Genomic DNA, 115343 nt, shown 5'->3' with positions numbered 1-115343 from the left:
GAATTGTATTTGCATGGATGGATATGTGGGAGTCAAAAATGCCAAGTAAACACGATAAATGGATGGGGGCATTTACTTTACCACGTGAATTAATCCTCGATCGCCAAAACAAAGTTCGTAACCGACCAGTGAAAGAACTTGAAGCGTTGCGAGAAAAACCGCAATCATTAACCAATATCACATTAAATAATGAATTAAAAAATACCAATATAGAGTCAATTAGTTGTGAACTTAATGTTGAAATTGATTTAGCCAATAGTAATGCCGAACGTTTTGGCTTACAACTCGCTGCTACCCCAGATGGTAAACAAGCTACATTATTGTATATTGACTTGCAATCTAATCGACTGGTTCTTGATCGAAGCCTTTCTGGACTCGATTTAAAAGGTTATCGCAGCGTGCCATTACCAAGAAACAAAAAAGTAACATTGCATATTTTTGTGGATGCATCATCAGTCGAGGTTTTCGTCAACAAAGATTTATATAGTCTTTCAAGTCGTATTTATCCAAAATTACCTGCTACACGCTTAATTAATTTATTTGCTGAAAATGGACAAGCAAGAATTAGCAAATTAGAAAGCTGGCAACTAAAATCTATTTATCAGTAATCGCTAATAAAAACCACCATAATATGGTGGTTTTTTTTCTCTAGACAGATTCTCGTGCTAAATAAGGCGATGGGATATGCGTGACATTTTTTTCGCTTAGGCCATTAATGATATGTAAGGCAGCAGCTTGTCCTATTTCGTAATGAGGTAATTGCACGGTAGTTAGTGCAGGATAAAAAAGCTCACCAGTACCAACCATATTATCATAGCCAAGAACGGCGATATCCTTCGGTATATGAAACCCTTTGCTAAGTAAAAATTGATATGCAACAAAAGCGATGCGGTCATTACCGCAGATCAATACGTCAAAATCAGGTTTTTTAATACAATGTTTTGCTAAGATCTCTACCGTCATCATATACTCTAACGCAAGATTATCTGGGGATATAGACGTATGATAGCTTTTGATATCCGCTAAATCATTACCTGCATCTAGCCATGCTTGTTCAACCGCTTTACGTCTAATTTTACCGGCTAAGGTATTTTCTGATAAATAGATGCAGAGTGGTTTTTTATAGCCTTTGTTGATCACGTTTTGCATAGCTTGATACTGACCAGAATAATCATCAGGAATGTAACAAGCAAGTTGTTCTGAATCACTAATACAATTGGCTAAAACTAGATTCTTACCTAATAGTTTTTCAGGTAGTTGAACTTTTCTTAATCCCATTGTGGTATAAATAATACCATTAGGTCGATAAGATAAAAGCGTATTAATCGCATGATCAGCATCTTTATCATCAAATAAATTGACGATAAATGTATTCCAACCATGTTGCTGTGCCGTTTTTTCTATTGCCTGAAGTAATTCAACTGAAAATGGTGTCGTTGCCGTTTCTAAGGCCAACACGCCAATAGCATGTGGCCCTGAATTATCACCTCGAATTTTACGTGCTGATAAGTCAGGCACATAATTTAATTCTTCAATAGCTTTCTTCACTTTTTTATAAGTTTGTTTATTTAATTTTTCAGGATTATTGATCGCTCGAGACACTGTCATTAATGAAACAGATGCCAGTTTAGCCACATCCTTTAGTGAAGCCATAGTTGGATCCTTTTACTCAGCATAAAAACAATTAATATTTAGTTAGTGTGATGATACCACAAATAAAAATGATAAAAAGTGTGAGGAAAGTAACATTTATGAAATCTGATTCTATCTATTTTATTTCAATTATGGCCATAATGTTAACATTAACATGTTAACGTTAAACTAACCAATAGAAGAGAATGAAAAATGAATATAGATATGATAAAAAATAAAAATTATTGGTTCTCATCAGGCTATCTTATTACCTTTTATGCTGCATGGTCGCTTTGGTGGTCTTTTTATGCGATTTGGCTTAAAAGCAAAATTGGATTATCTGGAGAACAACTAGGGGTTGTGTATGCAGCTAATTCGGCTGCAGCCATGTTTTTTATGATCTTTTACGGTATCATTCAAGATAAATTACAGATAGGAAAAGCGGTTGTTACTTTTCAAAGTATCATGATGATACTGATTGGCCCTTTTTTGATTTATGTTTATGAACCACTATTAAGGCAGGATTTTATATTAGGTGTTTGTATCGGCGCACCGGTATTAAGTGCGGGCTTTATATCGGGCAGTGCTTTAATTGACTCGTTTATCGAGCGGATAAGTCGTTTATGTGACTTTGAATTTGGCCCAGCAAGATTTTGGGGCTCATTTGGCTATGCTGCTGCCACTTTTGTTGCCGGTATTTCATTTGGCATTGATCCACATATTAACTTTTGGCTCGCTTCTGGCGTCGCAGCTATCTATTTCATCATCAATTTATTTTTTAAACCTACACAAAAATTATCGGTAAGCAACAACACACCGCAAATAATAGTGCCGAAGCCAAATATTCCAACAATCAGTGAAATATTATCACTTTTTGCTCTTCGTAAATTTTGGCTATTTGTTGTGTTTATTATTGGTACTTTCAGTTTTTATACCATTTATGATCAGCAGCTATTCCCGAATTTTTACACCAGCTTTTTCGAAAAAGAGGAAACCGGTTATAAAATTTATGGTTATTTAAATTCATTCCAAGTTTTTCTTGAAGCAAGTTGTATGATTATTGCACCTTATTTTATTAATAAATTGGGAGCTAAAAAATCACTATTAGTGGCGGCATTAGTGATGATTTGTCGAATTGGTTTATCAGCAAGCTTAGATAATGTCTACTTAGTCTCTTTGGTCAAACTATTTCATGCAATTGAAATTCCACTGTTTATTTTAGCTATGTTCAAATATATTGTAGCTAATTTTGATGCCAGACTTTCAGCAACACTTTATTTGGTTGGTTTTAATATTTCGTCAAATTTAGGGGTTATTGTGTTGTCAAAACCTGTGGGTAAATTATTTGATAATCATGGCTATTCATCCACTTTTTATATACTTGCTAGTATCGTGCTAATCATTTCATGCATCGCGATATTTACTTTAAGTGATAATAAACAAGCAAATAATCAATAACAATTCAATAATCGAATAAAAAAATGGGAACAATCGGTTCCCATTTCACAAATTATCAGCGGTTTGTCTATTAAAGCTTGCGTCTATCCATTGTTTGCGAAACAATACCAAATATCATAACTAATGTTTAAATCTATATAGGTATTTGGCGTGAATACAAGCAAAAAAATTGTTAAACCAGCTATGTTGTGGCAAACAATTCGACAAGAAGCATCGAAACTGGTTGAAAGTGAACCAATGTTAGCGAGTTATTTCCATGCAACATTACTTAATCATGAAAATCTAGGTAGTGCCTTAAGTTACATTTTAGCCAATAAACTTGCCACCCAAGTTGTACCTGCAATTGAAATCCGCGAGATAGCCAGACAAGCTTATCAGGCTGATGATAATATTATCCATGCCGCCATTACCGATATTCTAGCTGTGTACGTTCGTGACCCCGCCACGAATTACTATTCAACGCCATTGCTCTATTATAAAGGTTTCCTCTCATTACAAGCTTATCGAATTGCACACTGGCTTTGGAAACAAGATCGTAAATCATTAGCAACCTTCTTACAAAGCCAAATTGCCATTGTTTTTGGTGTTGATATTCATCCGGCAGCCCAAATAGGTTGTGGTGTTATGTTTGACCATGCAACAGGTATTGTCATTGGTGAAACGGTAGTGATTGAAAATGATGTCTCTATCCTACAATCAGTTACTTTAGGAGGCACCGGTAAAGAAAATGGCGATCGTCATCCGAAAATTCGTGAAGGCGTCATGATTGGTGCCCATTCGACAATATTAGGGAATATTGAAATTGGCAAAGGCGCTAAAATTGGTGCCGGTTCAGTCGTTCTAGAGCCTGTACCGAAACATACTACGGTGGCAGGTGTGCCAGCTAAAATCGTTGGTTGTCCTGACTGTGATAAACCAGCATTAAATATGGATCAAGATATCTAACTGCAAAAAGAAGTGTTGTATTCCGTTGCTAACCAACAACGGAATACCATAGTTGAAAATTATGATTGAGAGTTTACATTTACATCCATCGTTGGATATGGAATGTTGATACCATTTTCAGTTAAGCCATTTTTAATATTTTCAAGCAGTTCAGCCTTTACTGACCCATAATTGGCATTGAGAGTCCAAACTAAAACATTAAAATTCATCGATGAAGCATCCAATAAATCCAAACGGATAATTGAATCTTTACTTGTTAAGATATTATTCGTTTTATTCACTGCTTGATTTAAAACTTGATAAACCTTTTGAATATCTGAATCATAACCAACATTAACGACTAAATCTAAACGTCTTTCTGGCAAACGGGTATAGTTAATAATATTAGCACTAACCACTTGCCCATTTGGAATCACAACAACTTCATTAGTTGGTGTAACAATAGTCGTTGAAAAAATTTGAATAGAATCAATCACCCCTCTTTGGTTATTAATAACCACGGTCTCACCGACTTTGAAAGGACGAAAAATAATTAAAATCACGCCAGCAGCAAAATTTGATAAAGATCCTTGTAAAGCTAAACCGACAGCTAATCCGGCAGCACCTATCACGGCAACAATTGATGCTGTTTGGACACCTAATTGTCCCAGTACAGCAACTAAAGTCATTACAATAATGGCGTAATAGGATAAAGAACTGACAAATTTAACTACAGTTGGATCAACGTGACGATTAGTTAATATTCTTCTTAGCTGACGAGCAACAAATTTAGCAATTGTTCGGCCAATAATAAAAATAAGAATGGCAAAACAAAAATGCGCTACATAACTTAATACTACCCCATCATATTTTTCTATAAAGAATAGAATCTGATTGGTTATATTTTCAAAATTCATGAAATTATCCTCTGTAATAATAACAGAAATAGTTAGAACAATAATTGTTAGTAAGTCGAGTTAAACTAACTGTTTTGCTAATAAAGCCCAACGGGTTTCAAAGTTTGTTGTAGGTAGATACTTAAAACCTGAACGAGAATAACGTGCCATCATTCCTTCGCAAAATGCAAGCAATTGACTAGCTAAAATACGTTCATCAGTATTAAAAGCAATACCTTCGCGAATTTTTCTTTCTCGTATGACTTGCTTTATCTGAGTTTCGATTCGTTCAAATAATTGACTAATTCGATCTTGTAACTGTTCTTGTTCAAACATTAAGGCATGCCCAGTCATGATACGAGTCAGGCCAGGATTTTTTTCAGAAAAACCAAGTATTAAGGCTAAAATAAGTTGCAGTCGAGCAAAGGTATTTGGTTCATCTTGCATAATCACATTAATACGAGAAAGCAAAATATCTTCAATATAAACAATTAAGCTCTCAAACATTTTCGTCTTACTAGGAAAATGTCGATACAATGCTGCTTCAGAAACACCAACCGTTGCGGCTAACTTAGCTGTTGTTATTCGTTGCGTACCTTCATTAGATTCAAGCATAGCTGCCAATGCTTGCAGAATATCTTCTTTACGATTTTTATTTTTGCTACTCACGATTATTTCTTACCTGAATGCCCAAATCCACCTTCACCGCGTGTTGATTCAACAAATTCATCAACAATATTAAATTCTGCTTGTACCACAGGCACAATAATTAATTGCGCAATACGATCACCAGCTTCAATAACAAATGGAGTTTGGCTACGGTTCCAAACGGGTACAAATAGTTGGCCTTGATAATCAGAATCAATTAAACCAACTAAATTACCAAGAACAATACCATTTTTTGAACCAAGTCCTGAACGAGGTAACACTAATGCAGCTAAGCTAGGATCAGCAATATGCATAGATAAACCAGTTGGAGTTAAAATCGTTTCGCCTGGTTTGATTTCGGTAGTTTTATCAAACATTGCTCTTAAATCGATACCTGCTGAACCTTCGGTTGCATAAGTTGGCAGTGGAAACTCATTACCTAAACGTCTATCTAATACTTTAATATCAATTTTTCTTTTCATCATGACTCGCTTTATATCGTGTTATAACTGCTTGAAGTAACTGTTTTGCTAATTGTTGTTTACTGCTTAATGGTAACGTTTGTTCGCCATTTTGCCAATAAAGTGTTAATGCATTTTGATCAGAGTTAAAACCTATATTATGGTCCGATACATCATTAGCACAAATCAGATCTAAATTTTTTGTAGTTAATTTTTTAAGGGCATAGGTCTTTACATCATTCGTTTCAGCGGCAAAACCAACGACAAATGGACGGTGTTCTTTTAATCCAGCTATACTGGCAACAATATCCGGATTTTTAACTAATTTAATCACAAGTTCATTGCTATCATCAGTTTTTTTAATTTTATTTTTAGCAATAGTCTCTGCTCGATAATCGGCAACAGCCGCACAAGAGATAAAAATTGCAGATTTTTCTGCCAAAACCAATGCTTCATCATACATCTGTTTAGCACTTTTTACATTAATGCGATTAACATTGTTAGGTGTTGTTAAATTAACTGGACCACTAATTAAGTTTACTGTTGCCCCCATTTCGGCTGCCGCTTTTGCAATGGCAAAACCCATTTTACCAGAACTATAATTACTGATATAACGGACTGGATCAAGCTCTTCAATGGTAGGACCAGCTGTGACGGTAATGGTGGTTCCCGCGAGTTCAGAATTAGCTAAAAAATAGTTATTAATACTTTCAACAATAGTTGTCGGTTCAACCATGCGACCAGGACCAATGTCACCACACGCTTGAAAACCCTCATCTGGACCTAAAACTAATGTATTGCGTGATTCTAATGTCGCTAAATTTTGCTGCGTTGCGGCAGCTTTATACATCTGTTGATTCATCGCTGGTGCGATGACAATTTTGGCTGGCGTTGCAAGGCACATCGTCGATAACAGGTCATCGGCAATACCATTTGCCATCTTAGCAATAATATTTGCTGTAGCCGGAGCAATTAATACTAAATCAGCCCATTTAGCTAATTCAATATGGCTCATTGAGAGTTCAGCTGTAGGATCGAATAACTCTTTTGAAACTGCATTACCAGACACCGCTTGTAAAGTCATTGGCGCGACAAAATGGCTAGCGGACTCTGTCAACACAACTCGTACTTGTGCACCGGCCTTTTTTAAATGGCGGACAAGATCTGGACATTTATAAGCAGCAATGCCACCCGTTATGCCTAATAAAATATTTTTACCAGATAAGCTCATGATTCTAGCTATCCTCAGTCCAAAATTAAAGTCGTTATTTTACCATAATTAAATTAGATAATAAGTAACTCTTTCGCATTGGCTAATGTTGCATCTGTGATTTTATCGCCGCCCAATAACCTAGCTAGTTCATTTAAACGACCATTTTTATCTAATCTTTGCATATCAGTAACGGTCTGTTTGCCATTGGTTTGTTTACTTACAAAATAGTGTTGATTAGCTTGACCAGCAACTTGTGGCAAATGTGTCACAGTAATAACTTGAGTTGATTCACCAAGTTGTCTTAATAACTGTCCCACCTTAGCGGCAGTAGGCCCGCTAATACCAACATCAATTTCATCAAAAATCAGTGCCGGTGTGTCCATTTTTTGTGCAGTTAAAACTTGTATAGCTAACGCTATACGAGATAATTCACCACCAGATGCGACTTTAGCTAAAGGTTGTGCAATTTGCCCAGCATTGGTACTAACTAAAAAAGATACCTGATCTGCACCATCTTCACTCAAGCGGTTTTCATCGAATGTTATATCAATACTGAAATCACCATTTGGCATAGATAATTCATGCATAGTAGCCGATACTTTTTTAGCTAATGTTTTGCTAGCTGCTAAGCGTTTTTGGTGTAATTTAGTTGCTAATTCTACAGCAATTTGTTGATATTTTTTGATCTGCTCTTTTAACTGTTCACTCTGTTCATCTTGCTGATTAATCTGTTTAAATTCATTAAGTAAACTCTGATGTAATTCAGGTAACGATTCCGGTGACACATGGTGCTTACGTGCCAAAGCAATCTGTTTTGATAAGCGTTGTTCAAGTTGCATAACTCTTGCCGGATCCAACTCTAAACTTTCACTATAATGACGTAATTCATAGCAAGCTTCTTTAATTTGAATAGTAGCTTCTTCTAGCATTGCTGAAACATTATTTAAAGATGGATCTAGTGCAGCTAAATCATTAATAATATGTTTAACACTATTAAGCATATTACTCACATTGTACTCATCAGCTTCGTCGAGTAACATCATCGATTGTTGACTAAGACTAATTAGCTGTTCACTATTGGCTAACTTTTTATATTCTTCATCAATTTGTTGATATTCCCCTTCAATCGGCGAAAATTCATTTAATTCTTTTAACTGATATTGCAATAATTGAACATGTGCATCACGCTCTTGTTTTGAGGATTGATATTGTTGATAAGCTTGGCTAGCTGTTTTCCATTGCTTATAGGCCTGTTGCATTTGCGATAATAAATTTGGTTCATGCATATAGTGATTAAGTAATATTTGTTGATAATCACTTTTTAACAAACGTTGATGTTCATGTTGGCCATGAATTTGAATTAGCATTTGTCCTAAATCTTTTAATTGTGAAATAGGTACAGCTCGCCCATTAATAAATGCTTTAGAACGCCCATCTTGATTGATGACTCGTCGTAAAATACAGTCATTACCTTCATCAAGTTGATTTTCAGTTAACCATGCATATGCCGCTGGTGTGTCATCAAGGATAAAACTAGCTGAAATATCTACTCGTTCTGCACCATTACGAATGGCAGAGGCATCTGAACGATTACCTAAACATAGTCCTAAAGCATCAATCGCAATCGATTTACCGGCCCCAGTTTCACCTGTAATTGCGGTCATCCCTGTTGTAAAATCAACTAACAACTGATCGACAATAGCAAAATTATTAATAGTAAGTTGAGTTATCATAATAATTAAATAAACACATGCAGCTGATTAAAATTAGTACGAGTATATCAACAAAAACACTGTAAATAAATACAGCTTTTTAAATAAAATTACGATTTAATTTTATTATTTTAACTAGAATTACGTTGCTATCTAGATTTTACCTAGCTTTTAAAACGGATCCTTTTGCTTAATAACTGAGCAAATCAATAAAGGTGTGTCATCAATTGATAAGAAAAAATATAAACCATTGATAACAACTGAATCAATGGTTTTGAGCAATCATTAGTTGATATATAATTAGTTAATATAATGAACTAATCACTTCATAAATTAGTTGTAAATTTAATATCACTAACGAAATAGTTGCTATCCAGCCTAAAATAGTAGTTAACTTACGGTTAACAAACTCCTGCATAATTTTTTTATTTGAAGTGACCCAAATTAAAGGCACCATGGATATCGGTAAAGCGATGCTCAAAAATACTTGAGTATAAATTAATAAATTTTCGACAATATTTTCTCTATCTCCCCAAATATAAATACATAAAATAACCGGAGTCACCGCCAATCCACGACTAATTATTCGTCTTGCCCAAAGAGGAATCGATAAATTGATAAATCCCTCCATAACGATTTGCCCTGTCAATGTACCCGTAATTGTTGCATTTTGACCGGATGCCAGTAATGCCACAGCAAATAAAGTAGCCATAACTGAACTCGCTACTGGCCCCACCATATGTGGGTCTTTCAAAGCATCATATAGCTGTGTAAATCGACCAAGATCATCGGGATTATTGCCATAAAAAAGGGCAGCACCAAGAATCAATAATAGACAATTGATGATGAACGAAAAGGATAACTGTATATTGGAATCAATGGTGGCATATTTAATTGCATCTTTTAGACTAGTTCGATTCTTTCTGTCATATTTTCTGGTTTGAACGATAGAAGAGTGTAGATATAAATTATGTGGCATAACAGTTGCACCAACAATGCCCAGCGCAATAACCAATGCTGAATCATGGCCTTTGATTGAGGCAGTAAAAATATCTGTTCGAGGAATAAAACCATTTATAATGTCACTGAATTCTGGAGATGCCCTTAACACTTCATAAGTGAAGATAATAAATATTGTCGCAATTAAACAAAAAACGATAGCTTCTATTTTTCTAAAACCAAACCGCATTAGAATTAACAAAATAACCACATCAAATACCGTTAATAAAACCCCAATTAATAATGGAATATCAAATAATAGGTTTAAGGCAACAGCACTACCAATTACTTCGGCAATTTCTGTGGCAATAATAGCTAATTCAGTGGATATCCATAAACAAAAAGCCACTTTTCTACCAACCATCGATTTAGTTGCTTGAGCAAGATCCATGCCTGTAACGATGCCTATTTTTACACACATCGCTTGTAACAACATGGCTATCAGGCTAGAAATTAATATTACTGATAATAGTAAATAACTATAAAGAGCCCCACCTTGAATTGAGGTTATCCAATTCCCTGGATCCATATAACCAACAGCAACTAAAGCCCCTGGTCCAGAAAAAGCCCACAGTTTGCGAAAAAAACCAGCATTAGGGTTGGGAATATGAACCGTATTATTAATCTCTTCAAGACTTACTGTAGATATTTTTAACATAATTAAAACCTCTAAATGGATATATCGGCATTATACATGATAATGAGAATCATTATCAATTAATAACAACTCATTTATGGTTATTTTTAAAAATTATGATGATAATATGTATTATTTATATTTAAGCGTGTATATTATTTATTCAAGATTAGTTTATATAGGTATAGCTATGCCTATTATGACTGATTAAAGATACAGAAGTCCATCCCAAATCGTTATCAAAAAACTAAACAATATCGTTTTAGGTAACCGATTATTTTATAAAACAATCAGCAGTGTTAAGTGGCAGTAAATTGATCTAAATTATTGTGTATTCTCGTTTGAAAATCTATTAAACATAAGGAATAAGTCACATGTTTGGAAATAAAACAAATCGTCAAATTATCATCTGGACAACAATTATTGGTGGTTTTATAAGTTCATTAGTAAAGTGGGGATCTGAAGTTAATATGCCTCCTCGAGTTCCTGGTGAAATTTCGCCACCAGCGGCACATATTGATGCTTGGCTTGGTTGGTTAGGCATCAATTCTCACTCGCTTGATTATATTTATCAAGGAACCAATGTTTTGGGTGCAGTCACTCTTTATCACTGGTTATTCAGTTTCGCTTTTGCTTTTGTTTATGTATTTATTGCTTATTTTTGGAATAAAATCCGACTTTGGTATGGGGCGTTTTATGGTCTAATTATTACCGTTGTCATGCACGGATTTTTAATTCCTTTATTAGGTTTCCGCCATCCTGCTTACGCACCAGAAGGAACAATTGGTTGGTTGTGGAATTTAAATGGCTATGAATTATGGAGTGAAATTCTAGGCCATATTTATTGGGGTGTTTCTATCGAGATCTGTATGATTGCAGTTCTAGCGCACTTTTCCAGACCAATCCGAGGCGAATGGCAAAAATAAATATTGTTTGCTCCCCTTCTATCCCAATCAAGATAGGAGGTTTTTGAATCTTAACTATATAAATTAATTATTAATCATATTTGTAAAATATTTAGATTAATCTTCTCTACTCTTTCCGCCTTTATATCACTAAGTTGTCGCTCAAGCCAGTGTGATTGACGAGCTTCCTTTGTCTTTTCCACCATGAAATTGTTTACCGGAATAAAAATAATAACCGCATACAATAAGCCAACCGCAAGATAATCAAACCAATGTTTACGTGACTTAAATAGGCAATACAGAATATTGACATTACAGTTAAAAAAGAAAAAAACGATAATAAAAAAGTTCAAAATCGACTGAGCAGTCACAACACCAAGATGGTCATTACCTAATGATAGACAGATCAATGTAAGTTCAAGAAAGTAAATTAAATAAATATATCTAATTTTAATTTAGATAAAAAAGCTAGATTATTTTGTTATAGTTAAAAACTATATCAATCCATAAAAAACTATAATTATTCAATAACAATTTTTTTTGTTATCTTTTTATCTACTAAAGAACTGCGATGAAATGAAAGGAAAATAAAATGAATACTGCTGTTATTGGATATCCACGTGTTGGTAAGCTTCGTGAATTAAAATTTGCTACCGAAGCTTATTTTAAAGGAAACAAAACTCAAGCTGAACTATTAAGTGAAGCAAAAGCGCTACGTGCAGAACATTTAAATCAACAAGCTGCTCAAAAAATAGCATTTATATCATCAAATGACTTCTCATTTTATGATGCAGTTCTCGACACAGCATGTTTACTAAATGTTGTACCAAAACGTTATCAAGATTTAGGTTTACCTGAACTCGATCGTTATTTTGCTATGGCTCGTGGTTATCAAGGCGATAAAGGTGATGTTCGCGCATTAGCTATGAAAAAATGGTTCAATACCAATTATCACTATCTTGTTCCTGAAATCGAAGATTCACTAGAAATAAAAATTGCCAGTAGCAAACCATTTGATGAGTACCAAGAAGCAAAAGAACTCGGCATTCAAACTAAACCTGTTGTCATTGGTGCTTTAACCTTTTTCAAATTAGCTCAATACTTAGGTAGTAAGCAATTAGTTGATTTTAAAGCTGATATTATTAAAGCTTATCAAGAAATCATTCAAAAATTCACTGATCTTGGCGCTGATTGGATTCAAATTGACGAACCAATTTTAGTGACTGATCTTACTCAACAAGATATCGAGTTATTTAACGAAATTTATCAAGCTATTTTATCTGTTAAAGGTAAAACTAAAGTCGTATTACAAACTTATTTTGGTGATGTACGTGACTGTTATAAAGAACTTGTTGCATTACCTTTTGATGGTGTTGGTCTTGATTTTGTTGAAGGTAAACAAACTTTAGCCTTACTTGAAAATAATGGCTTCCCTGCTGAAAAAGTATTATTTGCAGGTGTTGTTAATGGTAAAAATATTTGGAAAAATGATTACAAAAAAACCTTAACTTTATTAGCTAAAATTAAACAAAAAGCTGCAAACGTTGTGGTGAATACTTCATGTTCATTATTGCATGTACCTTATACGTTACAAAATGAGACTAAATTAACTATTCAACAACGTGCTTATTTTGCTTTCGCTCAAGAAAAACTACAAGAACTTGCTGAATTAGGCCAATTACTTAATGAAGCAAATCCAGATAATAATGCCGCTTATAAAGCAAATCAAACACTATTTACCCGTGAGCGTGAAGGAGCTAACCAAGTAGTTCGTCAAAAAGTAGCAGCATTAAAAGAGTCTGATTTTACTCGTTTACCTGAGTTTTCAGTGCGTGAAGCTGAGCAGAAAAAAGCCTTTAATCTGCCATTATTACCTACTACAACTATTGGTTCATTTCCACAAACCCCAGATGTTCGTTTAAATCGGGCTAAATTTAAAAAGGGTGAAATTTGTTTAAATGAATATACCGAATTTAATAAACAAAAAATTGCTGAATGTATCAAACTGCAAGAAGAGATCGGTATTGATGTATTAGTTCACGGTGAATTTGAACGTAATGACATGGTGGAATACTTCGGTGAAAGCTTAAACGGATTCGTATTTACTGAAAAAGCGTGGGTACAATCTTATGGTACACGTTGCGTTAAGCCACCAATTGTTTGGGGTGATATTTCACGTTCAAAACCAATTACTGTTGAATATTCAAAATATGCACAAAGTTTAACTGATAAACCAGTTAAAGGCATGTTAACCGGCCCTGTGACTATCTTAAACTGGTCATTCCCTCGTGAAGATATCTCACAAAAAGAATCGGTATTCCAAATTGGTTTAGCGATCAGTGATGAAGTATTAGATCTTGAAGCGGCTGGTATCAAAGTCATTCAAATTGATGAAGCAGCATTAAAAGAAAAATTACCATTACGTAAAGCTGATTGGAATAGTGAATATCTAGATTGGGCAATTCCAGCATTTAGATTGGTTCACAGCAAAGTACAAGCTGATACACAAATTCATACTCATATGTGTTATAGCGAATTTGCTGACATCATCAAAGATATCGATGCGATGGATGCTGATGTTATTTCATTTGAAGCATCACGCTCAAATCTTCAATTAATTGATGTACTTAAAGCTAATAACTTCAAAACAGAAGTTGGACCTGGTGTGTATGACATCCACTCACCACGCGTACCACCAGTTGCTGAAATCAAAGCAACTATTGAAAAATTATTAGCTAAAATTGATAACCAAAAATTGTGGATTAATCCAGACTGTGGTTTAAAAACTCGCGGTGAAAAAGAAGTAGTTGAAAGCTTAGAACACCTAGTTCAAGCAACCTTAGAAGTGAGAAAGACACTTAATTAACACTGTTTTTTATAAAGTTAATTAGCTTTGTCTGTCTTAATTACCGCCGCCTTTATAGGCGGCGGTAATGTCAGTAGAGTAAAAAAAGATAGCAAGAATGGATGGTACCAATGAAAACAAATTTATTATTTAACCAAAAAACAGTATTTTCCTTTGAGGTTTTTCCACCTAAAAAAACGTCATCATTAGAGACAATTTATAGCACATTACGCGAATTAGGTTATTTTAAACCTGACTTTATTAGTGTCACTTATGGTGCTGGTGGTAGCTTAAATGGCCAAACTACAATTGATATTGCACATTCGGTTAAACATACTTATGGTATTGAAAGTGTCGCCCATTTACCAGGGATCAACTTCGACAAAACCGAAATGCTAAAAATTCTTCACGACCTCAAATGTGCCGGAATTGATAATGTATTAGCATTACGTGGTGATATCAGTCCCAATGTACCACCAAAAGATGATTTTCGTTTTGCTAGCGAATTAGTCACCTTTATTAAAGAAAATGGTGATTTTAATGTTATTGGCGCATGCTATCCAGAAGGGCATCTTGAAGCAGCAACGCTTAAACAAGATTTAATCCATTTAAAAGAAAAAGTAAATGCCGGTACCGATCAGCTAATTTCGCAACTATTTTTTGATAATGATTATTTTTATGCTTTTTTAGATAAAGCACATGATATGGATATTAATGTACCAATTGAAGCAGGCATTATGCCAGTTACCAATAAAAATCAGATTGAACGAATGGTTTCAATGTGTGGTGTAAATTTACCTAAAAAGTTCAAACAGATGATGGAAAAATATGAACATCACCCTGATGCATTTCGTGATGCTGGTATTGCTTATGCTATCGATCAGATTGTTGATTTAGTCTCACAAAATGTTGATGGTATCCATTTATACACAATGAACAATAGTTACATTGCTAGACGTATTAGCGAAGCGGTATCAACATTACTTGCTGTGCCAAAATCTGCATAATGGTTAGTAATAAATAAAAGTAGGAAAAGGTTTGCTAGAATTGGTTGCGGGGGCTGGATTTGAACCAACGACCTTCGGGTTATGAGCCCGACGAGCTACCAAGCTGCTCCACCCCGCGTCAAAGAGGTGGCTATATTATATCAATAAAATAATAAAGCAATACCTTACTAGTCTAACTGTCCTTTTTTTACACATTCCTTAACAAATAAAGACAATTTATATACTAGACGGTATACACTCCTCAATATTTTTTACAACCAAACTTATTCTAGTTGATTATTCATTATGCTAATATTTAACCAATTAGCAAAATCATTAATTGGAAAAAGGAAAAAATATGTCTACTCAATATCATGGATCTTGTTTATGTGGAAAAGTAAAATTAGCGGTTCCGTTTGCTAATACACATTTAAGTGCATGTCATTGCCAAACTTGCCGTAAATGGAGTGCTGGGCCATTAATGACATTAGCACATAGTGGCGATATAACGATAGAAGGGCAAGAGAACATTAGTCATTTTAATTCATCACAATGGGCAGAAAGAACATTTTGCAAAGAGTGTGGTTCACATCTTTATTATCGTTTAAAAGATACACAAAATTACTATTTTGCTGCTTGGATCTTTGATGATATTAAAGATTTAGAATTTACTGCAGAAGTGTTTATCGATAAGAAACCAATTTGTTATGCTTTCGCTAATCCTACTCACAAACTAACCGAAGCGGATATCTTAGCGATGGTTGAAGCCAAGAGTTAAAAAATAAATTATGATCAATCAAAAAAGACGAGCTATAGCTCGTCTTTTTGCTTATTGATAAAGTGCCTGTAACGGTATCACACCATCAGCAGGATCGTAATCCAAAGCTGCTGTCGTAGCATAAGCTGCATTCATTGTCGTATCGTAATGAACCTTATATTGGATAGCACTACGGCGTAGGATTTTAGATGCTTCAATAGCTGCACGACCTGAGGTTGTGTTAAGAATATAACTGTACTCGCCATTTTTAATATGATCATGGATATTTGGCCGACCTTCATTCTCTTTTTTAACGATTTGACAGCTGATACCTGCTTGTTGTAACAGTTTGGCCGTACCCAAGGTTGCATCAATCGTAAAACCATGCGCAATTAAACGTTTAGCTACTTCTAATAGTCTTGATTTATCTTGTTCACGAACTGAAAGTAATGCTTTACCCGATTTTTTCATGTTAGATAAACTACCAAGTTGTGCTTTAGCAAAAGCTTCGGCAAACGTTTTACCAATTCCCATGACTTCACCGGTTGAGCGCATTTCTGGACCTAAAATAGGATCGACACCGCTAAACTTATTAAATGGTAATACCACTTCTTTAACTGAGTAATAAGGAGGCAGCACTTCTTTAGTCACATTCTGTTGTGCCAGCGATTTTCCTGTCATCACCCGAGCTGCAATTTTGGCCAATGGTAACCCTGTGGCTTTCGAGACAAAAGGTACCGTTCGTGCAGCCCGAGGATTAATTTCAATCAGATAGACTTGATTATCTTTTACGGCAAACTGTCCATTCATTAAACCTTTTACGTTTAACTCGAATGCTAACTGTTTAGCTTGTTTACGCAGTTCAGCTAGAATTTCAGGACTTAATGTATACGTTGGTAGCGAACAAGCAGAATCACCAGAGTGAATACCCGCTTGTTCAATATGTTCCATAATGCCACCAATAATAATTTGTTCACCATCAGCAATGACATCAATATCCACCTCGATTGCATCATCTAAAAAGTGATCAAGTAGTACAGGCGCATTATTTGACTCACTCACCGCTGTTTTAAAATAACGGCGTAAATCTTGTTCATTGTAAACAATTTCCATTGCTCGTCCGCCTAATACGTAAGAAGGACGAACCACTAATGGATAACCAATTTGCTCAGCTTTAATCACTGCTTCATCGAGATCAGTGACAGTAGCATTTACGGGTTGTTTTAACTGCAACTTATCAACGATAGCTTGGAAACGTTTGCGATCTTCTGCTTTATCAATGGCATCAGGCGAAGTACCAATAATCGGTACGCCTGCTTGTTCAAGTGCTCGGGCAAGTTTAAGCGGCGTTTGACCTCCATACTGCACAATTACCCCATCAGGTTTTTCAACATGAGCAATTTCAAGTACATCCTCAAGAGTGACTGGCTCAAAATACAGACGATCCGAAGTATCGTAATCGGTTGAGACAGTTTCTGGATTACAATTTACCATAATGGTTTCAAAACCATCTTCACGTAAAGCCAATGCAGCATGCACACAGCAATAATCAAATTCAATGCCTTGACCAATTCGATTAGGCCCACCTCCCAAAATCATAATCTTTTTACGATTAAATTGTGGTTGTGCTTCACACTCTTGCTCATATGTTGAGTAAAGATAGGCTGTATCGGTTGAAAATTCAGCAGCACAAGTATCCACTCGTTTATAAACTGAGTGAATATCATATTGCCAACGTAGATCTCGCACTATTTGTTCGTGGCAACCTAGGAGTTTGGCGATACGAAGATCGGAAAATCCTTTACGCTTAAGCTGCCATAATGCCTCTTGATCAAGATCTTCAATCGTTTGCTGTTTTAAGCGATTTTCTATTTGGACTAACTCTTCAATTTGCACTAAGAACCAACGATCAATATGGGTTAATAAAAAGATTTCATCCAGCGTGAAACCAGCACGAAACGCATCAGCTAGATACCAAATACGCTCACTACCAGCTTCCTGTAATTCATAACGAATTTTAGTTAGATTCTTTTCATCACTATAATCATCGATTTTTTCGTCCAACCCACTGGCACCAACTTCTAGACCTCGAAGTGCTTTTTGCATGGATTCTTGGAATGTTCGGCCAATGGCCATCACTTCACCAACTGATTTCATTTGAGTAGTTAAGCGATCATTACAGCCAGCAAATTTTTCAAAATTAAACCGTGGGATCTTAGTAACGACATAATCAATAGTAGGTTCGAAAGAAGCAGGTGTTTTTCCACCAGTAATATCATTGCAGAGTTCATCAAGTGTATAACCAACCGCTAATTTAGCCGCGATCTTAGCAATAGGAAAACCCGTTGCTTTAGATGCTAATGCTGAAGAACGCGATACCCGAGGATTCATTTCTATCACAATTAATCGACCTGTTTTTGGGTCAACCGAAAATTGAACATTTGAACCACCAGTTTCAACGCCTATCTCACGTAATACCGCAATTGAGGCATTACGCATAATTTGATACTCTTTATCTGTTAAGGTTTGTGCCGGTGCAACCGTGATTGAGTCGCCAGTGTGGATCCCCATAGGATCGAAATTTTCAATCGAACAAACAATAATACAATTATCGTTTTTATCCCGCACGACCTCCATTTCATACTCTTTCCATCCAATCAATGATTCATCAATAAGTAATTCATTAGTCGGTGATAAATCAAGTCCTCGATTACATATTTCCTCAAATTCTTCTTGATTGTAAGCTATACCTCCACCGGTTCCCCCCATTGTAAAAGAAGGACGAATAATACAAGGAAAGCCGACTTGTTCTAATACCGCATAAGCTTCTGTTAATGAGTGAGCAATACCAGAACGAGCTGTATCAAGACCAATTTTTTTCATCGCCTGATCAAAGCGTTTGCGATCTTCCGCTTTATCAATCGCATCGGCAGTAGCACCGATCATTTCAACATTAAACTCTTTTAATACTCCCTGTTTTTCAAGCTCTAATGCACAATTTAATGCCGTTTGCCCCCCCATTGTCGGTAAAATGGCATCAGGTCGCTCTTTCTCGATAATTTTGCGCACACATGTCCAGTGGATAGGCTCAATATAGGTAGCATCAGCCATTTCTGAATCGGTCATAATGGTTGCGGGATTTGAGTTAACTAAAATGACTCGATAGCCCTCTTCACGTAATGCTTTACATGCCTGAGCACCGGAATAATCAAATTCACAAGCTTGACCGATAACGATTGGCCCTGCGCCAATAATTAGAATACTTTTAATATCTGTTCGCTTAGCCATGTTATTGCTCCTGCTTATAAATTTTAATTAATTCAATAAAGTGATCAAAAAGTGGCGCAGCATCATGAGGCCCCGGACTTGCCTCTGGATGGCCCTGAAAACTAAATGCTGGTTTTTGATTGTGATGAATACCTTGTAATGAACCATCGAATAACGATTTATGTGTAGCTCGTAAATGATTAGGTAAGGAATTTTCATCGACAGCAAAGCCATGATTTTGCGCAGTAATCATTACCCTATTATTTTCCAGATCTTTAACTGGATGGTTACCACCATGGTGACCAAATTTCATTTTGATAGTTTTAGCACCACAGGCTAGCGCTAACAATTGGTGTCCCAAACAGATACCAAAAACAGGAATATCGGTAGTCAGAAACTGCTTAATCGCGTCAATAGCATAAGTACAAGGCGCCGGATCTCCTGGGCCATTTGATAAAAAGATACCATCCGGATTTAAGGCCAGTACTTCATCTGCTGGCGTTTTAGCGGGAACAACAGTTAACTTACATCCACGCGCAACTAACATCCGTAAAATATTTTGTTTAACACCAAAGTCATAAGCAACAACATGGTAAGGTAGTTCACTTTCTGCTTTTGGGATTGGATACTCTTGTTGAATTGTCCATATACTGCTGGTCCATGTATAACTTTTACTGCACGTCACATCTTGAGCCAGATCTAAACCACTTAACCCCTTATAATCTACTGCCTGCTGTTTGGCATTTTCTGCTTTATCAAGTAAGGTCTGTTTATCATTTGCGGTAATAATCACGCCATGTTGTGCCCCTTTTTCACGTAAAATACGTGTTAAACGACGTGTATCAATATCAGCAATCGCAATCACATTATGTTTTTTTAAATAACTTGAAAGATCCATTTCGCTACGATAATTACTTGCGATTAATGGTAAATCTCGAATAATCAATCCTTTTGCATAAACTCGTGTTGATTCGGCATCAGCACTATTGGTACCAACATTACCAATATGCGGATACGTTAATGTCACTATTTGTTCACAATATGAAGGATCAGTAAGAATTTCTTGATACCCTGTCATAGAAGTATTAAATACAACTTCACCAACAGTTTGGCCATCAGCACCAATTGATTTACCAATAAATTGTGAACCATCTTGTAAAATAAGGAGGGCATAAGTTTGCATGATTAAACGACCTTTTGATTAAATAATCAATAATTATGAATAAAAATTCAATTAATTGTTTTCTAAAGAGACAATATTTGGCCATTTTATTACAATTTTTTAAACAAAAAAAGCGATATTATAAAAAATAATTAAACAATAAAGTCTAATTTTTTAGACTATTCCATAATTTAACACCAATATCACATAAATATGAAATGTTTAACTTGAAATTGCATAATTATTCAAATAAAATCTTAATAATTTTTTACGGCTATTAGGAGCTCTGTATGCACGGTTTTTATCAACGTCATTTTTTACGTTTACTTGACTTTACTCCAGCAGAAATTAATCAATTGATTAATCTAGCTATTGAATTAAAAAAGGCCAAAAAACAAGGTACCGAAAAACAACATTTAGTCGGTAAAAATATTGCGCTTATTTTTGAAAAAGACTCAACTCGCACTCGCTGTGCATTTGAAGTTGGTGCATTTGATCAAGGTGCACAAGTTACCTATTTAGGGCCAAGTGGCAGCCAAATTGGACACAAAGAATCAATTGCGGACACAGCTCGAGTATTAGGCAGAATGTATGATGGCATTGAATACCGTGGCTATGGACAAGAAATTGTTGAAACCTTAGCTAAATATTCTGGTGTTCCAGTTTGGAATGGTTTAACCACTGAAGCACATCCAACTCAAATTTTAGCTGATTTTATGACCATGCAAGAACATATTGGTGAGCGAGCATTAAGCAGTGTTAAATTTGCTTATTTAGGTGATGCCCGTAATAACATGGGTAACTCATTAATGGAAGGTGCTGCACTTATGGGGATGGAAATTCGTTTGGTGGCCCCTAAAGCTTGTCAGCCAGAAGCAGAATTGGTAAAAAAATGCCAAGAAATAGCTAAAACGACTGGCGCAAAAATCATTTTAACGCAAGACGTTGCTGATGGTGTTAAAGATGTGGATTTTCTATATACCGATGTTTGGGTATCGATGGGCGAACCAAAAGAAGTTTGGGACGAAAGAGTCAAATTATTAACGCCATATCAAGTAAATCAGGATGTCATCAATTTAACTGGTAATCCAGAAGTCAAATTTATGCACTGTTTACCAGCATTTCATGATATGAATACCACTGTTGGTAAACAAATGGCAGCTCAGTATGGTTTAAAAAATGGTTTAGAAGTCACAGATGAAGTCTTTGAATCTAAACATAGCATCGTTTTTGATGAAGCTGAAAACCGCTTGCATACGATTAAAGCAGTAATGGTTGCAACGTTAGCTAAAGACTAATAATATATTTGATTATCATCATTGCTTGCTTAACTTAGCTAAGCAACTTTTTGCCGACCTAATGTCGGCATAATTTTATCAAAAGATTTTTATCATAATGACTAAAAAACAGCGCAATAAAGATTTTAAAAAGTACCTTAAACTAACTAATCCCATTCATTTTTTAGCGGTTGGCTTAGGTAGTGGTTTATCGCCAATCATGCCGGGTACTATGGGATCATTAATGGCGGTCCCATTATGGCTGTTATTCTACGGTTTAACGCCAACGTTATATTGGGTGTTTATTTTAGTAACCTTTATTTTTGGTTGTTTTGTTTGCCAAAAAACTTCAGATGATACTCATACTCATGATTCAGGCCATATTGTCTGGGATGAATTTGTCGGTATGTGGATAACTTTATTTTTTATTCCACAGATTTCGATTTTATGGGTAACGATTGCGTTTGTCGCATTTAGAATCTTTGATATGGCCAAACCTTGGCCAATCCGTTGGTTTGATAAACGCGTACCAGGGGGATTTGGCATTATGGTTGATGATGTGATCGCGGCAATCTTTTCATCATTATCGGTTTATCTTTTAACCTTTATCATTTAAAGATAAATCTATCTTTAAATGATAATTTCAATATGAAAATAAGGGTAACTTAGCATAGCAACCCTTAAAACATTTTTTGTGACCATCCTAACTTACTCGATAAATTATTAAAATAATCATAGTCTTTAGTATGGATTAAATTAAATTCATAATTGGAGCGACGGATTATCACATCTTGGGTTGGCTTAACCGGTAAAATAATTTGGCTATCACAAGCTATATTAAGATCCAAAGCGGTAGTTGGAAATTTAAGATGAATCGGATCATCACTCTTAATCACTAAAGGTCTAACTGCCAAAGAGTGTGGAAACATTGGCGTAATAATTAACGCATCTAAATGTGGCGCCAGTATTGGCCCACCAGCCGATAGTGAATAAGCGGTCGAACCAGTCGGCGTGGCAATAATTAAACCATCAGCACGTTGTGAGAACGCATTACGCTCATTGATATACACATCATAATCAATCATATGCGCAACAGTATTGGGGGTAACCACAATTTCGTTTACCGCAAAACCAGAATTAATCAATTGACCATCACTATAGATAGATACTTCTAGTAAAAATCGTGAATCTTCGTCATATTCACCTTTAATAACCGGTGTTAATTGTTCAATGACATGGTCGTGAGAAATATCGGTTAAAAAACCTAAATTACCTCGATTCACCCCAATTACTTTGATTTTATAGTGTGATAAGTGACGAGCGGAACGTAACATATTACCGTCACCTCCCACCACAATGGCTAAATCTGCTTGTTCACCAATAGTATCGAGAGATGCATAGACATTGCTAGGTAATTTAATATATTGAGCTAATCGATCTTCTACTAAAACTGCAATACCTAAATTAACTAGCCAGTCATAAAGTACCTGATGAGTTTCTATCGCCTCTAACTTACGTGGAATCCCAACCAAACCAATACATTTAAATGGTCTACCCATAAAATATCCTTGTTCATTTTTGACTTAAGTATCATTATTTTTTAGTTATCAATTAAAAAACACGATATCATCTTATCGTTAAACTTGTAATAATAAAATTTGTCCCCATAATAACTGTTATTCACTAAGTTTTCGACTAAATTTGGAGTACCGTATGACAGAACAAGAGAACAATATGTCAGAAAATGAAACAAACATTGAAACCCCAGCTGAGCAAAGTACTGAAGAGCAAACCCCATCACAACCAAGTGTTGAAGATCAGTTAAAGGCCAAAGATGCTCGCATTAGCGAACTTGAACAAGCACTGCAACTTGCTAAGAAAAACGAGAGTGAAGCAATGATTCGTGCTCGTGCTGAAATCGATAATGTACGCAAACGTGTTGAACAAGATGTTGATAAAGCACGTAAATTTGCTCTTGAAAAATTCTCAAATGAACTTTTACCGGTGATTGATAATCTTGAACGGGCATTAGAATCTACCGATAAAAATAATCCTGAACATAAAGCAACGGTAGAAGGATTAGAGTTAACACTTAAATCATTTTTAGATACGGTCAAAAAATTTGGTATTGAAGTTATCAATACAGCTGATTCACAGCTAAATCCTGATCTGCATCAAGCAATTAGTATGGTTGAATCACCAGAACATCAATCAGGACAAATTGTTAATACTATTCAAAAAGGCTATACACTTAATGGCCGATTAATTCGACCAGCAATGGTAATTGTAGCTAAATAAAGTTAGGCGATATAGTAAAAAACCGCCAAAATAGCTGGCGGTTTTTTTTATCGATTTTTCTGCTCCTCACGAGTCAGTTTTTTCATCTTTTGTTCAATACGTTGCCGCTTTAATGGCGAGAGATAATCAACAAACAGTTTACCTTTCAAATGATCCATTTCATGCTGTATACAGATGGCTAACAATTCATCAGCATCGATTTCGTAAGGATTACCATTACGATCTAATGCTTTAATCTTGATTTTTTCCGATCTAGGCACAAATCCACGGCAGTCAGGTATCGATAAGCATCCTTCTTCAATGCCTGTTTCACCCTCTTGACTAATCACTTCTGGATTAATAATCACATAAAGTTGGCTTTTATCTTCTGACACGTCAATGACAATAATTTGCTCATGCACATCAACTTGCGTTGCGGCAAGCCCAATGCCATGTTCAGCGTACATGGTTTCAACCATATTATCGATAATTTCTTGTAGCTCAGGTGTAAAATTAGAGACAGGCTTAGCGACTGTGCGAAGTCGTTCGTCTGGGAAACGTAATACCGGTAAAATAGCCATAAATTCTTCGATCTACTCCTCAATTTGGTGTTTTCTCAATTTCGTATACATTGTAAACATTTATTATGCCCATGAATAGCCTTAGTTGGCTATTGGTAAAATATATCTAATCAATTCTAGATATGGTTCAAGCTAACGATGTATATAAAAGGACTGTAATGAGTAAATATGAATTTTTATTGCGAATTTCAATGCTTGGCCATAAAAGAATAAGATATTTTGAAAAAATAGGTCTATATTTTAGTGCTGGTCTACCTAATAAAATAAATAATGTACCACTATTATTGGAAAAGATAGGCGTTTGTAAAACTCTTCAAAGTCGTTTTTTTGCCATTTCCTATCTTCATTTTGAACCCATCCTTGATTGGTTAGCTACTGCTAACCCAGCTAAACATTTGATTGCTTATTGTGACTCTGATTATCCAACATTACTTAAACAAATCAGTTCACCACCGTTATTGCTATTTGTTATGGGTAATAAACAACTATTACACTCTCCACAAATTGCAATGGTGGGTAGTCGTGAATTTAGTGAATATGGCGCACAGTGGGGACGCTATTTTGCTAGCGAATTAGCCATTAATGGTTTAACTGTTACTAGTGGGCTCGCTCTCGGTTTAGATGCCATTTGTCATCGTGGTGCACTAGAAGTATCCGGCAATACCATTGCTGTATTAGGTAGCGGTTTAGCGGAAATTACACCACGCGCCAATCTAAGATTGGCAAATGATATTTTAGCTCAAAATGGAGCGCTCATTTCAGAATTCAGCCCATTTGAAAAAGCAAGAGCAGTATACTTTCCTCGTCGAAATCGAATTATTAGTGGATTGAGCTTAGGGACATTTGTGCTTCAAGCTTCTGAGCAAAGTGGTTCACTTATTACCGCACGTTATGCTCTTGAGCAGAATCGTGATGTTTTTGCTTTACCTGGTGATATTGATAATCCAAATAGCCATGGTAGCCATTATTTAATCCAACAAGGCGCTTATCTGGTTACTAAACCAACCGATATTTTAGAACATTATAGTGGCTTTTTATCATCACTTAATCGACAGAATAATCATGAAAACAAAGAGGGTAATACCGTTTTATATCCAGAAATTTTTGCTGTTATTCATCATCAGCCTATTGCTGTTGATACAATCGCTACGCTAGTTGATTTACCCATTCCTGAGTTAACCATTAAATTATTAGATATGGAAATAGCTGGCTTAATTATCACCGTCACTGGAGGCTATATTCGTAACCGCACGATATAAAGTTATCTAAAAAATTGAGGAACGGGTTTTTTCAACATAAAAAACCGCTGTAAAAATACTGCGGTTTATTTTAAAAATAATAACGAAGAAGAACCAAGTTATTTATCGTCTACTTCAAGTGCAATTTCAGATAAGATAATGCCAGTATTATCAGCATAAACAAAATCACCCGAGAAGAAAGTTACACCGCCAAAATTGACACGAATATCAACTTCGCCAACACCTTGATCTTCTGCACCAACAGGAATTGCAGCTAGTGCTTGAATACCAATTTCAGCATCAGCAAGATAATCTACTTGGCGCACTGCACCATAAACAATAATGCCTTCCCATTGGTTTTGTAGGGCAATATCAATCAATTCGGCATCTATCAATGCTCGACGCACCGAACCACCGCCATCAATAACCAATACTTTCCCTGCACCATTGGATTGTAACACTTCGTACAAAATGCCGTTATCTTCAAAACATTTCACGGTGACAACTTGGCCAGAAAATGAAGCCACACCACCAAAGTTACTAAATATCGGTTCGACAACGTTCACATCTTCTGGGTAGTAATCGCAAAGAATTGATGTATCAAATTCCATGGTCGAGTCTCCTTATACGGTAATATCTATTCGGTTCTAGTATAACGCTAACATGAAGTAAAACGATATAAATTTGGAATAAACGTGAGCTAGCTCAAAATAATACCTAAACAATAAAGTAAATTAGTCAATAAAGCAAGTTTGACCATTTGTACTAATAGTGGCACTGCGTCTTCATTTGTATTAAATTTAAACACCATGTACATATGTTTGAGATACAACGGTAGTGTTAATAAAAAGATACCACTGCAATAAGTGTGTAACTGTTGATAAGCAAATAAACCAAAAAAACATAATGATACAATTAACAAAACTAACTGATAACAACAACCATAAGTTTTACCAATCAGCACAATCAAAGTCCGTTTATGATGTTGTTTATCACTTTCATAATCACGCAAATTATTAATATTTAGCACTCCCACTGCCAACAAACCACTGGCTATTGCAGGAAAAACGATTGATGCCGATAAAGTTTTAGTCTGTAAATAATAACTGCCCATCACACCAACTAAGCCAAAGAAGATTAACACCGATAGATCACCTAAGCCAATATAGCCATAAGGTTTTTTACCAACGGTATAAGTAATTGCTGCGATGATTGAAGATAAACCTAATAAGATAAAAATTAATAATTGATAAGCGTTATTACAGGCTAACCAAAGTAGAGTCAATCCAGAGCAAACACACAATATAATGGTGATCCAGATAGCTATTTTTAACTGATTAAGAGTGATTAGACCTAGCTGTAAACCACGTTGATGGCCGATTAAATTGTGTTTATCGCCACCTTTAACCGCATCACCATAATCGTTGGCTAAATTTGATAAAATTTGTAACAACGCTGCAGTAATCATTGCTAACAACATAATAATTAGATCAAAAGAATGTTGCCAATAGGCAAGCGCATTGCCCAACAAAATAGCAGAAAACGATAAAGCTAATGTTTTCGGACGTAAACTAATAATCCATGGATAACATTTATTGGCCATATAACTGTTTTTTTTGCGAAAAAATCAATCATTCATCATATCAGTAATTGATAGTATATTCATCCATTAGTACTAACTCATTGATGGTTTATTATCAATTTTTTTATTATTGGAATGCATAAATTTCTTTATTTTTCTGATATATCCTCTGACTTTACCCTCTCGTAATGCAGCAATAAAAAAGCCTAATGAACCATAAATTGCACCAAGAAATAGAATCATAAAGATATTAAATAAATTATCTGACAAACCTAATCCCATCTGATTTACGCCAGCAATCATATTGGTTGCCCAAGTTGATGGTAACATCCGTGATACCGTTTGTACCCATAACGGCATGGCATCAAGTGGCCATATGGTACCGGATAGATAAAATACCGGTGTTGTCAAAAAAGCTAAAGTTAAGTAAATCATCTCGGTTCGATGTAAACATTCAGTCAGTAATTTACTTAAGCCTAATACGCCTAATAATAGCGGAAATGTCATCACCAAAATAGCTGGAATGCTAGCTAATTGCCGATAACCAAGCACCCATGGCCATAATCCAAATAGGACTAAAGACAAAAATAGCCATATCGGAATAAGACCACACAAGCTACCAAATATGACAATTTTTGGTGGTTTTCCTTGTGGCAGTGAATGCAAAGTTAGATTAGTTCGTGTTGTTGCTATTAAAAAGGTATGTTGCAATAACATGACTAACAAGCCAGGAAACGTTATCGCTGCAAAACTGATACCAGCATTATAAAGCGGCATAGTTTGCCCTTTAATTGGTGATAATATGATATTAATTTGTGGATCAGAAAAACCACTATTCCGCATCACACGGGTATTATATTCGGTCAATATTTGTTGATATATTCCTCTAATATCCACCTGTATCAGACCATTTGCTAAACGGCTGGAGGCATCACCATAAGCAGGGATTGTTACATCTTCACCATTCAATAGTCGCTTTTCAAAATCCCGCGGAATGGTGAACACCGCAAATAACTTACGGCTGTTAATATCATCATAGGCTTGCAATGAATTTTCATAAGTAAGCACATCAATTTTGGAACTGGTATTTAAAGAACGAATCAGACTTCGACTGGTGGTAGTATGATCTTGATCAACAATCGCAACCGGCAAATTGGTGATGGTACCATTCACATAGACTAAACTCATTAACGAGACAGATACTAATAGCAACAGCCACATTGGTCGCATTAGCATATAAAAAAACATTTTTACTGCTGAAGATAGAAATAGCTTAAGCATGCCAATATAGCCTCTTACTGTGAATGTAAACGTTTGACTAAACGTTTTCTTACTAATACTGTAATAATTATTGGATAGATCATTAAAATAGCGCAGGTTTTCAATACCGATATATAGCTAGAATGCCGTAAAAATAGATCGAATAATTTATTAAGCGCATAGGTTAAAGGTTCAAGGGACGAAATAAATCTCGCTATCCATGGCATTGACAATTCTGGCACAACTACCCCCGAATAAGTTAATGCCAATCCAACTAACACCCCAATATAGGTATAAGCATCTAATACATTTTTGGTAAACGAATAAAGTAAAATACCGATACTTTGTGCTGCAATTACATAAAAAAACACCACTAGCATCATGGCGAATGGAGAACCTGATACCCTAGCATCAGAAAATAACACTAACATTGCTATTTCAAACATTAACAACATAGTATACCAAATGGTATAAGGTGCTAATTTACCCAAAACAAACGGATAATTAGGCCGAGTTCGCTTAGGCAAGCGAGATAAAATATAAATAGTTGTTGTTACAACAAATAATTGTAATAAATGTACAACTGCAGAAAACTGCTGAAAGTACATTGAGTTACCACTGGCATTAAATAGCCCATCATAATTGAAATTAACTTGTGCAAGTTTCGGTACCGGCAAACCAATACTTGTTGCCATTGTGGTACGATATTGAGTGTTTAATGAGGCTATTAAACCTGAATAATCCATTATAGAATAGAGGCCAGCACTATAGTATAAAGCATTATAATAGAGCATCGGCGTTGGTTGACGACCCGCTAACACATCAGCTTCAAAATTAGGTGGAATATACAAAATAGCGTAGATTTTTGCTTTTTCTAAATCGCGTTCTGCGCTCTCAAGCTGATTATCATAATTGAATAAATTTGCATGCGCACCCGCATTAAGATCGCGAACAATTTCACGAGATAAAGTACTTTTATCTTGATCGACATAGCCTACTGGCAGATCAAATAACACACCTCGGTAAAAGATACTACTGATGATCACAAAGATAATCAGCGGTAAAATCCACATTAACCAGTGGAAAGTAAAGCGCTTAAATATATCTGGGATTTCATCGTTAAATGCGTCTTTAAAGCGATGCCAGAAGTCTAAAATTAGTCGTCGATTTTCCATAATGTACTCATACCTGCACGTAAGCCTTCTACAGGTTTAGTTGGATAAAGTCTAATTTCAAACGTTTTTAAATCAAAATCACCCGTCGCTCGCGTTGCCCGTTTAGTCGCATAATCTCCCATTGGTGCAATAAAACGAATTTCAGCTTCAATTTCTTTATTACCAAGCGCAGGAACTTCCAGCTTAACATGATCACCTTTGTGAATATTAGGCATAATATTTTCACGCAGATTAAACACAAAATAAGCTTGCGGTAAGCGAATAACCGTTAATAGTGGACTATTAGGATTAAATAGCTCGCCAACTTCAGCAGGAATTGAACCTACCTCCCCATCTACTGGCGCTTTAACTTGCAAATCATCATATTGGATCTGTAGTTGTTTAAGCTGCTCTTCAGCCTCTTTTAATTTAGCATTATAGATTTCACGTTGTTCAACCCGATCGCCATTTTTGGCTTGATCTAAATTAGCTTGAGCTGACAACACTTGTTGATAAGCCGCATCGCGAGTTTTTAGCGCACTATCTAATATTGATTGCGAGACAAAGCCTTTGGCCGAAATCGCTTTGTTACGATTGTATTCTTTAGAAGCATTATCGTAAGCAACTTTAGCTTGTTCAAGTAATGCTTCATAATAACGAATACTCTCTTCACGAGTACCATTTTGAGAAAGTTGCACTTGTGCTTGCGCTTGCTCTCTAGCTGCTTCAGCGGCTTTAACTTGCGCTAACAATTCAGGACTATCGAGTGTAATTAAGATGTCATTTTGCTTAACATCATCACCTCGATTGACATGAATAGTCTGCACTCGCCCCTTTGCTTTTGAGGAAATGCTAACATTAGGTGCATCCACTTCACCTTGCAAAATTAGCTGGCTACTATGAGCACGAATTAAAATCGTCATTGAAATTAAAATAACAATCAATGCAACTACAATAAAAATTTTTTTATTCATATATTTTTTAGATTAATAAGTATCAGATAAGACCTAAACAACTAGGATAATTGTATGTAATAAAGAATTAGCATACTTCAATTACAAATATTATATCATGGGATATCGTGCTGAATTTAAACAATCAAAGCTATATTTTATGCTCAAATAACAATTAGAAGGAATTATTTACAACTATATTACAGATTATTCTATTTTAGCCTTAGATAAATTTCAATAATTGTAAACCATCATTTTAATAGATTTTATTTATAAATGTTATCAGTCAAAAGAAATAGATAAAAACCTACTTATTTAGTATGATATTTTTTAATTGAAATAATAAGGCTTAAAATATGCAAAAAATAATTATTATTGGCGGTGGTGCTGGCGGTTTAGAGCTTGCTACCGACCTAGGCGATAAATTAGGCAAAACGGATAAAGCTCAAATTACCTTAATTGATAAAAACAGTTATCATCTATGGAAACCACTATTACATGAAGTAGCAACTGGTGTACTTGATGAGCAAGTTGATAATATTTATTATGCATCGCAAGGACAACAGCATAATTTCGAATTTACTCAAGGTACCTTCACCAACCTTGATCGCAACCAAAAGCAAATTAGCATCATCAATCATAACGATGAAACTGTTCTTGTTGATTATGATATTTTAGTTATTGCTATTGGTAGCACTTCTAATGACTTTGGTACCCCTGGTGTGAAAGAACATTGTATCTTCTTAGATGACCAAAATGCCGCTATTCGCCTACGTGAAACCTTAATTAATAAATTTACTGGTTTTTGTTCGATCATTGATGACGATCAAACCACAAAAGAAGATAAAATTCATATTGCTATCGTTGGCGGTGGGGCGACTGGAGTCGAATTAGCTTCTGAATTACCTCATATGGTGGAAACATTTGGTGCTTGCGGTCGTAATAAAATGTGTTCCGATCTATTAGATGTTTCAGTCATTGAAGCAACCGATCGTATTTTACCGGCTTTACCAGAAAAAACCGCAGCTAGTATTACTAAAACACTTAAAAAACAAGGGATTCATGTATTAACCAATACTATGATTACTAAAGCGGAAAGCGATGGATTTTATCCGAAAGAAGGTGAAACCATTAAAGCCGATATGATGATTTGGACTGCTGGCGTTAAAGCGCCTGATTATTTAAAAGAGATCGCAGGTCTAGAATCAAGCCGATCAAATCAATTAGTAGTAAAACCAACATTACAAACATCTCGTGATGACAGTATTTTTGTTATTGGTGATTGCGCATACGCAATGCAAGACAATGGTCATGCTTCACCACCTACCGCTCAAGCAGCTCATCAAATGGCAAAAGTTTGCTATGAAAATATCGTTAGATTATTAAACAACCAATCATTAAAAACATTTAAATATACTGATAAAGGTACTGTGATTTCATTACATGATACCGCTGAAGGTGTAGTCAAATTAATTGGTAATAGTGAAATGGGAGTGAGAGGATTTTTCGCTTTAATGATCCACAAACTACTCTATCGTATGCATCAAGCAAGCTTACTTGGTATTTTTAAAACTATTCGTTTTGCCAGTGCTAGCAAATTTATGTATAAAACCAAATCAACTTCGATTTTTAGTAATCGTGATTAATTGCTAAAAAATATTTAACAGCTACTGAAAAATTTTGTTAAGTAGCTGTTTTCGCTTATACTATTATCTTAATTACAACTATATAGATAATAGATGATGCGTTTTATTTTCATTTTTAGTTTACTTTTCGCTAGTTACACAGCTATAGCAAATTATCAGCCACACGATGGCGATATTATTTTCCAATCTTCTCAATCAAACCAAAGTAAAGCCATTGAGCAAGCAACAAATTCACCTTATAGTCATGTAGGAATAATTTTTATTAAAAATGGCAAACCTTATGTTTTTGAAGCCGCAAGTAAAGTTATTTATACCCCGTTAGATAAATGGATAAATCGTGGCAAAAATAAAACATATGTGATTAAACGATTAAAAAATCATCCATTATCTCAGCAAGAAATTACCAGTTTAAAACAAGTCGCCCATAAATTTGAAAATAAACCTTACGATATTTGGTTTGGTTGGGATGACAAATATATTTATTGTTCAGAATTAGTGTGGAAAATTTATAATCGAGCGCTTAAATTAAAAATTGGTCAATTACAAACAATTAAAGATTTTAATTTATCATCGCCGGCGGTTAAACAAAAACTAAAAGAACGTTATGGTAATAACATTCCATATCAAGAAACAGTGATATCACCAGTTGCGATATTTAATTCACCACTACTTAGCACAGTTGATAAGCGCGATTAAATTAGTAATAATCTTTTTATTGGTGCAAAGCTTTTACGATATAGATGATTCACGCCATGTTGTTCAATGGCGTTTAAATGATCTTTGGTTGGATAGCCTTTATGTTTGGCTAAACCATATTGAGGGTATAACTTATCAAGCTCAACCATTTCACGATCACGCGTCACTTTGGCTAAAATCGATGCAGCACTAATTTCAGCCACTAACAGATCGCCTTTAACCACTGCTTGGGTTCGAATACCAAAATTAGGGCAACGATTACCATCAACTAATACATAATTTGGTTTAATGTTTAAGCCTGACACCGCTCGTTGCATCGCCAGCATAGTAGCATGTAGGATATTGAGTTCATCAATCTCATCTACAGATGCCCTAGCCACACACCATGCTAATGCATTTTTTTTAATAACATCGAAGAGCGCTTCACGTTTTTTTTCTGACAATTTTTTCGAATCAGTTAATCCAACAATGGGGTTATTTGGATCTAAAATAACAGCAGCAGTAACAACATCACCACAAAGTGGACCACGACCGACTTCATCAACACCAGCAATTAACGTTGCATCTGGATAAGTAAATTTTAACAATTAGAGGGATCCTTTAATACATCTAACACCGCTTGCGCAGCTTGTTCATCAGCATTACAACGAATTTGTTTATGCAAAGCCAAAAATGTTGCTTTTAATTCGCTATTATCACTTTTTAACAAGGGAACAATATGGTTAGCAATATTTTCTGGCGTACAATCATGCTGTAGTAATTCCGGAACAATTTCCTTGCCAGCAAGAATATTCGGTAATGAAACATAAGGTGTTTTAATTAGTTTTTTCGCCAACCAAAAGGTGAAAGCCTTCATTTTATAGCCAACAACCATTGGGCATTTAGCCAGCATACACTCAAGTGCCACTGTTCCCGAAGCTAAAATTGCAGCATTACTGGCAATCATCGCTTCCCGAGCATGACCATCTAATAATTGCAGATTAAGTTTTGGTGCAATCTCTGCCTTTATTTGTTCAAATTCCGCTCTTCTTTTACCATTTACTAACGGAACTACAATATGCAGATCAGGAAATTTATCACGTAACAATTGCGCTGCTTTTAAAAAAGGTTCAGATAATAACGTTACTTCGGCATGACGACTACCGGGCAATAAGGCTAAGCATTGGCAATCAACAGGAATACCTAACTGTTGACGCATAGCTGTTTGATCGGGTTCGAGAGGAATATCATCGGCCATTTTATGACCAATAAATCGACAAGGTACATCAAATTTATCATAAAAGGCTTTTTCGAAAGGAAGAAAAGCTAAAATCAAATTAGTATTGCGTTTAATCTTAAATACCCGCTTTTGTTTCCACGCCCAAACAGAAGGACTGACATAATGAATCGTTTTAATACTAGCTTGTTTAAGCTTACCTTCTAAAGAGAGATTAAAATCCGGTGCATCAATACCAATAAAGACATCGGGTTTGAGATCAATCAAACGTTTAGTAATATCACGACGAATAGCTAAAATACGCCGTAGCCGACCTAATACCTCGACAATCCCCATCACTGATAGCTCTTCCATTTCATACCAAGCTTGGCAACCTTCAGCTTGCATTCGTGGACCAGCAATACCGACAAATTTAATATTAGGATGATGTTTTTTAAGAGTACGAATTAAACCAGCACCGAGAATATCGCCAGATGTTTCACCGGCGACCAGAGCAATTGTTAACTGCTTATCTGTCATTAACGGATAATGCCTCGGGTTGAACGATCAAAAAAGTCAATAAACAGCTGCACTTCTGGGTGCTGTTTAGCAAGCGTTGCAATTTCAACTTTAGCATCGTCAAGCGTTAACCCATTTCGATATAGAATTTTGTATGTGTTACGGATGGCTTGTAGTGCTTCTTTACTAAAGCCTCGACGTTTCAAGCCTTCATAATTGACGCCATGTGGTGTTGCGTGATTTCCTTGAGCAATAACATAAGGAGGTACATCTTGAGCAACGCCAGAACAACCGCCAACCATAACGTGAGAACCGATTACACAAAATTGGTGTACTGCTGTCATACCGCCAATAATCACATGATTATCTAACTGAACATGACCACCAAGTGTGGCATTATTAGCTAAAATACAACGATCACCAATAATACAGTCATGCGCAACATGGGCATTAATCATCAATAAATTATCACTTCCTATACGGGTTAATTCACCGCCTTGAACGGTACCACGATGAATCGTCACACTTTCACGAATCATATTGCGATCACCTATTTCGGTGCGAGTTGGTTCACCACGATATTTCAGATCTTGGTTAACTTCACCAATTGAAGCAAATTGATAGATTTGATTATTTTGACCAATTTTGGTGTGTCCGTTAACCACTACATGTGATTTTAAAAAGGTACCATCACCTATTTCAACATTTTCACCAATATAACAAAAAGGCCCGATTTTGACATTATCACCAATCTTTGCCCCCTTTTCTACTACTGAACTTGGGTGTATTTCCGTTGCCATAGCAATTCCTTAATACGTTTGGGATATTTCAAAATCAAAATTATTTACGAGCACACATCATCTCTGCTTCGCAAACTAATTTGCCATCGACGGTTGCAACACCATGGAACAATGCAATGCCTCGACGCTCTTTAATATATTCAACATCAAGCATAATTTGATCACCTGGTACCACCGGTCGTTTAAAGCGAGCTTTATCAATTGAAGCAAAATAATAAAGTTGACCTGGTGACAATTCTTCAATACTTTTAAACGCTAAAATTCCAGTTGCTTGCGCCATCGCTTCTAAAATCAATACGCCAGGAAAAATAGGTTTATTCGGGAAGTGACCTTGGAAGAATGGTTCATTTACAGTTACATTTTTAATGGCTTTTAATGTTTTACCTTTCTCATAACTAATTACGCGATCAACCATCAAAAACGGATAACGGTGTGGAAGTAAACTGATAATTTCTTCAATATCAAGGGTATTAAGTTCGGTAGTCAAAATAGCTATCCTTATACATTATTTTCTATAAATTTTTTCTATTATAACTGAGGATACCACTTTCACTCAAGGAGTGATTTAAACTGCAGATTTTAAAATTTGTGCTGACTAAAAAATCAAATAAATGCAATAAATTATCTAAATGATATGTAAATACTATTTTATACTATATTAGATCATATATAATAAGTTCAATATTTAGCTAAAAAGATGTTTAACCTGGAGAGTAGAATGAAATCATTTATAAAAATGACATTAGTAAGTAGTGCTATCGTATTAGCATTAGCTGGCTGTGATGACAAAAAGACCACCGAAGAAAACAAAGCACCAGCAACAACCACTGCAACGGCAAATAGTGCTGAAAATACCAATGCGACAGAAAGCAAAACTGAAGCAGCTACTGCACAAAACTCAGCAGATAAAGCGACAATTTCAACTGATGCGCAAAAAGAAGCCTATGCATTAGGTTCTTCATTTGCTAATTATATGAAATCAAATTTAGAACAAAATGAAGTAACTGCTGATCAAGAATACCTAATCAGTGGCTTTAATGAAACCATGCGTGGTGCCTCACAACTTAACCAAGATGAAGTTAAAAATGTATTAGATGCATTTGGTAAACGAATTCAAGAAGAAAGCCAAGCCCGTTTTGAAAAACAAAAAACCGAAAATACCGCTGCTGGTGAAAAATACCGTGAGGATTTTGCTAAGCAAGAAGGTGTAATTAAAACTAAATCTGGTTTAATGTATAAAGTTCTTAATGAAGGAACTGGTCGTCATCCAACAGCAGAAGATACTGTTATTGTCCATTATGTTGGTACATTAACAGATGGTCGTACATTTGACAGTTCTTATGATCATAATGAACCAGCAACTTTCCCACTTAATGGGGTAATTAAAGGTTGGACAGAAGGCATCCAATTAATCGGTGTCGGTGGTAAAATTAAACTAGTTGTGCCACCTGAATTAGCATATGGTGACCAAAGTTTCCCTGCTCAAGGTGATAAAGCGAGAATTACACCAGCATCAACTTTAGTTTTTGACGTTGAGCTACTTGGTATTGATAACGATAAGGAAGAAATTCCAGCATCAGCTCCTACTAAAGCAGATCAAGCTAAATAATAACTATCAGCAAACTAATTTGATGAAACCATTAGATTATACACTGGTTATTATGGGTCCCGCTTATGGGACCCAATCTGCTTATTGTGCCTATCAATTTGCTCAAACATTACTTTCAAATAGCAACCATTCGATTGCTAACATATTTTTCTATGCTGATGGCGTTTATAATGCTAACTGTTATAGTGATCCAGCCAATGATGAATTTGATTTAGTCAAAGCTTGGCAGAGCTTAGCAAAACAATATTCGTTAAAACTAACTGTTTGTGTCGCTGCCGCGCAAAGACGTGGTATCGGTGTAAATAATCTTGCCGAACATTTTGAATTAACCGGCCTTGGCGAGTTAAGTGAAGCTGTAGCAAGTTCAGATCGAGTTCTACAATTTTAAATAATAGGCAGATAACATGAAAAAAGTAGCAATCATTATTAGCTCAGCACCACATGGCAGCGCCAAAGGTCGAGAAGCGTTAGATACCGCTTTAGCCCTTTCAACATTCAATCATATATCTGTCTTTTTTATCGGCGATGGTGTATTTCATCTCTTAGCTAATCAACATCCAGAATTGATATTGATGCGTGATTACATTGCTACTTTTAATATGTTAGAACTTTATGACATTGAAGATATTTATGTCTGTAAAGCATCATTAGATGAACGAAACTTAAACCAAACTCCTCTCAATATTGCAAACCAACTAATTGATAATAAACAGTTAACTCAACTATTGGCCAATCAAGATGCAGTTTTACGCTTCTAAAACCTGCTAAAAACCCCTCTCCTCAAAATTTTTATATAATCTTATCGATAATTTAGTGACCAGAAAATAGATTAATCACTTTTAAAACGATATAAAAATCCCCATGACTTTTATCATTACTGATTAAGTCACGGGGATAATTTTACTAAAAATTGCTAGATAAAATTTCGATTAAACGAGTTTTTTCATTTGATCTGCAATCTTTTCAGCTTGTTGACCAACCACGATTTGCACGCCTGTTTTACCTAATTTTATGACAGCCATTGCACCTAGCGCTTTAGCTGCTTGTTCATCAATTAGATCGGTATCATGAACATTCAAACGTAAACGAGTAATACATGAATCAATATTAGTTAAGTTATCTTTACCACCAATAACTACTAAATATTGTTCAGCAAGTTTAGATAAATCACCACCAGCTGGTGCATTTTCTTGTGCTAATGTTTCTTCAGTAACTACAGTTGCATTAGCAATTTCATCTTCACGACCTGGTGTTTTAAGATTGAATTTCACAATTACAAAGCGGAATACTATATAGTAAACAAAGAAGAATACGATACCTTGTAGAATTAACATATACCAATGTACTGCTAATGGGTTACGAGATTGTAACAACATATCGATTAGACCTGCACTGAATGCAAATCCAGATATCCATTGCATTGTTGCAGCAATAAATAGTGAGATACCGGTTAAAACAGCATGGATTACATATAACACAGGCGCAACAAACATAAACGCAAACTCTAATGGTTCAGTAATACCAGTAAAGAAAGCCGCAAAAGACGCCGCTAACATGATTGAAGCTGTTTTATCTTTATTACCTTTTTTAGCAGTATGATAAATTGCCAATGCCGCACCAGGTAAACCAAACATCATAATAGGGAAGAAACCTGCTTGATAACGACCAGTTATACCTGCAATCGCTTTACCAGAATCAATAGAACCTTGTCCGCCTAAGAAGTTAGGAATATCATTAACACCAGCAACGTCAAACCAAAATACTGAGTTTAAAGCGTGGTGTAGACCAACAGGAATTAATAACCGGTTAAAGAAACCATAAATACCTGCACCTATTGAACCTAAATTTTTAATCCATTCACCAAAAGAAACTAATGCGCTAAATACCATAGGCCAAATAAAATATAGCACTACTGAAACAAGTAACATAACAATAGAAACAATGATAGGAACTAGACGTTTACCACTGAAAAAAGCTAAGGTTTTATGTAGTTCAACAGAACTAAAGCGGTTATATAGTTCAGCAGAAATAATTCCAACTAAAATACCGATAAATTGGTTATTTATCTTACTAAAAGCTGGTGATATTTGTGCATTCCAACCGTCCACACTGGTATCAACCCCTTCAAATAGAGCAATAGTATTTGGTGATAATAGTGTAGTAATGATTAAAAAGCCTACCAATCCAGATAATGCTGCTGCACCATCTTTATCTTTAGACATACCATACGCAACACCAATTGCGAAAAGGATTGGCATATTATCGATGATAGCACCGCCGGATTTAATCAAAAATGCCGCAGCAATATTGTTGGTTCCCCAACCATTTGGATCAATCCAATAACCAATACCTAAAAGTATTGCAGCAGCAGGTAATACTGCCACAGGCACCATTAGCGAGCGCCCAATTCGTTGTAAATAAGCTAAAATTCCCATAGTTTTGCCTCATATTATCATTCGGGAGTTACTTAAAAATAATAAAATCTCACATCGTTAAGTAAAAGAAGTAAGTCAAATACATTTGACATTATATTATTTTACTTCGCAAATTAAATGTTTGTCTTTTGTGATTTATATCACGCTTTTTTTTTGCTTAATTAGTTTAATATAGTAAAATAACTACAACATTTTTTACTTTAAAAAAAAAGATTTATTCAATTATATCAGAAGAGATTATATTTTATGAGACTTATTCCTTTAAAAAATGCGCAAGAAGTTGGCGCGTGGGTTGCTCAGCGCATCGTAAACAAAATTAATCAATTTAATCCAACTGCAGATCGTCCTTTTTTATTAGGTTTACCAACGGGAAGTTCACCATTAGTAATGTATCAACAACTAATTAAACAGTACCAAGCGGGTAAAGTAAGTTTTAAACATGTCGTAACATTTAATATGGACGAGTATGTCGGTATTCCAGAAGATCATCCACAAAGTTATCACACTTTTATGTATGAAAATTTCTTCAACCATATTGATATTGATAAAAACAACATCCATATATTAAATGGTAATGCAGCTGATATCGAAAAAGAATGCCAAGAATATGAAGAAAAAATCAAATCCTACGGCAAAATCAATATTTTCCTTGGTGGCGTAGGCCAAGATGGACATATTGCATTTAATGAGCCAGGTTCTTCACTTTGTTCACGAACTCGTATCAAAACCTTAACTGAAGATACCATTATTGCCAACTCACGCTTTTTTGATAATGATATCAAACAAGTGCCAAAACATGCATTAACCATTGGCGTTGCAACATTAATGGATGCCGAAGAGGTAATTTTATTAGTTTGTGGACACAACAAAAGTTTAGCATTACAAGCAGCGGTAGAAGGAAGTGTTAACCATTTATGGACTGTTTCCGCATTACAAATGCATCCAAAATCAATTATTGTTTGTGATGAGACAAGCACTGATGATCTAAAGGTAAAAACACTAAAATATTTTAAACAAATGGAAGCAGATAATCTTCAAGTAACCATTTTATAAAGGATAACTCAATGTACGCATTAACCAATTGTCGTATTTACACTGGTTATGAAATTCTTGATAATCACGCTGTTATTATTGACGGTGATAAAATTGCAAAAATTTGTAAACAAGAACAATTACCAGCTGATATCACCATTAAAGATTTACAAGGTGCAAATGTTGCACCAGGCTTGATTGATATTCAAGTCAATGGCTGTGGTGGTGTGCAATTTAATGAAACTCTTGATGCACTAAGTATTGAAACCTTAGAAGCTATGCAGGCAACTAACCTCGTGTATGGTTGTACTAGCTATTTACCAACCTTAATCACTTCAACTGATGAGTTTATGATCAAAGCAGTAAACGTGATGCGTGAATATTTAGCTAAGCACCCTAACCAAGCATTAGGTTTACATCTTGAAGGGCCTTATATTAATCCTGAGAAGAAAGGTATTCATAATATAAATTACATTCGTCAACCTTCACAGGAGATGATCGACTTTCTTTGTGCAAACGCCGATGTAATCAAAATCATTACCCTAGCTCCAGAAAAAGTTGATGCCAAACATATTAAACAACTATGTGATGCCGGAATTCATGTTTCAGTTGGACATTCTAACGGCCACTATGATGATTGCCGTCGTGGTTTCAATGCTGGTATCCGCCTAGGTACGCATCTATTTAATGCTATGCCTTATATTACTGGTCGCGAACCAGGTGTTGTTGGCGCAATTTATGATGAACCAGAAGTGTATGTGGGTATCATTGCTGATGGCCAGCATGTAAGTTGGGCGAACATTCGTAATAGCCACAAAATTAAACAAGATCATTTAATTTTGATTACTGATGCGATGTTATTAGCTGGCTCTAATTTAACTTCTGGTGTATTTGCTGATAAAACTATCTATTATAAAGATGGCCGTTGTGTTGATGAAAATGGCACATTAGGTGGATCAGCATTAACCATGATTGAAGCAGTAAAAAATGCAGTAGAGTATGTTGGTATTGCTTTAGATGAAGCATTAAGAATGGCAACACTTTACCCAGCCAAAGCGATTGGTGTTGATAAACAACTTGGTACAATTAGTGAAAGCAAAATTGCCAACTTAGTTATTTTTAATCGTGACTTTTCAAATGTGAAAACTATTGTTAATGGAGAGATGAGCCGTTAGAATGTCGGATAGTTAATGAAAATATTGAGATAAAATATGACCTTTAATTATCTACACCTAGTCGGCAATGCTGAACTAATCAAGCAATTAAATTATGCAATGATTTATCGTTTGATTGTTCAGCAAGCGCCCATTTCACGTATTCAACTCGCCGAAATTAGTCAATTAGCACCCGCTAGTATCACCAAAATAACTCGCCAACTCCTCAAAAAGAATATGATCAAAGAAGTTGATGCCCAACAATCAACGGGGGGACGACCTGCGGTTTCAATACAAGCAAAATTTGGTTACTATCAGACAATTGCCATACAATTGAGCCGTTCGCATGTCACGATTGAACTTTATGATTTAGGTGCCAATAGTCTAGCATTTGAAGTTTATCCACTTACTACTTTTACGGAACAGTTAGCACAAGAATATTTAATTGCACTCATTAAACAGTTCATCGAAAAAAATAATAAAAAAGTTAAACATCTTGTTGCGATCTCAGTGGTTTTACCCGGTTTAATTGATTCAGTGCGAGGGATCATTCGTTATACCCCACATATTCAAGTTAAGGCATGGCCTTTAGCGGATGTATTACGTGATCAATTTAATGTTTCGATTTTTATTGGTAATGATATTCAAAGTTTGGCATTAGCTGAGAGTTATTTCGGTTCAACTCAAGATGTCGATGATTCAATTTTAATTCGTGTACATCGTGGTGTTGGTTCAGGGGTTATCATTAATCAACAATTACTCACTAACCATAACCAAACCGCTTGTGAAGTTGGACACATCCAAATTGATGCATTAGGTGAACGTTGTCATTGTGGAAATTTTGGCTGTTTAGAAAATCGAGTAGTTCACAAGGCCATTGAAGCACGAGCAAAACAGATGATAGAACAAGGTTATCCAACTAAATTAAGTTTAGATAACATAAATATCAGCAATATTTGCAAATATGCCAATCAAGGAGATGAGTTAGCGCTTAAGTTAGTTAAAGATGCCGGTGAAAATCTGGGTAGAGCTGTCGCGATAATGGTGAATATTTTTAACCCACAACGGATTGTATTAGCTGGCGAATTAACAAAATCACCCGATGTATTATTAAATGCAGTAACTAGTGCGTTAAATGCTCAAAGTTTAGAAGAGTTAAGAAACAATCTAACTATCAATTGTTCAACACTTAATGACCGTTCAGCAATTGGTGCATTTGCCTTAGTACAACAAGCGTTATTTAACGGTTCACTGTTAATGACCTTGTTAGAAACAATCTAATAAATTGCTTTACAATAAAAATAAAAGCCCATAAACAGGGCTTTTTTTATTCATCATTAAGCTAAGATGCGTAGCATTCTTCGTAATGGTTCAGCAGCACCCCATAATAACTGATCGCCAACCGTAAAGGCTGATAGATACTCTTTACCCATATTCAATTTACGTAAACGTCCAACTGGTGTACTTAAGGTACCTGTAACCGCAGCTGGAGTAAGTTCTCGCATAGAAAGTTCACGATCATTTGGTACAACTTTAACCCAATCATTATGAGCAGCAAGTAGTTTTTCAATCTCAGGAATGCTGATATCTTTCTTCAATTTAATCGTGAATGATTGACTATGGCAACGTAATGCCCCAACTCGTACACAAAGTCCATCGACTGGAATAATCTGACTCGTTCCTAGAATTTTATTGGTTTCCGCTTGGCCTTTCCACTCTTCACGACTTTGGCCGTTATCAAGAGCTTTATCAATCCATGGGATTAAGCTACCCGCTAAAGGCACGCCAAAATTATCAGTCGGTAAACTACCATCACGCATTTTTTGCGTCACTTTGCGTTCAATATCTAAAATAGAAGAGTTAGGATCTTGTAGTTCTTTAGCAACTTCAGCGTTTAACATTCCCATTTGGGTCAGTAATTCACGCATATGACGTGCACCACCACCAGAAGCCGCTTGATAAGTTGAAACAGAAACCCAATCGATTAAGTTTTCAGCAAATAATCCACCAAGTGACATCAACATTAAACTTACTGTACAGTTACCACCAACAAAAGTTTTAATGCCTCTATCTAAGGCTGATTGAATGTTAGCTTTATTCACTGGATCAAGAACAATAATTGCATCATCTTCCATACGTAAAGTTGACGCAGCATCAATCCAGTAGCCTTGCCAACCGGTTGCACGCAATTTTGCATAAATTTCAGAGGTATAATCACCACCTTGGCAGGTGACAATAATATCTAATGCTTTTAAAGCATCAATATCATCGGCACTTTGTAATATTCCTGTTTTTCCGCCAAAAGAAGGAGCTGCTTGACCAGCTTGAGAAGTAGAAAAGAAAACAGGATTGATATAATCAAAATCATGCTCTTCAACCATACGTTGCATAAGAACAGAGCCCACCATTCCTCGCCAACCGACAAAACCAACATTTTTCATAGTTTATTTCCAAAAGTAGATGTTATATAAAGAAATATTCATTTACTATTAAAGCAAAAAATCACCATAAAACAAGTCAGATAAGAATTATTTTTCTAGTCAAGCAGATAATAACGTGGTGTTATATATAATTTTATAGGCAAAACTGAATATTATGCTAAAACTAGTACTTCATAAACTAGTCAGTCATATTCGTTTTCCACATAAAAAACACCACCATATTGACAAAATTATTAATAAAATGGCCATCTTCTTGGTTAGCTATAATAAAGACGTTTTCATTTTGAGAATGATTTATCTCACCGAGTCGAGCTGCAAATTTGGCACTCTGCCAAGGAGATACTCGCGAATCTTGTAATCCAACTGAAAGCATCACAGGTGGGTAGTTAATACCTTCACGTAGATTAAGATAAGCATCGATAGTTTGTAGATTTTTAAATTCCTGTTTATTGAAAGGCGAACCAAATTCCGCAAAATTGGCATTACCAATTGGAATTTGATCTAGGCGACTCATATTCAACATACCTGAAGTGATTGCAGCGGCGGCAAAAAGCTCTGGATGTCTTGCTAATGCTGAACCAATTACAATACCACCAGCACTTACACCACTAATAACTAACTTGGATGAATTGGTGTAACGATGATCGATAAGGTATTTTGCACATTTGATAAAATCATTGACGGAATTAATTTTATTTTTACCCTTTCCATCATAATGCCATTTAGGTCCTAACTCACCACCACCTCGAACATGAGCGATAGCAATGATACCTCCTTTTTCAAGCCAAATTAAACGAGTAGTATCATAATAGTAAGGATATTCACTTTGACCATAGGCTCCATAAGCAAATAGCCAAGTTGGATTACTTCCATCAAGTTTAACTCCTTTTCGATGGATAAGTGTAAGTGGAATAAGCTCACCATCATTGGATTTAACCCATTTTTGTTCTGATTCATAATCTGCAAATAGTGATGCATCAGTCTTTATTATTTTAGAATCTTCAATTAACTGACTATCAGGGTCATATTGCCATATTTTTGGTGGCATGTTCCAATTTTGTTGGGTAAATAAAATCTCTTTATTGTCTAAACTAGAAAAAATAGCCGTTACCTCATTCCCATCACTAATAGGAATCATTTTGATATTATGCAGATCGGAAAAAGGAATAGTAACAAATTTATACTTTCCAGAGTCATAATAAGCAAGGTAAATAGCATCTTTACTGACTGTAAACAGATCCAATTCGCCTTTTTTCCATTCAATTATTTTTTCTTCTGGAGAAGGGATATGATTAAGGTTTAGTCGAGAAATAGTATAACCTGAAAAGTTGTTATATTTAGCCAAATAAAGCCAATTATCTCGTACAAAAAAATCCTCTACATTTTGTTTTCTATCGATAATCTTTTTCCAATGTTTGTTTTCCAGATAAAGAGAGTTAGATTCGGTTAAATACAAATCTATGGCATCACCAGGTATTGAAGATTCCACTGAAGCAACTGCCCAATTAGCAGATAAAGATAAATTGATATTTTGGTCAGTATTAGCTTGATAATTCTCGATATTAGCTTTGCCAAAAATAGCCGAATCATTTTCAATATTGGAGCCTAAACGATAAAGATAGAGTTCTTCCGTTCCTAACCTTCGATTATTAGAATTAGCAAAATTATTACGATGATAGAAAAAAGATAAATTATCACTCGCCCATACTATATTTGAAGCAGTTATACCGGATAAGCTATCGGCTAGATGTGCTTTAGTTTTTACATTAATCACATTGATGGCTGAAATTTCAGAGCCATTTTCGGAAATAGCATAAGCAATATACTTACCATCATTTGATGGGTAGAAATTATATATATAACCAACTGATGGGTCGACTAATAACCTTTCTTTGCCGAATCGATCTTTAACAAACAAACGGTTATAAGGATGCTTATTTGTTCGTTTCAAGTAAAAAGTATTATCACCCTTTAGTCTAATATTATGAATTATTGGTTCAGTTCCATAATCTGTTAATTCACTGAATCGTTTTTCAATCGATGAGAACAAATCGAGTTTTTCAAGAATTTTCATTGAACGATTTGATTCAGATAATAACCAATTATTAGTTAGATCCTTTTCTGTTTCCATCCAACCATAACTGTCAACTGATGAATAAGAGTGGTTAGATACACAACTAATACAGTTCACTAATGATAAAAAGACGATCATGATAAAAAAAATTTTTTTTAACCAGAACATTATTGATCTCCTTTTATCATGCTCTATAAAAAATAAAACTAGAATAATTATCTAGTTCTATCATTTATATCTTAATGTATCAAACGATTATTATTCATTCGCTTTGGCTAACTCTTCGTCTAAAAGATAGATTATTATTGTAATTTAGATAATTGGTTTTTGATAAAACAAAGCCCGAATTATCGGGCTTATTGTAGTTTTGTGCGTTGTCAATTTTAGAAATCTTCATCACTTGGTTCATCTGCTGCCATTGCTGCAATATTATACCGCTCAATCCCTTGAGTTCCGGCTTGTATAATATCTGGTAACAATGTTACTAGATTTGCGTCAGAGCGTTGCATAAAGGTTTCTAACAACATAGGGACATTTACACCAGTGACTATTTCTATATTAGGAAAATCAGCCATCAATCTAACTAAAGTATTAAATGGTGTTCCACCTTTTAAATCAACAAAACATACAATTTCTGAGCCAAAATGCTGTAACTCTTCTAGCTTTTGTTGCAGTTGTTGTTGAAAATCATCTGTTGACTGCCCCATTGCAAACGAAACCGCTTCACACTGAGATTGTTTACCACAAATCATTTCAGTCGTTTCAATTAAGCTTTTCGCTGTTGAACCATGTGTACTGACTAATACAGAAATCATCGATTTAAGTTCCTATTTTAGTAATCTAAACAACGATAGTAACGACGGATTGACATTGGATGACGATTTAAATGTTCAACATAAGCATCGATACGATTATTAATAGCACGGAAAACAAATGGTGAAAGATTGCCACGATATTTTTCTGATATACCCGGTAATTCATAATCTTTGGTATCAATAATAGTATAATTACCACAAATTTGCGGTAAGAACTTAGCGACTCTTTCACTTAATGGGCGTTGAGTATCTTCACCAACATAAACGGTTACCGCAGTATCACGATCAATAACTTCTAATGTACCATGGAAAAATTCCGCTGACTCAATTGATTTTGAACGTAACCAATGTTGTTCTTCCCAATAACACATAGCATGAGAATAAGTTGCCCCCCATTGATTACCTGCGCCAACAAAATAGTGCATTGGATCATTATGATGTTTTTCAGCAACTTCTTGACCAAATTTATCGGCTTTTTTCGCAACGGCAACAATATTTTTAGCAAAATGTTGATCCATTTGTTGGTAGAACTCGTCATAATCAGGGAATTCTCCAGCTAAAAACATTAAACGATCAGCTGTCATAAAGAATTTTAATTGTTCATTCATTGGATAAACAACTACATGATCAGCCATATTTCCTAATGGAGTATCGGCTTTATCCATAAAAGCAAATACAGTTGAACCAACTTCTTTTTGAATTTTTTCAATAGCAGCAACCACTTCTTGTGTTGTGCCAGTTACAGATGAAATAATGATAAGCGTATCTTTAGTAATACGTTTGTTACCAGTTACTAAATATTCAGCAGCGTGTTGCACAAAAGTCTCAATCGCTGTTTTTTCTTTCATATGTACAACTGCTTGCATTGATGATGCATAAGTACCACCAATACCTAACCAACAAACGTTGCTATAACCACGCGCGTGGATTTTATCAATAAATTCATTAATTTGTGGTCTTAATGCTAATGCACCATTCATGCTATCTAATTCTTTCTTTTCGTCATATTTTCTCATTTTTAAATCCTCTTAATTTTTGAGCTAGTTATTTCATCAAATTCTGGATAGGTTGATTTTTCAAGGTTATGACCTTTTAATCGTGAAACTTGGTAACTTAATAGATGAATTGGTATTGTCATAAATAATGATGCGTACAGTTCATCTATATCAATATTAAGACACAAATCGTCTTGTTTAACGTTGCTACTGTTATTGGCGTAAATCGTAGAAATATTTTTAACATGTTTTGTTAAAAATACTTTTAACAATTCAGCACGGTTAGATAACACGCCATGCGGCTCAAGAAAAACGATATTATCATTCTCATGTAAACCTAAATATGGGCCATGCATATACTCCTCGAGTTCTTTACCGAAAGCATTATTACGTATAGTTTCGGTGAATTTTGTTTCGCCTTCTCGAGCAATACCATAGGTTGCACCGTAGCCAATAAATATGACTCGTTGAGAATGATAAAATTTGTGTTGATATTGATTTACCCAAGCTTGGGATTGTTCGATAACTTTAGGTAGCAAACCTGCAACTTTTCTAAGTTGATCGAAATAACTGGCAAATTGTTGATCATCCATGCTGCCATTTTTTTGTGCAATGACTAAAGCAATTAATATCAAATCAAGTATCGTAACGCTATAACCAGCACTGACATAAGGCATTTCCTCAATAGGAATGCCCATAGATAATACATTATTGCTAATTTTATATAATGGGCTATCAGGATTACTGGTAAGCGTATAGATAGTTTGATTATTCTTGATAAACTCTTCAACTAAATGAATCGTTGAATAGCTTTCCCCTCCTTGTGAAATAGCAAAATAGAGGGTATTAGGATCGCTGTAATGTAAATAATTAGCAGCGATTGAAGGATCTTCAATATAAACGGGAACTTTTAAGATTTTACTCATTAAAGGTCTCGCCCCATAAGCTGCGTTAGAACTTGAACCAGTAGCAAAGATAACAATTGAGTTAAATTGTTTAATTTTACTTGAATCAATAGTATCAACAAACAATGTTTGATAATTGTCTAAAATATTTTGATAGTATTCAGGTTCTAATGCTACATAATCAGCAATACTTTTCATTAAATCGTCCCTTTTATTGACCTAGTAATCCACTCCAAGCACCAAAGATACCAATACCAGCAATCAGTAATAAGATCCAATGTGCTTTTAGTCCTTTTCTGTCTAATAAAAAGATAAATAAAGTAAATAATAACGGCAATATTTGCGGAACAATGCCATCGAAAATATCCTGTAATGACGTTGCATCAGAGCCTGAGCCAATGGTTAGTGGCATATTTAATGTCACCATCGTCGCCACCATGGCCCCTACCACCGAGAGCCCCAAGATAGATGCTCCATAAGACAATTTATCCATCAAGCCAGTTTTTTGTACTTTTTCAATAAAAGATGCACCAATGTTATAACCAATAAATAGACCAAAATAACGAGCAATAATGGCTGGAATATTGAAAATTAATAAAAATAGTAGTGGCCCTAAGATATTACCTTGCATCGCCAGTGAAGTACCAATACCGGTTGCAATAACCCGTAATGTTCCCCAGAAGAATGAATCTCCCAAACCACTTAGTGGTCCCATTAATGCAATTTTGACGTCATTTATTGAACTTTCATCAAAATTTTCATTTACGGCATTTTGCTCTTCCATAGCAATAGAAATACCTAATGGGAAAGTAATTAACCATGGCGTAACATTATAAAACTCTAAATGTCGTTGATAAGCAGTAGTTAATTGTTCTGGTTTTTGGCTATAAATTTTTTCTAAAGCAGGACGAATCGCAAAAGAATAACCTAAATTCATTTGTCGTTCATAGTTCCATGACCACTCAGCAGTGAAAGAACGCCAAAATGTTCGCATTAAATCCTTTTTAGTAATTAAATTAGAATTCTTCATCTTCATAATTGATCTCCTGTCCTACTAAAGCATTGCCTGATTGATTATTAACTTCTTGATTGTCTGAGGTGGTAAGTTTTTTGCCGGTAAATGAAGAGTAACCGGTTAGAATTAACGCCATACAAGCGCCAAAAACGGCAACACCAGTGACAGGTACTTTCATATATACTGCTACAGCAAAACCAAGAATAAAGAATGTCGCATTGGTTTTTTTGATCATAATCTTCATTAACATAGCAAAACCAAATGCAGGTAATAAGCCTGTTGCAATTCCTAAACCGTTAATGACAAACTCAGGGATCACATCAAGTAAGCTTTTTATTGCTTCACTACCAAATAAGTAAGAAAAACCAACAACTAAACCAATTGGTAGGTTGATAGAAAAGAAACCGCCGAAAATATTCATGCGATCAACGCCTTTACCATTACCTTCACTAGCATACTTATCTGCTTTATGTACAAAGTAAGGTAAAATGAACAAGAAACATAAGTTTTTAACCACTAAAACCAAAGAAGCAATTGGAATCCCTAAAGTTAAGGCTACTGCCGTACTTTTACCGGCACCAATCGCAAACGCAGTTCCTAATACACTACCTGAAATAATTTCTGGAGGAATAGATGCACCAATAGAAAAAGAACCAACAAACGCCAACTCTAATGTCGCACCGATGATAATTCCTTGTGTAACATCCCCCATTACTAGCCCTGCTAAGGTACAAGTAACTAAAGGCCTTGATAACATAGATGAACCTAAAAAGTATTCACCATTGGCTAACATAGCAATCAAGGCCAAAATAATTGCTGTAATAACAATACTCATTTTGTATTCCTTTTTGTCTATTTTTCAAATTTTTGCTTAGATTCACTTGGGATCTGTTGTATATACACTTCAACACCATCTTGTTGTAATCCAGCTAATAAGTCCGCTTCTAACTCTGTCAAATTAATTGTTTTAGAATAATTTTTGGTTCCTTCACGAGGTTTAGTTCCTCCTAAATTAAGACTAGTTATTTGTCCTTGAGTTCCTCGGATGAGTTTTTCTGCATCCTCTACCGATTCCACCACAATTAACATCTGATATTTATCTGTTACACCAGAATTAATAGCGCCAATACTGTCATCAATTGACTTCATGACTAGTTTGGCATTTTCAGGTTTAGCTAATCGGATCGCTGATTTACGAAATTCATCATTAGCAACAGCATCGTTGGCAACTAAAATAGTATTAGCTCCAACATTATCGAACCATGAAACAACAACCTGACCATGCAATAAGCGGTGATCGACACGTAACAATTTAATCATTGGTTTTCTTCCTCCTAGGTGAAATCCACCACATATTTGGTATTACTAGCGAATTTGTATTCAATAGCAATCGGTTCGCTATTTATATCAAAATAGTGATTAGACACTTTAAATAATGGTTCATCAATTTGGCAGCGTAATTGCTTAGCCAATTCGGCATTGGCAACAATTAGCTGTAAATCTTGTTCTAATTTATCGACTTTTTTCTTACCCGAATTAGTAATTTCAAGTGCTGATAGCACTTTTATTATTGAAACTTGAAAATCAGGGAAATAGTGAAGGGGTAAAAGAAAAATCTCTTTTACTACACTAGTTTTAGCAACTTCTAAAAAACTAATATAATAAATTAGTGCTGACGGTTTTATCTTTAATAACTGGCTATAGTAAGGGCCAGCTTTTCTTAAATAATTCTCTTTAAGAATTTTTTTATGATGTTGATAAGTGCCAGGTTTAATAATACCAGTCATCTCAAGAATATTTTGGGTAGACAGCATTGGTGCAACAAATAAACCAATCCCTTTTTTTCGTACAACCAAATTTTTTTCTACTAATAGGTCAATAGCTTTACGAACAGTAGTACGACTGACATCAAAATCTTTTTGTAATTGAACTTCTGGGGGGAGCTCCGCACCCACACCATATTGACCCGAGTTGATCTGCCCCATTAAATGATCAGCAATTTTTTCAAACAATTTCATAATTGTTTTTCTCCATAATTGAAGATATTTTTCGCCGATAGATGATATTTAAATCGTTTTCCTGCTAGATATTGCTCGGTATGTTCAAATGGTTGAAAGTTAATATCAAAGCTATTACTCGATACTTTATAAATCGGTGTTCCTTCAATAACCCCTAAATATTTGGCTTTATCTTCGGTTGCTGACTCATAAGTAATTTCTTCACGACCGTGACTTGGCTTGAATGGATAATGCTCTTTCAAAAATTGATAAAGAGAAACATTATTCAAATCGACTTGTTCTAAACCTTTAAATCTATTAGATGGTAAATATGTTACTTCGTAGGAAAGCGGAGTTTTGTTTAATATCCTTTGCCGAACAATTCTAATCAATTTTTCATTCGAACCAAAAAAAGACCGCAATTCAGCTGGCATATTAATAATTTGATTGGTGAGAACTTTAATATTAAGGTCAATATCGTCTTCTTTTTTAACTTCTTCACTGAAAGAAGACATTTTTAACATATTAATCTCAAAAATTTTATGTGGTTCCACATCAGTATCATTTTGGAATACATAACCTTCCATAGCTAAATCATTTAAAGCGTTTCTTATTGTTGTACGACTTACACCAAAATGTTCTGCTAGTGCTCGTTCTGTCAATTTCTTACTGACAATAGTCGGATTAGCTTTAATCTGTTCTTCAACATAAGTTTTTGAAGCTATTTCACGATATTCCAAAAAACACACTCCATTGATGGACTTTTTTATAAAATAGATATACGTTAATATAACGTAAACATTGTTAAAAAATAAACAAAAAAATACATGTTGTCAATTTTAAGTACCAAATTTGTTGCATAGATCACAGTTTTTATAATTATTTATAATTAAATCAATATGATATATTTAAAAATGTATCTGTTTATTTGATTTACAATAAAGGAAGATTTGAAGAAAACTCAATGTAAAAACGCAATTTTATCAAGTCATAAGAAGGAACGAAGTATAAAGTGTTTGTAGAGTTAATTATAAAGAGCATGGTAAACATGCATAGTTACAGCTTAGATAATTTAGAAGGATAAAAATGTCTAGTCGTTGCTAAAGCAACGCTGTCTCGTGCTACTCGGCTCGAACCTCTTATCGGTTCGAATCAAATACATTGTTGTAGTAATAAAAAAGCCCACTCAAACGAGTAGGCTTTCTTATTAAATTGGTCGGCGAGAGAGGATTGACTCGCATTTCATGCTCGCCCTACGGGTCGTTGCTAAAGCAACGCTGTCTCGTGCTACTCGGCTCGAACCTCTTATCGGTTCGAATCAAATGCATTGTTGTAATAATAAAAAAGCCCACTCAAATGAGTAGGCTTTTTTATTAAATTGGTCGGCGAGAGAGGATTGACTCACATTTCATGCTCGCCCTACGGGTCGTTGCTAAAGCAACGCTGTCTCGTGCTACTCGGCTCGAACCTCTTATCGGTTCGAATCAAATGCATCGTTGTAATAATAAAAAAGCCCACTCAAATGAGTAGGCTTTCTTATTAAATTGGTCGGCGAGAGAGGATTCGAACCTCCGACCCACTGGTCCCAAACCAGTTGCGCTACCAAGCTGCGCTACTCGCCGTCAGAAATTGCTTCACATTCTAAATATAAAATGGGGTGGCTAATGGGACTCGAACCCACGACAACTGGAATCACAATCCAGGGCTCTACCAACTGAGCTATAGCCACCATAGAAGCAGGACGAAATATTACGCATAAAAAATAATATTGTCCAGCATATTTTTTAAAAATAATACCAATTGGTCATATTAAAAGCGTTAAAAGGTTATTCTTTTAGCATTTTTCAAAAAAATTAGGCTTTATGCGACATAATATCAATTATCTGAGTGTCAGTTGCTTTCATACTATTGCTAACAATCGCCCCTAAATTATTAATTGAAGTTTCAACACTATCACAAACAATACCTTCATTACCTGTAACACGAATTCGGTTTAGCGCCATTAATACAGCTTTAAACCCGGATGAAACCGAGGTTGAAACTTTCATTGCACAGCTATTTGACGCACCATCACAAATTATTCCAGACAAATCACCAATCATGTTACATATGGCCATATCAACTGCCTCATATTGGCCTTTACCCAGTAACCACGCCATACCGGCAGCCGATCCCATGGCCGCTGTTGAGGCTGCACAAAGAGCTGATAATGGCGGAAATTTACTATGAATATAAATGGCAATGGTATGCGATAAAATAAGCGCTCTCGCTAATTGTTCTGGCGTTGACTCTAAATAATCGGCAACAACAACGACTGGCATAGTTGCAGTAATACCTTGATTGCCTGAACCTGAATTACTCATAGCTGGTAACGTTGCACCACCCATGCGAGCATCTGATGCAGCAGTAGTACGAATAATCACTTTAGACAATAGATCATCAGCTAATAAGCCATTTTTAGTTTGTTCATGTAATGTCGCCGCAATACTTAAGCCATAATCTCGTCTTAAGCCTTCCTGAGATAAGGCATCATTTAATTCTGCTGAGTGTAAAATAAATTCGATATCAGCAAAATCAGCCTGCGAGGCAAATTCATATATCTGTTTTACCGACATCAATTTGATGATAGCCGCGTCTTTCGAATCATCTTGCTTTTGGTTATCGGCTTTAAAAATTATTTCGCCATTTTTTTCAATCAAAATCACATTAGTATGTGAGCTTTCAATACAGACGCGGACATGATCATGATTAGTATAAATATTAGCTTCAGAATAAATAGCGGTATTATTATCGGCAATTTGCACATTAATTTTATGCTCATTGAGCATCGTTTTAGCTTGTTCGATCTGTTGCTGAGTTATATTTTTAAGGACTTCAAGGCCTGCCCCAGCATCACCACCAATGGCGCCGATGGCCGCTGCAATAGCTAATCCCACCATACCAGTGCCTGGAACCGTAACACCCATGCCATTTTTCATTAAATTGGGCGAGACATAAGCATCAATGTGGCTAATTTTATTTTTATCAATATATTGAGTTGCCGTAGCAGCAGCTAAAGCAAGTGAGATAGGTTCAGTGCAACCAAGTGCTGGCAAGACTTCATGCTTCACCAATTTGATTAATTGTTGCCACATTACTTGTTGTTCCATTTTTTATCTCCATATTACTAACCGTAATGTTAGCAAGTAAAACGTTTAGCCATGAAATTAAGTAATTATTTTATTCTATTTAACTTGAAAACTGAATGTTAAGCTCACATATTAAAGAGTAAGTGAACATAATTTATCAGTTCAATACTGATTTTATTAATACGTTAAACCACTATAAACAGATTTTATTCAATCACTTTTTGTTTAAAACATACACGACAAAAATAGACTAAATCTGAAACATCTATACTTAACTGCATAGTAAATAAATTAATCAGGAATAGTTCAAAATATGTAATATTTTAGTAAAACTACCTGACTTTTTTTTTATTATTGCAATAATGTAACTATCAAAAATTAAATAATAATGGCGAGATATGATAAATATTTTATTAATTGATGATGATGTAGAATTATCACAAATGCTTAGCGAATATTTAACCAATGAAGGTTTTAATATTAAAAGTGTTTATTTAGGTAAGGATGGTATTGATGAAGCGCTATCAGGTAAATATCGTGCAGCAATTTTAGATGTGATGTTACCTGATATTAATGGCATTGATGTCCTAAAAAGCATTCGTCAACAATGTAATATGCCAGTTATTATGTTAACTGCCAAAGGTGATAATATTGATCGCGTATTAGGGTTAGAATTAGGTGCTGATGATTACATTCCAAAACCATGTTACCCACGTGAATTATTGGCAAGATTGAGAGCGGTGTTACGTCGGTTTGACGAACGTTCAGTCGAATTAGTTGATGAGAAAAAATATCATTTTAATGGCTTAACTTTAGATCTACCACAACGACTTTGTACTTGGAACGGTCAACCAATAGATCTCACCTCTACTGAATTTAACTTGTTAGTTTTACTCGTTAAACATAGTGAGCGAGTGGTAACTAAAGAAGAATTGTCTGAAATAGGTCTGGGTCGTGCTCGAGAATTATATGATCGCAGCGTCGATGTTCATATCAGCAATATTCGCCAAAAACTACATCAAGTAGCACAAAATGATGTGACCATTGAAACAATAAGAGCGGTTGGCTATCGTATCCGTTAATCAAGCCATAGGTTTGCTATGAATCGTCGATTATTTTGGAAAATACTGGTTATATTTTGGATAATTTTTTATCTTACTTTCCAATTAACTTGGATTGCTTTCTCTTATTATATAGAAAGTAGAAATCAACGATTCTTAAATCATATGCCGACTAAAGTGGATATGATTGCTCAATTATTGCATGTTGCCGGTGAAGATGAAACACTCAATTTTATTGCACATTTGCCCGAACGTGAGCGGGCTTTATTGTCAATAAAATTGGTGTCTCCGCAATATGATCAAGTTAATATCATCACAGATGAATTAGAACCTAGTTCGTATGTATATCAGCGGATGGCTGTGGCACCGGATGGCACCCTCTATTCGGTATCATTTAAAGACGATAAAACCGATCATAGCAATAGCAAAAATAAAACTTTATTTAATATGCCGACCCCTATTTTGTTAATGGGGATCTGTGTTGGTTTAGTATTCAGCCTATTTTTAGCATGGAACTTAACTAGACCAATGAAATTACTAAGGCAAGGATTTTTCCGTGTATCGCAAGGTGATCTGTCGGTTCGGTTATTTAAAAAGTTAAAACCTCGTCGTGATGAACTGAGTGAATTAGGTAAAGATTTTGATATGATGGTTGAGCAACTCAACATCTTAATATCTGATCGTCAAGCGCTACTTCATGATGTTTCTCATGAACTCAGAACCCCTCTGGCCCGCTTACAATTGGCAATCGGTCTTGCCCAACAAAATAAACAAAATATCGATACAGCTTTAGCTAGAATTGAGTTAGAGTCGCAACGATTAGATCAATTAATTGGTGAGATTCTTAATTATTCACGTGCAGAAATGAATAATCGAACCGATGAATACTTTGACTTAAAAGAGTTAATTGGTGTAGTGGTTAATGATGCCAACTACGAAGCCAATCACCAATCTATTGAAGTAGAGTTTAACTTATCATCCATTAATCACTCTATTGTTAAAGGTAATTCTGAACAGATACGACGCGCGATTGAAAATATTATTCGTAATGCTATCCGCTTTTCTAATGCAGGCCAAACGGTTGAGGTATCATTAAAAGAAGCAGGAAAATATTTACAAATTGAAGTTAAAGATCGTGGTCCGGGTGTCGATGCCAGCAAATTATCGAGTATTTTTGAACCCTTTGTCCGTATTCAGTCAGCACAGTTAGGTAAAGGCTATGGACTAGGTCTAGCCATCGTCAGAAAGACCGTTATTATGCATAACGGCACTATTCAAGCTAATAATCGCGATGGTGGTGGTTTAGTGGTAACAATCAAACTACCTTATTGGCGAAAAAATTAATAACAATCCGGATTAACGGTTAATACATACTCTTTTACCAGACTTTCTAAGGTAATTTTATCGTAACCAGTAAAATTCAGATTTTGCATAATCATCTGTGGATTCCTATCAAGTATTGCTTTATATTCAGCAAGATATTGTTTGGCGATTGGTTTATATGACCAATGCCACTCTTCTGGCAAATAGCCCCCTTTTCGTCCCTCACTGAATGGTTGACAAAAACCATATTTCGGTAAATTTTCACGAAGCCATTGATACAAAATAATTCCCTGTTTATCATTTTTAAAATATTCAGACGATACACTAGTAATATCAATATCTGTTCCCCAATGATGTCTTGATGTACCAGGCATTGAAGATAATTTTAAAATTTGTTCAGCAATTTTTTGTGGATTATTCAACTTAGGTAATAATGCATCCCACTTACGTTGCCAAATACCATTTTGATAGGTGTAATTACGCGTAGCACTCACTACAATAAAAGGAATATTAGGATAAGATTTTTTAAAATCATTATAAGCCTTAATCAACTGCTCAGTTGGTTCCTTCTGTAAATACATACCTTTTTTGTTTACTGGTAATATTGTTGAGTCAAGAGCAATATAATTACTATCTTTTTTTTCATCAAATTGCCCAGTAAGTTTATTTAATGGAATAGATTGTGCCATAGCAAAGGTTGAACATAAGAGTAAAGTTAAAGTTGAGCTAAAATGAGTAACTGTTTTCAATGTTATTATTTTTTTCATCATTTAGATTCTAATTAATATTATATTAGCCAGACAGGGTGAAAACCAGTATAATCCTTTCCCTAAAAATTGAAATAGCCATAATGTGTAAAAACGAGGCCATATGTTAACATCAGCTACACATAAATCGTCTGATAATTGTTTGGACGTGACAAATACAACTAATCAAAACACCACCAATCCAACTAACGAAAAAATAAACTTACTTAACTTTACCAGACAACAGTTAAGAGAATTTTTTATTTCGTTAGGAGAAAAACCATTTAGAGCGGATCAAGTGATGAAATGGATCTATCATTTTGGGATAGATGATTTCGATCTTATGACCGACATTAACAAAAAATTACGTGAGCAATTAAAAAAATTAGCTGAAATTAAAGCTCCTAAAATTGCCATCGAGCAACGTTCATCCGATGGCACTATAAAATGGGCTTTAGATGTAGGCAATAATCAAATGATTGAATCAGTTTATATTCCTGAACGTGATCGTGCGACCTTATGTGTTTCATCACAAGTGGGCTGTGCTTTGGAATGTAAATTCTGTTCAACAGCGCAACAAGGTTTTAACCGTAATTTAACCGTATCTGAAATTATTGGCCAAGTTTGGCGCGCATCAAATGCCATTGGCGTAACAGGTAAATTAGCCGATCGACCTATCACTAACGTTGTTATGATGGGAATGGGTGAACCTTTACTTAACTTATCCAATGTCGCACCAGCAATGGAAATTATGCTAGATGATTTTGGTTATGGTTTATCCAAAAGACGCGTGACACTTTCTACTTCTGGTGTCGTACCCGCTTTAGATAAATTAGCTGGCATGATTGATGTAGCATTAGCTATTTCATTACATGCACCAAATGATGAAATTCGTAGTGAGATTATGCCAATTAACCAAAAATATAATATGGCAATGTTACGTGATTCAATTTTACGTTATCTTTCAACCTCGAATGCTAATCATGGTAAAGTGACCATCGAATATGTATTACTCAACCAGATCAATGATAGTGTTGAACATGCCCATGAGTTGGCTAAATTCCTGAAAAATGTACCAAGTAAAATCAATTTAATTCCATGGAATCCTTTCCCTGGTGCGCCTTATGCGCGATGTTCAAACACTCGAATTGATCGGTTTATGAAAACATTAATGGGGTATGGATTTACGGTTATCGTTCGGAAGACCCGTGGCGATGATATTGATGCAGCTTGTGGTCAACTTGCTGGCGAAGTTGTAGATCGTACCAAACGAACGCTTTATAAAAAGCAAAATCTTGTTCAACAAACCGCCTAAAATAACCGAGGAGTTGTACATGAAAAACGCATTAATAGCATTAAGCAGTTTGGTCATGCTAATGCTATCAGGCTGTCAAATGAATGGTCGTGAGGATTTTGACCCAGAAACCGCTGCGTTAGCAAGAATGCGATTAGGTTTAGGTTATTTAGCCAAAGCCAATGAATCTGAAGATAACGTTAAAGCAGCACATTATAATCTAAAATTGGCAGCTCAGTATTCACCCAATAATCCTCAAATCATGCTAGCAATGGCAATGTTTGATCAACATGTTGGTGAATATAATGAAGCAGAGATGATTTATAAACGAATCACATTAATGCAACCAGGTAATGGTTTATATCGTGTGCACTACGGCTCCTTTTTATGTGGTAGAGATCGTTACCAAGAAGCGAAACAACAATTTGCCAAAAGTCTAGAACTAGATCGGCACCGCTGGAAAGCAGATACCTATGAGCAATATGGTTATTGTGCTATCCAAAACGGCGATAAGAAAACGGCAGATCTAATGTTTAAACAACTTTTTGCATATGATGCCAGTCGTCGAACTAATGTAGCAAAAACAGCCGAACTTTATAAAAATAAAGGCGACAACAAGATAGCTAACTATCTATTTTTAGTATCAAAAAAATAAATTATAAATACAAAATTAAAATTAACATCACTGGAAGCAAGAGTATATATCATGAGTTTTTTGGCTATTTTACTGCTAGCATTAGCCATGTCTACAGATGCCTTTGCGGTAGCGATTTGTCGTGGCGTATCACTAAAATCAACGCCGTTTTTAGGCGCATTAAAAGTGGGGATCTTATTTGGTTTTGTTGAAGCCATGACGCCATTACTAGGCTGGTTAATTGGCTATATTGCCCTACAATATATTGAAAGATGGGATCATTGGATTGTTTTTACCGTCATGTTATTGTTAGGTCTAAACATGATCTATCATAGTTTTAAGGAAGATAACGATGACAACTGTGATGCAAAACCACTTCCTTCATCGAAAAAATCATTTTTAATATTAGTTCTTACTGCGATTTCAACAAGTATTGATGCATTTGCTGTTGGTGTCGGATTAGCACTTGCCAGCGTTAATATTTATATTGCCGCCACCATGATTGGACTTGCAACCTGTATCATGGTTACGTTGGGCTTATTGCTAGGTAAAAAAATTGGTTGTTTAATTGGTAAACAAGCATCATTTATCGGTGGCATCGTTCTTATTGTCATCGGTTCAATAACATTGTACCAACATCTCACTATATAATTTTATTCTTTACTTAAGTTTAGATATAAAAAAACCACTCACATATTGGAGTGGTTTTTTATTTTGACTGGTTAAATAGGGGAATTACATCATTCCGCCCATTCCTCCCATGCCGCCCATACCACCAGCAGCACCTAAGTCAGCTTTATCATCTTTAGGTAAATCAGTAACCATACATTCAGTTGTGATCATAAGACCTGCTACTGATGCAGCATATTGTAATGCACTACGTGTTACTTTAGTTGGATCTAAAATACCCATGGCAATCATATCACCATATTCTTCAGTTGAGGCATTGTAACCATAGTTACCTTTACCGCCTTTAACCGCATTGACCACAACAGAAGCTTCTTCACCGCAGTTAGTAACGATTTGACGTAATGGCGCTTCCATTGCACGAAGAGCAACTTTAATACCAACGTTTTGATCTTCGTTTGCACCTTTAAGGTCTAAAATTGCAGAAGCAGCACGAACTAACGCAACACCACCACCAGCAACAACACCTTCTTCAACTGCTGCACGAGTCGCATGTAATGCATCTTCAACACGTGCTTTTTTCTCTTTCATTTCAACTTCAGTTGCTGCACCAACTTTAATTACTGCAACACCGCCAGCTAATTTAGCCACACGCTCTTGAAGTTTTTCTTTATCGTAATCAGAAGTTGATTCTTCGATTTGTTTACGAATTTGTTCAACACGTGCATTAATTAATGATTCTTCACCAACACCGTCGATGATAGTTGTGTTATCTTTATTGATAACCACACGTTTAGCTTGACCTAAATCTTCAAGTGTTGCTTTTTCAAGCTCTAAACCAATTTCTTCAGAAATTACAGTACCAGCAGTTAAGATTGCGATATCTTGTAACATTGCTTTACGACGGTCACCAAAACCAGGTGCTTTAACCGCTGCAACTTTAACAATACCACGCATAGTATTCACAACTAATGTTGCTAATGCTTCGCCTTCAACATCTTCAGCGATGATTAATAAAGATTTACCTGCTTTAGCAACGGCTTCTAATACTGGTAATAATTCACGGATATTAGAGATTTTTTTATCTGCTAATAAAATATACGGACTATCTAATTCAACAGTCGCAGTTTCTGGTTTGTTGATGAAATATGGAGATAAATAACCACGGTCAAACTGCATACCTTCAACAACATCAAGTTCATCTTGTAAACCAGTACCATCTTCAACAGTGATAACACCTTCTTTACCTACTTTTTCCATTGCTTGAGCAATTAAAGTACCAACTGTTTCATCAGAGTTTGCTGAAATAGTACCAACTTGTGCAATCGCTTTAGAATCAGCACATGGTGAAGATAATTTTTTAAGCTCTTCAACTGCTGCAACTACTGCTTTATCAATACCACGTTTTAAATCCATTGGATTCATACCAGCAGCAACTGCTTTTAAACCTTCGTTAACGATAGCTTGCGCAAGTACAGTTGCAGTAGTGGTACCATCACCTGCTGCATCGTTTGCTTTTGAAGCTACTTCTTTAACCATTTGCGCACCCATGTTTTCGAATTTATCTTCTAATTCGATTTCACGAGCAACTGATACACCATCTTTAGTGATAGTTGGCGCACCAAATGATTTATCTAATACAACATTACGTCCTTTTGGACCTAAAGTTACTTTAACTGCATCAGCTAATACATTAACGCCTTTAAGCATTTTAGCACGAGCGTCATTTCCAAATTTTACATCTTTAGCTGCCATCTTCGTATTTCTCCTAAATTCTGTATATAAGTTAAATTATCTGCCAGTTATTCTTGAACAATGGCTAAAATATCGCTTTCTGATAAGATAAGCACTTCTTCGTTATCAATTTTTTCTGTTTTAACGCCATATCCTTCATTGAAAATTACGATATCACCAACTTTAACATCTAATGGTTGAACTTGACCATTTTCTAAAATGCGACCATTACCAACAGCTAAAACTTCACCACGTGTTGATTTACCTGCTGCTGAGCCAGTTAACACAATACCGCCAGCTGATTTTGATTCTACTTCTTTGCGTTTAATGATCACACGATCATGCAATGGACGAATTTTCATTAGTTATCTCCTAGCACTAATTTTTACTTAAGTAATTATTAACAATAAATCATAAAATTATGATATGTATTATATAGTGCATATTAGATGGGGATTAATTTATATTCTTCAAGAGAATAAAATAAAAAAATTTTCTAATTGATTAATTATTCATCATCTTTCCGTTCAAATTCTCCTTCTATCACATCATTATTTACTTGTACATTGCGACTAGAAGAAAATGAATAAACTTTAGTAGGAAGTTTTTTAACAATAAAGCGCACAATATATTCCTGAACATATGGAATTAATAAAATCCCCCCTAAGATATCCGTTAGAAAACCTGGAATAAATAAGAAAAAACCAGCAAATAATAGCGAAACACTGTTAATAATTTCTTCTTTTGGGTTTTGTTGATTAGCAATCTTTTGTTGCATAAGGCTTAAATTTTTTAACCCTTGCTTTTTAATTAATGAAAAACCAATAATCGAGGTAGCAATAATTCCGATTAATGCAAGCAATACCCCCACTGAATTAGCAATTGCGATAAAAAAACTAATCTCACAATAAACATAAATAAAAAATATAATAAAACCAATAACTCGCATACCAAAATTCCTCTAAATATAGAGCGACATTATTTTCAATTAGTTATTAAAATGGTGACGATTAGCTAAATTTCAACCAAACAGTATATATTTTTAAAAATATCTCACAAAAGGGATTGACGAATAATCTCTAATCGTGTTTAATACAGCTCCATTGTTGCCCGGATAGCTCAGTCGGTAGAGCAGGGGATTGAAAATCCCCGTGTCCGTGGTTCGATTCCGCGTCCGGGCACCAATCACCAAATTTTAAGACCTGCTTCTAGCAGGTTTTTTTATGTCTAAAGCCTTTTCCAATAAACCTTGCACCTTATTTCACTATTCAACCGAGTTCAACTTAATTAACCCAAAATCAAGTGAACAATGGCTTTAAACATATGGACTTCTCGACGATATTTTTTAACTAATACGATAAATTAATACCTAATTCCATGTAATATTAATCCTATAATAAAGTAAACCATAATTTATCATCATATTTATTAACCTTAATAAATAAAATCATTCGGCATAAAAACTTGAAGAGTTAAATTATGCTGAATTAGAAATTTATGAAGTAGTTATTGATGTCGGAGATTATATTAATTCTATTACTGACTTAATTAATTTATCTGATAACTTAAATTGCAGAAAGTGGCTGTATAGTTTAAAAGAACTAGGTAATTTAAGTAACTACTTTGATTATGAACGTTACAGTCATGATATTACACGCTAAAAAAATAGTACATTTTATTCGGATAATTATATTTATTACACTGGTAAAAGTTTTTGTAATGATTATGATGAAAAATGTGTACCAGAAGAGTATTGTGGTGAAATCATTACAATATTTGTATATTTATTGCGAAATCGCCGCAAAAATGATACTGTATTTACTTACAGTGGCGGAGTATTAGGTCGTTTCCTAAGAAACCAAAGGTATAAATTTAACTTCGATTTAAATAACGTTTCTTATGTAACAGATATTAATCCACTATGTTAAATAGAATAGAATTAGATAAAGTGAAAGAACCATCGCCCGAGGTATTAAAAAAGCTATAGGCTCGTTATAAAATAAATTTACTAGAATTATATGAACTTTCAGAATAAATTGATAGTAGCTTATGTATATCTAAAAATCAGAATCCTTTTTATAATTGTGAATTATTGGGTGAGAAAAAATAAATTCGATTCAAAATATAATGAATCTTTTTGCTAAAAAAGATAGGCATGAAACTAATGGAGTTAAAATGCAGTATAAATTAGGTGAGCTATTTTGTGGTCCAGGTGGATTAGCTTATGGGGCAATAAATGCAAGTAGTTTAGACGAAAAACTTACTATAGTTCATGAATGGGCAAATGATTATGACAGAGATACTTGTGCTACCTATGCTCACAATATTTGTGATGGTAAAAGTAAGTCGGTATTTCATGAAGATATAAGAAAGTTAAATATGGAAAATTTAACACCTATTGATGCATTAGCATTTGGTTTTCCGTGTAATGACTATAGTATTGTAGGAGAACAAAAGGGGATTGATGGAGTCTATGGACCCTTGTATTCCTATGGAGTTAAAGCATTAAAACATTTTCAACCTGATTGGTTTTTGGCTGAAAATGTAGGAGGTCTAAGAAATGCAAATGATGGAAAAGCTTTTACGCAGATTTTATCTGAATTAAAAGATGCGGGTTATGTAGTTGTTCCACATTTATATAAATTTGAAGAATATGGTATTCCCCAAGCTAGACATCGAATAATTATTGTTGGAATTAGGTTGGATTTAAGTAAAACCGTATCTTTCAGAGTACCATCCCCTCGTCCTTATTTAAAAGTAGATAATACTTGTAAAAATGCTATAGAAACCCCCCCAATTCCTACTGATGCATTTAACAATGAAATGACAAAGCAGTCTAAAGTTGTTGTTGAAAGATTGAAACATATTTTACCTGGACAAAATGCTTTTACAGCAGATTTACCGAAAGCATTGCAATTGAATGTTAAAGGGGCTAGGATGAGTCAAATTTATAAAAGACTTGATCCTTCCAAACCTGCATACACTGTTACAGGTAGTGGTGGTGGAGGTACTCACATATATCATTGGGAAGAGCCACGGGCTTTGACAAATAGGGAACGAGCAAGATTACAAACATTTCCTGATTCTTATGAATTTTTAGGTTCCAAAGAAAGTGTGCGAAAACAAATTGGTATGGCTGTTCCTTGTCAAGGCGCAAAAATAATATTTGATGCTATTTTGAATAGCTTTGCTAAAATTGATTATGATTCTGTTGAACCTAATATAAGTGAATAGGTAAATGTTTAATCAGGATTTAATTAATAGGATATTGATAGAGCCAATTCGTAGAGGAGCCAATCGGCTATTAATAGTTTCAGGCTACGCTTCTCATACGATGGCATCTTGGCATTTAAAAAGAATTAAAGAATTAGGTTTACCAACAATTGATATAGAATTAATTGTTGGCATGGCCTTATATGATGGATTAAAGGAAGATATTCATCAAGGTTTCAAAGATATTCATGAAAATAACGATGATATCTATTCTAATTTTCAATGTCAGTACATAATTGAACACGCTCCCGTTCACAGTAAAATTTATATTTGGCTAGATAATGATTTACCAACAGAAGCATATACAGGGTCAGCTAATTATTCTCAAGCAGGTTTCAGTTTAGGGAGAAGAGAATATATGACACCTTGTGAGCCTTACCTGGCTTTTCAATATTATAATGGTTTGATTTGTGATGTGATGTTTTGTAACCATAATGAAATCGAAGATTATATTATGTTAAGAGCATCTCATCCTGTTTTAGAGAATGAAATCGAAAATTCAGCTATTATTTTTGATGACAGCATTGAAAATGTAACCCTTTCTCTCTTGGACTCAAAAACTGGTGAAACACACAGGCATTCTGGCCTAAATTGGGGACAAAGAAATGGTAGAGAGCCAAACCAAGCTTACATTCCTGTTCCTTCAAGAATAGCAAGATCTGGATTTTTTCCCCTAGAAAAAAGACATTTTTCAGTTTTAACTGATGATCATAAAAATTTGGTTTTAAGAGTCCAGCAACAAGGTGATAAAGCGATAACAACACCAATGAACAATTCGTTGATAGGAGAATACTTTAGAAATCGTCTAGGCCTTAACAATGGACAGTTCGTAACCAGACAACACTTAGAAGATTATGGTAGAACGGATGTAACTTTTTATAAATTAGATGAAGAACAATTTTATATGGATTTTTCACCGCATTAATAATCAAATTTGTTTCACGGAGAAATATAAGTGCTAAATTATTGGTGGGTAACACGACCTAAAAGACGTTTGAATTCAGTTCCAGAAGTATTGGCAACTTTTTCTGATATTTCATTAAATCAAGAATGGATTGGACAACGAGAAATTCATATGTCATTAGAAGACGCCCTCGAAGAAGCTGGATTAAAACGTACTGGAGATCGGCGAGATCAAACAGGTGGTGGAGGTAGAACCTATAAAGCTTGGTTAGTAAGTTTAGGTTTAATTTTTGTACAAGAAAATACTAAAAAAATAAAATTAACCTTAGCTGGGGAAGCAATAATGAATGGTGATTCTCCAGTTGAAGTATTAAAAAATCAAATTATCAAATACCAGTTCCCTTCTTCTTATTCATTAAGTAGCGGAGTAAATGTTTCGGTTCGTTTTAAAATAAGACCTTTCAAGTTTTTGTTAAAATTATTATCAGATTCTAGAATTGAAAGTTTATCAGAAGAGGAAATTGCAAAAATTGTCGTTGTTGAAGCAGAAAATGAAAGTGCTAAATGTTTTGAATATATTGTTCAACAAATAATTAAATTTAGAAATGATGGTGATGCAATTTTAGCTAAAAATTTTTTTGAAAAATATTCTTCAAGCCGAGGCTCAAAAAATAGTTTTGATCACCTATTAGACATTGCTAACACTATAATTAACTGGTTGGAATATACTCAATTAGTCAAAAGGGATACTGAAGACCATAGGATAAGAATTATTGAGGATAAAATAGATGAGATTAATCAACTGTTGTCTGATTCTCCATTCATTGACCGTCCTGAACAACATGAATATTTTCAAAGAAAATTTGGTGTGGATCCAAAACATCGAAAAGATACACGTAATTTGTTAAATATACATGGAATTTCAACGAGAGTTATTGCAATTAATAAAATCAAACAGGCATTTATTACTGAATCAGTAAAAATGCCAATAAGTAAAATTACTAGTACTCTCATAGACAAAATTTGTGAAAAAACAGGATTTTTACCTGATCTAGTCGAAGATTGCCTACAAGAATTATATCCACAAGGAGCTATTGGTGCTTTTTTGTCAGAATATTTTGAAATGGCTTTCAAAGGTAGAGAGCAAGCCACTGATTTTGAATTAGCAACGGTAGATTTATTTCAAAATGTTTTTGGTTTTACAGCTAGGCATGTAGGACCAAAAGGTTTGACACCTGATGTGTTATTACTTTCTGATGATGAAGGTTATTCGGCTATTTTAGATAATAAAGCATATAGTAAATATAGTATAACTAATGATCATCATAACAGGATGGTCTATAATTATATTGGTCAGCTTAACAATTATTATAATGGTACTTATCCACTTAGCTTCTTTTCTTATATAGCCGGGGGATTTGGCTCCAATATAAATATACAACTAAATAGAGTTGTTAACGAAACCGGTATTAATGGAAGTGCTATTAATATATCTACAATGATAAATCTAGTTTATGAGCATACAAGTAATCCTTATACACAACAACGAATTAGAGATATATTTAGTCTTAATAGAAGAGTATTACAAGCTGATTTATGAGTTAGTTTATTATTTTATCTTTTATTTTTATAAATATTTTATAAATTATTATAACATTGTTTTTTTTAGTTTTTTTAATAAATGATTATTGGTAGCATGTATTTTTAGAGGGAATAATTGTGTCAATTATAGGCACCATAAATTTATCTCTATTGAGCTCAAAAACCGGGAAAACACATTTAAGTTTTGTTTTAAATTGGTGACATAGAAAAATAGAGGGCCAAACCAAGCTTACATTCTTGTACCTGTAAACATAGTAAGAACTAGTTTTTCCCCATCAAGTGATGAGCTTTTTGAAATATCATATGATGATGGAAAACGCCTAATATTGCGTTTAGAACAAGACAACGTTAAATTACTGTACAAGAAAATAGTTCAATTCTAGGTAAATACTTTGGAAACCACTAGGCCTAAACAATGGGCAATTCGTAACTAGACAATACTTATCAAAACTAGAGATAGTAAATTTCATTAGATTTTTCTAGGCTTTGAAATTAATTGTTGTCTTGCTGTTTATTTAAAAATGAATGGGATGTCCTACTGTCAATAAATAATATTTAAAATAAGATATCATCCTTGCATTTTTATAAATTTAAAAGAAACATTTTTATCCCAGTTGGGATGATATGATGTTTTTTGTAATAATAATTTCCCTGCTCTATTTATTCTTTCTTTACCTATATCACTGATATATTTAAATCTATTTTTAAATTTTTTGTTCTTAAAATTGCAATGCTCTGGTGATTGAATCATTATAAATTTTCTATTTCCACCATCTTCCGAATTCAATTCCAATGTAGCATGTGCAGTGGTTGCTGAACCAGCAAAAAAATCGAGAATAATATCATTATGTTTTGATGCTATCTGTAATATTTTTTTTATTAATGAAACAGGTTTTGGTGTATCAAAAACTAGTTCATTGTTAAATAAAGATGTTATTTCTTTATTAGCCTGTTGTGTGTGACCGACTTCATCGTATGACCAAAACGTTGTGGGTAGTACTCCTTGTTTAACCTCATTCAAATATCTTTTTAATTGTGGTGCACCAGTACCTTTTTGACCAAAATAAATTCGATTTTCTTGAAGCCATTTATTCATTGTTTCTTTAGATGCTCTCCAACTATTTCCATTTGGAGGATAATACTCTTTACCAGTATTAGGATTAACAATTGGATATACCCTACTAAGAGAAAATTTTTTTACTAATAAATTATCTTGTCGCCAAACACCTTTACCATCGCCATCATCGTTTTTATAAGGTTTATTAAGATTTTCATTCCTAGGCAATAAGTTGATTCTGAAATTACTTGTTTTTTGATAAACAATAATATATTCATGAACAGTGGACATCGTATAAGAATCATTGGATTGAGAATATTTTTTTTGCCAAATAATGTTAGCTATAAAATTTTCTTTGCCAAAAATGTTATCGCAAATTAAACGTAAATTAACTAATTCATTATCATCAATACTAATAAATATTGCTCCATCTTCAGCTAATAAACTTTTGGCTAACTCTAATCTTGGTGACATCATCTCAGACCATGTGAATCCTTTATAATCAGAAAAACAATCATTATATACATAAGAATTGCCAGTATTATAAGGAGGATCTATATAGATTAAATTGATTCTATTTTTATACTTATCAATCAAATGTTCTAATGCAAACAAATTATCACTTTCTATATATAAATGATCTTGATTTATTAATTTGTTAATTTTTTTCATATATAATTATCAAGTTATTAATGCAAAGCAGGTATATAACTATAATTTAATTTTTACACTCAAACCTCCAAAATAATTGAATATAACATTAAAAGCAAGCGAACTTTTGACAAAGAAAGATATACATTTTATGTTTATATTATCAAAACTTAAAAATGACCTTCCCCAGGATATAAATAACATAAGGAATGTTTATGAATAAAAATTATAAACTCCTTTTCCTTCTCATTAACCGATTATAAAAATTTATACTGTAAGCCAAGGTTGAACCTAATTTTTTTGCAATTGGTTCTCATAGTTTATATGAAAATTCTATTTCAAATTTGATGACACTATTTATTGAGCAGAATTCTCATATTCATCCATTCCTGACATGAGTTTTATTATCGCTTTTAGAGTTTCCTGAAATAAATTTTGTTTATCTCAGTGAACTATCAGTAAAAAAAGATGATGACAGATAAAGAGATTAAGTTCCTACGGATACAACTTCGGATACATTCCTCAACCTCAATTCCTCCAACTCAATAATACCAATGCTTTAAGCTGTATCTTCGATTCCGCGTCCGGGCACCAATCACCAAATTCTGAGACCTGCTTCTAGCAGGTTTTTTTATGTCTAAAGCCTTTTCCAAGCTACCTTTCAAGGGATTTTCTTTGTCAACTGACATCAACTGAGATCACCCCATATCAAGTGCAAAATCGGATACAAACCCGGATACATTTGGTTCGATAGTGACGTGTATCTATAAATATTGTTAACCAATTTAATCAGTTAAAACTTTATCAAGACGCTTATAATCTTGACGATAAGCATTGAGGTTTCTAACTGACTAAATAATCAACAATAGTGATTATTTAACACTATTAACTAAAAAGTTAAATCCAATAAGATTGTAGTGATATAAATAATAGGCAATATTGATGTATATGTAGTTACTTCTATTACTCTGTTTTCATTGTCGAGACGTTAAGGATTCAAGCGGTATCATAAGTAACATGACATCAAAATTTCAGGGATTTTGACTACAATTTGTTGTATTTACCACAGCCTTTTATCATCAAATAAGCGGTTAAAACTTGTTGTATTTGAGATTGGATAAGTGACATAAATCGCTTTGCTAGATTTTTTAGAAGGAAAGTTCATAATTTTAAGATTTTCATAAAACTGATACCCTAAAACATATCCCAATAGATAACCGATAAAGACTTTTTTGCCATCATCTGTTGTTACTTTGTCATTGATAAAAATTCTGGTGTATATATCTAAAGACGAATTTATTTCGGCATCGATTATTTCACTGTCTGATTTTTGTGACATAGAAATAATATTATTTTTAATCCAAGCTAAATAATCGCAAGTACTATGAATAATATCACCATTTTTTCTATTGAACTTAGGGTATTTAAATAGATCTAGTTGTCTAAGACGATTAATTAATGCTTGATGAGAAGTATATTTTCGTAAATTACAACTTTTTGATAAATAGATATTATTAGGGATCTTTGATGACTTTATCTCTACCAAATAAACGTTATTTGCTCGGCAAAACTCAATAGTATCATCAGTTAACATACCATAATGGCTGGCAAGAATTGTTTCCGTTATTTTTTGCTTAACAAGTGCGATATTGGGATTATTTTTTTCATAGATAAGACCATCAAAAGGAGCATGTTTTTTAAATAAATCAGTCCTAAATTGGTCATAAGCCGTATATGATAATTGTCTCATATTATCATTTTGACAATTTTGGTACTCAATCAAATCAATAAATAACTCCTCAACAATTTTCCCTTGTAGGGTATTTTTATCTATCTCTTTTTGATTTCTGTTTGGTTGCCAAGTATTTTGCGTGTTTTTAGCAATTTTATCTAAATTTAAGTTTAATTTTTCTAAATCATCCTGATAAGTAAAAATAACAATATTTTCATCAACATTAAAAAATTTAAATCGATTGGTTTCTATTATATTTACCATTGCAAAATTACTTAGTTAGTTCATGGGTTTAACCTTACTTTCAATAAAGTTAATTTCGTTTTCAGCTAAACTATATTTAATATAAAGTTGCTGATCGACATCTGAAATAGATCTACTCCAATCTATATCTGAATTTTTAGTAAAATTTTGCAGCGGAACTTTTGACCATGTGATCTTTGATTGATTATTCTGGGTTGTTTTCATAATACCTAGCATTGAACGAGCAAATTTTGACTTAATGTATTTAAGTAATGCTTCAGCTTCAAACTCAGTATCAAATTCTCCTAGACTGACAAATGTTTGGTTATGTCCGATTGCGGGAGATCCAACAACTGGTGTACTCAATATCTCTCCAAACGCCCCTGTTCCATTAGCACCTGGCACAAAAACTTTCCATTTATCTAAATTAGCATGATTAGCAATATATTTTCTTTTCAACCAATAATATATACGGGCACCTTTTGTGCGACCGTAGATTTGAATATAATCCTCGCCATCATCTGGCTTGGTGGTAAAAAATATTTCTGGATAGCGACTAAATACACTAGAGGCGACAGCTTTTGCATGAGCCTTATCCGTTCGGCCAATCAAATAAGGATTTTCAATAAACAAACAATCTGTAAATCGATAACTATCGGGGCTATACACAAAATTACTCATATTTTCTTTAGTTATTGATTTAACTTTATGAAATATAGATCGCAATTCCTTGAAAGGAATAAAAGTATCAATTTCACCAAAAATTTTATTTTTATCTCTAAAAATAATTACGATACCGCCTTTAATATCAACATTTGGGAAAACTTCATCACTTTTAGCATTGAAATATTCAATATTGATATGTTTGTCAGTCAGCATTTTCTGATTCCACTTTTTCGGTGTTGCCCCTTGATTTGCCAAGAATCGAGCCGGCGAAATCAACGTGTATTTACTTGCGACCTTTTCAGCTAAATCATAAAAATAATGATATATAGGAACAGCTTGATTATTTTCGCCGACATTCATATCTTGATAGGGAGGATTACCGACAACCACATCGAATTTCATTATCTATCTCCTTCGCCAAAAAAAATCATTTCCCCTATATCCCAATTCATAATTTTTACACGCTTACCGTGGTTTTTAAGCAATTGTTGTGCATTGTTTTCTTGACTAAAAGAAGTTAACTGATTGTCACACAATGAGGCTTGTTGTTCTGACAAAGGAATAATCTGTTGTAAAGCATCCATCTGGAATAAATTATAGCTAATCACTTCAGCCACATTTTTCAAAAATTCATATAATGGTTCTTCTTGCCACTTAGCAAAATAATAATCACAACATGTGTAAAATAAATTCTCGCGAGCTAATAAAAGCGAGTCGCCATTCCATTCAAAGCCATAACTGGCTTGATAAGCTTTGATAGCGAATCTTTGCCATTCTTTTTTATCATTTATTTCGGCATTGATACGTTTTAGTTTCCTATCAACAAAACCTACCCTTTTTTGCAGTGGTATCATTTGCCCAGAATTCATATCATAGCGAGTAACCATATAGGGCGCTTCACCACATGATATTTCTAACCATTTTCGCTTAATATAAGTGTCCAAATCATCATTAGCGTATTCTTTCTCAAGAATATCATTTTGTTTTTGCACAACCCAAATTGGTGTAAATACTTCCGCTTTTGATTTAGTTCGTTCTTTTTGCTGCTCTCGCGGTTTTAACGCCCGAGGCATGATGATTTTTGCCATGTTACCTGTGATTAACTCAGGTCTTATCTGAGCAGATGGTGAATAGGCTGTATGGTTATATTGGCTATAATTATCATTGGCCCAAATAATATTATTTATCTCATCAGCTGTAGATGTCGTTCTATCAATTAATAATATGTTGAATATTTCAGGCATTTGTTCTCTTATGTTGTTTTCTGAAATATCCGTAACCGGATAGTCACGATTCAATTGCTCATCCTTATATAACTTATTATTGGGATTAATTATTCTGTTTGGCATACAACTCGTTTCATCCAAAGATATAAATTTTAGATATATTGATAATAGTTACAGTAATAGATCCTATAAATAAATCAGATTGTTGCTGTAATTTCCTCGAATGCTCCATGTTTTAGCATACAATATTTCATTTAAACTAAGTTTATAAATACTCAATTTAAGGATGCGTATAATTCACCAGTATAATCATTTAAAGCTAATTTATCTAATAACATTGCTTGTCGTGGCCTAGTGAAGGTGGATAATTAAAGGAGAAGATAACAATATTACTTAGTTGGTTGTTATTCCTGAAGAAATAACAACCTAATTATATATAATGCGAATAAATTAATTTTTAATTAATAAGTTTTTGGCGAGTAAAAAATTACCAATTGTTGCACTACCATTATTTTCAACTGACGGTGTTTTTATATATTTATCAATATTTTCAATGGTGACATAATTATTTAATAATCTTTTAAAATGCGTTTTTATTCGTTCTAGCATATGATTTTGGCTCATCACACCACCACCAACAATGACTAACTCAGGTCTAATCACTAAGGTCGCATTTAAAATAGCTTGGGCAATATAGTATGCTTGAATATCCCAAACATCTGAACTAGCATCTAATTCTTGGCCTTTTTTACCCGTTCTTGCTTCAATACTTGGCCCTGATGCTAGCCCTTCTAAACAATCACCATGTAATGGACAAACACCTTTAAAATTGACATCTAACGAATGTTTTTTTATTAATTGATGCCCCATTTCTGGGTGACCGACGCCACCTATAAATACGCCATTTTGAATAGCGCTTCCTCCAATTCCAGTGCCAATTGTGTAATAAACCAAATTATTACATGAGTTTAAATACATTTCACCATAAGCGCTTGAGTTAACATCCGTTGTAAAAAAGATAGGTATATTGAGTTCTTTCTGTATTGGTAAAACAATATTTACATTAGTCCAACCTTGTTTTGGAGTATTCAGTATGCATCCATACTGGTCACTAGAAATATCAAGATCTACCGGCCCAAAACTGCCTATTGCTAAAGCATCAACACTATTTTGTTTAAAAAACAGAATGACCTTTTTTATCGTTTCTGCATAAGTTGTGGTTGGAATAGTCTCGCTAATAATTATTTCATTATTTTCATTGCCAACAGCACAAATAAACTTTGTTCCTCCCGCCTCAACACTACCATATCGTTTCATTATTTATCTCCATTAAATATTATTCATTACAGTCAATTAGGGTTATCTGCTAACCAAATTGAAATGTAAATTTTTTATCCTAGTAATTATTAAAATGCCTTACAGTATTTTTGTTTATTATATATTACTTAAATCAAAATGCAGCGACGTCGTAAAACTCTCTAATGGTGCTAAAATCAATCCCCCCTCTGGCTTATTCATTGGCCATCCTAAACCAGGTTCAATACCGAGAACATATTCATTTTGACCAAATTGATTCCACTGTGTCAGATAAGGGAGCTCAGTTGAGTCATATTGACAGTCCAGCGCAATACCAATAGTTTTATTTTCAACCCTAAAACGGCATTTTTTTTCTGATTTTGGCCGATGAAAATAGACCTGCTCATCGAAAATAGCTTGAGGCGGTAATACATCAAGAAAATGTGCTAATCCCTTATCGGCAACTTCATCTCGGGGTAACGTGGTTACTGTGGGTAGCTTTATTGTCGTATCTGGTGATAATAGTGGATAACCAAAGTTAATATGATATAAAAGTTGAATATTTTCATGCCTAAATGCTTGGTTAGTGATTGTGTCAGTGATAGTAAAGGATGAAGATTTTAATGAAGTAGTTATTGTTCTTTGTAATTGAATATTTTCAGAAAAAAACACAGCTTGACGTATTTTACCCTTCAACTGAATAATATAATCATCATCATCCCAAAATTCATTAATAGAAAAATTTTCTGTACGTAAATTAGAAAATGGGCCATGTAAACCATTAATAGTCGATGGCGGACCAATATGCGTTAATCCACAAGTAGTTAATAAACCACAATGAAAATTTTTTAAAAACTCATATCCACTATTATTCACGCTCTCTGGATTTCTGATCCCTACTTTTGATATTGGCGCAATGGGTATGCCTTTATAACGACATGCTGAAATATCCATTCCTCGATCAGGTAATACAGTAAAACTTAACCCTGCTGCGGTATTAACCTCACAAATACGAGAATTAAAACCAGGGCCATCATTTAAAATGGAACTCGTTGCCCCAGCAATTTGTTTAATATCACCAACATACTGTAGCAACTCTTTAGCGGTCATATTTTTAAACCAACTCATAATAGGCCCCTTTATCATCAAGCTGTTAGAACTTTTATCGACCTTTTATATCGCTCAATATCCTTTTTATCAACAGTTTGAGTTGTTATTAAATAATCCACTTCTTTTAATTGTGCGAAACTGGATTTTGAATCAATATTGAATTTGGTTGAGTCAATTAGCGCAATAGATTGTTGGCATTTAGCTAAAAATCTTTTTTTGTCGACAACTTCATTGTAATTATAATCAGAGAACCCGTTTTTTAGTGAAACACCTGATGCTGAAAAGAAAAACTTATCAATATTAAAAGCATTAATAACGCTATCATCAAAAGAGTTTTGTATGGTATTTGATTTTGGTTTTAAAACTCCGCCAATGATAATAACCGTCAAATTCGGGTTTTCTTTTAGCTTAACAGCAATATTGATACCCGTAGTAATAATAGTAATTTTAATATCAATATTGACTAATTTATTCGCAATTTCATTACTAGTTGAACTAGAATCAATCAGTATTGTATCTTTGTGTTTAATTAAAGATATAGCCAAACTAGCAATGCTCTGTTTTTCTTTTAGATTAAGTGCTTTTCTTTCATCATAAGGGGTTTGATGTATAAATTTATTCGATAACACAATCCCACCATGCGTTCTCTCTATATCTGGATAATTTGCACAAATTATATCAATATCACTACGCACTGTAGGCATTGATACATCTAATAACTCTGCTAACTCTTTAACAGTAATCGATTTATTTTCGATTACTTTCTTTAAAATAATCTGTTGTCTTTCTTCAGCAAACATAATTAGCCACCTTATATTTTGATTTATCTGCATAATACACAAAAAACAAATTAAAATAAAACAAAAAAACAAATAACAAAAAGAAAATAAAAAAAATAATTGACACAAATAAGAAAAGATAAAATAATAAAAGAAAAGAAAGTAAAGGAAAGTATTAATAACAGCAAATTTAAGGAGCAGCTCATGTTAATCACTGGTAAAGAAATGCTAGATATAGCAAGAAAAAATAAATTTTCCGTCCCTGCGTTCAATGCTGGTAGCGGACAATTACTGACTGCCGTAATGGAAACAGCAGAACGTTTAAACGCACCATTTATGATGGCAATTCACCCCGATGAGCTTGCTTTCTTAAAAGACAGTTTTATCAGTCAAGTTATTTATGAATGTAACCACAGTAAAATCCCCGTTTGTATTCACTTAGATCATGGTGCCAACATGCAACAAGTTGCACATGCCATTCAATTAGGTTTCACATCAGTAATGATTGACAGTTCACATCAACCATTTGATGAAAATATTAGAATTACTAAAGAAGTCGTAAAATTAGCACATAGCGTTGGTGTGTCAGTGGAAGCAGAGTTAGGTACCATTGGCGATACAGGATCCACCGTAGAAGGGGGAGCAAGTGAAATTATTTACACCGATCCACTAAAAGCCAAAGAATTTGTTGAAGAAACAAAAATTGATTCTCTTGCTGTAGCCATTGGTACATCGCATGGTATTTATCCAAAACACTTAGTTCCTAAATTACGTTTAGATATTCTAGAAGAAATTTATAAGCTGGTCTCAATCCCATTAGTACTTCATGGGGGGTCTAGTAATGCTGATGATGAACTTGCCGCTTCGCTAGATTTAGGAATTGCCAAAATAAACATCTCTAGTGATATAAAAATCTGTTTTGCTAATAAATTACGCGAGATGTTAAATGGAGGCAATAACGAGATTAGAGAGCCTAATGTTTTATTCCCACCTTGCATGCTAGAAACGCAAAAAGTAGCAGAGCAAAAAATTAAATTATTTAAAGCAGATAATAAAGCATCATTATATTATCGATAAGTTTTAAGACTACATAAGAACAAATAGCTAAATGCTTGTTCATATTAATAAATGTAAGCTAAAAGCCGGTTAATTATCGACCGGCAACAAGCAACGGATTATTACATTTAATAAGAGGAAGAGTTTATGTCATTAAATAAAATTTTAGATGAACAAGTCATTGCCACAAATATTGATGCAAAAAATAAAAATGAAGCATTACTGATTTTATCAGAGAAACTACTTAATGCTGGCTATATTAATGATATTAATTCATTTCTGGAAGATATCTATTATAGAGAATCATTGGGAGCAACAGGTATAGGTAATTATATTGCAATTCCTCATGGTCAAAGCGATAGCGTACTACGAAATGGTATTGCTATCGGGAAATTCAACCAAGAAATTGAATGGGAAACTCTTGATGATAAAGGAGTTAAATTAATATTTTTATTTTCGGTCAGCGCTAATAATGACGGTGCTAATGAACATCTCATGTTGTTAGCACAACTAGCCGGTAAGCTTGGTAATGATGATGTTATTGATAGATTGTTAGAAGCAAATGATAGTCAGGAAATTAAACAAATTTTCACTAGTTACTAATAACAAATTTATCAACAAGGAATTGTAATAAAAATAGGACAAAGGCTATGAATATTATTGGAATCGCTGCCTGTACCGCAGGAATTGCACATACTTATATTGCAAAGGAAAAATTAATCACTGCCGCCAAAAATGCTGGGCATAACATACATATTGAAACTCAAGGTACGATAGGTGTACAAGATGAAATTCCCGATGAGTTAATTGAAAGTGCTGATATTGTTATATTAGCTATTGATGTAAAAGTATCTGGAAGAGAACGATTTGCCAACAAAAAAATCATTGAGGTCCCCACAGAAATTGCCATAAAGTCCCCCAATAAATTAATTAAGAAGATCGAAGAAGCTATTTCTCAATAATCTTACAGGTGAGGTTGCACATGAAGATGTTCAAATTAATAGAGTTAAAGCGTCATGCTCTAACAGCTATATCATATTTAATACCCATTGTTGTCAGTGCTGGTTTTTGTCTCGCTATAGGTAGTTTATTTGGTGGGCAAGTAATGAATAGTTTCCATGATGATTTCCGATTAGTTGATGCGCTTTCAACTATGGGGGTTCTGGTTCTTGGAATGTTACCGGTGGTGATATCTACGGGTATATCTTATTCAATCGCTGATAAACCAGGTATTGCTCCCGGTTTTTTGACTGGACTAATTGCGATTAATATCGGCGCAGGCTTTATCGGTGGTTTTATCGGTGGCTATATTGCTGGTTATATTGCTTTACTTCTCAGAGAAAAAATTAAAGTACCACATTGGGCGGAAGGGCTAAGACCAGTTTTAATTATTCCTTTATTATCGGCGTTTGCCATGGGTCTCATAATGTACTACGTTGTCGGCACCCCAATTGCTGCATTCACTGAATTACTTATGGACTACTTAAAAAATCTTAATACGAGTGAAAAAATTGTATATGGATTAATTATTGGTGTTCTTTCAGGAATTGATTATGGTGGCCCAATCAATAAAACCGTGGTCATGTTTTTACTTTCATTAGGTCCAAATGGTTATGAACCAATGGCAGTTATGATTTTAGCCTCAATGGTAACGCCTTTTGGAATGACAATCGCTTACTTTATGCAAAAAATATTTTCTAAAAATATTTATACCAACAATGAAGTTGAAACATTAAAAGCAGCATTTCCAATGGGGGTCTGCCAAATCACAGAAGGTTGTTATCCGATTATCTTTAATGACTTACTCAGATGTTTAGTAGCAACTGGTGTCGGTGGTGCTGTTGGTGGTGCAATTAGTATGGCGTGTGGTAGTGCTACACCAGCACCTGCTGGTGGGCTATTTGCAATGGTGACAATGGTCAATCCTATCCAATGGTTTATTGCCTTAATGGCTGGCTCACTTGCTACCGCAATTATATTATTTGTACTGAAAAAACGAGTCAATCTAGATGATAACAATGAACTCACTATTGATGACGAGAAAGATATTGACTTAGATTCAATCAAAATCAGCTAAGTCTATAAAAATTGGATGGTTATGGAGATCATTATCGATTAAACCATAACCATCTAAATACTAAATATAGACTTAGTTTTAGTTATATGAGGTGTACTATGTTAGTTAGTGAAGATTATAAGAATAATGTCAAAGAGTTATATAAAAAATCTCAACTTATTCTAACTGAACAAGAGTTAAATAATATTGAGTTTGCTGATTTCGGTTTAAATAATATTGAAAATGAAGGTTTAAATTTAATTATTTATATTAATACTGACCGATATTGTGCCAAAGAAATGGTATTACTACCTAACCAAACCTGCCCTGAACATCGACATCCTGACATCAACAACAGCAGAGGAAAACAAGAAACATTTCGTTGTCGATGGGGTAAAGTATATTTATATGTTGAAGGTGAAAATAAGGGCAGTATATCTTGTACTTTACCACAGGGTGGTAATCAACAATACTATACTGCTCGCCAAGAGATTGAATTACTCCCTGGTGAGCAATATACCATCGACCCAAATATTAAACATTGGTTTAAAGCTGGGCCTGAAGGTGCTGTAATAAGTGAATTCTCATCAACCAGTTATGATGAATTTGATATTTTTACCAACCCAAATATCAATAGAGTTTGCCAAGACCAAATCACATAAGTGAAATGAACTTGTCATGATAATGACTTAAATTTTACCGTGCTATAAAGCAACCTAAGAACAACCATAATAAAGGGTTTATTTATCCTAATTATCCGTGAAAATAAGATTAAATAAACCCTATACACACAAACTAACCAACAGATTAATAACATTCGCTACTAACTAAATCTGACTATTAACAATGACACTAAGCAATCAATCTAAACACAAAAGACCAGCAATTCGCATTAAAAGTACTGCTGTGTTAAAAAAATAACCGCCGATAAATCATATTAACAACATTCTATCTGTAAAATCTAATCAAGTTAAAACGTTATCCTCTTGGTAGCCTGTTTAAACTGTTTAAAAAACTTCTTTAATTATTATTCGAAAGGTATATACCTATTTATTCTTTGATAGTATTGAAAAACATTTTTAAAGCTACCTTCCAACAAATTTTCTTTGTCAGCTAATTGATGATCCAATATGTTTAGAACATAATAAAATTTGTTGGCTAGATATTAGTAAACTAAATCATCTTGATTGGGCTGAAGCTGATTTACCGATTGTTTCATATTTGCAGAATATTGAAACAGATCCAAATGAATAATTAACCATCGAATATTAAAAGCAAATGATAAAGTTACACAATTTGCAATAATCTTCTATTTTGGTATTAATTATCGATATAAACATCAATGCTGACTTTTGTTTGCTTGATTTAATGTACAATACGAATGATATGTAGTATTAAATAGAGGATTTCTTCATTTGAAATCGTGATATTGAGCTGATTAATTAAATATTTTTTAATGATATTTGCACATTTAAACTCATCTGGATATTGCCTAATCACCTGTTGAAAAACAAAATCATTATCAGATTGTAGCTGCTTCTGCTCAAAAATACGCTGAATAAAAAACTGCATATGAGTTAAAAAGCGTGAATAATGTAACGATTGTTTATCTATTCGAATTGCAAAATTAAATTGAATAATATTGAATATATCCTTCAACATTTTAACGGACAATAACGTATGCTGCATAGTTTGTTGATGTGATTGGCCGTTAACTAAATGAAAGGCTATGTTACCTGCTTCCTCCTCAGGTAAACTAATATTAAGACGTTGGTTTATATAGGTTATGCCATACTTTGCAACTTCAAACTCTTTAGGATAAAAGCTTTTCACTTCGTATAACAAGCGATTTTGAATAACCACTCCTGAATAATATCTTTCAATAGCATAATTGAGGTGATCTAATAAGGTAAAAAAGAGTGTTTCTCTAAAAGTCGTTTGTAATGTTTTGCTCGCATAGTCTAACAAAAATCTCGTTAACTCGATGTAATCATCAGGTAATGATTCAATTAAGTTAAGATAACCTTGAATATCTGTTATTTGTTGTAAAACAAAACATTTCTCAATCTGCTCAGCATCAAGCAGATCACCAACTTTAGCATTAAAACCGATCCCTTTTCCCATCAGGATCACCTCGTTATTATCACTATTTTTGGATAATACTAGGCTGTTATTTAAAATTTTATCAACTTTAAATGTTATCATAACGGTTACGTCAATTTATCCAACTGCCCATTAGCCTTAATTAATTTCTGATACCAAAAATAACTCTTTTTCTTGATACGTTTCATATCTTTTAAATCAAATTCGCCTCGATTAACATAGATAAAACCATAACGCTTACCATAACCTTGATGAGTACTTACCACATCAATAACAGACCATGGGCAGTAACCAATAAGTTCAACACCATCGGTGATAGCCAATTGCATTTGGGTTATATGTTGGCTAATAAAGTTGATGCGATAATCATCATTAACAGTATTATCTGCATTAAGTTTATCTGGAGCACCAATGCCATTTTCAGTGATTAGAATTGGTAAATTGTAACGTTCATAAACTTTTCTTAAAGTTAATCTTAAACCAATAGGATCAATTATCCATCCATAAGCCGTTTTATCGACAAAAGGATTTTCCGCCGCTCGATAAACGCCCTGTTCACCCAGCATGATTTGTTGATCGCCAGCTCTGGCTGATATATCGGAAGCATTTCCTTTACTGGCGGCAATTGTTGCTGTTGAATAATAATTCATGGCAATAAAATCAGGTTGAGCATTTTTTAATACAACGAGATCCTCTGCCAAAATTGTTGGGCAAAGCCCTCTATCCTGTAAATAACTTAAAAATAACGCATTATAGCGCCCCAAAATAGCGGTATCGAGGAAACTCCAACATCGAATAGTTTCCCAATTATGAGCAGCAATAGCATCTTCAGGTCGGCAAGTTTCAGCATACATTGAAGTAATATTTAATGCTGGCCCAATTTTAGCATTGGGACAAAGAGTGTGGCATAGCTGCATAGCTTTAGCCTGAGCGATAAACATATGGTGATTTTGTTGATAAAGTGTTTTCTTATCTGGTAATTTACCATTTTCAGGAACACCAATTGCACCAGGATGAAGAATCATGGTGTTTTGTTCATTAATTGTTAACCAATATTTAACTTTTTTACCAAAATTTTGGAATAGAACTTCAGTATATCGGACAAAAGCATCAATGGTTGATCGTTCACTCCATCCACCTTGTTTGTCCAATTTATAGGGTAAATCAAAATGATATAGAGTTACTATTGGTTCAATATCATAACGTTTAAGTTCATCAATTAAGTTATGATAAAAATCTAATCCTTGTTGATTAACGTCACCAATACCATCTGGAATAATACGCGTCCAAGCAATAGAAAAACGATAGGCTTTTAAGCCTAATTCGGCAAAAAGTCGTACATCTTCTTTATAATGATGATAGTGATCACTTGCTACTTTAAAATCGGCTACATCTTCAGGATGGCAATACATATCGACAATTGACGGAGATTTTCCATCTTCATCCCATGCCCCTTCAAACTGATAAGCCGATGTTGATCCTCCCCATAAAAAATTTTGAGGAAACGGTTTTAATGTTTTATAGAGCATGATTATCACCTTGATTTGCTTTTTTAACTAATATCAGATCCTCACCGATTGTGACCATATTTTTCTTAATATTTTCAACAAAATACTCATCTGAATATAAAATAATTATTGGGGTAGTTGTCATATAACCAGCTTGATTGATAGCCGCTAAATCAAATTCAATTAACTCATCACCAACATTAACCCGCTGACCTTGTTCAACTTTAGCTGTAAAAAATTGGCCACCTAATTTAACGGTATCCAGTCCTATATGGATCAAAATTTCAATACCCTGATCACTTTTTATACCGATCGCATGTTTTGATTCAAGTAAACTGACAACCTTACCGCTAATTGGTGCAACAACTTTACCTTGATTAGGCTCAATGGCTATACCATCACCTATCAAATTTTTTGAAAAAACATCATCTTTTACTTCTGATAGAGGTATTACTTTTCCTGTTAAAGGACTACTTAAGATAACATTACTCAAATCAGCAGCAACAGAGTTATTTGTTGATGATAATGTTGAATCTGTATCAATAGCTTTAATCAAATCATCCTCATCAATTGGATCATCAAATCCCATAAACCATGTCAATACAAATGTTACAACTATCGCAATACAACATGTCACCAGAGCATGAACAATATTCATCGGATTATCACCTATAAATGCCGGTAAACCAGCTAATCCTGGCGATACAAAAGCATAACGTAATAATCCAGATACCCCTGCATAAACGCCAGCAACTCCACCACCTATCATTGAAGCAATTAATGGGCGTTTTAGCTTTAAGGTCACGCCATACAATGATGGTTCGGTAATACCTAATAATGCGGTGAAACCAGCAGAATACCCAAGTTGTTTTAGATTTTTATTTTTAGTTTTGATTGCTACACATAATGTAGCTGCACCTTGTGCTATATTTGAGGCTAGCATACCAGGGCCATTAATCATTTCAGAACCATTACGACTTAACTGTCCTGTTGCAATTGGAGTCATTGCCCAAGCTGTACCAGTGATAATTAAAAATGGCTGTAATCCGCCCATTAACATTGGAATTAACCAACTAGCTTTACTATTTATATAACCCGCCCCTTGTGCAACTAAATCATTTAGTAAGATGCCAAATGGACCAATAATGACTAATGCTAATGGCCCTGCTATCAATAAAATAAGCATTGGTTTGATAAAAAATTTTATCATTGATGGAGTCACTTTTTCAGCAAAGCGCTCAATATAAGACATTGCCCATACGGTAATAATAATAGGTAATACAGAACCTGAATAATCGGCTAATTTAACCGGGATACCAATAAAAGAAACATCTTGACCCAACACCATTAATTTTCCTAAATTGGGGTGTAACATTGCACCTGCAATAGTCATAGCTAAAATAGGATTACACGAAAATTTACTTGCAGCACCATACGCTAACAAAATAGGCATAAAGAAAAATGCCGCATCAGCCAACATGTCCAACAAATAATAGGTATGGCTATCTGGCGATAACACCCCCATTAACTTACATATAGCTAATAACGCTTTAATCATCCCCGCACCAGTTAATGCAGGAATTACAGGCGTAAATGAAGTGGATATAATGCCAATAATATATGAAAGTATTCCTTCTTTCTTTTTGCTTCTTACCTTGCCATGTTCTTGGTTAGATAAATTTTGACTAATAGCTTGATACACTTGTTGGACTTCGTTACCAATCACTACTTGGAACTGCCCTCCACTATCTACAATACTAATAACACCAGTCAATTTCATGATTGCATCACAATCAACGATATTTTTATCAAAAAGATCAAACCGTAAACGAGTTGCACAATGAGTCAAGGAATTAACATTATCTTTTCCCCCAACTAACCGCAAAATTTGTATTCCTAACTGTTGATAATCCATATATACACTCACTCTAAAAGATCCAAAAAAAAAGACCAAAACAAAAACTCACCTTCTAGATAAGTTTTTGTTTTGGTCCTGCCTGAATTAAATCAGTAACATGCCTTAATGGATCCGATAGTATATATAACTAATATTTATTTCAAATTAAAATTCAAGAAATGTGATCTATATCTTATTTTATACAACTTAGATAATTACATTGCTATGCGTTAATTAACCGCGAACTTTAATATTTTTGCTAATTTTTAAGGCGCCTTCAATTTCAGCTTTGTGCAATCAATTAAGCTCTTTATTTAATAAAATAACCCAAATAATCCACTGTGAATAATCACTAATTATCTCTAAATAACAATATTATGATTCAAATTAGAACAATCATCTTTTTACATAATTTTTCTTATCTTATCAGATAACAAATTGTGATATTAATGGTTTTGTGTTAGTTTCTCTGTCTTTACAAATTTACATTAGTCATTGACTTAGCAAGGTCTAACTATGCCCAATTCATCTGCTAAAAAAGTTGCTTTTGCTGCTTTTATTGGTACTACCATTGAATGGTATGATTTTTATATCTATGCGTTAGCATCAGTCTTAATTTTTGGTCAGCTTTTCTTTCCTTCAGATAATCAATTTGTGCAAGTTTTAGGGGCATTTGCCTCATTTGCAGTTGGTTTTTTATCTCGACCATTAGGCGCAATAATTTTTGGTCATATTGGCGATCGATTAGGGCGGAAAAAATCACTAATTATCACCTTGCTATTAATGGGGATTGCTACAACGTGTGTTGGTTTGTTACCCTCTTATCAACAAGCAGGAATCATTGCACCGATACTGTTAGTTGGATTACGTATTTTACAAGGTATTGCAGTCGGTGGTGAATGGGGTGGTGCAGTATTAATGGCTAATGAACATGCACCCAAAGGCTTAAAAAACTTTTTCTCATCGTTTGCTCAGTGGGGGAGTCCGGCTGGTAATATTCTCGCATTATTGGTCTTTTCTTATATCATTAGTTTGCCTTCCGATAAACTTATAGATAGCGGTTATTGGCGTATCCCATTTTTAGTCAGTTTTGTTTTATTAATTGTTGGTATTATTGCCAGAATTACCTTAACCGAGTCACCCGTATTTATCGAATCAGCTAAAAAGCAAGCGAGCTTGAAACAAAAAGAGTCGGTGCCAATTATTGAGGTGTTTAAACGGGCAACGCCAATACTGGTATTAGCCATATGCGCCAATGTACTGTCATTTAGTGGTATTTTTTCTAATACACTAATGATTGGTTATACAACAATGGCTCTAGGTGTTGAGAAGAACATCATCGTTGATGCACTATTTTGGATTGCAATGGTACACTTTATTGCGCAACCATTTATCTCTTATTTTTCAGAAAAGTTTTCAGCAACACGCTTTTTAATTATTTCAGCAATATTAGCGATGGCATCCGTGTTTTTGTTATTCCCAATTATTCAAGCAGGAACAAAAACTAGCTTTATTATTGGTATTTCATTAAATGTACTTTGTTACAGTGGTTTCTATGGAGTAATAGCGGGATATTTAAGCCGAATTTTTCCTGCTAGAATTCGCTACACCAGCTTATCCATGAGCTATCAAGGTTGCGCAGCTATTTTTGGTAGCCTTATTCCATTGATCGGGGGTTATATTATCTTTACCTACCAAACTTATTGGTTACCATTAGCGCTATTTTATTGTGGATTAGCAATGCTATCTATTATCAGCATCTATCTTTTAAGCCATTATCACTATTATGATGAATAAAAAGGCAACGACTTATGAAAACCGTTTTATCAATTCAATCTAATGTTGTTTATGGCTATGCAGGCAACAAAGTTGCCACATTAGCCATGCAATTACAAGGCGTTGAAGTCATGCCGATCCACACAGTACAACTATCGAGTAATACGGTTTATCCCGATTATGATGGTATTGTGCTGGGGGCTCAGCAAATTACACGGATCGTAAATAGTCTCGAAAAAATTGGCGTTTTAAAATCAATTGATGCCGTTATATCAGGTTACATCGGCCTTGCCGAACAAGGTGAAGAAATTATCGAAGCAGTAAAAAAGATAAAATATTATAACCCTAACGCCATTTATGTGTGCGATCCGGTTATGGGCGGAGATATTAATAAAGGGAGTTCGCTGCCGCAAAATATTATTGATTTTTTCACTAACCAAGCGATTAAACATGCAGACTATATTACGCCGAATCTATTAGAATTACAGATATTATCGAATATCGAAATTAAAACCTTTAGCGATGTACAAACGGCAATCAAAAAACTGCAACATCAACCTATCCAAGCAATTTTAGTTAAGAATTTAGTCCATGCCGGCAAAACCACAGAATTGTTTGAAATGATATTAGCCACACCATCGCAAAGTTATCACCTTGCCCGTCCATTATATGATTTTCCTTATCGTCCATTGGGCGTTGGCGATTTAATCTGTAGTTTGTTCACTGCTCACTTAATCAATGGCAAATCACAATTAAATGCGTTTGAACTAGCGGCCAATGCAGCGAATCATGTATTAGCTGTTACCAAACAAAAAGAGGTTAGAGAACTAGCGATTATTGATTCACAAAACTGGCTAAAAAAACCTGATTTACAGTATCGAGCAACACCATTATTATAAAAACAGCATTTTAAAAATAATTTGATTTAGATTATTGGCATAATTAATTAACAACACTAATAATAGATTAATATGTCATGTAAACAGGATGGATGAGATGAAAGGTTACCGAATTAGTTTGATTGCAACAGCGTGGTTGGCAACTATTGGGGTTGCTACTGCTTACGAAATTGATTGCCCAACCCGAATCAATATTAAATCCGATCATCCCGAACTTGAAGCAACTCCTGAGGGTTGGCAAGTTTCAATCAACAAAAATCGTAGCCTACTACTCACTAGTCTTGGTGTTTATTCCGATGAACCAGTTAAATTATTTGAATTAAAACCTGAAATTGGCATTATTGATGGCAAAAAACATGACCTCACATGGCAAATCAATTCAGCCTATGATGAAAATGGAAACTACGTTAAATGTAGCTATAATGGTGAGGAAGTCCAATTGGCAAAAAAAATCGATCCATCGATGAAAAGTTGCTGGGCGATTTATGCAAATGATGAAAATCAACACACAACAGCCAAACTTATCTGTAGTACCAACAAATTACAAGAAGTGGAATAAGTTTCACTGTTTAATATTAAACCTTTGAATTTACGTATCTTCAATATAGCGTTTGTTATACTTAATCAATTTGATAATTGTCTTATCGCGTTATCAAATTTAGCATATTTTAATCTATGCTTAGATGTCATTAATTGAACTAATAAGAAACATATCAAGATTTGTAACAAGAAAATAAGATATTAGTAGTTTTAAACAATGAAAAAATTATGCATTTTCCTGTATTCATTATTTGTAAAAATAATTAAGGAGTCTATGCCATCAAAAGGTCAACGATCATGTATCATTCTCTATTACCAATTGAGCAACATCTTGCCGCTGAGCGTTTTTTGCTGGCGTTGCCGGATTTGGTGGCGACAACGCCTTTATGTCGACGTTTTAAACCAGCTTCATTGTTCATAAATATTGCGCCAATGACGTTAAGCAATCAACCACATAGCTTTATTGCAGATAAGTTTAACCTTTCAGCGCGAGCAGCACGGCGGTGGGATAATGTTATCCGTCAATTGTTAGCACAATATGAACCAGAACTTTATCAAGCGATTCTTAACCTTGCTCAAGCAAAACCAACAGAAGTTTTTCAGCAAGCTAAGGCTTTTAAATCGTGGCTTACTAGGCTACTTAAGACGTCTGTCATGCCTTGCGATTATTGCCACTCTTTGAATACTATTCGCATTGGCCATCGGCTTAATTTTCGTTGTAAAACCTGTCGGAGAACCTTTAACCCACTGAAAAAATATCAACTTAATAAGTTATCTCACCATGAACGATGGTTGCCGTTTATTGATTTATCGCTGCAAGGTGAAACATATAAAACCATTCAGCAACAATTAGGCATTAATGCCAATACCGCAGCTAAATGGCAGCGCTATTTTTTTACATTGATGGAAGAACAAGGATTTACACTTTTAGTTAACTATTGCCGAACAAAGCGACGCCAGCGTTATCGTCAAACTTGGTTAGATATTAATGCCAATAGTCCACATATTAAAGCAAAATAATATTATTATATTTGTAAAAAATATTGAGGAGTCTATACCGTCTTAATTTTTCTTAATAAGAAAATAGATGCGATAAAATACAGTAAGGTTATGTTGAGCTATTTTAATTGCTGCCGATAATCATAGATTAATGGGTGCAACCGATCCTTGTGGTGATGGTTTAGCTGCGGGGTATTAATGATTGATTAAAATAACAAATCAAATCAGAAATAATAAAACTAATATAATAAAGATAATGACATTAGTCATTATCTTTATTAACTCGCTATATAGATGCCAGTTTTTGGAGAAACTGACATCTTTTTACATCATACTTTAAAGGTTATCCAAGGTTTAAGTCTGACAGCGGTTTCGATTAAACCGGCATTCTCTTGTGCTTGAATGACTGGCGTAATCGGTTTATATGCAGCAGGCGCTTCCTCAAATAGTCGCACTTGTTTTAAAGTAACGCATTGCCATGGCAATAAGGCGTTATCAGAGGCCAATTTTTTACTACGCATCGTTTGCCTTTTTTCAGCTCGTCCAGCGCCATGCGAACAAGACCATAACCAATCAGGATGACCTTTTCCTATTGCAACATAAGAATAATCGCCCATAGAGCCTGGTATCAATGCTATTTCACCTAAATGTGCAGGTGTTGCACCTTTGCGATGAATATTCATGCCATTTTCAGGAAAAATGACATTGTGTGAGATATCAACCAATAGTTGACTCGCATCCTGCTTAAAGAGTGTACTAAACGTTTTACGCACTAGCTCAGTGATCACAATGCGATTTATCCAAGCATAACGAGCAGCAACGCCCATCGCTTGCAAATACTCTTGAGCATGATTGTCTGTCAAAGCAAATAAACCTGATTTAGGGTATTTTTGATCGACCGGCCATAATGCTTTGGCTTTATCTTGCCAACGCTTGCCAATATAAAAACCGACATCACGTGATCCAGTATGAATCATCACCACAATAGCATCTTTCTTTAAACCTAATTGATAAGCAACATGGCGATCAATAATTTCATCAACAATTTGTAATTCAACAAAATGGTTACCTGAGCCTACTGTGCCTAGACTTGCAGGACGAATAATCGCTCGTTTTTCAAAAAAGGCTTCGGGAGCATACTGACTATCTGCCGAAAGTAAATTATTGCCAGAAATTTTACTAATTTCATGTGAGAGCCGCTCAAAATCGACACTATTCCATAAACCTTGTTGCGGTAAAGCTCCTAACCAAGCTGCAAGACCTTCATCAAAAAGAGCCTGAAAAGAAGTGGGGGTAACTGGCACATCGCGCTCATCGTGCAATAACACTTGTTTCAATTGTTCAATGAGACTTGATTTTTGTTCATCCACCTCATTAAGACTTAAGCCTGTAGTAAACAGGCGCATCCCACAATTAATATCCGTGCCTATCGCCGCAGGAATAATTAAATCAGGAGTCGTGGCAATAATACTTCCAACTGGTGCAATCGCACCAGGATGAAAGTCTGGCGTAGCCCTTGCAGCGCAAACTTTGCCATCACTATTAGGCATTGTTACCGATGCAAAATCGAGTAATTGCTCAACCGCTTTTTCTTCTAAAGGTAACGGATTAGGTAATAATACTTGTGCCGTAATATCTTGTTTATTAAATGTGTAAATATCATTATTAAAATGAGTTTCAATCCCACTTCGGGATAAACGTTTTTGTAAACGGGTAAATGTAGACATAATAGCCACCTAGAAAACAATAAAATACCGTCCTCTCAATTTGAGAAGATAATTACTGTTTCCTGCAGCAGCACTATTCAGGAAAGCGGCCGTATTCTAGACTAAAGTTTATTAAAAAGTAAACTGATAAATCATTTTTTTATTAGATCATCAATTATTACTGTGTATTATTTCCCAACTCAGGCCAAATTTAGCTAAGTATTTTTTTAGGCGATCAGCATCGTTACTGCGCTGTTTTTTGCTTCTTGAAACAGCAAATAGTGCTCGGCCTGCTTCAGACAAGGAGGCACTGTTTTGGCATATTTCTAATACTTTTTCTAACTGGCAACGATCAAATTCATCAATTTCAGTTGGAATTAAATCGTTAAAGCTTTTGGTTGTTTGCTGCCAATTTTGCTGTAAACGACCGATTTCTTGCTCAACTTGTTGTAATGTAATATTGGCTTGTGGTGCTAATGTCGCCATACGGGTAATCGAACTATTGAGTTCACGAAAATTGCCTTGCCATTTTACTTGAGGAGAAGTGGCAAATTTCAGATAGGCATTACGGGATTGTTGATTGAATCGTGGCAGAATGCCATATTCTTTGGCATAACGGGCTAGCTCAAAATCTATATTGGGTTCAATATCTTCCTTTCTTTCCGCCAATCCTGGTAATTGATAACTCCAAAGATTAATTCTTGCAAAAAGATCTTCACGAAACTCACCTTGTGCTATAGCCTGTTTGAGATCTTTATTGGTACCAGCAATTAATTGAAAATTGCTTTGAATCGGTTTGTCACTGCCATACGGATAAAATTGTTTTTCCTCTATCGCTTTCAATAGCATTGCTTGTTCATCAAGACCTAATTCACCAATTTCATCTAAAAACAATAAGCCGCCATCGGCACTTTTAAGTAATCCGGTGCGGGCAATATTGGCACCAGTAAACGCACCTTTAACGTGACCAAACAAGGTTGACATTGCGCCATCACCGCGTAATGTTGCACAGTTGATCTCAACAAATTGCCCTTGAATTTGATGATTATTGTGTTTGAGTAAATAAATCTGTTTAGCTAAAAATGATTTACCCGCACCAGTTGGCCCAGACAATAAAATCGGCGCATGTGATCGACTAGCAACTTGTTCTATTTCGGCTATTAGCTGATTAAATCGCTGATTACGGGTTGCAATACCCGATTTTAAAAGATCGGTGGCCTGAGATGCATAGTGTTGGAAACGAGTCAGGATCTTATCATATCGATGTAGATTCAAATCAATCTGATTCATTGTGCCACGAGGAGTCATTGCTAGTATGTCATCGTCATTTAACTCATTATTGCTAGCGCTAATATCTTTTGGTTGTGGCGGTGACATTTGGAGCAATTTGGCCGGAAAGTAACGTGATTCAGTCAATAAAAACCAGCAAATCTGTGCAACGTGTGTCCCAGTAGTAATGTGAACATAATATTCTTCTTTATCAGGCTCAAAGGTATATTTTTCGGCAATATCAAATAAGCAAGTATAAACTTGCTCAAAATCCCATGGATCTGCTAGGTCTATGACTATTGGTCTAACTTCAGTCTGTGGTGATAACAGTTTAATATCATTAATGATTTCACAAAGAAGATGATAATCATTTTGATAATAAAGTAATTCTAAACGAGAAATAGGCTTATCGGCATGATGACATAAAGCAATGGTTGGTCGCCAATGCTTCCATCGTCGTTTACCTTTGCCTCGTTGGTCAAGGACATTTCCGAGAAAACCAAACACCACATTCTTTTTCATAAACTTATCTATTTTTATAAATTAATATCTAAAATTATAAAAAATACCATTAAAAAAAACCATGTAAATTTTAATCAATAATGACGAAAAAAATTTATTTCATTTAAAAACATGTAATTAAAAAATATTTTTAGCTTTTTTTATTAATTGGCACGCTTTTCGCAACAATTAATATGAAGATATAAAAAATATTTTTATAAAACTAAACTTATCAACAAGTGATAACTTGTTAAATGAAATGAAAAAGAGAAAAGGAATTAAAAATGACTCAATATCATTTATTGCAAACCGAAAATGCCAAACCGATTAAGATGTGGACAGAAGGAGTACCAGTTGATCAAGGAGCTAAAGACCAATTAAGCAAAACAGCACAACTTCCTTTTATTTTTAAGCATATTGCTGTAATGCCTGATGTTCATGTTGGTAAAGGTTCGACTATTGGTAGCGTAATCCCAACAATGGGCGCCATTATTCCTGCTGCCGTCGGTGTGGATATTGGTTGCGGGATGATAGCTGTACAAACATCATTAATGGCAACAGATTTACCAGATAATTTATTACCATTAAGAACCGAAATAGAAAAAGCGGTACCACATGGTATCTCGCCCAAAAATCATAAACAAGATAATGGTAGTTGGCATAATCCACCGACTTTGATCGACCAATATTGGCAACAATTATTACCAGGTTTTCAGAAGTTAATTGACAAGTATCCTCATTTGGAAAATACCAATAACTATCGACATCTAGGAACACTTGGTACAGGTAACCATTTTATCGAAATCTGTTTAGATGAAGCCGACCGAGTTTGGATCATGTTACATAGTGGATCACGTGGTGTCGGTAATGCCATTGGTCGCTTTTTTATTGAGATGGCGAGAAAAGATATGGAAGTCCATATAAAAAATCTACCAGATAGAGATTTAGCTTACTTAGAAGAAGGTACTGAACATTTTCAGGATTATGTCGATGCCGTTCATTGGGCACAAGAGTTTGCTCGACTTAACCGTGAAGCAATGATGACCAATGTGATTTTAGCTATGCGTAAAATCATTACTAAACCATTTACAACACATATGTCGGCAATTAACTGTCACCATAATTATGTGCAAAAAGAGCATCATTTTGGTGAAGAGATCTTTGTTACACGTAAAGGAGCAGTTTCTGCCCGTAAAGGGGAATTAGGGATTATTCCAGGATCAATGGGAGCGAAAAGCTACATTGTTCGCGGACTGGGAAATGAAGAAAGCTTTTGCTCTTGTTCTCATGGTGCTGGACGGGTTATGAGTCGCACAGAAGCGAAAAAGAAATTTACCATCGCAGATCATATTAAAGCAACTGCACATGTTGAATGTCGTAAAGATGCCAATGTTATTGATGAAATTCCAATGGCATATAAAGATATTGATGCTGTAATGACGGCACAAAATGAATTAGTTGAGATTGTTCATCAACTACGACAAGTGGTCTGTGTGAAAGGATAAATAATATCGAGGATAACTTTCTCGATGATCATGACGGTAATAATATGATAACTAATAATTATTTATAACATTTTGATATAAACAATTAATCATTCACGATAACGATAAGATATTTTAAGGATAAACAATGACAACGAATTTAAACACAACAACAGAGCAACCATTCCCAATAGTATGGGATAACAATAGAATCAGTATTTATCAGTTTTTACTCCCTTATCAAAATGCTGATAAATTACCAGAGATAGCGCAAACGCTTCCTGATGAATCTTTGGATAATAACGAATTCAAATGGGCAGATGGAGCAATGGATGGTGTTATCAATCATCACGGCGCATCGACAGAACAAAATTGTGCAGAAAACATGCTAATGTTGCTTCAACAAATAACACTACAACCTAATCAATCAAATATCGAGCAACTGTATAATTTAGTCACCACTGAACGGACATTAAGCTTTATTGATGATTTAGCTGAAGCAATACCGAACATTGATGTTGATTTTGATAAATTATATGAGTTTGTCTATTGGTTAGCCATTAATAGTCCTGATCGTGAAATCATTAAATTTAGTATTGCTATATTGGGCTGTTTTACCACCGAACAAACCGAATTATTTATGTTATTCGGTATGCATAATGAGTTTAGCTTATATTCTGCTATTGCATTAGAAAATACATTATCATCTGAAAATGATATTGGAAATACCTTAATGAAACTAGCCCAAAAAGTTGATGGTTGGGGACGTATTCAAATCGTCGAACGGTTAACCAACTATCCATTATCATCAGCAAGCAAAGATTGGTTGTTAAGAGCTGGTTATCAAAATAGCATTATGAATGAATATCTTGCTTATACCTGCGCAGTAGCCGGTGAATTAGATAAGGTGTTAGAGCAAGAGAGTATTGATAATGAATTAATTAGCTCAATCGGTGAAATTCTAGAAGCTTTAATTAACGGTGGGCCTGCTGAGGATATATATTGTTATGATGTTGGTGCTCAAATTTGTGCCAGTTATTTAACTCATCTACTTAAACAACCAAACTTAGTCGATCTGAATATATTACGAACGGTCAAATTAATACATAATTTTGTTGCTGAAGAGGTAGATGAAAATACGCCTAACTGGCAAGAACAAATAAAAGATGAAATAATCGAAAAAGCTAATCAATTTATTCAACAAGATAAATGGTTAGAGTTGATTGAAGAAAGCCTAACGGCTAACAATGAGAATCAATTTTCGCTAGCAGCAGAACTTTATTCTCAATATGGTTTTGATGCATGGCCAGCACGATTTGAATATCAGAAAAAATATAATGGTGATCAGTGGAATGATTTGATGCAAAGTGATTCAATATCAAGAATCCAACAAGTTATTCAATTAGCTAATCAACAATATGATTTTGCTAAACTCGCAACTGGACCAACATTGGATGATGGCTTTGGCGAAGATGATGCACATTATATATTATTAATGATATTACAAGAACTTAATCGTTTTCCTGAGGTTGGTGAAAATTTATTATTAATCGCTTTAAAAAGCCCGCTAATACGACATCGAACTATGGCATTAAATGCTATAAAAGCTTGGGAGCGGTCATTATGGTCAGACAATATCAAAATAGCAATACAAGAATTGGCAATCATCGAACCTGATGACGAGATTAAAGAAGATTTAGCCGCATTAATAGCTGAAATGAATGATTAAAAATTTTATTCAATTGATGGTTATTATAAAAATTAATAAGGATGTTATTGAAAATGCAAAACCGTATACAAGAAAAACTTATTGAATTAGAACAACAATATAACATCAATATCATTTTTGCCTGTGAATCTGGTAGCCGAGCATGGGGATTTCCCTCACCAAATAGTGATTATGATGTTCGTTTTATTTATATTCATCCACTTGATAAATATTTATCAATTGATAATCCTGCTTCTCATCTGACTTTTCCAATCGACGATGAGTTGGATTTACATGGGTGGGATTTGAAAAAAACGTTACAGTTAATTCGCAAATCCAATACTACGCCATTTGAGTGGTTGCAGTCACCAATTATTTATCAGCAAAATGCTGCAATTGCTGCGCCATTATGGCAATTATGCGCAGAATTTTTTAATGCCCGCGGTAATATTTTTCACTATTTAGGTATAGCGAAAAGTGCTTGGCAAAGTAGTGAAGGGCAACAAATTGGTGTCAAAAAGTTATTTTATGTGTTAAGACCACTATTATGTGCTAAATGGTGTTTAGAAAAACAGCAAATCGCGCCGATGGCAATAGCACCATTATTGACGCTATTGCCCGAAAATTTACGTAACAAAATCAATAAGGTTATTGAGCAAAAAGCAACCATGGCTGAATCACAACTTATCGCTATCGATCCTGAAATATTACTATTTATTGAACAATCGATGAATGATATTTTGCAACAGGTTGCACCAATAACAGAGCGACATTTTAAACCAGCTAAATTAGATCAATTTTTCATAAAAACATTGATGGATTTGCAATAGGGAAAAGAATATCAAATGACAATTGATGATTTAAAAAGGCAAAATTTAATCTTATTTGAGGTTATCAGTGGTAGCCGTGCTTTTGGATTAGCCACTGAAACATCCGATACTGATATCAAAGGGGTATTTTACCTACCGAAAGAAAAATTTTATGGACTTGAATATATTCCGCAAATTAGTAATGCCTCGAATGATATTGTCTATTATGAATTAGGCCGGTTTGTTGAATTACTGCTTAAAAATAACCCTAATATTTTAGAAGTGTTAGCTTCCAGCTCGGAATGTATTTTATATCAACATCCGATTATGCAGCAGTTGACCCTTGATCTTTTTTTATCTAAACAAACCGAACAAACATTTGCTCACTATGCAATATCGCAAATAAAAAAAGCTAAAGGGTTGAATAAAAAAATCAATAACCCAGTAGAAGTTAAACGAAAAACAGTACTGGATTTTTGTTATATTATTCAAGGGCAACATACTTATCCAATGACCAACTGGTTAACACAAAATGGTTTACAGCAACAGTGTTGTGGTTTAGTTAATATACCTCATGGTAAGGATTTATATGCCCTTTTCTATGATGCGTCAGGCAGTTGTGGTTATCATGGCATTATTCAGCATGAAGATTCAACGGAACTCTGTTTATCTTCGGTGAAAATCGATACCCCTGTAATGGCTTATTTGAGTTTTAATCGTGATGGCTTCTCATCGCATTGCCGTGACTATAAAGCGTATTGGCAATGGGTCGCCAATCGTAATCAACAACGTTATAAAAATAATATTGAAAATGGTAATGACTTTGATGCTAAAAACATGATGCATACCATTCGGTTATTGCAAGTTGCCTACGAAATCATGACAAAAGGAACCATTACCAATAAACGACCTAATCGCGACCAACTGTTAGCCATTAAGCAAGGTAAATTATGCTATGATGGGATTATGCAACTTGCTGAGTCATTATTAGCAAAAATTGAAACCGCATCATTGTCATCGCGATTACCTGACCAACCTAATCGCCAAAAAGCATTAGCGGTTTTACTAACTATGCGTAATCACTTATATCAATCATAATGTTTAATAAAAAAGCGCTTATTTTAATAACGGCGCTTTTTTACATTCAATTTTACTAAAGCTTATTATTTATCATCACCAGCCAATAAATATAATGCTTCGTATGGTCTTAATTGGATTTCCGAGTCGAATGCTGTTGCTTGCTGATAATTACTCAATAATCTTTGCCAATTAGTACCTTGTAAGGTTTTTGGTAACTGCCAGTTAACAGGTTGTTCAGTTAGATTGGTTATCACTAATAGTTGTTGATTATTGTAGCGGCGCAAGTAACACCAATAATCAGCAACATTGGTGGTTAAATCTTGATAATCACCAAAAATAAAGATTGGGTACTCTTTGCGTAATTTAATTAATGTTTGATAGCAGTAAAAGATCGAATTCTGATCAGCCAATGCGGCTTTGACATTAATTTGTCGATAATTATTTGCTACCTCAATCCATGGTTTTCCCGTTGTGAAACCAGCATTTAAGCTATCATCCCATTGCATAGGTGTGCGACTGTTATCACGTGATTTACTCGCTAAAATTGCTAAAATTTCCGCTTCATTCATCCCTTCAGCTATTTTTTCTTGGTAGATATTTAAACTTTCGACATCACGATATTGGTTAATACTATTAAAATGCGGATTGGTCATGCCGATCTCTTCACCTTGATAGAGATATGGCGTACCTTGTAATCCATATAGTAACATAGCAAGCATTTTCGCTGATTCACGGTGATATTGGTTTTCATTACCTAAGCGTGACACAATGCGCGGTTGGTCATGATTACACCAAAAAATGGCATTCCATGCTTTAGCATGCATCCCAGTTTGCCAATCACCAATAATATTCTTTAACTCAAGCAAATCTGGTTTAGCTAATGCCCATTTATAGCCATTTGGATAATCAACTTTTAAATGATGAAAGTTAAAAGTCATAGTGAGCTCTTTTCCGTCTAACGAGGCATATTGCAAACAGTTGGCTAATGAGGTCGAAGACATTTCGCCAACGGTTTTGAGATCATTAGGTTGGAAAGCATCGCGACTCATCTCTTGTAAAAACTCGTGGATTTTGGGGCCATCGGTATAGAAACGTCGACCATCACCATTGTTGTCATCAACAAAATCCTGTTGTTTGGAGACTAAATTAATCACATCTAGTCTTAATGCATCAACGCCTTTATCTGCCCAAAATTGGCATACTTTCTTAATTTCGTTGCGAACTTGTGGATTTTCCCAATTAAGATCTGCTTGCTCTTTAGCAAATAGGTGTAAGTAATATTGCCCAGATTGTTCATGCCATTGCCATGCTTTACCACCAAACTTGGAGCGCCAATTATTGGGCTCGCTACCGTCAGCCTTAGCATCTTTCCAGATATAAAATGAGCGATAAGGGCTAGATTTATCTAAGGCTGATTTAAACCATGGATGCTCGGTTGAGGTATGGTTAAACACCATATCCATCATAATGCGGATGCCACGTTCATGCGCCTGTTTGACTAATAATTCAAAATCCGCTATTGAACCATAAGCCGGATCGATATCGTAATAATCGGCAACATCGTAGCCGTTATCTATTTGCGGTGATGGGTAAATCGGCGTTAACCAAATTGCGCTAATGCCGAGTTTTTTTAGATAATCTAATCGGCTAATGATGCCTAATAAATCGCCTGTGGCACTATCTTGGCTGGCTTGAAAACTTTTTGGGTAGATTTGGTAAATGGTGCCGTTTTGCCACCACGGAATATCAATTTTATTCATCACTTGCTCTTTATTTTTAATCAGTAAATTGTAATATTCACTCTTCTGTAAAGTTGGGTGAATCACCCGCGCTATTTTTTATTGGACATTGAGCGTGCCTTTTTTCTGTTTTATCTTATAAACCACTATCGTTAATAAGATCGGAACGACAATCGCCACTAACATCGCCAATGCATAAATCAACCAGTAAACAGGCTTTATCGATAAAATACCTGGTAATCCCCCCACGCCGATACCGTTGGATAATACGCCATTTAAACCACAGATTAATCCCGCACAAGCGGCACCAATCATGGCGCAGTACATTGGGAATTTATAGCGTAAATTAATACCGTACATCGCTGGCTCTGTCACACCAAGATATCCAGATATTGCCGCAGGAATGGAGACTTCTCGTTCATTATGTTTTTTACTTATTAAGATGATACCAACCACCGCTGATGCTTGGGCGATATTGGATAAAGCGATAATTGGCCAAATAGGTGTACCACCCATGCTTTCGGTCATCTGCATATCGATGGCTAATGTGGTGTGGTGAATACCTGTAATAACCAAAGGAGCATAGAAGAAGCCAAAAATAGCTGAACCAATAAAGGCATAATCACCGGTCATTAAATACTTAACCACATAAGCAATCCCATCACCAAGCATGCGTCCAATAGGCCCTAAAACAAAGTGGGCTAAGACGACTGATAGCATTAAGGCAACGATTGGCACAATCACTAGATTTAAGTAATCAGGAATAATTTTACGAAGGCGTGTTTCAATCCATCCTAATGCTAATCCAGCAAAAATTGATGGTATAACTTGTGCTTGATAACCCACTTTGGCAATGGTAAACCAACCAAAATCCCATACTTCAGGGATAACCTTACCCAAATTATAAGCATTCATCAGTTGTGGTGAAACTAACGTTATACCTAAAACAATACCTAAAACCGGCGATCCCCCCATTTTTTTAACAGTTGACCAGCAAATAGCCACCGGTAGAAAATGGAAAATCGCTTCACAAGGTAACCATAAGAAACTATGAATAGGTACTAACCAATGATAGGTATCGGTAAGAGGTTTATCGTCAATAGTTGGCATTTCACCAATCACATTACGCAAGCCAAGTAATAAACCACCGGCAATTAAGGCTGGCAACAATGGCACAAAGATTTCAGCTAAGTTTGAAATTAACCGTTCAAACCACGACATATTTTGCTTAGCTGCGGCTTTGGTTTGTTCTTTGGTTGCTTCATCAATATTTAGTTGTTCAATCAATAATTTGTAATAACTATCGACATTGGTACCAATAATAATTTGAAATTGCCCAGCATTATTAAAACAGCCTTTGACAAAAGGTAATTCTTCAATAGCATCAACATTGGCTATTTTCGGATCAGCAAGCGCAAATCTTAATCTGGTTAAACAATGGGTGACACTGGCAATATTTTCTTTTCCGCCAACCAGCTCAATTAGTTGCATAATTGATGCGGTTGAAACTTTAGGTGCTTTCGCCATTGTTAAGTCTCCTTATTTTCAATTTAAGCCAATATTTTGGTTTTTAGTTAAATCATTTCGATCCTAATTTGATAGAGATTAAGCATAAATGGAATTACTATTTAAATAAATGGGAACGTTCCCTTTTTGTGATAAACCTCACAATTTTCAGACAATCACAACTAAATGCGATACACAGTGAGTTATTTCAGTAGTTGGGATGGAACAGTAATAATTTTAGCGTTTACCTGTTTTTCTAACATTAGTAATAGCTCGTTTGCCGCATAGATGCCAGCTTTATCGAAACCAAGATCAACCGTTATCGTTTGAGAAAATAAGAAATTTAGCAACTCACTACTACCGATACTAATAACAATAATATTATTAATATTTTTTTCCGATAAAAATTTATTTAAGCCTAAAGCAATCGAATCAGTAGCACAAACTATCGCTGTTGGTGAGTGAACTAACACCGATTCGGCAAGCTCATAACCAGAATAATAACTTAAATTACCAAGTACGGCGTTGGGTTGAATTTTATAGGTAGTACAAAAATCAATATAGGCCTGATAACGTAAACCACCAGTAGTTTGATCTTGCTTATCAACGCCAATAAAACCTATTTTTTTATGTTTTTCTGATTGATATAAGTAAGTTAGTGCTTTATTTACTGCACCAATATCATCATAACAAATACAAGAATAAGCTGAAAATGGCCTAGCAATCACCACACATTTATGTTGCCAAACCGTTAACAATGAACTGTCCAATCCCGTAAAAGCAAACACAATAATACCATCAGCTTGTTTTTCTCTTAACATCGTCAGATGTTCGGCGACTTTTGCGGCACTAAATTGACTCTCGATAATTATAGGATCATAGCCATTAGCATAAAAAATCGGCAACATACTTTGCACTGCATGATTTTCAGATATTGAATCAAGGCGTGTGACAATAATACCGATAACCTTATTCCCATAACCGCGCATTGCTCTTGCTGATTTAGAAGGAGTGAATTGATATTGTTCAACAATTGCCATCACTTTATTGCGAGTTGATTCCTTCACCATAGGATCATGATTAATCACTCGTGAAACCGTCGATTTACTGACGCCACTTAATTTAGCTATATCTTTAATGGTTAAATTAGTTGATGATTTACTCATAATCAATTTGTTGAATGAATATCAATTAAATCATAGTAATACAGATTAAAGAAAATAGCGATATTGACGCTTATTATGCGGTGGCAAAACAACTTAATCTATTATTCAAAAATAACATTAGTGTATTGTTTTAATTTGTTTTTATTATAATCATCAGCATATATTGCTAGTAATCGATTTATTGTTATCGACTGCGAAATCTTGATAGCAAAGTCAATTATTCTCATGACTGCCATTATTTAAAAATTTAAATTGACTCAATAAGTAATTTTTAATCATTACATTGATTATATTGGATTTATCAACCACAGCATTAGCTATAGGAAAGACGATAGCATAGAATCTCAGCTTTATTGTATTTAACAAATACTACGCTGGGATGGTATTGACGATTACTATAATTACTATAAATATACCACATCGAAGACTGAACAAAACCCTTATCCAAAGACAATAATTATTGCTTGTAATATAAATCTAAACCGAGATGAATTTTATTTTGGTTGGGAAGAATTTGATGGCTAAGCGCCAAGCATACTTATTAAAAAAGGGCAGAATAGCCCCTTTTCTGAGTAAACTTAAACCCTACTCGTTTTAGTGCTATATTTTGATTTGTAGATACTTCCCCAATCTAACATCGCATCGTGTACTTGTTTTAAACTTTCTCCGACTTCAGTTAAGGTATATTCCACTTTAGGTGGCACTTGTGGGTATACTTTACGGGTGATTAGGCCATTTTTTTCCATAGTACGTAGATGAGAAGTAAGCACTTTTTGTGATATACCATTTAGTGATTTTTTCAGTTCACCAAAACGTTTGGTACCTGTCAGTAAATCTCGCACAATTAGGACTTTCCATTTGTCACCCATTAATAATAAGGTGGTTTCAACAGGACATGGCGGTAAATTTTCAATTGCCTGCATAACAAAATTCCTTTAATTTCAACAATAGTATCTAAACGGTAACTATATTACTACTTGGTACCTACTTTACAATAGAAACTTTGGATATTAAGCTAAAAAAATTAATTTATCTAAGTCGTATTAAGGAGAACAAGATGAAAATTGCAGTCATTGGTGCAAATGGTAAATCAGGACAACTATTGGTTAAAGAAGCATTATCACGAGGACATGATGTCACAGCTATCGTACGTAAACCAAGTTCAAATAGCGACGCAAAAGCGAAAGTATTAGTTAAAGATCTATTTCAATTAACTTATGACGATTTAAAACCATTTGATGTGATTATTGATGCATTTGGTACTTGGACACCTGAATCATTACCATTACATCAAACTAGCCTTAAACATTTAACCGATATTTTAAGCGGTAAACCTAACCGTTTATTAGTTGTTGGTGGTGCCGGCAGTTTATACGTCGACCCAGAGCATACCGTTCGTTTAGCCGATTCACCAGATTTCCCTGATGAATTTAAACCATTAGCCAACAATATGGCGAAAGCTTTAGATCAACTAAGAACCTGTGATGATGTGCAATGGACCTATTTAAGCCCAGCAATTGAGTTTATTGCTGATGGAGCAAGAACTGGTCATTATACTGTTGGTGGCGAGCAATTCTTAGTTAACAGCCAAGGTAAAAGTCAAATCAGCTACGCTGACTATGCGGTCGCTATGATTGATGAAGCAGAAAAAGCCCAACATATCAAACAACGTTTCACTGTTGTCGCTGAATAATAGATATCGATAAATAACCTTACATTAAGATAGCCTATATACAAACGGTTATTTTAATGTAAGGAAAATCATTTAAACTTTCCACTCGACTAACCATATTTGTTCACTCACGCCAACAAACCAAAATAGTGCAAAAACACCAACCTTTGGTATATAAATGGATCATTTTAGTGCGCTAACAATTGAAAAAATTAGATTAGACCAGTTATCGGTTAACTGTTCAATTATTGGCATGCTTATTGCATAAATAAAAGATTATTATGAATAATTTGATAATGCCAATAATACTGATAATATGAATTATTATGTGTTTAATTTGTTATCACTTTACTTGGGAAAACGCTTATGCAGTACGATCTAATCATTAAAAATGGTATTGTTATTCTCGAATCAGGCGAGACTAATACTGACATTGCAATAAAAAATGGCAAAATTGCTGCTATTGGCCCTAATTTGGAGCAAGCAGAGCAAATTATCGATGCTGAAGGTTTAATTGTCAGCCCGGGAATGGTTGATATTCATGTGCATATTAGCGAACCTGGCGGTGTCCGCCATGAATGGGAAGGTTATGTTACTGGAACCAAAGCATGTGCAAAAGGTGGGGTGACAACTTTTGTCGAAATGCCATTAAATCAACTTCCTGCCACTACCAGCGGTGAAACACTGCGTACCAAATATGCTGCTGGCGAAGGTAAATTATATGTTGATGTTGCTTCATATGGTGGATTAGTTCCCTACAACCTAACCAATAATGGTATTGAAGAACAAGTTCAAGAAGGTGTTGCTGCGTTTAAATGCTTTATGGCAACCTGTGGTGACCCAAATCTTGACGGTGATTTCGCTAATGTTAATGATTATGCATTATGGGAAGGGATGCGCCAAATAGCCAAAACCGGTAAAGTTTTAGCTATTCATGCCGAAAATGCAGCAATCACAGATATTTTGGGACAACAAGCCAAAGAACGAGGGGAAAGCAAATTATCACAATACGTAGCAACTCGTCCGGCATTCACTGAAGTAGAAGCTATTCGCCGAGCTATCTTTTTTGCCAAACAAACCGGTTGCCCAATTCATATTTGCCATGTAGCTTGTCCAGAAGGAGTTGAAGAAGTAATAAAAGCACGTCAAGAAGGTGTTAATGTCACTTGTGAAACCTGTATTCATTACCTCTATTTCACTACAGATCAATTAGATGCAATTGGCCCAATTGCAAAATGTTCTCCGCCAATCCGTGATCAACAAGCACAAGAAGGTTTGTGGAAATATCTCTTTGCCGGCCACATTATCACCGCCGTATCTGACCATTCACCATGTACCTACGATTTAAAAGATAAAGCCAATGCGTTTGATGCATGGGGAGGAATTTCAGGTGTGCAAAATAATGTCGATATTTTGTTTGATGAAGCCGTTCAAAAACGCGGTATGTCATTAAAACAGTTTGCCGATATCATCGCTAAAAATCCAGCCGAAAGATATAACTTACCCACCAAGGGATCAATTCAAGTTGGTAAAGACGCAGATATTATCTTTATAAAACCTCATTCAGACTATGTTTTAACTGCACAAGATCTCGAATATCGTAATAAATTTAGCCCTTATGTGGGTAGACTAATTGGTGCTCAAGTTGTGCAAACCATATTACGAGGAAAAACCATTTATCAGATTGATTCTGGTATTGATGCAACGCCGAGAGGTAGTTTTATTCGACGTTAATCATAAAATTAAAACGATAAAAAAATAAAATATGTAGGAAAGGAAAATAATGAAGAATAACACAGCACAGTCATCGACGACACCATTGCAGATTGATAGTTCGTTATTACCCAAATCTAGCAAAGATAGAACAATGAATCCTTTGGCTTATGCCTTTATGTGGATTGGTGATGGTATGAATTTGGGTAATATGACCTTAGGTGCTAGCTTAGTCGTAGCTGGTGTCGCCACCATGAATATTTTCCAAACGTTTGCCGCAACGTTTATCGCAATATTAATCATTACCACAATTTTTGTCTTTAATGATCGTCTAGGATATCGATCAGGTATTCCTTATGTCGTGCAATTGCGAATGTCATTTGGCATAAAAGGTGCGATTATTTCTTCATTGCTCCGCGGTATTCCTGCTATTGTTTGGTATGGTTTTCAAAGCTGGATCGGTGCCACGGCACTCAATGAGATTGTAAAAATATTATCTAATGGTGATTTCGATAATGTATTTATTTGTTTCCTTATTTTACAATTTTTCCAAATAGCCTTATCACTATATGGATTCCATGCTATAAAATGGGTCGAAACCCTAATTTCAGTGGTGATTCTGTGTGCATTAGTTTATGTCTTTATTCTATTACTCAACAATCACCAAGATATTATTATCGATAAATGGGTAAATGCCGAAGGAACTTGGGGACTACCATTTTGTGGCTTTATTATGATGTTCTTGGGTAATTATGCAGCAATTTTTCTTAGTGCAGCTGATTATTCACGAGAACTAAAATCAGGTTTTAGCAATCGCAAACGTGGCCTACTCTATTTTTTACCCATTTTTGTCGCTTACGGCTTTATTATTACTATTGGTGTAATGTTAGCATCAGTCACCGGTAACTCGAACCCAGTTAAAGCGTTCGCCATTGTAGTAAATAATCCATATATTACCATTGTAGTCTCATCCTTTATTGTATTAGGTACCATTGCCGTAAATATTGTTGCTAACATCATCCCACCTGCTTACGTAATTACTTTATTAACTAAAGCGAAATATAAAGTGGCGGTAACCATTACGGGTTTATTAGCTATTGCTTCTTTCCCATGGGTGTTAGTTCAAGATACGTCAGCTAAAGGATTAGGTTTATTTATCTTAATTTATTCGGCATTTTTAGGGCCAATTGTAGCAATTTTATTGGTGGAATATTATCTGTTACGTCGACAAAAAATTGATGTAAACACGCTATATGATAATAACGGTCAATTTGCTGGTTTTAACCCTGCAGCGATTTTAGCAATGCTGATTGGCTCAGCGGCTGCATTTTATGAAGTTAGCTTAACATGGATTGTCGGTTTTGTTGTTGGTGGAATTAGTTATATTTTATTAACCAAATTTACCTTTACAGATTCGCCGTTCAAAAAAGGAACTATTTTTGAAAAGAAATAGCTCAATTAAGTGACCAGCAAAATTAGGTAGTAAATTCAATGTTATCATCATGATTCACTACCAATTTGACAGGTCACCTTAATTTCACGATTATCGCTAATTTCTAAATTTGATAATACCGCTAATTGTGGAAAGTTAGGTCTTAAAAACTGCGCCAGCATAGCCCGCAAAGTATGATTAACTAATAAAACTGGCGGTGCACCAATTGCATCTTGCTGATTAAGGGCTTGCTGAAGCTGTTGGAGTATATGTTCCGCCAAACCTGGCTCAACATTACTGGTATTTTGTAACGCTTGCAGTAATATTCGCTCTAAACTGATACTTAATCCAATCACTTTTACCGGCTCTGTCCCCGGAAACCACTGCTGAGTAATCACTCTACCCAATGCTATTCTAACAATACTAAGTAAATGGTAAGCATCATTTTGGTTAGGTGCTTGTTCACAAATTGTCTCAATAATCGTACGCATATCACGAATAGAGACTTTTTCGGCCAACAAGTTTTGTAAAATTTTATGAAACGTGGTTAATGGCACGACACCAGGAATAAAATCCTCGACTAATTTAGGAATATCTTGTTTGATGCGATCCAGTAATTCTTGCGTTTCTAAACGCCCTAATAGATCACTGGCAAATTGATGCAATAAATGATTAAAGTGAGTAGCAATCATGGTACTGGTATCAACCACGGTATAACCTAATATTTGGGCCGCTTCTTTATTATTGGTATCTATCCAAACCGCAGGTAAACCAAATGCGGGTTCAGTTGTTGCAATTCCATCAATTTGTTCGGTCACTGTGCCAGGATTAATCGCTAACCACTTGTTATTCATAATTTCACCTTGGCCTATCTCGCCACCCTTTATAAAAATTTTATATTGATAAGGTGATAATGAGAGGTTATCGCGAATATGTACTTGTGGTGGTAAAAAACCTAATGTTTGGGCAAACTTTTTGCGTAAACTGCGAATTCGGCCAAGTAATTCACCATTTTGGTTTTGATCAACCATAGGGATTAAGCCATATCCAACTTCCATCGCTAAAATATCTTCAATATTGACATCAGACCATGAAGCGTCAACATTTGACGGTTTAGTTGCTGCTATATTTTGTTGCGGAGTAGAGACTGATTTTTCAAGTTTCTTTTGTTTGCTTAACCACCACGAAATGAGCGATAAAATAGCCGTAAACATTAAAAATACTAAATTTGGCATACCCGGAATAAGGCCAAGTAACCCAATTACAACCGCAGTTAAGATTAATACTTGTGGATTATTAAATAACTGCTTTAACATTTGGTCACTGATGTTTTCTTGTGAAGTGACTCGCGTCACAATAACACCGGCAGCAGTGGAAATAATTAGGGAAGGAATTTGCGCAACTAATCCATCACCAATAGTTAATAGCACATAGGTTGTACTGGCATCGGATAATGTCATACCATGCTGCATCACCCCAACTAATAAGCCACCAACAATGGTAATCGCCATAATCAATAAACCAGCGATAGCGTCACCACGCACAAATTTACTTGCCCCGTCCATGGAGCCATAAAAATCGGCTTCTTGAGTAACTTCTGCACGCCGAGCTTTAGCTTCATCCTCACCGATTAATCCAGCATTAAGGTCGGCATCAATAGCCATTTGCTTACCCGGCATACCATCTAATGCGAAGCGAGCACCTACTTCAGCTATCCGACCAGCGCCTTTAGTGATTACCATAAAGTTAATAATAACTAAAATGATAAACACAACAATACCAATGGCAAAATTACCACCAACTAAAAAGTGGCCAAAAGCTTCAATTACTCGACCAGCCGCGTCACTACCAGTATGGCCTTTTAGTAACACCACTCTAGTTGAGGCAACATTAAGGGATAAGCGCAATAAAGTTGCAAACAATAAAACGGTGGGAAAAGCGGCAAAATCAAGAACTCGCTTAGTAAACAGTGCCACAATCAAAATGATAATCGATAAGGCAATATTAAAAGTAAAAAAGAGATCTAAAATAAATGCGGGTAAAGGTAATACCATCATCGAAAGAATCAATAAAATCAACATTGGCCCAGTTAAAATTCGATAATGACCACTTTTTAAGCTATTTATTGATAATAGATTAGTTAATTTTGATTTCATCATAACAATTACAATTACCTTTATTTATTCACAGATAAAGATTCTGGGATTGATAAATTGGTTGGTTTGAGTGGTTTTTCACCACCATATCTATGCCATCTTTTTAATTGATAAACCCAGGCGAGAATTTGTGCTACCGCAGCATAGAGCTCTGCTGGTATTGATTTACCTATCTCACCATGGCGATATAATGCTCGAGCTAAAGGTGGCGCTTCTAATTGCGGGATCTGATGCTCTTGAGCAATTTGTTTAATTTTGCTCGCTATATTATCGGTACCTTTAGCCAATATCTTGGGCGCACTCATGGTTTTTTCATCATATTGCAGAGCAACTGCATAATGGGTTGGGTTGGTAACAATAACATTAGCTTTAGGGACATCTTTCATCATCCTACGCCTTGCCATTGCCTGCTGCATTTGTCGAATACGCCCTTTAATTTGCGGATTACCTTCTTGCTCTTTAAACTCATCTTTCACTTCTTGCTTCGACATTTTTAACTTTTTCAAATTGCTCCATATTTGGTAAAAAATATCAAAACCTACCATTGGTATTAAGGCTAATACAATCAATAAACTAGCGTAAATCAGCAATTGCATTACTTGAGATAATGCATTATTTAAATACATACTGGGTAGTACCAGCATATTGGGAAATTGATGTATCAAAAATAGGGCAGCAGCAAAAGCGATTAAAACCACTTTAAGAATACTTTTAAACAGTTCTGAAAAAATTCGAAGACTAAATAACCGTTTAAACCCACTAATAGGATTCAATTTGCCTAAATTAGGCTTAATCGATTGTAGACTAAACAGCAAACCACCAACACTAAGCGGAGCAATGATAGCAACAATAACTAATCCCACAAAAATAGGTAAAATCGCCCAAAATCCAGCGGTTAATAAATTAATTAAATTGAAAATAATCTGTTTATCATCATCGGTTCGGTGGGCAACTAACATGGCTTGTTGAATAATTGCTTTTAATTTGCTGACAAAATGTGTTCCCATTATCCAAAATAACATAATGCCAACTAACAATATCATTAGCGATGTTAACTCACGAGATCGAGGAATTTGACCCTTTTCCTTAGCCTTTTTTAATTTACTATCGGTGGGTTGTTCACTTTTATCTAGATCACTATCATCAGCCATATATCAGTTAAACCAATTTTACTGTCTAATTACACTTTACTTTGATAGCACAGTATGAACGCAACTGATTAAAGTTATTGGCTTAATAAGACCCCAAATTACTGGTTATTTAGCTCGTTTAGCTTTAAATAGCATTAAAATGATTAAACTTTAGCACGTTTAGATGAAATCGTTTCAGGCTGTTGATAACCGTGATAAGTGTAAACCGCGGGGTTATTAATACTTTTCAAATAATCAATCGATTGTTGTGTCATATTCATACGATTTTGAATAAGTATACCGTTATCTCGATTGATTTGAGCTAATCGCTGAGTGGTATTAGTGATGGCTTGCCATTTCAACGCTAGCTCAGGGTTTTCACTATAAGGTGATTGGATATTATAGCGTGCACTTACTTTTAGCCGTTTTTCATCAAGTAACTTTAACTCGATAAGTAATTGGCTTTTTTGATTTATAACGTCATTTAATTGGCTAATTGTATTAGTCCCAATTAGGATTTGCTGTTCAGACTCTAGAATATCTGAAAGTGATTGCAACATGACTGTTACATTATGAAAAATGTTATCTAACTCTAACATTATGATATTCCTTCAAAAATTAATTAGCTTTCAATCTCTTCAAGAGTTTGCTTAATAATTTCGTCTGCAATTTTATTTGGATTGATGACTAAGTTACCATTAGTAATGGCCTGTTTTATTTTCTCAATTTTACTAATATCAATATCATTTTCAGTCGAATGTAATAATGCGATAGTGTTTTGGCTCAATTTGACATTGCTATTCAAATTTAAGCTATTTGACGTTTGCACAGATGCTTTAGTTTCTTTATTTTGTCCATTTATTAAATCACGATTTAGCAATCCCGATACTGCTGTAACCAATTTTGTTGCATCTATACTCATAAAATTCCTTTAATTCAAGTCAAGGTTTATAGGGTTGGTTTAGTCTAATTATCGGCAAAAATCAAAAAATCATTAATTTTATTTATTGATAATAGTGATAGCTTTTTCACTAACAACACCTTCAACAACATTACCCGTATTAAGTTTAATATTAATTGATTCTCCCAATGCCCCATTACTTAATGTCTTGCCATGCGTTGCAATTGAGTAACCTTCGCCATTAATAATGACCTTTACGGTTTGACCGACTTTAACATACCAGTTTTTCTGCAGCATTGAATTTTTTATTACTTCACCATCATTAATATTACGTAAAGCAAGATGATTGATAACTTCAGATTGATTTAAAATTACTGTTGCTGGTAATTTATCTAACTGACCAGGTTGCATTTTTACCAGTTGTTCAGTAATTAATGTTCCTGCACTAATTGCTTGTTTAGCAATAACATAATGACCACTCACAGCGACGTATATCTGGATATATTTAGTGATATTTTCACATCTGGCGGTAATCGTTAAATTGCCCCATTGTTTATTTTTATTCAATATTGCCAATGTTGGTGAGTCACAACTTAATTGCGGTTTTGCAGTTGGATAATTAATGACAACTTTATCAACATTCACATCAATAAGTTGTTGATGGATCAGATCACTAATTTGTTTTTCAAGTGCAGTGGCACAAACTATTTTTGAACTACCTAACATACAAAAAAGAAACAACAATCTAATAATCTGAGGCATATTTGTCGGGGTTCATATAATTATTGATAACTAAATTGTACTTTATAAACTCACCTATCGAATGTTGAAATAAGGGCAATTTTTATCGTTATTTATACGATGATTTTTTTTTGATTTGCTTAAAATTCTTTTTATCTATCATGATGAGATGATTTTATGCTAAATAAATTAGATACTTTCGTTAATTTTCACCAACAAGCACTCAATGTTCGTGAAAACCGTCAAAATATACTTGCAACCAATATTGCTAATAGTGATACGCCTAATTACCAAGCGCGGGACATTGATTTTAATACTGAATTAAACAGAGCCATCAATAATCAATCGACCCACAATAATATAAAACTAACTATTACTTCTGCAAAACATATTCAAATAACTAGCGCTGATTTCACTAATTATAATCTTCTTTATCGTATTCCTTATCAATCATCTGCTGATGGCAACACTGTTGAGATGGATCAAGAACGAACTGCTTTTATGGATAACAGTATCCACTATCAAAGTAATTTAACCTTTTTAGGTGAACAGTTTAAAAATGTCATTTCGGTATTACAGCAAGGATAATCATCATGAGCTTCTCTATTTTTTCGGTTTCTGGTTCAGCCTTAATGGCACAAACACAACGAATGAATGTCAGTGCCAGTAATTTAGCTAATGCGGATAGTGTTACCAGTACTTCTGGTCAAGCTTATCGAGCCAAACAAGTTATCTTTCAAGTCGATGACAATGGTTATTCCAATAGTGTTGCTGGAGTAAAAGTAGCACAAGTTATTGAAGATCCTGCGCCAATGAATTTAGTTTATGAACCTAATCATCCTTTAGCTGATGAACAAGGCTATATTCAAAAACCTAACGTTGATGTAGTAGCAGAGATGGTTAATACCATTTCTGCATCTCGTAGCTACCAAGCAAATGTAGAAGTGATTAACACCGCAAAAAGCTTAATGCTAAAAACACTGACTCTAGGACAATAAAAGGGCGTAATTGATGGGTATCTCAAATGTAGCAGTTTCAGAATCAACTAATATGGCCAGTCCACAAGCGCTAAAGAAAGGTACGTCTGATGGTAACTCTAGTCAGGAACTACAAGATAATTTCTTAACATTACTTATTGCCCAAATGAAAAATCAAGATCCTACCAATCCAATGGATAACAGTCAGTTAACCTCGCAATTAGCTCAAATCAATACGTTAGCGGGTATCGAACGACTGAATACCACATTAGGTATGGTTTCAGGCCAAATTGACGATAGCTTATCAGTCAATGCCAGCAACATGATTGGTAAAGGTGTCATGGTTCCAGGTAATAAAATTTTAGTCGCTACATCAGAAGTGGAAGGTTCGGAAAGCGAAAAAGAAACTATTACCACACCATTTGGCTTTGAACTTATGCGTGATGCTGAGTCAGTGGTCATTACCATCAAAGATGAAAATGGCAATGTTGTACGTGAGGTCGATTTAGGTTCGATTCCTGCTGGAGTTAGCTCTTTTACTTGGGATGGGGAACTGAATGATGGAACACTGGCGCCTGATGGTAGTTATACGTTTTCGGTTAATGCCACTTATGACGGGCAAAAAGTATCATCCACACCACTATCTTACTCGGTTGTGTACGGCGTAATTAATAGCAAAGTTAATAATAAAGTATTACTTGATTTAGGGATACTTGGTTCAATTAGTATTGACGAAGTACGTCAAATTCTTTAAAGGGGAATAAGTTAATATGGGATTTTCTCAAGCAATTAGTGGTATGAATGCCGCATCAAAACAATTAGATGTTATTGGTAATAATATTGCCAATTCTGCAACAGTTGGCTTTAAAAGTGCTAGCATTTCATTTGCCGATATCTATGCTGGTTCAAAAGTAGGAATGGGCGTCAAAGTGGCTGCGGTTATGCAAAATTTTAATGATGGCACCACAACGTCAACCAATAATAGTCTAGATGTTGCTATCTCTGGTAATGGCTTTTTCCGCTTAGTTGATAGTAGTGGTCAAATCTATTATACCCGTAATGGCCAGTTTCAATTAGATGCTGATCGCAATATTATCTCAGCGGATGGTTTTCAATTAACCGGTTATCTTGCCACAGGCACACCACCACAGATCCAACAAGGTTCAGCACCAGGCCCATTAAAGATTTCACAAGAGATGTTAAATGCATCAGCAACCAATAAAGCCTCTTTGCAAACAAATTTAAATTCAAATAGCAAAGTACCTGAAAAACAACCAATTAATGCCACCGATGCTGATACCTTTAATTATTCAACCACGATCACCACTTATGATTCTTTAGGTAATCAACGTAATGTTCAGCTTTTTTATGTTAAAACGGCTGATAATCAATGGGATGTTCATTATCTTGATAGTAGTGATCCTAACGCAAGCCTACAAGCATTAGGGCAAATGGAGTTTGATTCATCAGGCAAATTAATTAGTGATCCAGAAATGACGATTAATATTAATGGGCTTAATGGTTCAGCCGACAATAGCTTCACGCTGTCATTAGCAAACAGTACTCAACAAAATATGGGTAA

The 115343-nt window shown here is 34.8% G+C and carries 106 protein-coding genes, 4 tRNA genes and 2 other RNA genes (2 of these 112 only partly in view); 49 read left to right on the top strand and 63 right to left on the bottom strand.

Annotated features, from left to right (window positions below):
- On the top strand, window positions 1–608 hold the 3' portion of the coding sequence (locus AC5LWZ_RS01960; protein ID WP_294883987.1) for a glycoside hydrolase family 32 protein. The gene continues 862 nt to the left of window position 1, outside the view; 608 of the gene's 1470 nt are visible here — the last part of the coding sequence; its start codon lies beyond the left edge, outside the window; it ends in the stop codon at window positions 606–608.
- Window positions 609–648: 40 nt separating this feature from the next.
- Here the strand turns inward: AC5LWZ_RS01960 and AC5LWZ_RS01955 are convergent, their stop codons facing one another.
- On the bottom strand, window positions 649–1653 hold the full coding sequence (locus AC5LWZ_RS01955; RefSeq protein ID WP_110448728.1) for a LacI family DNA-binding transcriptional regulator: 1005 nt from the start codon (window positions 1651–1653) through the stop codon (window positions 649–651).
- A 192-nt stretch (window positions 1654–1845) separates the two neighbouring features.
- Here AC5LWZ_RS01955 and AC5LWZ_RS01950 point away from each other — a divergent pair, with 192 nt between their 5' ends.
- Together AC5LWZ_RS01950 and cysE are read left to right on the top strand one after the other, a co-directional pair.
- Window positions 1846–3090 carry an oligosaccharide MFS transporter gene (locus tag AC5LWZ_RS01950; protein ID WP_493463883.1) on the top strand — a complete coding sequence of 415 codons (1245 nt, stop codon included), beginning with the start codon at window positions 1846–1848 and terminating at the stop codon, window positions 3088–3090.
- A 183-nt stretch (window positions 3091–3273) separates the two neighbouring features.
- Window positions 3274–4035: a serine O-acetyltransferase gene (gene cysE, locus AC5LWZ_RS01945; RefSeq protein ID WP_110448844.1), complete on the top strand. Its 762-nt coding sequence runs from the start codon at window positions 3274–3276 to the stop codon at window positions 4033–4035.
- Window positions 4036–4094: 59 nt separating this feature from the next.
- Here cysE and AC5LWZ_RS01940 read toward each other — a convergent pair whose 3' ends face one another.
- The 6 genes from AC5LWZ_RS01940 to AC5LWZ_RS01915 form a co-directional block, all read right to left on the bottom strand.
- Complete coding sequence (locus tag AC5LWZ_RS01940) at window positions 4095–4931, bottom strand: mechanosensitive ion channel domain-containing protein (protein WP_198201581.1); 837 nt, start codon at window positions 4929–4931, stop codon at window positions 4095–4097.
- 60 nt (window positions 4932–4991) lie between these two features.
- On the bottom strand, window positions 4992–5525 hold the full coding sequence (gene slmA / locus AC5LWZ_RS01935) for a nucleoid occlusion factor SlmA (protein ID WP_493464170.1): 534 nt from the start codon (window positions 5523–5525) through the stop codon (window positions 4992–4994).
- Window positions 5526–5581: 56 nt separating this feature from the next.
- Window positions 5582–6040: a dUTP diphosphatase gene (gene dut / locus AC5LWZ_RS01930; protein ID WP_110448732.1), complete on the bottom strand. Its 459-nt coding sequence runs from the start codon at window positions 6038–6040 to the stop codon at window positions 5582–5584.
- Window positions 6024–7253 carry a bifunctional phosphopantothenoylcysteine decarboxylase/phosphopantothenate--cysteine ligase CoaBC gene (gene coaBC, locus AC5LWZ_RS01925; protein WP_493464169.1) on the bottom strand — a complete coding sequence of 410 codons (1230 nt, stop codon included), beginning with the start codon at window positions 7251–7253 and terminating at the stop codon, window positions 6024–6026. Before coaBC ends, dut begins: the two co-directional genes overlap by 17 nt.
- 50 nt (window positions 7254–7303) lie before the next feature.
- On the bottom strand, window positions 7304–8965 hold the full coding sequence (gene recN / locus AC5LWZ_RS01920) for a DNA repair protein RecN (protein ID WP_493463882.1): 1662 nt from the start codon (window positions 8963–8965) through the stop codon (window positions 7304–7306).
- A gap of 283 nt (window positions 8966–9248) precedes the next feature.
- Window positions 9249–10601, bottom strand: a complete 1353-nt coding sequence (locus AC5LWZ_RS01915) for an Nramp family divalent metal transporter (protein ID WP_110448735.1) — start codon at window positions 10599–10601, stop codon at window positions 9249–9251.
- 353 nt (window positions 10602–10954) lie between these two features.
- Between AC5LWZ_RS01915 and AC5LWZ_RS01910 the strand changes: the two genes are divergently transcribed.
- Window positions 10955–11506, top strand: coding sequence for a YagU family protein (locus tag AC5LWZ_RS01910; RefSeq protein ID WP_110448736.1), 552 nt, complete (start codon window positions 10955–10957; stop codon window positions 11504–11506).
- 74 nt (window positions 11507–11580) lie between these two features.
- Here AC5LWZ_RS01910 and AC5LWZ_RS01905 read toward each other — a convergent pair whose 3' ends face one another.
- A complete protein-coding gene (locus AC5LWZ_RS01905) occupies window positions 11581–11895 on the bottom strand; it encodes a hypothetical protein (protein WP_294893230.1) in 315 nt (104 codons plus the stop codon).
- A 182-nt stretch (window positions 11896–12077) separates the two neighbouring features.
- Between AC5LWZ_RS01905 and metE the strand changes: the two genes are divergently transcribed.
- Both metE and metF read left to right on the top strand, forming a co-directional pair.
- On the top strand, window positions 12078–14351 hold the full coding sequence (gene metE / locus AC5LWZ_RS01900; protein ID WP_294893229.1) for a 5-methyltetrahydropteroyltriglutamate--homocysteine S-methyltransferase: 2274 nt from the start codon (window positions 12078–12080) through the stop codon (window positions 14349–14351).
- Between the two features lie 110 nt (window positions 14352–14461).
- Window positions 14462–15337 carry a methylenetetrahydrofolate reductase [NAD(P)H] gene (gene metF, locus AC5LWZ_RS01895; RefSeq protein WP_493463881.1) on the top strand — a complete coding sequence of 292 codons (876 nt, stop codon included), beginning with the start codon at window positions 14462–14464 and terminating at the stop codon, window positions 15335–15337.
- Between the two features lie 41 nt (window positions 15338–15378).
- Here metF and AC5LWZ_RS01890 read toward each other — a convergent pair.
- Window positions 15379–15455, bottom strand: a tRNA-Met gene (locus AC5LWZ_RS01890).
- 219 nt (window positions 15456–15674) lie between these two features.
- Here AC5LWZ_RS01890 and AC5LWZ_RS01885 point away from each other — a divergent pair.
- Entirely contained in the window at window positions 15675–16094 is a 420-nt protein-coding gene (locus AC5LWZ_RS01885; RefSeq protein ID WP_198201574.1) for a GFA family protein, read from the top strand.
- A gap of 51 nt (window positions 16095–16145) precedes the next feature.
- Here AC5LWZ_RS01885 and carB read toward each other — a convergent pair whose 3' ends face one another.
- Both carB and carA read right to left on the bottom strand, forming a co-directional pair.
- A complete protein-coding gene (carB, locus tag AC5LWZ_RS01880) occupies window positions 16146–19361 on the bottom strand; it encodes a carbamoyl-phosphate synthase large subunit (protein WP_493463880.1) in 3216 nt (1071 codons plus the stop codon).
- A 1-nt stretch (window position 19362) separates the two neighbouring features.
- Entirely contained in the window at window positions 19363–20523 is a 1161-nt protein-coding gene (gene carA / locus AC5LWZ_RS01875; protein WP_493463879.1) for a glutamine-hydrolyzing carbamoyl-phosphate synthase small subunit, read from the bottom strand.
- Window positions 20524–20792: 269 nt separating this feature from the next.
- On the opposite strand from carA, the gene argF reads away from it, so the two are divergent.
- Together argF and AC5LWZ_RS01865 are read left to right on the top strand one after the other, a co-directional pair.
- Window positions 20793–21800: an ornithine carbamoyltransferase gene (argF, locus tag AC5LWZ_RS01870; protein ID WP_493463878.1), complete on the top strand. Its 1008-nt coding sequence runs from the start codon at window positions 20793–20795 to the stop codon at window positions 21798–21800.
- A gap of 97 nt (window positions 21801–21897) precedes the next feature.
- Window positions 21898–22395, top strand: coding sequence for a phosphatidylglycerophosphatase A family protein (locus tag AC5LWZ_RS01865; RefSeq protein WP_493463877.1), 498 nt, complete (start codon window positions 21898–21900; stop codon window positions 22393–22395).
- A gap of 64 nt (window positions 22396–22459) precedes the next feature.
- Here the strand turns inward: AC5LWZ_RS01865 and nadK are convergent, their stop codons facing one another.
- Entirely contained in the window at window positions 22460–23338 is an 879-nt protein-coding gene (gene nadK, locus AC5LWZ_RS01860) for an NAD(+) kinase (protein WP_294910429.1), read from the bottom strand.
- A 154-nt stretch (window positions 23339–23492) separates the two neighbouring features.
- Between nadK and grpE the strand changes: the two genes are divergently transcribed.
- Window positions 23493–24077: a nucleotide exchange factor GrpE gene (gene grpE, locus AC5LWZ_RS01855; RefSeq protein WP_086363534.1), complete on the top strand. Its 585-nt coding sequence runs from the start codon at window positions 23493–23495 to the stop codon at window positions 24075–24077.
- Between the two features lie 47 nt (window positions 24078–24124).
- On the opposite strand, the gene def is transcribed toward grpE, so the two are convergent.
- The gene (gene def, locus AC5LWZ_RS01850; protein ID WP_086358331.1) at window positions 24125–24637 is read right to left on the bottom strand and encodes a peptide deformylase; all 513 of its coding nucleotides are present in this window, start codon (window positions 24635–24637) and stop codon (window positions 24125–24127) included.
- A 158-nt stretch (window positions 24638–24795) separates the two neighbouring features.
- Here def and dprA point away from each other — a divergent pair, with 158 nt between their 5' ends.
- Window positions 24796–25896, top strand: a complete 1101-nt coding sequence (dprA, locus tag AC5LWZ_RS01845; RefSeq protein WP_493463876.1) for a DNA-processing protein DprA — start codon at window positions 24796–24798, stop codon at window positions 25894–25896.
- A gap of 98 nt (window positions 25897–25994) precedes the next feature.
- Here the strand turns inward: dprA and rraA are convergent, their stop codons facing one another.
- The 5 genes from rraA to AC5LWZ_RS01820 form a co-directional block, all read right to left on the bottom strand.
- On the bottom strand, window positions 25995–26486 hold the full coding sequence (gene rraA, locus AC5LWZ_RS01840) for a ribonuclease E activity regulator RraA (RefSeq protein ID WP_086358333.1): 492 nt from the start codon (window positions 26484–26486) through the stop codon (window positions 25995–25997).
- An 89-nt stretch (window positions 26487–26575) separates the two neighbouring features.
- The gene (locus AC5LWZ_RS01835) at window positions 26576–27478 is read right to left on the bottom strand and encodes a 1,4-dihydroxy-2-naphthoate polyprenyltransferase (RefSeq protein WP_294912897.1); all 903 of its coding nucleotides are present in this window, start codon (window positions 27476–27478) and stop codon (window positions 26576–26578) included.
- A gap of 72 nt (window positions 27479–27550) precedes the next feature.
- Window positions 27551–28738: an ABC transporter permease gene (locus tag AC5LWZ_RS01830; protein ID WP_493457829.1), complete on the bottom strand. Its 1188-nt coding sequence runs from the start codon at window positions 28736–28738 to the stop codon at window positions 27551–27553.
- Window positions 28739–28752: 14 nt separating this feature from the next.
- On the bottom strand, window positions 28753–29892 hold the full coding sequence (locus tag AC5LWZ_RS01825; RefSeq protein WP_110448746.1) for an ABC transporter permease: 1140 nt from the start codon (window positions 29890–29892) through the stop codon (window positions 28753–28755).
- Window positions 29874–30845 carry an HlyD family secretion protein gene (locus AC5LWZ_RS01820; protein ID WP_065579101.1) on the bottom strand — a complete coding sequence of 324 codons (972 nt, stop codon included), beginning with the start codon at window positions 30843–30845 and terminating at the stop codon, window positions 29874–29876. Before AC5LWZ_RS01820 ends, AC5LWZ_RS01825 begins: the two co-directional genes overlap by 19 nt.
- Before the next feature lie 335 nt (window positions 30846–31180).
- On the opposite strand from AC5LWZ_RS01820, the gene AC5LWZ_RS01815 reads away from it, so the two are divergent.
- Both AC5LWZ_RS01815 and AC5LWZ_RS01810 read left to right on the top strand, forming a co-directional pair.
- Entirely contained in the window at window positions 31181–32470 is a 1290-nt protein-coding gene (locus AC5LWZ_RS01815) for an NAD(P)/FAD-dependent oxidoreductase (protein WP_198247717.1), read from the top strand.
- 96 nt (window positions 32471–32566) lie between these two features.
- Entirely contained in the window at window positions 32567–33166 is a 600-nt protein-coding gene (locus AC5LWZ_RS01810; RefSeq protein ID WP_370527384.1) for a YiiX family permuted papain-like enzyme, read from the top strand.
- Here the strand turns inward: AC5LWZ_RS01810 and rnhB are convergent.
- The 4 genes from rnhB to fabZ are packed head-to-tail and all read right to left on the bottom strand — an operon-like array spanning window position 33163 to window position 36167.
- Window positions 33163–33753 (bottom strand): ribonuclease HII, encoded by a 591-nt coding sequence (gene rnhB, locus AC5LWZ_RS01805; RefSeq protein WP_110448749.1) that lies wholly within the window; start codon window positions 33751–33753, stop codon window positions 33163–33165. The two genes, AC5LWZ_RS01810 and rnhB, sit on opposite strands and share 4 nt — an antisense overlap.
- Window positions 33747–34901: a lipid-A-disaccharide synthase gene (lpxB, locus tag AC5LWZ_RS01800; protein WP_110448750.1), complete on the bottom strand. Its 1155-nt coding sequence runs from the start codon at window positions 34899–34901 to the stop codon at window positions 33747–33749. Before lpxB ends, rnhB begins: the two co-directional genes overlap by 7 nt.
- A complete protein-coding gene (gene lpxA, locus AC5LWZ_RS01795) occupies window positions 34901–35680 on the bottom strand; it encodes an acyl-ACP--UDP-N-acetylglucosamine O-acyltransferase (RefSeq protein WP_110448751.1) in 780 nt (259 codons plus the stop codon). The genes lpxB and lpxA overlap by 1 nt, the downstream gene beginning before the upstream one ends.
- A 40-nt stretch (window positions 35681–35720) precedes the next feature.
- The gene (fabZ, locus tag AC5LWZ_RS01790; protein WP_110448752.1) at window positions 35721–36167 is read right to left on the bottom strand and encodes a 3-hydroxyacyl-ACP dehydratase FabZ; all 447 of its coding nucleotides are present in this window, start codon (window positions 36165–36167) and stop codon (window positions 35721–35723) included.
- Between the two features lie 231 nt (window positions 36168–36398).
- Between fabZ and fkpA the strand changes: the two genes are divergently transcribed.
- The 3 genes from fkpA to tusC are packed head-to-tail and all read left to right on the top strand — an operon-like array spanning window position 36399 to window position 38047.
- Complete coding sequence (gene fkpA, locus AC5LWZ_RS01785; RefSeq protein WP_493463875.1) at window positions 36399–37289, top strand: FKBP-type peptidyl-prolyl cis-trans isomerase; 891 nt, start codon at window positions 36399–36401, stop codon at window positions 37287–37289.
- A 22-nt stretch (window positions 37290–37311) separates the two neighbouring features.
- Window positions 37312–37677, top strand: coding sequence for a sulfurtransferase complex subunit TusD (gene tusD / locus AC5LWZ_RS01780; RefSeq protein WP_493463874.1), 366 nt, complete (start codon window positions 37312–37314; stop codon window positions 37675–37677).
- 16 nt (window positions 37678–37693) lie between these two features.
- Window positions 37694–38047 (top strand): sulfurtransferase complex subunit TusC, encoded by a 354-nt coding sequence (tusC, locus tag AC5LWZ_RS01775; protein ID WP_493463873.1) that lies wholly within the window; start codon window positions 37694–37696, stop codon window positions 38045–38047.
- A gap of 171 nt (window positions 38048–38218) precedes the next feature.
- Here the strand turns inward: tusC and nagE are convergent, their stop codons facing one another.
- Window positions 38219–39724, bottom strand: coding sequence for an N-acetylglucosamine-specific PTS transporter subunit IIBC (nagE, locus tag AC5LWZ_RS01770; protein ID WP_198201563.1), 1506 nt, complete (start codon window positions 39722–39724; stop codon window positions 38219–38221).
- Window positions 39725–39970: 246 nt separating this feature from the next.
- Between nagE and nagB the strand changes: the two genes are divergently transcribed.
- From nagB to AC5LWZ_RS01755, 3 genes are read left to right on the top strand one after another with little or no spacing between them, the layout of a single operon-like run.
- Window positions 39971–40777: a glucosamine-6-phosphate deaminase gene (gene nagB / locus AC5LWZ_RS01765; RefSeq protein WP_110448757.1), complete on the top strand. Its 807-nt coding sequence runs from the start codon at window positions 39971–39973 to the stop codon at window positions 40775–40777.
- A gap of 11 nt (window positions 40778–40788) precedes the next feature.
- Window positions 40789–41931 carry an N-acetylglucosamine-6-phosphate deacetylase gene (gene nagA, locus AC5LWZ_RS01760; RefSeq protein WP_034903256.1) on the top strand — a complete coding sequence of 381 codons (1143 nt, stop codon included), beginning with the start codon at window positions 40789–40791 and terminating at the stop codon, window positions 41929–41931.
- Between the two features lie 36 nt (window positions 41932–41967).
- Window positions 41968–43191, top strand: a complete 1224-nt coding sequence (locus AC5LWZ_RS01755) for an ROK family protein (RefSeq protein ID WP_110448758.1) — start codon at window positions 41968–41970, stop codon at window positions 43189–43191.
- A gap of 56 nt (window positions 43192–43247) precedes the next feature.
- Here the strand turns inward: AC5LWZ_RS01755 and asd are convergent, their stop codons facing one another.
- From asd to AC5LWZ_RS01680, 15 genes are all read right to left on the bottom strand, one after another.
- The gene (gene asd / locus AC5LWZ_RS01750; RefSeq protein ID WP_110448759.1) at window positions 43248–44351 is read right to left on the bottom strand and encodes an aspartate-semialdehyde dehydrogenase; all 1104 of its coding nucleotides are present in this window, start codon (window positions 44349–44351) and stop codon (window positions 43248–43250) included.
- 178 nt (window positions 44352–44529) lie between these two features.
- Window positions 44530–46593: a prolyl oligopeptidase family serine peptidase gene (locus tag AC5LWZ_RS01745; RefSeq protein ID WP_110448760.1), complete on the bottom strand. Its 2064-nt coding sequence runs from the start codon at window positions 46591–46593 to the stop codon at window positions 44530–44532.
- Window positions 46594–46808: 215 nt separating this feature from the next.
- On the bottom strand, window positions 46809–47240 hold the full coding sequence (locus tag AC5LWZ_RS01740) for a PTS sugar transporter subunit IIA (RefSeq protein ID WP_493463872.1): 432 nt from the start codon (window positions 47238–47240) through the stop codon (window positions 46809–46811).
- Window positions 47241–47257: 17 nt separating this feature from the next.
- Window positions 47258–48256 (bottom strand): SIS domain-containing protein, encoded by a 999-nt coding sequence (locus tag AC5LWZ_RS01735; protein ID WP_065613650.1) that lies wholly within the window; start codon window positions 48254–48256, stop codon window positions 47258–47260.
- Between the two features lie 2 nt (window positions 48257–48258).
- Window positions 48259–49338, bottom strand: coding sequence for an SIS domain-containing protein (locus AC5LWZ_RS01730; RefSeq protein ID WP_493463871.1), 1080 nt, complete (start codon window positions 49336–49338; stop codon window positions 48259–48261).
- A 13-nt stretch (window positions 49339–49351) separates the two neighbouring features.
- Window positions 49352–50176: a PTS system mannose/fructose/sorbose family transporter subunit IID gene (locus AC5LWZ_RS01725; RefSeq protein ID WP_110448763.1), complete on the bottom strand. Its 825-nt coding sequence runs from the start codon at window positions 50174–50176 to the stop codon at window positions 49352–49354.
- On the bottom strand, window positions 50157–50990 hold the full coding sequence (locus AC5LWZ_RS01720; protein ID WP_110448764.1) for a PTS mannose/fructose/sorbose/N-acetylgalactosamine transporter subunit IIC: 834 nt from the start codon (window positions 50988–50990) through the stop codon (window positions 50157–50159). The genes AC5LWZ_RS01725 and AC5LWZ_RS01720 overlap by 20 nt, the downstream gene beginning before the upstream one ends.
- A gap of 17 nt (window positions 50991–51007) precedes the next feature.
- Entirely contained in the window at window positions 51008–51475 is a 468-nt protein-coding gene (locus AC5LWZ_RS01715) for a PTS sugar transporter subunit IIB (RefSeq protein WP_065613642.1), read from the bottom strand.
- Window positions 51476–51489: 14 nt separating this feature from the next.
- Window positions 51490–52173, bottom strand: a complete 684-nt coding sequence (locus tag AC5LWZ_RS01710; RefSeq protein ID WP_110448765.1) for a GntR family transcriptional regulator — start codon at window positions 52171–52173, stop codon at window positions 51490–51492.
- Window positions 52170–52892, bottom strand: a complete 723-nt coding sequence (locus AC5LWZ_RS01705; RefSeq protein WP_146208350.1) for a GntR family transcriptional regulator — start codon at window positions 52890–52892, stop codon at window positions 52170–52172. The genes AC5LWZ_RS01710 and AC5LWZ_RS01705 overlap by 4 nt, the downstream gene beginning before the upstream one ends.
- 473 nt (window positions 52893–53365) lie before the next feature.
- Window positions 53366–53497: non-coding RNA, RtT sRNA (locus AC5LWZ_RS01700), on the bottom strand.
- A 35-nt stretch (window positions 53498–53532) separates the two neighbouring features.
- Window positions 53533–53663: non-coding RNA, RtT sRNA (locus tag AC5LWZ_RS01695), on the bottom strand.
- A gap of 34 nt (window positions 53664–53697) precedes the next feature.
- Window positions 53698–53774: transfer RNA gene (locus AC5LWZ_RS01690), tRNA-Pro, on the bottom strand.
- 31 nt (window positions 53775–53805) lie between these two features.
- Window positions 53806–53881, bottom strand: a tRNA-His gene (locus AC5LWZ_RS01685).
- Between the two features lie 124 nt (window positions 53882–54005).
- The gene (locus AC5LWZ_RS01680; RefSeq protein ID WP_086364460.1) at window positions 54006–55301 is read right to left on the bottom strand and encodes an L-cysteine desulfidase family protein; all 1296 of its coding nucleotides are present in this window, start codon (window positions 55299–55301) and stop codon (window positions 54006–54008) included.
- 380 nt (window positions 55302–55681) lie between these two features.
- Between AC5LWZ_RS01680 and AC5LWZ_RS01675 the strand changes: the two genes are divergently transcribed.
- A complete protein-coding gene (locus AC5LWZ_RS01675) occupies window positions 55682–56362 on the top strand; it encodes a response regulator transcription factor (RefSeq protein WP_034901087.1) in 681 nt (226 codons plus the stop codon).
- An 18-nt stretch (window positions 56363–56380) separates the two neighbouring features.
- Window positions 56381–57685 (top strand): ATP-binding protein, encoded by a 1305-nt coding sequence (locus tag AC5LWZ_RS01670; RefSeq protein ID WP_294913425.1) that lies wholly within the window; start codon window positions 56381–56383, stop codon window positions 57683–57685.
- Here AC5LWZ_RS01670 and AC5LWZ_RS01665 read toward each other — a convergent pair.
- Window positions 57682–58434 (bottom strand): M15 family metallopeptidase, encoded by a 753-nt coding sequence (locus tag AC5LWZ_RS01665; protein WP_493463870.1) that lies wholly within the window; start codon window positions 58432–58434, stop codon window positions 57682–57684. The genes AC5LWZ_RS01670 and AC5LWZ_RS01665 overlap by 4 nt on opposite strands.
- Before the next feature lie 100 nt (window positions 58435–58534).
- On the opposite strand from AC5LWZ_RS01665, the gene rlmN reads away from it, so the two are divergent.
- Genes rlmN through AC5LWZ_RS01650 form a run of 3 tightly spaced genes read left to right on the top strand, consistent with a single transcriptional unit; the run spans window position 58535 to window position 60989 of the window.
- The gene (gene rlmN, locus AC5LWZ_RS01660; RefSeq protein WP_065579081.1) at window positions 58535–59725 is read left to right on the top strand and encodes a dual-specificity RNA methyltransferase RlmN; all 1191 of its coding nucleotides are present in this window, start codon (window positions 58535–58537) and stop codon (window positions 59723–59725) included.
- A gap of 19 nt (window positions 59726–59744) precedes the next feature.
- Entirely contained in the window at window positions 59745–60359 is a 615-nt protein-coding gene (locus tag AC5LWZ_RS01655; protein WP_493463869.1) for a hypothetical protein, read from the top strand.
- A gap of 51 nt (window positions 60360–60410) precedes the next feature.
- Window positions 60411–60989: a manganese efflux pump MntP gene (locus AC5LWZ_RS01650; protein WP_493463868.1), complete on the top strand. Its 579-nt coding sequence runs from the start codon at window positions 60411–60413 to the stop codon at window positions 60987–60989.
- An 84-nt stretch (window positions 60990–61073) separates the two neighbouring features.
- On the opposite strand, the gene groL is transcribed toward AC5LWZ_RS01650, so the two are convergent.
- From groL to AC5LWZ_RS01635, 3 genes are all read right to left on the bottom strand, one after another.
- On the bottom strand, window positions 61074–62720 hold the full coding sequence (groL, locus tag AC5LWZ_RS01645; RefSeq protein WP_065613631.1) for a chaperonin GroEL: 1647 nt from the start codon (window positions 62718–62720) through the stop codon (window positions 61074–61076).
- A gap of 47 nt (window positions 62721–62767) precedes the next feature.
- Window positions 62768–63061, bottom strand: a complete 294-nt coding sequence (locus tag AC5LWZ_RS01640) for a co-chaperone GroES (protein ID WP_034901049.1) — start codon at window positions 63059–63061, stop codon at window positions 62768–62770.
- A gap of 146 nt (window positions 63062–63207) precedes the next feature.
- A complete protein-coding gene (locus AC5LWZ_RS01635; protein WP_110448772.1) occupies window positions 63208–63648 on the bottom strand; it encodes an FxsA family protein in 441 nt (146 codons plus the stop codon).
- Window positions 63649–63807: 159 nt separating this feature from the next.
- On the opposite strand from AC5LWZ_RS01635, the gene AC5LWZ_RS01630 reads away from it, so the two are divergent.
- The 5 genes from AC5LWZ_RS01630 (at window position 63808) to AC5LWZ_RS01610 (ending at window position 68860) form a co-directional block, all read left to right on the top strand.
- Window positions 63808–63883: transfer RNA gene (locus tag AC5LWZ_RS01630), tRNA-Phe, on the top strand.
- Window positions 63884–64874: 991 nt separating this feature from the next.
- Complete coding sequence (locus AC5LWZ_RS01625) at window positions 64875–65933, top strand: DNA cytosine methyltransferase (protein ID WP_198222626.1); 1059 nt, start codon at window positions 64875–64877, stop codon at window positions 65931–65933.
- 4 nt (window positions 65934–65937) lie between these two features.
- A complete protein-coding gene (locus tag AC5LWZ_RS01620) occupies window positions 65938–66897 on the top strand; it encodes a restriction endonuclease PLD domain-containing protein (protein WP_198222624.1) in 960 nt (319 codons plus the stop codon).
- 30 nt (window positions 66898–66927) lie between these two features.
- Complete coding sequence (locus AC5LWZ_RS01615; protein WP_198222622.1) at window positions 66928–68475, top strand: restriction endonuclease FokI C-terminal domain-containing protein; 1548 nt, start codon at window positions 66928–66930, stop codon at window positions 68473–68475.
- 235 nt (window positions 68476–68710) lie between these two features.
- Window positions 68711–68860: a hypothetical protein gene (locus AC5LWZ_RS01610; protein ID WP_493464168.1), complete on the top strand. Its 150-nt coding sequence runs from the start codon at window positions 68711–68713 to the stop codon at window positions 68858–68860.
- Between the two features lie 185 nt (window positions 68861–69045).
- Here AC5LWZ_RS01610 and AC5LWZ_RS01605 read toward each other — a convergent pair whose 3' ends face one another.
- From AC5LWZ_RS01605 to AC5LWZ_RS01575, 7 genes are all read right to left on the bottom strand, one after another.
- Entirely contained in the window at window positions 69046–70206 is a 1161-nt protein-coding gene (locus AC5LWZ_RS01605; RefSeq protein WP_085165853.1) for a site-specific DNA-methyltransferase, read from the bottom strand.
- Between the two features lie 1039 nt (window positions 70207–71245).
- A complete protein-coding gene (locus tag AC5LWZ_RS01600) occupies window positions 71246–72181 on the bottom strand; it encodes a hypothetical protein (RefSeq protein ID WP_493463867.1) in 936 nt (311 codons plus the stop codon).
- 15 nt (window positions 72182–72196) lie between these two features.
- Complete coding sequence (locus AC5LWZ_RS01595) at window positions 72197–73228, bottom strand: Eco57I restriction-modification methylase domain-containing protein (RefSeq protein WP_198201532.1); 1032 nt, start codon at window positions 73226–73228, stop codon at window positions 72197–72199.
- A complete protein-coding gene (locus AC5LWZ_RS01590; protein ID WP_198201531.1) occupies window positions 73228–74175 on the bottom strand; it encodes a hypothetical protein in 948 nt (315 codons plus the stop codon). Before AC5LWZ_RS01590 ends, AC5LWZ_RS01595 begins: the two co-directional genes overlap by 1 nt.
- A gap of 327 nt (window positions 74176–74502) precedes the next feature.
- Window positions 74503–75372 carry a fructokinase ScrK gene (gene scrK, locus AC5LWZ_RS01585; protein WP_110448789.1) on the bottom strand — a complete coding sequence of 290 codons (870 nt, stop codon included), beginning with the start codon at window positions 75370–75372 and terminating at the stop codon, window positions 74503–74505.
- A gap of 114 nt (window positions 75373–75486) precedes the next feature.
- Window positions 75487–76476: a DUF4432 family protein gene (locus AC5LWZ_RS01580; RefSeq protein WP_294910350.1), complete on the bottom strand. Its 990-nt coding sequence runs from the start codon at window positions 76474–76476 to the stop codon at window positions 75487–75489.
- A gap of 17 nt (window positions 76477–76493) precedes the next feature.
- Window positions 76494–77258, bottom strand: coding sequence for a DeoR/GlpR family DNA-binding transcription regulator (locus AC5LWZ_RS01575; protein ID WP_181414714.1), 765 nt, complete (start codon window positions 77256–77258; stop codon window positions 76494–76496).
- Window positions 77259–77441: 183 nt separating this feature from the next.
- Between AC5LWZ_RS01575 and AC5LWZ_RS01570 the strand changes: the two genes are divergently transcribed.
- The 5 genes from AC5LWZ_RS01570 (at window position 77442) to AC5LWZ_RS01550 (ending at window position 81011) form a co-directional block, all read left to right on the top strand.
- Complete coding sequence (locus tag AC5LWZ_RS01570; RefSeq protein ID WP_198201528.1) at window positions 77442–78314, top strand: ketose-bisphosphate aldolase; 873 nt, start codon at window positions 77442–77444, stop codon at window positions 78312–78314.
- 126 nt (window positions 78315–78440) lie between these two features.
- The gene (locus tag AC5LWZ_RS01565) at window positions 78441–78896 is read left to right on the top strand and encodes a PTS sugar transporter subunit IIA (protein WP_110448793.1); all 456 of its coding nucleotides are present in this window, start codon (window positions 78441–78443) and stop codon (window positions 78894–78896) included.
- Window positions 78897–78943: 47 nt separating this feature from the next.
- Entirely contained in the window at window positions 78944–79255 is a 312-nt protein-coding gene (locus AC5LWZ_RS01560; RefSeq protein ID WP_086364192.1) for a PTS fructose transporter subunit IIB, read from the top strand.
- 20 nt (window positions 79256–79275) lie between these two features.
- Window positions 79276–80370: a PTS fructose transporter subunit IIC gene (locus AC5LWZ_RS01555; protein ID WP_086364193.1), complete on the top strand. Its 1095-nt coding sequence runs from the start codon at window positions 79276–79278 to the stop codon at window positions 80368–80370.
- Window positions 80371–80468: 98 nt separating this feature from the next.
- Window positions 80469–81011: a D-lyxose/D-mannose family sugar isomerase gene (locus tag AC5LWZ_RS01550; protein WP_110448794.1), complete on the top strand. Its 543-nt coding sequence runs from the start codon at window positions 80469–80471 to the stop codon at window positions 81009–81011.
- 703 nt (window positions 81012–81714) lie between these two features.
- Here the strand turns inward: AC5LWZ_RS01550 and AC5LWZ_RS01545 are convergent.
- Genes AC5LWZ_RS01545 through AC5LWZ_RS01535 form a run of 3 tightly spaced genes read right to left on the bottom strand, consistent with a single transcriptional unit; the run spans window position 81715 to window position 85875 of the window.
- Window positions 81715–82554, bottom strand: coding sequence for a PRD domain-containing protein (locus AC5LWZ_RS01545; RefSeq protein ID WP_198201527.1), 840 nt, complete (start codon window positions 82552–82554; stop codon window positions 81715–81717).
- Window positions 82555–82559: 5 nt separating this feature from the next.
- A complete protein-coding gene (locus tag AC5LWZ_RS01540; protein WP_493463866.1) occupies window positions 82560–83981 on the bottom strand; it encodes a glycoside hydrolase family 1 protein in 1422 nt (473 codons plus the stop codon).
- Window positions 83971–85875 (bottom strand): beta-glucoside-specific PTS transporter subunit IIABC, encoded by a 1905-nt coding sequence (locus tag AC5LWZ_RS01535; protein WP_493463865.1) that lies wholly within the window; start codon window positions 85873–85875, stop codon window positions 83971–83973. The genes AC5LWZ_RS01540 and AC5LWZ_RS01535 overlap by 11 nt, the downstream gene beginning before the upstream one ends.
- A gap of 498 nt (window positions 85876–86373) precedes the next feature.
- Between AC5LWZ_RS01535 and AC5LWZ_RS01530 the strand changes: the two genes are divergently transcribed.
- From AC5LWZ_RS01530 to AC5LWZ_RS01515, 4 genes are all read left to right on the top strand, one after another.
- Window positions 86374–87654, top strand: a complete 1281-nt coding sequence (locus AC5LWZ_RS01530) for an MFS transporter (protein ID WP_493463864.1) — start codon at window positions 86374–86376, stop codon at window positions 87652–87654.
- A 14-nt stretch (window positions 87655–87668) separates the two neighbouring features.
- Window positions 87669–88532, top strand: coding sequence for a pyridoxal kinase PdxY (pdxY, locus tag AC5LWZ_RS01525; RefSeq protein ID WP_493463863.1), 864 nt, complete (start codon window positions 87669–87671; stop codon window positions 88530–88532).
- Between the two features lie 97 nt (window positions 88533–88629).
- On the top strand, window positions 88630–89091 hold the full coding sequence (locus AC5LWZ_RS01520; protein WP_493463862.1) for an STY0301 family protein: 462 nt from the start codon (window positions 88630–88632) through the stop codon (window positions 89089–89091).
- Window positions 89092–89369: 278 nt separating this feature from the next.
- Window positions 89370–90092, top strand: coding sequence for a hypothetical protein (locus AC5LWZ_RS01515; RefSeq protein ID WP_110448801.1), 723 nt, complete (start codon window positions 89370–89372; stop codon window positions 90090–90092).
- A 308-nt stretch (window positions 90093–90400) separates the two neighbouring features.
- Here AC5LWZ_RS01515 and AC5LWZ_RS01510 read toward each other — a convergent pair whose 3' ends face one another.
- Window positions 90401–91798, bottom strand: coding sequence for an RtcB family protein (locus tag AC5LWZ_RS01510; protein WP_493463861.1), 1398 nt, complete (start codon window positions 91796–91798; stop codon window positions 90401–90403).
- A gap of 150 nt (window positions 91799–91948) precedes the next feature.
- Window positions 91949–93568, bottom strand: a complete 1620-nt coding sequence (rtcR, locus tag AC5LWZ_RS01505; RefSeq protein WP_294892905.1) for an RNA repair transcriptional activator RtcR — start codon at window positions 93566–93568, stop codon at window positions 91949–91951.
- 263 nt (window positions 93569–93831) lie between these two features.
- On the opposite strand from rtcR, the gene AC5LWZ_RS01500 reads away from it, so the two are divergent.
- The 4 genes from AC5LWZ_RS01500 to AC5LWZ_RS01485 all read left to right on the top strand — a co-directional run bounded on the left by AC5LWZ_RS01500 (window position 93832) and on the right by AC5LWZ_RS01485 (window position 98646).
- Window positions 93832–95052: an RtcB family protein gene (locus AC5LWZ_RS01500; protein ID WP_493463860.1), complete on the top strand. Its 1221-nt coding sequence runs from the start codon at window positions 93832–93834 to the stop codon at window positions 95050–95052.
- A gap of 127 nt (window positions 95053–95179) precedes the next feature.
- Window positions 95180–96760, top strand: coding sequence for a hypothetical protein (locus tag AC5LWZ_RS01495; RefSeq protein ID WP_493463859.1), 1581 nt, complete (start codon window positions 95180–95182; stop codon window positions 96758–96760).
- Between the two features lie 53 nt (window positions 96761–96813).
- Window positions 96814–97569 carry a nucleotidyltransferase domain-containing protein gene (locus AC5LWZ_RS01490; RefSeq protein ID WP_493463858.1) on the top strand — a complete coding sequence of 252 codons (756 nt, stop codon included), beginning with the start codon at window positions 96814–96816 and terminating at the stop codon, window positions 97567–97569.
- Window positions 97570–97584: 15 nt separating this feature from the next.
- Window positions 97585–98646: a nucleotidyltransferase domain-containing protein gene (locus tag AC5LWZ_RS01485; protein ID WP_493463857.1), complete on the top strand. Its 1062-nt coding sequence runs from the start codon at window positions 97585–97587 to the stop codon at window positions 98644–98646.
- Window positions 98647–98711: 65 nt separating this feature from the next.
- On the opposite strand, the gene treC is transcribed toward AC5LWZ_RS01485, so the two are convergent.
- The 4 genes from treC to AC5LWZ_RS01465 all read right to left on the bottom strand — a co-directional run bounded on the left by treC (window position 98712) and on the right by AC5LWZ_RS01465 (window position 103962).
- Window positions 98712–100388: an alpha,alpha-phosphotrehalase gene (treC, locus tag AC5LWZ_RS01480; protein ID WP_493463856.1), complete on the bottom strand. Its 1677-nt coding sequence runs from the start codon at window positions 100386–100388 to the stop codon at window positions 98712–98714.
- A 78-nt stretch (window positions 100389–100466) separates the two neighbouring features.
- Window positions 100467–101894: a PTS trehalose transporter subunit IIBC gene (gene treB, locus AC5LWZ_RS01475; protein WP_110448809.1), complete on the bottom strand. Its 1428-nt coding sequence runs from the start codon at window positions 101892–101894 to the stop codon at window positions 100467–100469.
- A 182-nt stretch (window positions 101895–102076) separates the two neighbouring features.
- Window positions 102077–103039, bottom strand: coding sequence for a trehalose operon repressor TreR (gene treR, locus AC5LWZ_RS01470; protein ID WP_294884515.1), 963 nt, complete (start codon window positions 103037–103039; stop codon window positions 102077–102079).
- Between the two features lie 578 nt (window positions 103040–103617).
- On the bottom strand, window positions 103618–103962 hold the full coding sequence (locus AC5LWZ_RS01465; RefSeq protein ID WP_086358394.1) for a winged helix-turn-helix transcriptional regulator: 345 nt from the start codon (window positions 103960–103962) through the stop codon (window positions 103618–103620).
- A 134-nt stretch (window positions 103963–104096) separates the two neighbouring features.
- Between AC5LWZ_RS01465 and AC5LWZ_RS01460 the strand changes: the two genes are divergently transcribed.
- The 3 genes from AC5LWZ_RS01460 (at window position 104097) to AC5LWZ_RS01450 (ending at window position 107877) form a co-directional block, all read left to right on the top strand.
- Window positions 104097–104732, top strand: coding sequence for an NAD(P)-dependent oxidoreductase (locus AC5LWZ_RS01460; RefSeq protein ID WP_086363605.1), 636 nt, complete (start codon window positions 104097–104099; stop codon window positions 104730–104732).
- 345 nt (window positions 104733–105077) lie between these two features.
- Entirely contained in the window at window positions 105078–106445 is a 1368-nt protein-coding gene (gene allB, locus AC5LWZ_RS01455; RefSeq protein WP_493463855.1) for an allantoinase AllB, read from the top strand.
- 49 nt (window positions 106446–106494) lie between these two features.
- On the top strand, window positions 106495–107877 hold the full coding sequence (locus AC5LWZ_RS01450; protein ID WP_493463854.1) for an NCS1 family transporter: 1383 nt from the start codon (window positions 106495–106497) through the stop codon (window positions 107875–107877).
- Between the two features lie 47 nt (window positions 107878–107924).
- On the opposite strand, the gene flhA is transcribed toward AC5LWZ_RS01450, so the two are convergent.
- The 5 genes from flhA to flgA form a co-directional block, all read right to left on the bottom strand.
- Window positions 107925–110012 (bottom strand): flagellar biosynthesis protein FlhA, encoded by a 2088-nt coding sequence (gene flhA, locus AC5LWZ_RS01445; protein ID WP_493464167.1) that lies wholly within the window; start codon window positions 110010–110012, stop codon window positions 107925–107927.
- A gap of 20 nt (window positions 110013–110032) precedes the next feature.
- Window positions 110033–111163, bottom strand: coding sequence for a flagellar biosynthesis protein FlhB (gene flhB / locus AC5LWZ_RS01440; protein ID WP_493463853.1), 1131 nt, complete (start codon window positions 111161–111163; stop codon window positions 110033–110035).
- Window positions 111164–111306: 143 nt separating this feature from the next.
- Window positions 111307–111741 (bottom strand): flagella synthesis protein FlgN, encoded by a 435-nt coding sequence (locus tag AC5LWZ_RS01435; RefSeq protein ID WP_198222478.1) that lies wholly within the window; start codon window positions 111739–111741, stop codon window positions 111307–111309.
- A 23-nt stretch (window positions 111742–111764) separates the two neighbouring features.
- Complete coding sequence (gene flgM / locus AC5LWZ_RS01430; protein WP_065579058.1) at window positions 111765–112064, bottom strand: flagellar biosynthesis anti-sigma factor FlgM; 300 nt, start codon at window positions 112062–112064, stop codon at window positions 111765–111767.
- 78 nt (window positions 112065–112142) lie between these two features.
- Window positions 112143–112805 carry a flagellar basal body P-ring formation chaperone FlgA gene (gene flgA / locus AC5LWZ_RS01425; protein ID WP_110448816.1) on the bottom strand — a complete coding sequence of 221 codons (663 nt, stop codon included), beginning with the start codon at window positions 112803–112805 and terminating at the stop codon, window positions 112143–112145.
- Window positions 112806–112961: 156 nt separating this feature from the next.
- On the opposite strand from flgA, the gene flgB reads away from it, so the two are divergent.
- The 4 genes in view from flgB to flgE are tightly spaced (at most 16 nt apart) and all read left to right on the top strand, a layout consistent with a single transcriptional unit that may run on beyond the window.
- A complete protein-coding gene (gene flgB / locus AC5LWZ_RS01420; RefSeq protein WP_198198737.1) occupies window positions 112962–113372 on the top strand; it encodes a flagellar basal body rod protein FlgB in 411 nt (136 codons plus the stop codon).
- Between the two features lie 2 nt (window positions 113373–113374).
- Complete coding sequence (gene flgC, locus AC5LWZ_RS01415; protein WP_086353945.1) at window positions 113375–113782, top strand: flagellar basal body rod protein FlgC; 408 nt, start codon at window positions 113375–113377, stop codon at window positions 113780–113782.
- A gap of 13 nt (window positions 113783–113795) precedes the next feature.
- Complete coding sequence (gene flgD / locus AC5LWZ_RS01410) at window positions 113796–114515, top strand: flagellar hook assembly protein FlgD (RefSeq protein WP_065579055.1); 720 nt, start codon at window positions 113796–113798, stop codon at window positions 114513–114515.
- Between the two features lie 16 nt (window positions 114516–114531).
- A protein-coding gene (gene flgE / locus AC5LWZ_RS01405; RefSeq protein ID WP_065579054.1) for a flagellar hook protein FlgE crosses the window boundary here: on the top strand, window positions 114532–115343 show its 5' portion. It continues 400 nt past the right edge of the window; 812 of the gene's 1212 nt are visible here — the first part of the coding sequence; its start codon is at window positions 114532–114534; the stop codon falls past the right edge of the window.

The organism is Gilliamella sp. LMG 34362 (genome assembly GCF_984569125.1).
Note: the sequence above shows the minus strand (reverse complement) of the source record. Positions and strands in the feature narration are given on the sequence as shown.

What these genes read in the sequence shown, in the direction of transcription:
- AC5LWZ_RS01560 (WP_086364192.1), top strand. Translation starts at nt 78,944, where the DNA reads ATGAATATTATTGGAATCGCTGCCTGTACCGCAGGAATTGCACATACT.
- groL (WP_065613631.1), bottom strand. Translation starts at nt 62,720, where the DNA reads ATGGCAGCTAAAGATGTAAAATTTGGAAATGACGCTCGTGCTAAAATG.
- AC5LWZ_RS01545 (WP_198201527.1), bottom strand. Translation starts at nt 82,554, where the DNA reads ATGATAACATTTAAAGTTGATAAAATTTTAAATAACAGCCTAGTATTA.
- AC5LWZ_RS01710 (WP_110448765.1), bottom strand. Translation starts at nt 52,173, where the DNA reads ATGAAATTGTTTGAAAAAATTGCTGATCATTTAATGGGGCAGATCAAC.
- AC5LWZ_RS01655 (WP_493463869.1), top strand. Translation starts at nt 59,745, where the DNA reads ATGAAAAACGCATTAATAGCATTAAGCAGTTTGGTCATGCTAATGCTA.
- AC5LWZ_RS01940 (WP_198201581.1), bottom strand. Translation starts at nt 4,931, where the DNA reads ATGAATTTTGAAAATATAACCAATCAGATTCTATTCTTTATAGAAAAA.
- AC5LWZ_RS01830 (WP_493457829.1), bottom strand. Translation starts at nt 28,738, where the DNA reads ATGCTTAAGCTATTTCTATCTTCAGCAGTAAAAATGTTTTTTTATATG.
- AC5LWZ_RS01600 (WP_493463867.1), bottom strand. Translation starts at nt 72,181, where the DNA reads ATGGTAAATATAATAGAAACCAATCGATTTAAATTTTTTAATGTTGAT.
- nadK (WP_294910429.1), bottom strand. Translation starts at nt 23,338, where the DNA reads ATGGGTAGACCATTTAAATGTATTGGTTTGGTTGGGATTCCACGTAAG.
- allB (WP_493463855.1), top strand. Translation starts at nt 105,078, where the DNA reads ATGCAGTACGATCTAATCATTAAAAATGGTATTGTTATTCTCGAATCA.
- AC5LWZ_RS01955 (WP_110448728.1), bottom strand. Translation starts at nt 1,653, where the DNA reads ATGGCTTCACTAAAGGATGTGGCTAAACTGGCATCTGTTTCATTAATG.
- flgB (WP_198198737.1), top strand. Translation starts at nt 112,962, where the DNA reads ATGCTAAATAAATTAGATACTTTCGTTAATTTTCACCAACAAGCACTC.
- argF (WP_493463878.1), top strand. Translation starts at nt 20,793, where the DNA reads ATGCACGGTTTTTATCAACGTCATTTTTTACGTTTACTTGACTTTACT.
- AC5LWZ_RS01670 (WP_294913425.1), top strand. Translation starts at nt 56,381, where the DNA reads ATGAATCGTCGATTATTTTGGAAAATACTGGTTATATTTTGGATAATT.
- cysE (WP_110448844.1), top strand. Translation starts at nt 3,274, where the DNA reads ATGTTGTGGCAAACAATTCGACAAGAAGCATCGAAACTGGTTGAAAGT.
- dprA (WP_493463876.1), top strand. Translation starts at nt 24,796, where the DNA reads ATGAGTAAATATGAATTTTTATTGCGAATTTCAATGCTTGGCCATAAA.
- AC5LWZ_RS01535 (WP_493463865.1), bottom strand. Translation starts at nt 85,875, where the DNA reads ATGGATTATCAACAGTTAGGAATACAAATTTTGCGGTTAGTTGGGGGA.
- AC5LWZ_RS01575 (WP_181414714.1), bottom strand. Translation starts at nt 77,258, where the DNA reads ATGTTTGCTGAAGAAAGACAACAGATTATTTTAAAGAAAGTAATCGAA.
- metE (WP_294893229.1), top strand. Translation starts at nt 12,078, where the DNA reads ATGAATACTGCTGTTATTGGATATCCACGTGTTGGTAAGCTTCGTGAA.
- AC5LWZ_RS01885 (WP_198201574.1), top strand. Translation starts at nt 15,675, where the DNA reads ATGTCTACTCAATATCATGGATCTTGTTTATGTGGAAAAGTAAAATTA.
- AC5LWZ_RS01490 (WP_493463858.1), top strand. Translation starts at nt 96,814, where the DNA reads ATGCAAAACCGTATACAAGAAAAACTTATTGAATTAGAACAACAATAT.
- lpxA (WP_110448751.1), bottom strand. Translation starts at nt 35,680, where the DNA reads ATGGCAACGGAAATACACCCAAGTTCAGTAGTAGAAAAGGGGGCAAAG.
- tusD (WP_493463874.1), top strand. Translation starts at nt 37,312, where the DNA reads ATGAAACCATTAGATTATACACTGGTTATTATGGGTCCCGCTTATGGG.
- AC5LWZ_RS01565 (WP_110448793.1), top strand. Translation starts at nt 78,441, where the DNA reads ATGTCATTAAATAAAATTTTAGATGAACAAGTCATTGCCACAAATATT.
- AC5LWZ_RS01450 (WP_493463854.1), top strand. Translation starts at nt 106,495, where the DNA reads ATGAAGAATAACACAGCACAGTCATCGACGACACCATTGCAGATTGAT.
- AC5LWZ_RS01570 (WP_198201528.1), top strand. Translation starts at nt 77,442, where the DNA reads ATGTTAATCACTGGTAAAGAAATGCTAGATATAGCAAGAAAAAATAAA.
- AC5LWZ_RS01730 (WP_493463871.1), bottom strand. Translation starts at nt 49,338, where the DNA reads ATGAAAAGTATTGCTGATTATGTAGCATTAGAACCTGAATACTATCAA.
- AC5LWZ_RS01460 (WP_086363605.1), top strand. Translation starts at nt 104,097, where the DNA reads ATGAAAATTGCAGTCATTGGTGCAAATGGTAAATCAGGACAACTATTG.
- AC5LWZ_RS01625 (WP_198222626.1), top strand. Translation starts at nt 64,875, where the DNA reads ATGCAGTATAAATTAGGTGAGCTATTTTGTGGTCCAGGTGGATTAGCT.
- AC5LWZ_RS01815 (WP_198247717.1), top strand. Translation starts at nt 31,181, where the DNA reads ATGCAAAAAATAATTATTATTGGCGGTGGTGCTGGCGGTTTAGAGCTT.
- AC5LWZ_RS01580 (WP_294910350.1), bottom strand. Translation starts at nt 76,476, where the DNA reads ATGAGTTGGTTTAAAAATATGACCGCTAAAGAGTTGCTACAGTATGTT.
- AC5LWZ_RS01820 (WP_065579101.1), bottom strand. Translation starts at nt 30,845, where the DNA reads ATGAATAAAAAAATTTTTATTGTAGTTGCATTGATTGTTATTTTAATT.
- AC5LWZ_RS01515 (WP_110448801.1), top strand. Translation starts at nt 89,370, where the DNA reads ATGTATCATTCTCTATTACCAATTGAGCAACATCTTGCCGCTGAGCGT.
- AC5LWZ_RS01530 (WP_493463864.1), top strand. Translation starts at nt 86,374, where the DNA reads ATGCCCAATTCATCTGCTAAAAAAGTTGCTTTTGCTGCTTTTATTGGT.
- AC5LWZ_RS01485 (WP_493463857.1), top strand. Translation starts at nt 97,585, where the DNA reads ATGACAATTGATGATTTAAAAAGGCAAAATTTAATCTTATTTGAGGTT.
- tusC (WP_493463873.1), top strand. Translation starts at nt 37,694, where the DNA reads ATGAAAAAAGTAGCAATCATTATTAGCTCAGCACCACATGGCAGCGCC.
- pdxY (WP_493463863.1), top strand. Translation starts at nt 87,669, where the DNA reads ATGAAAACCGTTTTATCAATTCAATCTAATGTTGTTTATGGCTATGCA.
- AC5LWZ_RS01755 (WP_110448758.1), top strand. Translation starts at nt 41,968, where the DNA reads ATGACCTTTAATTATCTACACCTAGTCGGCAATGCTGAACTAATCAAG.
- grpE (WP_086363534.1), top strand. Translation starts at nt 23,493, where the DNA reads ATGACAGAACAAGAGAACAATATGTCAGAAAATGAAACAAACATTGAA.
- flhB (WP_493463853.1), bottom strand. Translation starts at nt 111,163, where the DNA reads ATGGCTGATGATAGTGATCTAGATAAAAGTGAACAACCCACCGATAGT.
- AC5LWZ_RS01590 (WP_198201531.1), bottom strand. Translation starts at nt 74,175, where the DNA reads ATGCCAAACAGAATAATTAATCCCAATAATAAGTTATATAAGGATGAG.
- flgA (WP_110448816.1), bottom strand. Translation starts at nt 112,805, where the DNA reads ATGCCTCAGATTATTAGATTGTTGTTTCTTTTTTGTATGTTAGGTAGT.
- treR (WP_294884515.1), bottom strand. Translation starts at nt 103,039, where the DNA reads ATGAGTAAATCATCAACTAATTTAACCATTAAAGATATAGCTAAATTA.
- fkpA (WP_493463875.1), top strand. Translation starts at nt 36,399, where the DNA reads ATGAAATCATTTATAAAAATGACATTAGTAAGTAGTGCTATCGTATTA.
- AC5LWZ_RS01495 (WP_493463859.1), top strand. Translation starts at nt 95,180, where the DNA reads ATGACAACGAATTTAAACACAACAACAGAGCAACCATTCCCAATAGTA.
- nagA (WP_034903256.1), top strand. Translation starts at nt 40,789, where the DNA reads ATGTACGCATTAACCAATTGTCGTATTTACACTGGTTATGAAATTCTT.
- AC5LWZ_RS01865 (WP_493463877.1), top strand. Translation starts at nt 21,898, where the DNA reads ATGACTAAAAAACAGCGCAATAAAGATTTTAAAAAGTACCTTAAACTA.
- recN (WP_493463882.1), bottom strand. Translation starts at nt 8,965, where the DNA reads ATGATAACTCAACTTACTATTAATAATTTTGCTATTGTCGATCAGTTG.
- AC5LWZ_RS01435 (WP_198222478.1), bottom strand. Translation starts at nt 111,741, where the DNA reads ATGTTAGAGTTAGATAACATTTTTCATAATGTAACAGTCATGTTGCAA.
- AC5LWZ_RS01735 (WP_065613650.1), bottom strand. Translation starts at nt 48,256, where the DNA reads ATGAGAAAATATGACGAAAAGAAAGAATTAGATAGCATGAATGGTGCA.
- AC5LWZ_RS01680 (WP_086364460.1), bottom strand. Translation starts at nt 55,301, where the DNA reads ATGGAACAACAAGTAATGTGGCAACAATTAATCAAATTGGTGAAGCAT.
- dut (WP_110448732.1), bottom strand. Translation starts at nt 6,040, where the DNA reads ATGAAAAGAAAAATTGATATTAAAGTATTAGATAGACGTTTAGGTAAT.
- AC5LWZ_RS01910 (WP_110448736.1), top strand. Translation starts at nt 10,955, where the DNA reads ATGTTTGGAAATAAAACAAATCGTCAAATTATCATCTGGACAACAATT.
- AC5LWZ_RS01835 (WP_294912897.1), bottom strand. Translation starts at nt 27,478, where the DNA reads ATGGCCAATAAATGTTATCCATGGATTATTAGTTTACGTCCGAAAACA.
- AC5LWZ_RS01950 (WP_493463883.1), top strand. Translation starts at nt 1,846, where the DNA reads ATGAATATAGATATGATAAAAAATAAAAATTATTGGTTCTCATCAGGC.
- flgM (WP_065579058.1), bottom strand. Translation starts at nt 112,064, where the DNA reads ATGAGTATAGATGCAACAAAATTGGTTACAGCAGTATCGGGATTGCTA.
- treB (WP_110448809.1), bottom strand. Translation starts at nt 101,894, where the DNA reads ATGGCGAAAGCACCTAAAGTTTCAACCGCATCAATTATGCAACTAATT.
- AC5LWZ_RS01635 (WP_110448772.1), bottom strand. Translation starts at nt 63,648, where the DNA reads ATGCGAGTTATTGGTTTTATTATATTTTTTATTTATGTTTATTGTGAG.
- lpxB (WP_110448750.1), bottom strand. Translation starts at nt 34,901, where the DNA reads ATGACAGATAAGCAGTTAACAATTGCTCTGGTCGCCGGTGAAACATCT.
- AC5LWZ_RS01825 (WP_110448746.1), bottom strand. Translation starts at nt 29,892, where the DNA reads ATGGAAAATCGACGACTAATTTTAGACTTCTGGCATCGCTTTAAAGAC.
- nagB (WP_110448757.1), top strand. Translation starts at nt 39,971, where the DNA reads ATGAGACTTATTCCTTTAAAAAATGCGCAAGAAGTTGGCGCGTGGGTT.
- AC5LWZ_RS01640 (WP_034901049.1), bottom strand. Translation starts at nt 63,061, where the DNA reads ATGAAAATTCGTCCATTGCATGATCGTGTGATCATTAAACGCAAAGAA.
- rraA (WP_086358333.1), bottom strand. Translation starts at nt 26,486, where the DNA reads ATGGAATTTGATACATCAATTCTTTGCGATTACTACCCAGAAGATGTG.
- metF (WP_493463881.1), top strand. Translation starts at nt 14,462, where the DNA reads ATGAAAACAAATTTATTATTTAACCAAAAAACAGTATTTTCCTTTGAG.
- AC5LWZ_RS01550 (WP_110448794.1), top strand. Translation starts at nt 80,469, where the DNA reads ATGTTAGTTAGTGAAGATTATAAGAATAATGTCAAAGAGTTATATAAA.
- carB (WP_493463880.1), bottom strand. Translation starts at nt 19,361, where the DNA reads ATGGCTAAGCGAACAGATATTAAAAGTATTCTAATTATTGGCGCAGGG.
- AC5LWZ_RS01650 (WP_493463868.1), top strand. Translation starts at nt 60,411, where the DNA reads ATGAGTTTTTTGGCTATTTTACTGCTAGCATTAGCCATGTCTACAGAT.
- AC5LWZ_RS01510 (WP_493463861.1), bottom strand. Translation starts at nt 91,798, where the DNA reads ATGTCTACATTTACCCGTTTACAAAAACGTTTATCCCGAAGTGGGATT.
- AC5LWZ_RS01595 (WP_198201532.1), bottom strand. Translation starts at nt 73,228, where the DNA reads ATGAAATTCGATGTGGTTGTCGGTAATCCTCCCTATCAAGATATGAAT.
- flhA (WP_493464167.1), bottom strand. Translation starts at nt 110,012, where the DNA reads ATGAAATCAAAATTAACTAATCTATTATCAATAAATAGCTTAAAAAGT.
- AC5LWZ_RS01915 (WP_110448735.1), bottom strand. Translation starts at nt 10,601, where the DNA reads ATGTTAAAAATATCTACAGTAAGTCTTGAAGAGATTAATAATACGGTT.
- AC5LWZ_RS01665 (WP_493463870.1), bottom strand. Translation starts at nt 58,434, where the DNA reads ATGATGAAAAAAATAATAACATTGAAAACAGTTACTCATTTTAGCTCA.
- slmA (WP_493464170.1), bottom strand. Translation starts at nt 5,525, where the DNA reads ATGCTTGAATCTAATGAAGGTACGCAACGAATAACAACAGCTAAGTTA.
- AC5LWZ_RS01810 (WP_370527384.1), top strand. Translation starts at nt 32,567, where the DNA reads ATGCGTTTTATTTTCATTTTTAGTTTACTTTTCGCTAGTTACACAGCT.
- def (WP_086358331.1), bottom strand. Translation starts at nt 24,637, where the DNA reads ATGGCTATTTTACCGGTATTACGTTTCCCAGACGAACGACTTCGCACA.
- AC5LWZ_RS01500 (WP_493463860.1), top strand. Translation starts at nt 93,832, where the DNA reads ATGACTCAATATCATTTATTGCAAACCGAAAATGCCAAACCGATTAAG.
- rlmN (WP_065579081.1), top strand. Translation starts at nt 58,535, where the DNA reads ATGTTAACATCAGCTACACATAAATCGTCTGATAATTGTTTGGACGTG.
- AC5LWZ_RS01520 (WP_493463862.1), top strand. Translation starts at nt 88,630, where the DNA reads ATGAAAGGTTACCGAATTAGTTTGATTGCAACAGCGTGGTTGGCAACT.
- nagE (WP_198201563.1), bottom strand. Translation starts at nt 39,724, where the DNA reads ATGGGAATTTTAGCTTATTTACAACGAATTGGGCGCTCGCTAATGGTG.
- AC5LWZ_RS01740 (WP_493463872.1), bottom strand. Translation starts at nt 47,240, where the DNA reads ATGATTTCTGTATTAGTCAGTACACATGGTTCAACAGCGAAAAGCTTA.
- treC (WP_493463856.1), bottom strand. Translation starts at nt 100,388, where the DNA reads ATGAATAAAATTGATATTCCGTGGTGGCAAAACGGCACCATTTACCAA.
- asd (WP_110448759.1), bottom strand. Translation starts at nt 44,351, where the DNA reads ATGAAAAATGTTGGTTTTGTCGGTTGGCGAGGAATGGTGGGCTCTGTT.
- rtcR (WP_294892905.1), bottom strand. Translation starts at nt 93,568, where the DNA reads ATGAAAAAGAATGTGGTGTTTGGTTTTCTCGGAAATGTCCTTGACCAA.
- AC5LWZ_RS01555 (WP_086364193.1), top strand. Translation starts at nt 79,276, where the DNA reads ATGAAGATGTTCAAATTAATAGAGTTAAAGCGTCATGCTCTAACAGCT.
- AC5LWZ_RS01715 (WP_065613642.1), bottom strand. Translation starts at nt 51,475, where the DNA reads ATGATTAAATTGTTACGTGTCGATCACCGCTTATTGCATGGTCAGGTT.
- AC5LWZ_RS01720 (WP_110448764.1), bottom strand. Translation starts at nt 50,990, where the DNA reads ATGAGTATTGTTATTACAGCAATTATTTTGGCCTTGATTGCTATGTTA.
- AC5LWZ_RS01540 (WP_493463866.1), bottom strand. Translation starts at nt 83,981, where the DNA reads ATGCTCTATAAAACATTAAAACCGTTTCCTCAAAATTTTTTATGGGGA.
- carA (WP_493463879.1), bottom strand. Translation starts at nt 20,523, where the DNA reads ATGCAAACTTATGCCCTCCTTATTTTACAAGATGGTTCACAATTTATT.
- AC5LWZ_RS01620 (WP_198222624.1), top strand. Translation starts at nt 65,938, where the DNA reads ATGTTTAATCAGGATTTAATTAATAGGATATTGATAGAGCCAATTCGT.
- AC5LWZ_RS01725 (WP_110448763.1), bottom strand. Translation starts at nt 50,176, where the DNA reads ATGAAGATGAAGAATTCTAATTTAATTACTAAAAAGGATTTAATGCGA.
- flgD (WP_065579055.1), top strand. Translation starts at nt 113,796, where the DNA reads ATGGGTATCTCAAATGTAGCAGTTTCAGAATCAACTAATATGGCCAGT.
- AC5LWZ_RS01605 (WP_085165853.1), bottom strand. Translation starts at nt 70,206, where the DNA reads ATGAAAAAAATTAACAAATTAATAAATCAAGATCATTTATATATAGAA.
- AC5LWZ_RS01745 (WP_110448760.1), bottom strand. Translation starts at nt 46,593, where the DNA reads ATGTTCTGGTTAAAAAAAATTTTTTTTATCATGATCGTCTTTTTATCA.
- AC5LWZ_RS01465 (WP_086358394.1), bottom strand. Translation starts at nt 103,962, where the DNA reads ATGCAGGCAATTGAAAATTTACCGCCATGTCCTGTTGAAACCACCTTA.